This window comes from Cellulosimicrobium sp. BMG9.23 (assembly GCF_059159985.1).
The window spans coordinates 56,207-169,451 of record NZ_JBZGBZ010000004.1; the positions used below are offsets into that span (position 1 = coordinate 56,207).

The 113,245-nt window shown below is 73.7% G+C and carries 101 protein-coding genes, 4 tRNA genes, 1 other RNA gene and 1 pseudogene (2 of these 107 cut by a window edge); 43 read left to right on the plus strand and 64 right to left on the minus strand.

Features of this window, described 5'->3' with window-relative positions:
• On the plus strand, positions 1-938 hold the 3' portion of the coding sequence (locus AC4H2G_RS06880) for an aldo/keto reductase family protein (protein WP_494365024.1). The gene continues 76 nt to the left of window position 1, outside the view; only the last 938 of its 1,014 coding nucleotides appear in the window; its start codon lies beyond the left edge, outside the window; its stop codon occupies positions 936-938.
• A 127-nt stretch (positions 939-1,065) separates the two neighbouring features.
• On the opposite strand, the gene yczE is transcribed toward AC4H2G_RS06880, so the two are convergent.
• Positions 1,066-1,713, minus strand: coding sequence for a membrane protein YczE (gene yczE / locus AC4H2G_RS06885; protein ID WP_494365025.1), 648 nt, complete (start codon positions 1,711-1,713; stop codon positions 1,066-1,068).
• Positions 1,714-1,775: 62 nt separating this feature from the next.
• Between yczE and yczR the strand changes: the two genes are divergently transcribed.
• Positions 1,776-3,326 carry a MocR-like transcription factor YczR gene (yczR, locus tag AC4H2G_RS06890; RefSeq protein ID WP_494365026.1) on the plus strand — a complete coding sequence of 517 codons (1,551 nt, stop codon included), beginning with the start codon at positions 1,776-1,778 and terminating at the stop codon, positions 3,324-3,326.
• Positions 3,327-3,390: 64 nt separating this feature from the next.
• Here yczR and AC4H2G_RS06895 read toward each other — a convergent pair whose 3' ends face one another.
• Genes AC4H2G_RS06895 through AC4H2G_RS06910 form a run of 4 tightly spaced genes read right to left on the minus strand, consistent with a single transcriptional unit; the run spans position 3,391 to position 5,606 of the window.
• Positions 3,391-3,600 (minus strand): hypothetical protein, encoded by a 210-nt coding sequence (locus AC4H2G_RS06895; protein WP_494365027.1) that lies wholly within the window; start codon positions 3,598-3,600, stop codon positions 3,391-3,393.
• Entirely contained in the window at positions 3,597-4,760 is a 1,164-nt protein-coding gene (locus AC4H2G_RS06900) for a quinone-dependent dihydroorotate dehydrogenase (RefSeq protein WP_494365028.1), read from the minus strand. The genes AC4H2G_RS06895 and AC4H2G_RS06900 overlap by 4 nt, the downstream gene beginning before the upstream one ends.
• Positions 4,757-5,236, minus strand: coding sequence for a hypothetical protein (locus tag AC4H2G_RS06905; protein WP_494365029.1), 480 nt, complete (start codon positions 5,234-5,236; stop codon positions 4,757-4,759). The genes AC4H2G_RS06900 and AC4H2G_RS06905 overlap by 4 nt, the downstream gene beginning before the upstream one ends.
• A gap of 13 nt (positions 5,237-5,249) precedes the next feature.
• Positions 5,250-5,606: a hypothetical protein gene (locus AC4H2G_RS06910; protein WP_494365030.1), complete on the minus strand. Its 357-nt coding sequence runs from the start codon at positions 5,604-5,606 to the stop codon at positions 5,250-5,252.
• A 68-nt stretch (positions 5,607-5,674) separates the two neighbouring features.
• Here AC4H2G_RS06910 and AC4H2G_RS06915 point away from each other — a divergent pair, with 68 nt between their 5' ends.
• Positions 5,675-7,180 carry a leucyl aminopeptidase gene (locus tag AC4H2G_RS06915; protein ID WP_494365031.1) on the plus strand — a complete coding sequence of 502 codons (1,506 nt, stop codon included), beginning with the start codon at positions 5,675-5,677 and terminating at the stop codon, positions 7,178-7,180.
• Positions 7,181-7,202: 22 nt separating this feature from the next.
• Here the strand turns inward: AC4H2G_RS06915 and AC4H2G_RS06920 are convergent, their stop codons facing one another.
• On the minus strand, positions 7,203-7,547 hold the full coding sequence (locus AC4H2G_RS06920; protein WP_494365032.1) for an oxidoreductase: 345 nt from the start codon (positions 7,545-7,547) through the stop codon (positions 7,203-7,205).
• A 266-nt stretch (positions 7,548-7,813) separates the two neighbouring features.
• On the opposite strand from AC4H2G_RS06920, the gene lpdA reads away from it, so the two are divergent.
• The 3 genes from lpdA (at position 7,814) to AC4H2G_RS06935 (ending at position 12,167) form a co-directional block, all read left to right on the plus strand.
• Positions 7,814-9,208 (plus strand): dihydrolipoyl dehydrogenase, encoded by a 1,395-nt coding sequence (gene lpdA, locus AC4H2G_RS06925; RefSeq protein ID WP_494365033.1) that lies wholly within the window; start codon positions 7,814-7,816, stop codon positions 9,206-9,208.
• 31 nt (positions 9,209-9,239) lie between these two features.
• Entirely contained in the window at positions 9,240-11,153 is a 1,914-nt protein-coding gene (sucB, locus tag AC4H2G_RS06930; RefSeq protein WP_494365034.1) for a 2-oxoglutarate dehydrogenase, E2 component, dihydrolipoamide succinyltransferase, read from the plus strand.
• Positions 11,154-11,276: 123 nt separating this feature from the next.
• Positions 11,277-12,167: a TIGR01777 family oxidoreductase gene (locus AC4H2G_RS06935; RefSeq protein WP_494365035.1), complete on the plus strand. Its 891-nt coding sequence runs from the start codon at positions 11,277-11,279 to the stop codon at positions 12,165-12,167.
• 15 nt (positions 12,168-12,182) lie between these two features.
• Here AC4H2G_RS06935 and AC4H2G_RS06940 read toward each other — a convergent pair whose 3' ends face one another.
• On the minus strand, positions 12,183-13,754 hold the full coding sequence (locus AC4H2G_RS06940; RefSeq protein ID WP_494365036.1) for a serine/threonine-protein kinase: 1,572 nt from the start codon (positions 13,752-13,754) through the stop codon (positions 12,183-12,185).
• An 81-nt stretch (positions 13,755-13,835) separates the two neighbouring features.
• Complete coding sequence (locus AC4H2G_RS06945) at positions 13,836-14,876, minus strand: Gfo/Idh/MocA family protein (RefSeq protein ID WP_494365037.1); 1,041 nt, start codon at positions 14,874-14,876, stop codon at positions 13,836-13,838.
• 159 nt (positions 14,877-15,035) lie between these two features.
• Here AC4H2G_RS06945 and AC4H2G_RS06950 point away from each other — a divergent pair, with 159 nt between their 5' ends.
• Positions 15,036-15,752 (plus strand): HNH endonuclease family protein, encoded by a 717-nt coding sequence (locus tag AC4H2G_RS06950; RefSeq protein WP_494365038.1) that lies wholly within the window; start codon positions 15,036-15,038, stop codon positions 15,750-15,752.
• Positions 15,753-15,761: 9 nt separating this feature from the next.
• Here AC4H2G_RS06950 and AC4H2G_RS06955 read toward each other — a convergent pair whose 3' ends face one another.
• Positions 15,762-18,101: an MMPL family transporter gene (locus AC4H2G_RS06955; RefSeq protein ID WP_494365039.1), complete on the minus strand. Its 2,340-nt coding sequence runs from the start codon at positions 18,099-18,101 to the stop codon at positions 15,762-15,764.
• 31 nt (positions 18,102-18,132) lie between these two features.
• Between AC4H2G_RS06955 and AC4H2G_RS06960 the strand changes: the two genes are divergently transcribed.
• The 5 genes from AC4H2G_RS06960 (at position 18,133) to AC4H2G_RS06980 (ending at position 22,748) form a co-directional block, all read left to right on the plus strand.
• Entirely contained in the window at positions 18,133-18,696 is a 564-nt protein-coding gene (locus tag AC4H2G_RS06960; RefSeq protein WP_494365040.1) for a MarR family winged helix-turn-helix transcriptional regulator, read from the plus strand.
• Positions 18,697-18,705: 9 nt separating this feature from the next.
• Positions 18,706-19,383 (plus strand): lipoyl(octanoyl) transferase LipB, encoded by a 678-nt coding sequence (lipB, locus tag AC4H2G_RS06965; RefSeq protein WP_494365041.1) that lies wholly within the window; start codon positions 18,706-18,708, stop codon positions 19,381-19,383.
• A gap of 104 nt (positions 19,384-19,487) precedes the next feature.
• A complete protein-coding gene (locus tag AC4H2G_RS06970) occupies positions 19,488-20,855 on the plus strand; it encodes an MFS transporter (RefSeq protein WP_494365042.1) in 1,368 nt (455 codons plus the stop codon).
• Between the two features lie 107 nt (positions 20,856-20,962).
• The gene (lipA, locus tag AC4H2G_RS06975; RefSeq protein WP_494365043.1) at positions 20,963-21,973 is read left to right on the plus strand and encodes a lipoyl synthase; all 1,011 of its coding nucleotides are present in this window, start codon (positions 20,963-20,965) and stop codon (positions 21,971-21,973) included.
• A gap of 31 nt (positions 21,974-22,004) precedes the next feature.
• Positions 22,005-22,748: a DUF4191 domain-containing protein gene (locus tag AC4H2G_RS06980; RefSeq protein ID WP_494365044.1), complete on the plus strand. Its 744-nt coding sequence runs from the start codon at positions 22,005-22,007 to the stop codon at positions 22,746-22,748.
• Positions 22,749-22,892: 144 nt separating this feature from the next.
• Here the strand turns inward: AC4H2G_RS06980 and AC4H2G_RS06985 are convergent, their stop codons facing one another.
• A complete protein-coding gene (locus tag AC4H2G_RS06985) occupies positions 22,893-23,369 on the minus strand; it encodes an RDD family protein (protein WP_494365045.1) in 477 nt (158 codons plus the stop codon).
• 256 nt (positions 23,370-23,625) lie between these two features.
• Between AC4H2G_RS06985 and glnA the strand changes: the two genes are divergently transcribed.
• The 3 genes from glnA (at position 23,626) to AC4H2G_RS07000 (ending at position 26,898) form a co-directional block, all read left to right on the plus strand.
• Positions 23,626-25,050, plus strand: coding sequence for a type I glutamate--ammonia ligase (gene glnA, locus AC4H2G_RS06990; RefSeq protein ID WP_494365046.1), 1,425 nt, complete (start codon positions 23,626-23,628; stop codon positions 25,048-25,050).
• Between the two features lie 266 nt (positions 25,051-25,316).
• Positions 25,317-26,249 carry an alpha/beta fold hydrolase gene (locus tag AC4H2G_RS06995; RefSeq protein ID WP_494365047.1) on the plus strand — a complete coding sequence of 311 codons (933 nt, stop codon included), beginning with the start codon at positions 25,317-25,319 and terminating at the stop codon, positions 26,247-26,249.
• A 178-nt stretch (positions 26,250-26,427) separates the two neighbouring features.
• A complete protein-coding gene (locus AC4H2G_RS07000) occupies positions 26,428-26,898 on the plus strand; it encodes a DUF3592 domain-containing protein (protein ID WP_494365368.1) in 471 nt (156 codons plus the stop codon).
• A gap of 13 nt (positions 26,899-26,911) precedes the next feature.
• Here AC4H2G_RS07000 and AC4H2G_RS07005 read toward each other — a convergent pair whose 3' ends face one another.
• The 17 genes from AC4H2G_RS07005 to AC4H2G_RS07085 all read right to left on the minus strand — a co-directional run bounded on the left by AC4H2G_RS07005 (position 26,912) and on the right by AC4H2G_RS07085 (position 49,863).
• Positions 26,912-28,588 (minus strand): flavin-containing monooxygenase, encoded by a 1,677-nt coding sequence (locus tag AC4H2G_RS07005; protein ID WP_494365048.1) that lies wholly within the window; start codon positions 28,586-28,588, stop codon positions 26,912-26,914.
• 179 nt (positions 28,589-28,767) lie between these two features.
• Positions 28,768-30,612 carry a M15 family metallopeptidase gene (locus tag AC4H2G_RS07010; RefSeq protein ID WP_494365049.1) on the minus strand — a complete coding sequence of 615 codons (1,845 nt, stop codon included), beginning with the start codon at positions 30,610-30,612 and terminating at the stop codon, positions 28,768-28,770.
• A 113-nt stretch (positions 30,613-30,725) separates the two neighbouring features.
• Entirely contained in the window at positions 30,726-31,529 is an 804-nt protein-coding gene (locus AC4H2G_RS07015) for a lytic transglycosylase domain-containing protein (RefSeq protein ID WP_494365050.1), read from the minus strand.
• Positions 31,526-33,535 carry a protein kinase domain-containing protein gene (locus AC4H2G_RS07020; RefSeq protein WP_494365051.1) on the minus strand — a complete coding sequence of 670 codons (2,010 nt, stop codon included), beginning with the start codon at positions 33,533-33,535 and terminating at the stop codon, positions 31,526-31,528. The genes AC4H2G_RS07015 and AC4H2G_RS07020 overlap by 4 nt, the downstream gene beginning before the upstream one ends.
• Before the next feature lie 52 nt (positions 33,536-33,587).
• Positions 33,588-34,361 (minus strand): phosphate ABC transporter ATP-binding protein PstB, encoded by a 774-nt coding sequence (gene pstB / locus AC4H2G_RS07025; protein ID WP_494365369.1) that lies wholly within the window; start codon positions 34,359-34,361, stop codon positions 33,588-33,590.
• Positions 34,362-34,602: 241 nt separating this feature from the next.
• Entirely contained in the window at positions 34,603-35,625 is a 1,023-nt protein-coding gene (locus tag AC4H2G_RS07030) for a sortase (protein WP_494365052.1), read from the minus strand.
• Entirely contained in the window at positions 35,622-36,455 is an 834-nt protein-coding gene (locus tag AC4H2G_RS07035; RefSeq protein ID WP_494365053.1) for a hypothetical protein, read from the minus strand. The genes AC4H2G_RS07030 and AC4H2G_RS07035 overlap by 4 nt, the downstream gene beginning before the upstream one ends.
• A 253-nt stretch (positions 36,456-36,708) precedes the next feature.
• Positions 36,709-37,956 carry a hypothetical protein gene (locus tag AC4H2G_RS07040; protein ID WP_494365054.1) on the minus strand — a complete coding sequence of 416 codons (1,248 nt, stop codon included), beginning with the start codon at positions 37,954-37,956 and terminating at the stop codon, positions 36,709-36,711.
• A gap of 89 nt (positions 37,957-38,045) precedes the next feature.
• On the minus strand, positions 38,046-38,906 hold the full coding sequence (locus AC4H2G_RS07045; protein WP_494365055.1) for an Ig-like domain-containing protein: 861 nt from the start codon (positions 38,904-38,906) through the stop codon (positions 38,046-38,048).
• A 46-nt stretch (positions 38,907-38,952) separates the two neighbouring features.
• Entirely contained in the window at positions 38,953-40,341 is a 1,389-nt protein-coding gene (locus tag AC4H2G_RS07050; RefSeq protein ID WP_494365056.1) for an Ig-like domain-containing protein, read from the minus strand.
• Positions 40,342-40,512: 171 nt separating this feature from the next.
• On the minus strand, positions 40,513-41,682 hold the full coding sequence (locus AC4H2G_RS07055) for a substrate-binding domain-containing protein (RefSeq protein WP_494365057.1): 1,170 nt from the start codon (positions 41,680-41,682) through the stop codon (positions 40,513-40,515).
• Positions 41,683-41,861: 179 nt separating this feature from the next.
• Positions 41,862-44,573, minus strand: coding sequence for a hypothetical protein (locus AC4H2G_RS07060; protein WP_494365058.1), 2,712 nt, complete (start codon positions 44,571-44,573; stop codon positions 41,862-41,864).
• Positions 44,574-44,606: 33 nt separating this feature from the next.
• On the minus strand, positions 44,607-46,361 hold the full coding sequence (locus tag AC4H2G_RS07065) for a phosphate ABC transporter substrate-binding protein PstS (protein WP_494365059.1): 1,755 nt from the start codon (positions 46,359-46,361) through the stop codon (positions 44,607-44,609).
• Positions 46,358-47,716, minus strand: coding sequence for a phosphate ABC transporter permease PstA (gene pstA, locus AC4H2G_RS07070; protein WP_494365060.1), 1,359 nt, complete (start codon positions 47,714-47,716; stop codon positions 46,358-46,360). Before pstA ends, AC4H2G_RS07065 begins: the two co-directional genes overlap by 4 nt.
• A gap of 11 nt (positions 47,717-47,727) precedes the next feature.
• Positions 47,728-48,867, minus strand: a complete 1,140-nt coding sequence (gene pstC, locus AC4H2G_RS07075) for a phosphate ABC transporter permease subunit PstC (protein ID WP_494365061.1) — start codon at positions 48,865-48,867, stop codon at positions 47,728-47,730.
• A 376-nt stretch (positions 48,868-49,243) separates the two neighbouring features.
• A complete protein-coding gene (locus AC4H2G_RS07080; RefSeq protein WP_494365062.1) occupies positions 49,244-49,636 on the minus strand; it encodes a DUF5615 family PIN-like protein in 393 nt (130 codons plus the stop codon).
• Positions 49,633-49,863, minus strand: a complete 231-nt coding sequence (locus tag AC4H2G_RS07085) for a DUF433 domain-containing protein (protein WP_494365063.1) — start codon at positions 49,861-49,863, stop codon at positions 49,633-49,635. Before AC4H2G_RS07085 ends, AC4H2G_RS07080 begins: the two co-directional genes overlap by 4 nt.
• A 193-nt stretch (positions 49,864-50,056) precedes the next feature.
• On the opposite strand from AC4H2G_RS07085, the gene AC4H2G_RS07090 reads away from it, so the two are divergent.
• Entirely contained in the window at positions 50,057-51,454 is a 1,398-nt protein-coding gene (locus AC4H2G_RS07090; protein WP_494365064.1) for a sensor histidine kinase, read from the plus strand.
• Positions 51,451-52,203, plus strand: coding sequence for a response regulator (locus AC4H2G_RS07095; RefSeq protein WP_494365065.1), 753 nt, complete (start codon positions 51,451-51,453; stop codon positions 52,201-52,203). The genes AC4H2G_RS07090 and AC4H2G_RS07095 overlap by 4 nt, the downstream gene beginning before the upstream one ends.
• Here AC4H2G_RS07095 and AC4H2G_RS07100 read toward each other — a convergent pair.
• The 3 genes from AC4H2G_RS07100 to AC4H2G_RS07110 form a co-directional block, all read right to left on the minus strand.
• On the minus strand, positions 52,148-52,630 hold the full coding sequence (locus AC4H2G_RS07100; RefSeq protein ID WP_494365066.1) for a hypothetical protein: 483 nt from the start codon (positions 52,628-52,630) through the stop codon (positions 52,148-52,150). The two genes, AC4H2G_RS07095 and AC4H2G_RS07100, sit on opposite strands and share 56 nt — an antisense overlap.
• 148 nt (positions 52,631-52,778) lie before the next feature.
• Entirely contained in the window at positions 52,779-55,961 is a 3,183-nt protein-coding gene (locus AC4H2G_RS07105) for a bifunctional [glutamine synthetase] adenylyltransferase/[glutamine synthetase]-adenylyl-L-tyrosine phosphorylase (protein WP_494365067.1), read from the minus strand.
• Entirely contained in the window at positions 55,958-57,295 is a 1,338-nt protein-coding gene (locus AC4H2G_RS07110) for a glutamine synthetase family protein (protein ID WP_494365068.1), read from the minus strand. The genes AC4H2G_RS07105 and AC4H2G_RS07110 overlap by 4 nt, the downstream gene beginning before the upstream one ends.
• Positions 57,296-57,422: 127 nt before the next feature.
• Between AC4H2G_RS07110 and AC4H2G_RS07115 the strand changes: the two genes are divergently transcribed.
• Both AC4H2G_RS07115 and panB read left to right on the plus strand, forming a co-directional pair.
• Positions 57,423-59,138: an NAD+ synthase gene (locus AC4H2G_RS07115; protein WP_494365069.1), complete on the plus strand. Its 1,716-nt coding sequence runs from the start codon at positions 57,423-57,425 to the stop codon at positions 59,136-59,138.
• A gap of 55 nt (positions 59,139-59,193) precedes the next feature.
• Positions 59,194-60,042, plus strand: coding sequence for a 3-methyl-2-oxobutanoate hydroxymethyltransferase (panB, locus tag AC4H2G_RS07120; protein WP_494365070.1), 849 nt, complete (start codon positions 59,194-59,196; stop codon positions 60,040-60,042).
• Between the two features lie 52 nt (positions 60,043-60,094).
• Here the strand turns inward: panB and AC4H2G_RS07125 are convergent, their stop codons facing one another.
• Entirely contained in the window at positions 60,095-61,012 is a 918-nt protein-coding gene (locus AC4H2G_RS07125) for an N-acetylmuramoyl-L-alanine amidase (RefSeq protein WP_494365071.1), read from the minus strand.
• A complete protein-coding gene (locus tag AC4H2G_RS07130; protein ID WP_494365072.1) occupies positions 61,009-61,230 on the minus strand; it encodes an SPOR domain-containing protein in 222 nt (73 codons plus the stop codon). The genes AC4H2G_RS07125 and AC4H2G_RS07130 overlap by 4 nt, the downstream gene beginning before the upstream one ends.
• Before the next feature lie 63 nt (positions 61,231-61,293).
• Between AC4H2G_RS07130 and map the strand changes: the two genes are divergently transcribed.
• Entirely contained in the window at positions 61,294-62,208 is a 915-nt protein-coding gene (map, locus tag AC4H2G_RS07135) for a type I methionyl aminopeptidase (protein ID WP_494365073.1), read from the plus strand.
• On the plus strand, positions 62,205-63,008 hold the full coding sequence (ppgK, locus tag AC4H2G_RS07140) for a polyphosphate--glucose phosphotransferase (RefSeq protein WP_494365074.1): 804 nt from the start codon (positions 62,205-62,207) through the stop codon (positions 63,006-63,008). Before map ends, ppgK begins: the two co-directional genes overlap by 4 nt.
• Before the next feature lie 9 nt (positions 63,009-63,017).
• Here ppgK and AC4H2G_RS07145 read toward each other — a convergent pair whose 3' ends face one another.
• From AC4H2G_RS07145 to AC4H2G_RS07160, 4 genes are all read right to left on the minus strand, one after another.
• A complete protein-coding gene (locus AC4H2G_RS07145; RefSeq protein WP_494365075.1) occupies positions 63,018-63,383 on the minus strand; it encodes an STAS domain-containing protein in 366 nt (121 codons plus the stop codon).
• A 309-nt stretch (positions 63,384-63,692) separates the two neighbouring features.
• Entirely contained in the window at positions 63,693-66,302 is a 2,610-nt protein-coding gene (locus AC4H2G_RS07150; protein ID WP_494365370.1) for a phosphoenolpyruvate carboxylase, read from the minus strand.
• Between the two features lie 187 nt (positions 66,303-66,489).
• Positions 66,490-67,311 (minus strand): hydroxymethylpyrimidine/phosphomethylpyrimidine kinase, encoded by an 822-nt coding sequence (locus AC4H2G_RS07155; RefSeq protein ID WP_494365076.1) that lies wholly within the window; start codon positions 67,309-67,311, stop codon positions 66,490-66,492.
• Between the two features lie 206 nt (positions 67,312-67,517).
• Positions 67,518-68,141, minus strand: coding sequence for a TetR/AcrR family transcriptional regulator (locus AC4H2G_RS07160; protein ID WP_494365077.1), 624 nt, complete (start codon positions 68,139-68,141; stop codon positions 67,518-67,520).
• 65 nt (positions 68,142-68,206) lie between these two features.
• On the opposite strand from AC4H2G_RS07160, the gene AC4H2G_RS07165 reads away from it, so the two are divergent.
• A complete protein-coding gene (locus AC4H2G_RS07165; RefSeq protein ID WP_494365078.1) occupies positions 68,207-68,614 on the plus strand; it encodes a RidA family protein in 408 nt (135 codons plus the stop codon).
• A 249-nt stretch (positions 68,615-68,863) separates the two neighbouring features.
• Here AC4H2G_RS07165 and rnpB read toward each other — a convergent pair.
• Together rnpB and AC4H2G_RS07175 are read right to left on the minus strand one after the other, a co-directional pair.
• An RNA gene (gene rnpB / locus AC4H2G_RS07170) (RNase P RNA component class A) lies at positions 68,864-69,281 on the minus strand.
• 96 nt (positions 69,282-69,377) lie between these two features.
• Positions 69,378-69,761, minus strand: coding sequence for a tautomerase family protein (locus AC4H2G_RS07175; protein ID WP_494365079.1), 384 nt, complete (start codon positions 69,759-69,761; stop codon positions 69,378-69,380).
• 101 nt (positions 69,762-69,862) lie between these two features.
• On the opposite strand from AC4H2G_RS07175, the gene AC4H2G_RS07180 reads away from it, so the two are divergent.
• Positions 69,863-70,660, plus strand: coding sequence for a YaaA family protein (locus AC4H2G_RS07180; RefSeq protein ID WP_494365080.1), 798 nt, complete (start codon positions 69,863-69,865; stop codon positions 70,658-70,660).
• Between the two features lies 1 nt (position 70,661).
• On the opposite strand, the gene AC4H2G_RS07185 is transcribed toward AC4H2G_RS07180, so the two are convergent.
• From AC4H2G_RS07185 to AC4H2G_RS07205, 5 genes are all read right to left on the minus strand, one after another.
• Positions 70,662-71,960, minus strand: coding sequence for a bifunctional RNase H/acid phosphatase (locus AC4H2G_RS07185; RefSeq protein WP_494365081.1), 1,299 nt, complete (start codon positions 71,958-71,960; stop codon positions 70,662-70,664).
• Entirely contained in the window at positions 71,957-72,700 is a 744-nt protein-coding gene (locus AC4H2G_RS07190) for a zinc ribbon domain-containing protein (protein WP_494365082.1), read from the minus strand. The genes AC4H2G_RS07185 and AC4H2G_RS07190 overlap by 4 nt, the downstream gene beginning before the upstream one ends.
• Before the next feature lie 120 nt (positions 72,701-72,820).
• Entirely contained in the window at positions 72,821-73,789 is a 969-nt protein-coding gene (locus AC4H2G_RS07195; RefSeq protein WP_494365083.1) for a Nif3-like dinuclear metal center hexameric protein, read from the minus strand.
• A gap of 71 nt (positions 73,790-73,860) precedes the next feature.
• On the minus strand, positions 73,861-75,633 hold the full coding sequence (locus AC4H2G_RS07200; RefSeq protein WP_494365084.1) for a bifunctional 3'-5' exonuclease/DNA polymerase: 1,773 nt from the start codon (positions 75,631-75,633) through the stop codon (positions 73,861-73,863).
• A 55-nt stretch (positions 75,634-75,688) separates the two neighbouring features.
• On the minus strand, positions 75,689-76,087 hold the full coding sequence (locus AC4H2G_RS07205) for a DUF5655 domain-containing protein (RefSeq protein ID WP_494365085.1): 399 nt from the start codon (positions 76,085-76,087) through the stop codon (positions 75,689-75,691).
• 48 nt (positions 76,088-76,135) lie between these two features.
• On the opposite strand from AC4H2G_RS07205, the gene AC4H2G_RS07210 reads away from it, so the two are divergent.
• Positions 76,136-77,044, plus strand: a complete 909-nt coding sequence (locus AC4H2G_RS07210; protein WP_494365086.1) for a serine hydrolase domain-containing protein — start codon at positions 76,136-76,138, stop codon at positions 77,042-77,044.
• Here the strand turns inward: AC4H2G_RS07210 and AC4H2G_RS07215 are convergent.
• On the minus strand, positions 77,041-78,018 hold the full coding sequence (locus tag AC4H2G_RS07215) for a helix-turn-helix transcriptional regulator (protein WP_494365087.1): 978 nt from the start codon (positions 78,016-78,018) through the stop codon (positions 77,041-77,043). The two genes, AC4H2G_RS07210 and AC4H2G_RS07215, sit on opposite strands and share 4 nt — an antisense overlap.
• Positions 78,019-78,109: 91 nt before the next feature.
• Here AC4H2G_RS07215 and AC4H2G_RS07220 point away from each other — a divergent pair, with 91 nt between their 5' ends.
• Positions 78,110-79,489: an FAD-binding oxidoreductase gene (locus tag AC4H2G_RS07220; RefSeq protein WP_494365088.1), complete on the plus strand. Its 1,380-nt coding sequence runs from the start codon at positions 78,110-78,112 to the stop codon at positions 79,487-79,489.
• A 205-nt stretch (positions 79,490-79,694) separates the two neighbouring features.
• Positions 79,695-79,907 (plus strand): hypothetical protein, encoded by a 213-nt coding sequence (locus tag AC4H2G_RS07225; RefSeq protein WP_494365089.1) that lies wholly within the window; start codon positions 79,695-79,697, stop codon positions 79,905-79,907.
• 71 nt (positions 79,908-79,978) lie between these two features.
• Here AC4H2G_RS07225 and AC4H2G_RS07230 read toward each other — a convergent pair.
• The 3 genes from AC4H2G_RS07230 to AC4H2G_RS07240 all read right to left on the minus strand — a co-directional run bounded on the left by AC4H2G_RS07230 (position 79,979) and on the right by AC4H2G_RS07240 (position 81,023).
• Positions 79,979-80,055: transfer RNA gene (locus AC4H2G_RS07230), tRNA-Val, on the minus strand.
• A gap of 67 nt (positions 80,056-80,122) precedes the next feature.
• Complete coding sequence (locus AC4H2G_RS07235; RefSeq protein WP_494365090.1) at positions 80,123-80,620, minus strand: peroxiredoxin; 498 nt, start codon at positions 80,618-80,620, stop codon at positions 80,123-80,125.
• A complete protein-coding gene (locus AC4H2G_RS07240) occupies positions 80,610-81,023 on the minus strand; it encodes a DUF3052 domain-containing protein (protein ID WP_494365091.1) in 414 nt (137 codons plus the stop codon). Before AC4H2G_RS07240 ends, AC4H2G_RS07235 begins: the two co-directional genes overlap by 11 nt.
• A 419-nt stretch (positions 81,024-81,442) precedes the next feature.
• Here AC4H2G_RS07240 and aceE point away from each other — a divergent pair, with 419 nt between their 5' ends.
• Positions 81,443-84,190 carry a pyruvate dehydrogenase (acetyl-transferring), homodimeric type gene (gene aceE, locus AC4H2G_RS07245; RefSeq protein WP_494365092.1) on the plus strand — a complete coding sequence of 916 codons (2,748 nt, stop codon included), beginning with the start codon at positions 81,443-81,445 and terminating at the stop codon, positions 84,188-84,190.
• A gap of 125 nt (positions 84,191-84,315) precedes the next feature.
• Here aceE and AC4H2G_RS07250 read toward each other — a convergent pair whose 3' ends face one another.
• The gene (locus AC4H2G_RS07250) at positions 84,316-85,002 is read right to left on the minus strand and encodes a hypothetical protein (RefSeq protein ID WP_494365093.1); all 687 of its coding nucleotides are present in this window, start codon (positions 85,000-85,002) and stop codon (positions 84,316-84,318) included.
• Positions 85,003-85,193: 191 nt separating this feature from the next.
• Between AC4H2G_RS07250 and AC4H2G_RS07255 the strand changes: the two genes are divergently transcribed.
• The 5 genes from AC4H2G_RS07255 to AC4H2G_RS07275 all read left to right on the plus strand — a co-directional run bounded on the left by AC4H2G_RS07255 (position 85,194) and on the right by AC4H2G_RS07275 (position 90,128).
• Positions 85,194-86,327 (plus strand): PucR family transcriptional regulator, encoded by a 1,134-nt coding sequence (locus AC4H2G_RS07255; protein WP_494365371.1) that lies wholly within the window; start codon positions 85,194-85,196, stop codon positions 86,325-86,327.
• Between the two features lie 100 nt (positions 86,328-86,427).
• On the plus strand, positions 86,428-87,402 hold the full coding sequence (locus tag AC4H2G_RS07260; RefSeq protein WP_494365094.1) for an ACP S-malonyltransferase: 975 nt from the start codon (positions 86,428-86,430) through the stop codon (positions 87,400-87,402).
• Complete coding sequence (locus AC4H2G_RS07265; protein ID WP_494365095.1) at positions 87,399-88,406, plus strand: beta-ketoacyl-ACP synthase III; 1,008 nt, start codon at positions 87,399-87,401, stop codon at positions 88,404-88,406. The genes AC4H2G_RS07260 and AC4H2G_RS07265 overlap by 4 nt, the downstream gene beginning before the upstream one ends.
• Positions 88,407-88,536: 130 nt before the next feature.
• Positions 88,537-88,788 carry an acyl carrier protein gene (locus AC4H2G_RS07270; RefSeq protein ID WP_251151547.1) on the plus strand — a complete coding sequence of 84 codons (252 nt, stop codon included), beginning with the start codon at positions 88,537-88,539 and terminating at the stop codon, positions 88,786-88,788.
• A gap of 95 nt (positions 88,789-88,883) precedes the next feature.
• Positions 88,884-90,128 (plus strand): beta-ketoacyl-[acyl-carrier-protein] synthase family protein, encoded by a 1,245-nt coding sequence (locus AC4H2G_RS07275; protein ID WP_494365096.1) that lies wholly within the window; start codon positions 88,884-88,886, stop codon positions 90,126-90,128.
• A gap of 110 nt (positions 90,129-90,238) precedes the next feature.
• Here AC4H2G_RS07275 and AC4H2G_RS07280 read toward each other — a convergent pair whose 3' ends face one another.
• The 3 genes from AC4H2G_RS07280 to AC4H2G_RS07290 all read right to left on the minus strand — a co-directional run bounded on the left by AC4H2G_RS07280 (position 90,239) and on the right by AC4H2G_RS07290 (position 92,298).
• Positions 90,239-90,739, minus strand: coding sequence for a DUF3145 domain-containing protein (locus AC4H2G_RS07280; protein WP_494365097.1), 501 nt, complete (start codon positions 90,737-90,739; stop codon positions 90,239-90,241).
• Positions 90,740-90,922: 183 nt separating this feature from the next.
• The gene (gene def / locus AC4H2G_RS07285; RefSeq protein WP_251151550.1) at positions 90,923-91,408 is read right to left on the minus strand and encodes a peptide deformylase; all 486 of its coding nucleotides are present in this window, start codon (positions 91,406-91,408) and stop codon (positions 90,923-90,925) included.
• 83 nt (positions 91,409-91,491) lie between these two features.
• Positions 91,492-92,298, minus strand: coding sequence for a DUF1206 domain-containing protein (locus tag AC4H2G_RS07290; protein ID WP_494365098.1), 807 nt, complete (start codon positions 92,296-92,298; stop codon positions 91,492-91,494).
• A 140-nt stretch (positions 92,299-92,438) separates the two neighbouring features.
• Here AC4H2G_RS07290 and AC4H2G_RS07295 point away from each other — a divergent pair, with 140 nt between their 5' ends.
• Positions 92,439-93,572: an acyltransferase family protein gene (locus tag AC4H2G_RS07295; RefSeq protein WP_494365099.1), complete on the plus strand. Its 1,134-nt coding sequence runs from the start codon at positions 92,439-92,441 to the stop codon at positions 93,570-93,572.
• Here the strand turns inward: AC4H2G_RS07295 and AC4H2G_RS07300 are convergent.
• Positions 93,536-93,901 carry a DUF488 domain-containing protein gene (locus AC4H2G_RS07300; RefSeq protein ID WP_494365100.1) on the minus strand — a complete coding sequence of 122 codons (366 nt, stop codon included), beginning with the start codon at positions 93,899-93,901 and terminating at the stop codon, positions 93,536-93,538. The two genes, AC4H2G_RS07295 and AC4H2G_RS07300, sit on opposite strands and share 37 nt — an antisense overlap.
• Before the next feature lie 60 nt (positions 93,902-93,961).
• Here AC4H2G_RS07300 and AC4H2G_RS07305 point away from each other — a divergent pair.
• Positions 93,962-94,038, plus strand: a tRNA-Ile gene (locus tag AC4H2G_RS07305).
• A 653-nt stretch (positions 94,039-94,691) separates the two neighbouring features.
• Here the strand turns inward: AC4H2G_RS07305 and AC4H2G_RS07310 are convergent.
• Positions 94,692-95,051: a hypothetical protein gene (locus AC4H2G_RS07310; protein ID WP_494365101.1), complete on the minus strand. Its 360-nt coding sequence runs from the start codon at positions 95,049-95,051 to the stop codon at positions 94,692-94,694.
• 444 nt (positions 95,052-95,495) lie between these two features.
• Positions 95,496-96,089, minus strand: coding sequence for a hypothetical protein (locus AC4H2G_RS07315; RefSeq protein ID WP_494365102.1), 594 nt, complete (start codon positions 96,087-96,089; stop codon positions 95,496-95,498).
• Between the two features lie 205 nt (positions 96,090-96,294).
• On the opposite strand from AC4H2G_RS07315, the gene AC4H2G_RS07320 reads away from it, so the two are divergent.
• Both AC4H2G_RS07320 and AC4H2G_RS07325 read left to right on the plus strand, forming a co-directional pair.
• Positions 96,295-96,816 carry a hypothetical protein gene (locus AC4H2G_RS07320; protein WP_494365103.1) on the plus strand — a complete coding sequence of 174 codons (522 nt, stop codon included), beginning with the start codon at positions 96,295-96,297 and terminating at the stop codon, positions 96,814-96,816.
• Between the two features lie 35 nt (positions 96,817-96,851).
• A tRNA-Ile gene (locus AC4H2G_RS07325) sits at positions 96,852-96,929 on the plus strand.
• Between the two features lie 124 nt (positions 96,930-97,053).
• On the opposite strand, the gene AC4H2G_RS07330 is transcribed toward AC4H2G_RS07325, so the two are convergent.
• Positions 97,054-97,779, minus strand: coding sequence for an SDR family oxidoreductase (locus AC4H2G_RS07330; RefSeq protein ID WP_494365104.1), 726 nt, complete (start codon positions 97,777-97,779; stop codon positions 97,054-97,056).
• Between the two features lie 125 nt (positions 97,780-97,904).
• Between AC4H2G_RS07330 and AC4H2G_RS07335 the strand changes: the two are divergent.
• The 3 genes and pseudogenes from AC4H2G_RS07335 to AC4H2G_RS07345 all read left to right on the plus strand — a co-directional run.
• A pseudogene (locus tag AC4H2G_RS07335) lies at positions 97,905-97,988 on the plus strand (MerR family DNA-binding transcriptional regulator); the annotation flags it as partial.
• Between the two features lie 369 nt (positions 97,989-98,357).
• Positions 98,358-98,873 carry a hypothetical protein gene (locus AC4H2G_RS07340; RefSeq protein ID WP_494365372.1) on the plus strand — a complete coding sequence of 172 codons (516 nt, stop codon included), beginning with the start codon at positions 98,358-98,360 and terminating at the stop codon, positions 98,871-98,873.
• A gap of 46 nt (positions 98,874-98,919) precedes the next feature.
• Positions 98,920-98,992, plus strand: a tRNA-Asn gene (locus AC4H2G_RS07345).
• A gap of 86 nt (positions 98,993-99,078) precedes the next feature.
• Here AC4H2G_RS07345 and dnaG read toward each other — a convergent pair.
• Both dnaG and AC4H2G_RS07355 read right to left on the minus strand, forming a co-directional pair.
• On the minus strand, positions 99,079-101,025 hold the full coding sequence (dnaG, locus tag AC4H2G_RS07350; protein ID WP_494365105.1) for a DNA primase: 1,947 nt from the start codon (positions 101,023-101,025) through the stop codon (positions 99,079-99,081).
• A gap of 9 nt (positions 101,026-101,034) precedes the next feature.
• Positions 101,035-101,985, minus strand: coding sequence for an AraC family transcriptional regulator (locus AC4H2G_RS07355; RefSeq protein WP_494365106.1), 951 nt, complete (start codon positions 101,983-101,985; stop codon positions 101,035-101,037).
• Between the two features lie 117 nt (positions 101,986-102,102).
• Here AC4H2G_RS07355 and AC4H2G_RS07360 point away from each other — a divergent pair, with 117 nt between their 5' ends.
• Positions 102,103-102,561 (plus strand): VOC family protein, encoded by a 459-nt coding sequence (locus tag AC4H2G_RS07360; protein WP_494365107.1) that lies wholly within the window; start codon positions 102,103-102,105, stop codon positions 102,559-102,561.
• Between the two features lie 18 nt (positions 102,562-102,579).
• Here the strand turns inward: AC4H2G_RS07360 and AC4H2G_RS07365 are convergent, their stop codons facing one another.
• Both AC4H2G_RS07365 and AC4H2G_RS07370 read right to left on the minus strand, forming a co-directional pair.
• Positions 102,580-103,911, minus strand: coding sequence for a deoxyguanosinetriphosphate triphosphohydrolase (locus AC4H2G_RS07365; protein WP_494365108.1), 1,332 nt, complete (start codon positions 103,909-103,911; stop codon positions 102,580-102,582).
• 24 nt (positions 103,912-103,935) lie between these two features.
• Positions 103,936-104,565, minus strand: a complete 630-nt coding sequence (locus AC4H2G_RS07370; RefSeq protein ID WP_494365109.1) for an RBBP9/YdeN family alpha/beta hydrolase — start codon at positions 104,563-104,565, stop codon at positions 103,936-103,938.
• A gap of 62 nt (positions 104,566-104,627) precedes the next feature.
• Between AC4H2G_RS07370 and AC4H2G_RS07375 the strand changes: the two genes are divergently transcribed.
• Positions 104,628-104,972, plus strand: coding sequence for a MerR family transcriptional regulator (locus tag AC4H2G_RS07375; protein WP_494365110.1), 345 nt, complete (start codon positions 104,628-104,630; stop codon positions 104,970-104,972).
• A gap of 24 nt (positions 104,973-104,996) precedes the next feature.
• On the opposite strand, the gene AC4H2G_RS07380 is transcribed toward AC4H2G_RS07375, so the two are convergent.
• The gene (locus AC4H2G_RS07380) at positions 104,997-105,746 is read right to left on the minus strand and encodes a metallophosphoesterase family protein (RefSeq protein ID WP_494365111.1); all 750 of its coding nucleotides are present in this window, start codon (positions 105,744-105,746) and stop codon (positions 104,997-104,999) included.
• A gap of 128 nt (positions 105,747-105,874) precedes the next feature.
• Between AC4H2G_RS07380 and AC4H2G_RS07385 the strand changes: the two genes are divergently transcribed.
• The gene (locus tag AC4H2G_RS07385; protein ID WP_494365112.1) at positions 105,875-106,306 is read left to right on the plus strand and encodes a hypothetical protein; all 432 of its coding nucleotides are present in this window, start codon (positions 105,875-105,877) and stop codon (positions 106,304-106,306) included.
• Between the two features lie 21 nt (positions 106,307-106,327).
• Here the strand turns inward: AC4H2G_RS07385 and AC4H2G_RS07390 are convergent, their stop codons facing one another.
• From AC4H2G_RS07390 to AC4H2G_RS07405, 4 genes are all read right to left on the minus strand, one after another.
• A complete protein-coding gene (locus AC4H2G_RS07390; protein ID WP_494365373.1) occupies positions 106,328-108,127 on the minus strand; it encodes a glycoside hydrolase family 13 protein in 1,800 nt (599 codons plus the stop codon).
• Positions 108,128-108,210: 83 nt separating this feature from the next.
• The gene (locus AC4H2G_RS07395; protein WP_494365113.1) at positions 108,211-109,122 is read right to left on the minus strand and encodes a sugar ABC transporter permease; all 912 of its coding nucleotides are present in this window, start codon (positions 109,120-109,122) and stop codon (positions 108,211-108,213) included.
• 1 nt (position 109,123) lies between these two features.
• Positions 109,124-110,767, minus strand: coding sequence for an ABC transporter permease subunit (locus AC4H2G_RS07400; RefSeq protein ID WP_494365114.1), 1,644 nt, complete (start codon positions 110,765-110,767; stop codon positions 109,124-109,126).
• A gap of 149 nt (positions 110,768-110,916) precedes the next feature.
• Complete coding sequence (locus AC4H2G_RS07405; RefSeq protein WP_494365115.1) at positions 110,917-112,146, minus strand: sugar ABC transporter substrate-binding protein; 1,230 nt, start codon at positions 112,144-112,146, stop codon at positions 110,917-110,919.
• Between the two features lie 259 nt (positions 112,147-112,405).
• On the opposite strand from AC4H2G_RS07405, the gene AC4H2G_RS07410 reads away from it, so the two are divergent.
• Positions 112,406-113,245: the 5' portion of a LacI family DNA-binding transcriptional regulator gene (locus tag AC4H2G_RS07410; RefSeq protein ID WP_494365116.1), read on the plus strand. The gene runs 225 nt beyond the window's last position; the window shows 840 of its 1,065 coding nt (coding positions 1-840); its start codon is at positions 112,406-112,408; its stop codon lies beyond the right edge, outside the window.

Genomic DNA, 113,245 nt, shown 5'->3' on the forward strand with positions numbered 1-113,245 from the left:
GCTCCCAGGTCGAGAACGACACGGCCACCGCGTGCGTGCACGCCGCGCTCGACGCCGGCATCACGTCGTTCGACACCGCGGACGTCTACGCGAACACGAAGGCCGAGCAGGTCCTCGGCGACGCCCTCAAGGGCCAGCGTCGCGAGTCCCTCGAGATCTTCACGAAGGTTTACTGGCCGACCGGCCCCGCCGGCCCCAACGACTCCGGCCTGTCCCGCAAGCACGTCATGGAGTCGATCAACGGCTCGCTGACGCGGCTCGGCACGGACTACGTCGACCTCTACCAGGCGCACCGGTTCGACACCGAGACGCCGCTCGAGGAGACGATGCAGGCGTTCGCCGACATCGTCCGCCAGGGCAAGGCCCTGTACATCGGCGTCTCGGAGTGGACCGCCGACCAGATCCGCGCGGGCCACGCGCTCGCGAAGGACCTCGGCTTCCAGCTCATCTCGTCGCAGCCGCAGTACTCGATGCTGTGGCGCGTCATCGAGGACGAGGTCGTGCCGACCTCACGCGAGCTCGGCGTGTCGCAGATCGTCTGGTCCCCGATGGCCCAGGGCGTGCTGTCCGGCAAGTACGTGCCGGGCCAGCCGCTGCCCGCGGGCTCGCGCGCCACGGACGACAAGGGCGGCGCCCGGATGATCCAGCGGTTCATGACCGACGACGTCCTGTCCCGCGTGCAGGACCTCAAGCCGGTCGCGGACGAGCTGGGCCTCTCCATGGCGCAGCTCTCCATCGCGTGGGTTCTGCAGAACGACAACGTCGCCGCGGCGCTCGTCGGCGCCTCGCGCCCCGAGCAGGTCGCGGAGAACGTCAAGGCCGCGGGCGTGACGATCCCCGCGGAGCTCCTCGCGCGCATCGACGAGGTCCTGGGGAACGTCGTCGAGCGCGACGCGCGCAAGACCGCTGAGGGCGCGCCGCAGAAGCGTCCCTCCTGACGCCTGCTGCCGCAGCACCGCACGACCGCCGTGCACGACGCGCGGGGCGCCCGGACCGGGCACCCCGCGCGTCGTCGTCCCACCGGCCCGGGCGTCGGGCATGCCTCCCTCCCCCGGACCGGGAGTCTCATCGCGCCGGCGCGGACGCCTCCGCACGCGGCACCGGCACCCTGCCCGCCGCCGCCAGGCCACGCGGCGCGAACCAGCGCGCCGTGAGCTGGACGATCGGCCCGACGCCGACGGCGTAGGCCAGCGTCGCCCAGCCGAGCGTCCCGCCCAGCGCCCAGCCGAGCGAGACCACGACGACCTCGATGAGCGTGCGCACGAGCCGCACGGACCGGCCCGTCCGGGCGACGAGGCCCGTCATGAGGCCGTCGCGCGGCCCGGGGCCGAGCCGCACGCCGAGATAGGCCGAGGTCGCCACGCCGTTGAGGACGATGCCGCCGATCGCGAGGGCGATGCCCGCCCCGGTCCCGGGCGACGGGACGACCCGCTCGACGAGCGCGATCGCCGGGTCGATGGTCACGCCGATGACGACGACGTTCGCGAGGGTCCCGATCCCCGGCCGCTGCCGCAGCGGGATCCACGCCAGGAGCGCGAGCGCGCTCAGCGCGACGACGACGACGCCGAACGGGAGCCCGGTCCGCTCCACGATCCCCTGGTGGAGCACGTCCCACGGCATCCCGCCCTGACCGGCGTGCAGGAGCATCGCCATGGACAGCGCGTAGCCGAGCAGGCCGAGGAAGAGCTGGGCTGTGCGACGGAACGGTGACATGGCCACCATCCTGTGGTCTCATTGGCCTCGTCTTCTATAGCCAATGTGGAGAGAGTGGCCTGATGAGCGTCCCGCGTGCGACCCGCCACGACGTACGACCGGCCGGCCTGCCTCGCCTCGCCACCACCGCGAGCGCCGGGCTCGACGTGCACCGCCACCTCTCCCCCGCGGCGGCCGTCCGGCTCCTCGGGCGCTGGCACGCGGGCGGCCCGGCCTACGTCGCGCTCGCGGACGCCCTGCGCGCCGCCGTGCTCGCCGGTACCCTCGCGCCGCACACGAGGCTGCCGTCGGAACGCGACCTTGCGACGGCGCTCGGCGTCTCCCGCACGACGACGGCCGCGGCCTTCCGTCGGCTGCGCGAGCTCGGCTTCGCGCGGTCGCGCACGGGCGCCGGCACGCTCGTCGTGCTCCCGCACGGGGGTCGGCGCCGTTCCGCGGCGCGACCCGCCGGCGGCGACGCGCCGACGACCACCGGGCTTCCCGGCGCGCGGGGCGCCGTCGACCTCGTCGACCTGTCGCAGGCGACGTCCGCCGCGCCGTCGGGGCTGCACGCCGCCTACGGGCGCGCGCTCGAGCGGTTGCCCGAGCACCTCGCCGGCGGCGGGTACGAGCCCTACGGCGTCGCGGCGCTGCGCGAGGCGCTCGCGGCGCGCTTCACCGCGCGCGGCACCCCGACGGACACCGACCAGATCCTCGTCACCACGGGCGCCCAGCACGCGATCACGACGCTCGCGGCGACGCTTCTCGGCACGGGCGACCGGGCCGTCGTCCAGTCGCCGACGTACTACCACGCGATGGAGGCGCTGCGCCGGGCCGGGGCACGTCTCGTCGCGCTCCCGGTGGGGCGCGGCGGACCGGGGTCGGCGCCGGGCTTCGACGTCGGTCTCTTCGAGTCCACGCTGCGGCAGGTGTCACCGCGGCTCGTCTACCTCGTGCCCGACTTCCACAACCCGACGGGCTACACCTTCACTCCGGAGGAGCGCGCGGGCGTCCGCGAGGCGGCGGCGCGACACCGCGTGACCGTCGTCGGCGACGAGACGCTCACCGACCTGTCCCTGGACACGGACCCCCACGACGAGGGAGACGTCGCGCCGCCGCTCGCCGGGGACGGCACGTCGCCGTACCTCGTCACCGTCGGCTCGGCGTCGAAGTCCTTCTGGGGCGGCCTGCGGGTCGGGTGGGTGCGCGCGCACCCCGACCTCGTCGCGCGCCTCGCCCGCACCCGCCAGTCGGCGGACATCGCGACGGCGGTGCTCGAGCAGCTCGCGGTCGTCGAGCTCCTCGCGGACCGGACGGACGTGCTCGCCGAGCGCCGCGTCATGCTGCGCGAGCAGCGCGACCACGTGTGCCGCCTGCTCGCCGACGCGCTGCCCGACTGGGACGTCCCGGTGCCGCCCGGCGGCCTGTCGCTGTGGGCGGGACTGGGCGCGCCGCTCGCGCACGCGTTCGCCGCGGCGTCGACCGCCGAGGGGGTGCTGGTCAACGCCGGGCCGACGTTCACGCCGGACGGCAGCTCGACCGACCGGGTGCGCCTGACGTTCTCCCGCCCGCCCGACGAGGTCGCCCGCGCCGTGCGGCGCCTCGCGGCCGCCTGGGACCGCGTGCGGGACTGAGCCGTCGTACGTCCACCGGTCGCGCCCGGCGGGCCGCATCCGGCGGTGGACGACGACGCGGGGCTCAGCCCGCCCGGAGCTCCACCGGCGCCGTGGCCTGGGCGCCGTCGTGCAGGAGCCGCGCGACGACCGCGCCGCCCGCCGCGAGAGAGCGCCACGTCTCACCGAGCCACTGCTCGGCGTCGAACTGCGTCGTGAAGACCGGGCTCACCGGCGACGCGAGCGGGCGCCCGTCGGCGTCGTCGAGCTCCCAGACCCACTGCGGCCGGATCATGGCGCCTCCTCCGTGTCCGTGCTGCTCGTCGAGCCGTCGGTCGTGGCCGTGCCCGTCTCCGTGCCCGTCCGCGTGCCCCGCACGTTCTCGCCCGGCTCCGGGTGGCGCACGAGCGAGCGGTTGATGCGCGCCGCCCAGAACGGACCCTGGTAGAGGAAGCCCGTATAGCCCTGGACCAGGTCGGCGCCCGCGTGCAGGTAGTCGCGCGCGTCGTGCGGGGTCGTGATCCCGCCCACGCCGATGATCGCGCGCCCGTCGCCGAGTCGCTCGCGCAGCCGTGCGACGACCGCTCGCCCGCGGGCGAGCACCGGCGGGCCGGACAGCCCGCCGGGGCCGCGGTCGTGGCCGATCGTCGTGTTCACGGCCACCACGCCGTCGAGGTCCAGCTCGTCGACGAGGTCCGCGACCGCGTCGACGTCCTCGTCGGCCAGGTCGGGCGCGATCTTCACGAGGAGCGGCACGCGACCGACACCCGCGGCGGCGGTCGAGGTGTCGGCGGCCTCGCGCACGGCCACGAGGATCGGGCGGAGCGACTCGATCTCCTGCAGGTCGCGCAGGCCGGGCGTGTTGGGCGACGACACGTTGACGACGAGGTAGTCCGCGAACGGTGCGAGCAGGCTCGCGCTCGTCGCGTAGTCGCCCGCCGCTTCCGCGGCGGGCGTGACCTTCGTCTTCCCGATGTTCGCCCCGACGATCACCGCACGGCCGGCGGGCGTGGCGCGCAGCTCCTCGAGCCGCCGGGCCGCCGCCGCCGCGCCCTCGTTGTTGAACCCCATCCGGTTGCGCACGCCGCGCACGTCGAGCTCACGCCACAGCCGCGGCTTCTCGTTGCCCGGCTGGGCGTGCGCCGTCACGGTCCCGACCTCGACGAACGCGAAGCCCAGCATCGTGAGGCCACGGATCGCGCGCGCGTTCTTGTCGAACCCGCCGGCGAGGCCGAACGGCGCCGGGAAGACGCGCCCGAGCACCTCGACGCTGCCGCGGCCCCCCGCCCTGCGGCCGAGGTAGGGCGCGAGCGCGCCCTGCACGACGTCGCGCAGCACGGGCACCCGCCCGGCGGCGGAGATGAGCGTGAACGCCACCTCGTGGGCCCGTTCGGGGTCCATGCGGGTGAAGACGGTGTCGAACAGCAGCGAGTACAGGACCGGGCGGCGGCTCATGCGACGTCCTCCGAGGTGTCGTGGGCGGACGGGCGGGTGGTCCCGCTCGTGGGGGTCGCGTCGTCGGGCAGCTCGTCGGGGACGGCGCGCGTGCGCCACAGCCACCACAGGCCGACGAACGGCAGGACGAGCGGCACGTAGCCGTAGCCCTGACCGAAGCCGGACCACACGGTCGCGCGCGGGAAGGCCGCGGCATCGACGAGCGAGAGCGTCCCGACGGCCAGCACGCCGACGAGCTCGACGCCCACCGCGCACCAGGCGACGCGGCGGGCCACCGGACCGCCGCGCGCCAGCGCGACGGTGGCCACGACGTACACGAGCGCGGCGAACGCCGACAGGCCGTACGCGAGGGGCGCCTCGTGCCAGTCGCGCAGGAGCTGGACGGCGGCTCGGGCCGTGGCGGCGACCGCGAAGATGCCGTAGACGACGACCAGGACGCGGCCGAACCCGCTGCCGGTCGAGCGGGGTGCGCTCATCGAGACCTCCGGGTCACGTGTTCCAGATCTGCCAGACCCGCCACTCGAGGAAGGCCACGGTGAGCGCCGCGACGGCGAGCACCACCGAGCTCCAGCGCGTGCGCTCGGCGAACGCCCACAGCGCGGCCACGGGCAGGACGAACAGCGCGGTCACGAGGTAGCCCCACAGGAGCACCGGGTCGGTCGGCGCGGTCCCCGTCGCGCCGAGGATGCCGAGGACGACGCACTGGACGAGGATCAGTCCCTCGACGACGGCGGCACCCCAGAGCTGGCGCAGCACGACGGCGCGGTCGCGCACGACGTAGACGGTCGCCCAGCCCGCGAGCGCCACGCACGCCGCGACGACGGCGAGCACGAGGGGAAGGACCACGCCGCCGAGCGTACCGGCGGTCGCACGCCCGGGCGGAATCGGGCCGGTTGCGGGGTTAGCATCGCCAGGTGGCTCAACTGACCGTCTCCAGCAAGAATCCCGCCGGTGCCAAGGTCGACGTGCTCGTCGTCGGCACCCACACGTCGTCGGACGGCGTCGCGATCGTCGGGGGCGACCTGCCCCGCGCGGTCGTCGCCGGTCTCGAGGACCTCGCCCCCGCGCTCGGCATCACCGGCGCCGCGGACGAGGTCCGCAAGGTGCCCGCCGGCGCCGACCTCGCGGCCGACGTGCTCGTGCTGGTCGGGCTGGGCGCCCGCCGTGCCGACGGCACGTTCGGCACCGAGGCGCTGCGCCGTGCCGCGGGCGCCGCGGTGCGAGCGCTCGCCGGCACGGGCTCCGTGGCCGTCGCGCTGCCCGTCGAGGACGACGCCGACGTCGCCGCCGTGGCCGAGGGCGCGCTCCTCGGCGCGTACGTCTTCTCGCGCTACCGCACGGGCGAGGCCGCGACGGCCCCGTCCGCGCAGCCGGTGGCGACGATCGAGGTGCTCGCGGGGAACGCCCGCAGCGCGGCCGTCAAGACCGCCGTCGAGCGCGCCCGCGTCGTGGCGGACGCCGTCAACGCGACGCGCGACCTCGTCAACGCGGCGCCGAACGACCTCTTCCCCGCCGCGTTCGCCGACGCGGCGAAGCAGGCCGTGAAGGACTCCGGGGCCAAGGGCCTCAAGGTCACCGTCCTCGACGACAAGGCGCTCGTCGCCGGCGGTTACGGCGGCCTCGTGGGCGTCGGCCAGGGCTCGACGCGCGGGCCGCGCCTCGTCAAGGTCGCCTACTCCCCCTCGCGCCCGGCCGCCAAGGTCGCGCTCGTGGGCAAGGGCATCACGTTCGACTCCGGCGGCATCTCCATCAAGCCCGCGAAGGGCATGGAGGCGATGAAGTCCGACATGGCGGGGGCCGCAGCGGTCCTGAGCACGGTCGTGGCCGCCGCCCGCCTGGGCCTGCCGGTCGCCGTCACCGGGTGGCTCTGCCTCGCGGAGAACATGCCGTCGGGCACCGCGCAGCGTCCGTCCGACGTCATCACGATCCGCGGCGGCAAGACCGTCGAGGTGCTGAACACCGACGCCGAGGGCCGCCTCGTCATGGCGGACGGCCTCGTCGCGGCCGTCGAGGAGAAGCCGGACGTCGTGCTCGACGTCGCGACGCTCACCGGTGCGCAGATGGTCGCGCTGGGCAACCGCGTGTCCGCCGTGATGGGTGCGGAGGCCGTGCGGTCCGAGGTCGTCGCGGCCGCGGACGGCGCGGGCGAGCAGTTCTGGCCGATGCCGCTGCCCGAGGAGCTCGGGGCGTCCCTGAAGTCGAAGGTCGCCGACCTCGCGAACATCGGGGACCGGTTCGGCGGCATGCTCGTCGCCGGGCTGTTCCTCCAGGAGTTCGTCGGGTCGACGCCGTGGGCGCACCTGGACATCGCGGGACCCGCGTTCAACGAGGGTTCGGCGCACGGGTACACGCCCGTGGGCGGGACCGGCGTCGCCGTGCGCACGCTGCTGTCGCTCGTCGAGGGCCGCACCGGGCGCTGAGCCCAGAGGACTCGCGCCGGCGTCAGCGCCGACGCTGGCGCGAGTTCCAGTCCCGCATGCGCTGCGGGTACCCCGTGAACCGCACGTTGTAGACGGGGATGCCGAGCGAGCCCGCGACGTCGAACGCGGTCCGTTCGTCCGGCACGCGCCGTCGCGTCCACTCCCCGGTCGTCGCGATGAGCAGGAGCGTCGCGCCCGTGTCGGGCGTCGGCGGCTCGACGTAGGCCTCGACGCCGACGCGCGTGCCGACGAATTCCTGGAGGTGCGCGAGGGTCGCTCTGCGGGCGTCCGACGAGGCAGCCGGGGACGAGGCCGCGGCCGAGCTCGTGGTCGGACGACGGGAGAACAGTCGTGAGAGCCGGGACACACCGGCAGGGTACAGCGCGGGGCTGGACGGTTCCCGGGCGAGCACCGGGCGACGTCGGTGTGCCGGTCCACCCGGGCCCCTGTCACGTTCCTGTCTCCATCGTCACAGCCGTCCGGGCCGTCCTCGATTGGGGAGGCGGTGCCCGAGGTGCCAAGATGGCTCCGGAGAACGTTCACGTACCGTGGGCCGGGACCCGCCGGTCCCGTCAGCCCGTCGTCGTGCCGTGGACGTCCGACACCGCTCTCCCCTCCCTGAAGGAGTCGCACGTGGCCGAACCCGCCACACCATCCGGCACCCCGTCGGACGTCGTCGTCCTGGGCGGAGGCAGCGCCGGTTACGCGACCGCGCTGCGGGCCGCGCAGCTCGGCCTCGACGTCGTGCTCGTCGAGTCGGGCAAGCTGGGCGGGACGTGCCTGCACAACGGGTGCATCCCCACGAAGGCCCTGCTGCACGCTGCCGAGCTCGCCGACGGCGCGCGCGAGGGCGAGCGGTTCGGCATCCGCAGCACGTTCGACGGCGTCGACATGGCCGGGGTCAACAGCTACAAGGACGGCGTCGTCGCGGGCCTCTACAAGGGCCTGCAGGGGCTCGTCGCGTCGCGCGGCATCACCTACGTCCAGGGCCACGGCCGCCTCGTGGGCCCGGACACCGTCGAGGTCGACGGCACCCGGTACACCGGCCGCCACGTCGTCCTCGCCACCGGGTCGTACTCCCGGACGCTGCCCGGCCTCGAGATCGGCGGCCGGGTCATCACCTCCGACCAGGCGCTCGGGCTCGACCGGGTCCCGTCGTCGGTGGTCGTGCTCGGCGGCGGCGTCATCGGCGTCGAGTTCGCGAGCGTGTGGCGGTCCTTCGGCGCAGACGTCCAGATCGTCGAGGCCCTGCCGCACCTGGTCCCGAACGAGGACGTGGCGTTGTCGAAGTCGCTCGAGCGCGCGTTCCGCAAGCGCGGCATCCAGTTCTCGCTCGGCGACCGGTTCGCCGGCGTCAAGGAGACCGACTCCGGCGTCACGGTCACGCTCGAGTCCGGCAAGACCTTCGACGCCGAGCTGCTGCTCGTCGCCGTCGGTCGTGGACCCCGCACGGCCGACCTCGGGTACGAGGAGCAGGGCGTCACGCTCGACCGCGGCTTCGTCGTGGTCGACGAGCGCCTGCACACCGGCGTGGGCAACATCTGGGCCGCGGGCGACATCGTCCCCGGCCTGCAGCTCGCGCACCGCGGCTTCGCCCAGGGGATCTTCCTCGCGGAGCAGATCGCCGGCCTGGAGCCGACGCCGATCGTCGAGTCGTCGATCCCCCGGGTCACTTACTGCGAGCCCGAGGTCGCGTCCGTCGGGCTCACCGAGGCCGACGCGCGCGAGACCTACGGGTCCGACGCCGTCGAGGCCCTCGAGTACAACCTCGCCGGCAACGGCAAGAGCAAGATCCTCGGGACGAGCGGCTTCGTGAAGCTCGTCCGCCGCAAGGACGGCCCCGTCGTCGGTGTGCACATGATCGGTGCGCGCGTCGGCGAGCTCGTGGGCGAGGGCCAGCTCATCGTGGGCTGGGAGGCGTACCCCGAGGACGTCGCCGCCCTGGTCCACGCCCATCCCACCCAGAACGAGGCACTCGGAGAGGCGCACCTGGCACTTGCCGGCAAGCCTCTGCACGCCCACAACTGACCCCCAACGATCGAAGGAGACCAGGCAGGTCATGTCTGAGAACGTGCAGATGCCGGCACTCGGCGAGTCCGTCACCGAGGGCACCGTCACCCGTTGGCTCAAGAACGTCGGCGACACCGTCGAGGTCGACGAGCCCTTGCTCGAGGTGTCCACCGACAAGGTCGACACCGAGATCCCCTCCCCCGTCGCAGGCGTCCTCGAACAGATCCTCGTCCAGGAGGACGAGACCGTCGAGGTCGGCGCGAACCTGGCCGTCATCGGCTCCGGCGAGGGCGGCGGCTCCGCCGCGCCCGCGCAGGCCGAGGAGCCCGCTGCCGAGGAGAAGCCGGCCGAGGAGCCGGCCCCGCAGGCAGAGGACCCGGCAGCCGCCGGGCAGGAGACCCCGGCGCAGGAGACCCCGGCGCAGGAGACCCCGGCGCAGGAGACCCCGGCGCAGGAGGCACCCGCCCAGGAGTCACCCGCGCAGTCCGAGGAGCCCGCTCCCGCAGGCGGGTCGGGCGGCGAGGAGATCAAGCTCCCGGCTCTCGGGGAGTCCGTCACCGAGGGCACCGTCACGCGCTGGCTCAAGGCCGTCGGCGACAGCGTCGAGGTCGACGAGCCGCTGCTCGAGGTCTCGACCGACAAGGTCGACACCGAGGTCCCGTCGCCCGTCGCGGGCACCGTCCAGCAGATCCTCGTCCAGGAGGACGAGACGGTCGAGGTCGGCGCGGTCCTCGCGATCGTCGGCTCGGGCGCCGCCCCGGCCGCGGCGCAGGAGGCTCCTCAGCAGGAGGCGTCCCCGCAGGAGGCTCCTCAGCAGGAGGCGCAGCCGCAGGAGACACCGAAGCACGAGGAGCAGTCGGCCCAGAACCCGGTCGAGGCGCAGACCCCGGCCAGCGAGGCGGACGTCCCGGCGCAGGCGGCCCAGGAGGAGGCGCCCGCGACGAGCGCTCCGGCGCAGCCATCCCAGCCGGCGCAGGAGGCTCCGTCCGCACCGGGCGCGACCCCGGCACCGGCTGTGAAGGCCGGCGGCACGTACCTCACGCCGCTCGTGCGCAAGCTCGCGGCCGACAAGGGCGTGGACCTGTCGACCCTGACGGGCACGGGTGTCGGTGGCCGTGTCCGCAAGGAGGACGTCCTCGAGGCGGCGCGCAAGGCCGAGGAGGCCAAGGCGTCCGCCGCGGCCCCTGCTGCCACGGCGTCGGCGCCCGCCGCGCCGAAGAAGCCGTCCGTCCCCGCCGTGTCGCCGCTGCGCGGCACGACGGAGAAGACGAGCCGGCTCCGCAAGCTCGTCGCGAGCCGCATGGTCGAGGCGCTCAGCACCCAGGCCCAGCTCACGACGGCCGTCGAGGTCGACGTCACGCGCGTCGCGGCGCTGCGCAACCGCGCGAAGGCGGACTTCAAGGCACGCGAGGGCGCGAACCTCACGTTCCTGCCGTTCTTCACGCTCGCCGCGGTCGAGGCGCTCAAGGCCTACCCGAAGATCAACGCGACCTTCGGCGAGGACGAGATCACGTACCACGCCCAGGAGAACGTCGGCATCGCGGTCGACACCGAGCGTGGCCTCGTGGTCCCGGTGATCAAGGACGCGGGCGACCTCAACCTCGCCGGCATCGCGCGCAAGATCGCCGACCTCGGTGCCCGCACCCGCGCCAACAAGGTCGGGCCCGACGAGCTCGCGGGCGGGACGTTCACCATCACGAACACCGGGTCGGGCGGCGCGGTCTTCGACACGCCGATCGTCCCGGTCGGTCAGGTCGCGATCCTCGGCACGGGCACGATCACGAAGCGCCCGGCCGTGGTGACGGACGCGGACGGGAACGACACGATCGGCATCCGCTCGACGTGCTTCGTCTTCCTGTCCTACGACCACCGCCTGGTCGACGGCGCCGACGCCGCGCGCTTCCTCACCTCGATCAAGAACCGGATCGAGGAGGGGGCGTTCGAGTCCGAGGTCGGTCTCTGACCGGCACGCTCGTGCGCTGACACCGCACCTCCTCCGAGGGCCTCCGACCGCACCGGTCGGGGGCCCTCGGTGCGTCCACGGCACCGGTGCACGCGACCCGCCGCGCCCCCGTACGGTGGACCCATGGACATCGTGGTGGCCGGCTCGCACGGACTCATCGGCGCCGAGCTGCTCGAACGGCTGCGCGAGGACGGGCACCACGTGCGCCGGCTCGTGCGACGACCGCCGCAGACGAGCGACGAGCGCCAGTGGGACCCCGACGCCGGGATCCTCGATCCCGCGGCGCTCGAGGGCGCGGACGCCGTCGTCAACCTCGCGGGCGCGGGTGTCGGGGACCACCGCTGGACGACGGAGTACAAGCGGACCCTGGTCACGTCCCGCACGCGGACGACCGGCCTCCTCGCACGGACGCTCGCCGGTCTCGACCACCCCGTCCCCGTCTGGGTCCAGGGATCGGCGATCGGGTACTACGGCGACCGCGGCGCGCAGGTCCTCACGGAGACGTCCGCGTCGGGCGACGGTTTCCTCGCGCGCCTCGTGCGGGAGTGGGAGGCGGCGACCGCACCCGCGCAGGACGCCGGGGTGCGGGTCGTGCACGCGCGCACGGGCATCGTCCTGTCGTCGGAGGGCGGCGCGCTGGGCCGTCTCCTGCCGCTCGTGCGGCTCGGGGTCGGCGGACGCCTCGGCTCCGGCCGGCAGTACTGGAGCTGGATCACCCTGCGCGACGAGGTCGCCGCCCTGCGCCACCTCCTCACCACGCCCGTGCACGGCCCGGTGAACCTGTGTGCGCCGGCGCCGGCGACCAACGCCGAGCTCACGGCCGCGCTCGCGCGTGCGCTGCACCGGCCCGCGATCGTCGCGGTGCCGTCGTTCGCGCTGAAGATCGCGCTCGGTGAGCTCGCGTCCGACATCCTGGGCTCGCAGCGGGCGCTGCCGACCGTGCTGGAGGCGAGCGGGTTCCGGTTCACCGACCCCGAGCTCGACGCCGCCGCACGGTCGGTCGCCGACGGCTGAGAGGCCGCGCGCGAGTCAGAGCAGCACCTCGGCGACCCGCCAGCCCGCGTCGGTCCAGCGCAGGACGAGGGCGACCGTCGTGCGCGGGGTCGCGGGGACCTGGATCTCGCCCTCAGCGGTGCGCTGGCGGTGGGCGCTCACGGCGTAGTCGACCTCGACGTGCGCCGCGTCCACGGGTGCGGACGACGGCTCGGACGGCGCGGCAGGCGACGGTGACGGCGAGCCGGACGAGCCCTGCCGCGCGTCGAAGACCTCCACCTGCGCGTCGAGCACGACGGTGCCCTCGAGCTCGGCGAGGAGCTCCTGCTCGCTCGTCGCCGCGGGCGAGCCGGGGACCACCACGGCCGCGAGGTCGCCGTCGCCACCCGTGAAGAGAGCCAGGTGTCGGACCGTGAGCTCGCGGGCGGCGCCCAGCGGGTCGTCCCGGTCCGTCGTGGGGTCCGTGGTGGGGTCCGCCGGAGAGCTCGTCACAGGATCCGTCGCGGCGCCGCGCCCTGCCGTCGCTGCGTCCTCCGGCGTCCCCGTGTCCGGAGGCGGCCCCGCGAGCTGGAGCAAGACGGCCACGAGCGCGACGCAGCCCGCGAGGATCCCGGCGGTCGTGAGCACCCCGCGCGCGACACCACCCCGCCCCGGAGCCCCGGTCGGCCGCGCACGCTCCGAGCGGAACGGCCGTGCACGGGTCGCGCCAGAGCGACCCGGGCGGGCGCGCGTGCCCTCCCGACGTGCGCGGGACGCCGCCCGGGTGGGCGCCGGACCTGCTTCCGCGGGTACGCCGGGGGCGACCGTCGCCGTCGTCCGACGCCCACCGAGCGCGGCGGCGACGAGCCGGGCCGGGTCAGGCATGGCCACGGGGCTGGGCTCGACCGCGTCGTAGCAGCGGGCCGCGAAGGTCCCGGCCGCCGGGCGGGCCGCCGGATCCTCGCGCAACGCCACGAGCAGCTCGCCGTGCAGGGCCGCCAGGTCCCGCACCTCGCCAGGGTCCGCCGGCGTCCCACCGGACGCGGGATGGCTCGACGCCGGTGGCGGGACGAGCCCGAGCACGAGCCGCGCCAGGTCGCGCACGTCGTCGGCCGTCGTGCCGTCGCCCGGGGTGAGCGGCGGCCGGACGACGGCCCGGCCGTCCGGGGACAGCACGACCGCGCGCGCGTCGAGCCCGCCGTGCACGCGCCCGGCACGGTGGAGCGCTGCGAGCGCCTGCGCGACAGGGATGGCCACGGTCACGGCCTCTCCCGCCGCGAACGGGCCGCGGGCCGCGGCGAGCTCGTCGAGGCGCAGACCCTCCACGTGCTGGCTCAGGACGGCGAGACCGCCGTCACCGGTCTCGACGACGGCGCGCACCGCGACGAGGTGCTCGTCGCCGGCGCCCAGCCCGTGCAGGTGCTCGACGAGCGCGGCGCGTGCCCCGGGGTCGCCGGGGACCGCGACGACGCTGATCGTGCACTCGTCCCCCGCCGCGTCCCGCGCGACGAGCCCGCCGGGGACGCCGGGGCGCGGCCGCACCTGCCACCCGGCCGCGGTGAGCGCCTCGACGGCACGCGGGGTGACGGCCGGAGGCTCGGTGGCGTGCGACGGCGGCGAGACGGGCATGGGCCCATCTCACCGTGCGGAGCGCTGCGGGGACGGGTTATCCACAGGACGGACGCCCGCGGGTCGGCGGGGGTCGTCCCTTCAGACGTCGACCCGACGCCCCTCGGCGTCGCTGCGCCGGGCGGCGTCGAGCACCTCCGCGGTGCGGACGGCGTCGCGCGGGTCGACGGGGACGGGACCGTCGTCGAGCAGCCACGCCGCCACGGCGCGGTAGAAGTCCGCGTGGCCGCCGGGGGCGCGCTCCACGGCGGAGCGCTCGCGACCGTGCGTGATCCAGCCCTCCGAGCCGGCGGGCGCGGCGTCGTCGAAGACCTCGAACGGCGACGCGTCGTCCTCGAAGGTCGTCACGACGTACGCCCCCGCCGACCCGAGGACCCGCGTGCGCGGACCGGGGGCGCCGACGACGGACCCGGCCCAGAGCCGGCTGACGACCGCGTGCCCCGCAGCGTCGGGTGCGTGGTGGAGCACGAGGAAGACGTCGTCCTCCGTCGGGGTCGTCAGGGACCGGAGCTCGGCCCACACCGACGTCACGGGGCCGAAGAGCTGCGTCGCGGAGTCGACCAGGTGCGGGCCGAGGTCGAGGAGGAGCCCACCACCGACGGGGTCGTTCTCCTTCCAGCGCTGCCGGGGCACGGGCCGCCACCGCTCCCAGCGACGCTCGAACGTGTGCACCACCCCGAGGTCGCCCCGGTCGAGCACGTGGCGCAGCGTGAGCTGCTCGGGGTCCCAGCGCCGGTTCTGGAACACGGTCAGCGGCGTGCCGGCGGCCTCGGTCGCCTCGACCAGCTCGCGCGCCGACGCCGTGTCCAGGGCGAGCGGCTTGTCGACGACCGTCGGGACGCCGGCCTGCGCGAGCGACGCGGCGTGCTCGGCGTGCAACGCCGTCGGGCTCGCCACGACGACGACGTCGTAGGTGTCGCGGTCGGCCACGAGAGCACCGAGGTCGTCGTGCAGGTGCACGCCGGGCCAGTCCTCGGCCGCGGCCGCGCGCCGCTCCGGCGAGCGCACGACCACCGCGGTGACGACCTGGCCGGCCTCGCGCACGAGCCGCGCGTGGATCCCCCGTCCCGCTCCCCCGTACCCGACGACCCCGACCCTGAGCGGACGTGCTGCGTTGACCATGCGCACCAATCTAGTCGGCGGGCCCTGCCCCACGACGGTTCGAGACCGGGTCGGACCATCCGTCCGGACCTGGCAGAATGTGCGCGTTGGTCCGGATTGGTGTAGTGCGTGCGGCTCCTGCGCACCCGGGTAGAGGATCGGATTCGGGAAGGTCGTCCCTTGAGCACCACGAACCGTCGGGTTCCCCGACGCACCGCCCTGCGCTACGCGCTCGTGGCGCTCGCCGTCCTCATCGTCCTCGCGAACGTGCTCGGCGAGCGGTCGGCCGCCGTGGACGCACCGGAGCCTGCGCCGAGCAGCGGCAGCGCGCTCGCCGTCCTCTCCGGGCTGGAGGTCAAGGGACCCGGGCCCGACACCGGCTACGAGCGGGCGGAGTTCGGCAGCGCCTGGGTCGACGTCGACGACAACGGCTGCGACACGCGCAACGACGTCCTCGCGCGCGACCTCACGGACCTCACGTTCTCCACGCGGGGCGAGCCGTGCGAGGTCCGCACGGGCACGTTCCTCGACCCGTACACCGGGGAGACGATCGACTTCCGCCGCGGCAACGCGACGAGCGCGGCCGTCCAGATCGACCACGTCGTGCCGCTGCTCGACGCGTGGCGCAAGGGCGCGCGCTCCTGGGACGCGCAGACGCGCACGCGGTTCGCGAACGACCCGCTCAACCTCCTGGCCGCGGACGGACCGTCCAACCAGGCGAAGGGCGCGCGCGACGCCTCCGCCTGGCTCCCGCCGAACCACGCGTTCCGCTGCCCGTACGTGGCGCGGCAGATCGCCGTGAAGGCGGAGTACGGGCTGTCCGTCACGCCGTCCGAGGCCGAGGCGATGGAGCGCGTCCTCGCGGACTGCCCGGCCGAGCCGGTCCCCGCGGGCTGAGCGCCGCCCTCACCTCGCGGCGCCCTCCGCGGGCGGCGCCGTCGCGGCCGGCTCCTCCGGCGCGGTCGAGCCCCCGTCGGTACGCCCGAGCGCGCTCGGCCACCACGACCGACGCCCGACGTCGTGCACGAGCGCCGGCACCAGCAGGCTGCGCACGATCAGCGTGTCCACGAGCACGCCGAACGCCACGATGAAGGCGAGCTGGGCGAGGAACAGCAGCGGGATGATCCCGAGCGCCGCGAACGTGGCCGCGAGGACCACGCCGGCCGAGGTGATGACGGACCCGGTGACCGCCAGCGCGCGCAGCACGCCGCGCCGGGTCCCGACCCGGAGGCTCTCCTCGCGCACGCGCGTCATGAGGAAGATCGAGTAGTCCACGCCGAGCGCCACGAGGAAGCAGAACGCGTAGAGCGGCACGGCGGGATCGGCCCCGGGGAAGTCGAGGACGTGGTTGAACACGAGGGCCGCGACACCGAGCGCGGCGCCGAACGACAGGACGTTCGCCGCCATGAGCAGCACGGGGGCGAGGACCGAGCGCAGGAGCAGGATGAGGATGAGCAGGATCACGACGAGCACGACGGGCACGATGGTCCGCAGGTCGCTCTGCCCCGCGAGCTGCGTGTCGAGCCGCTCCGCCGCCGCTCCGCCGACCAGGGCGTCGGGCGAGACGTCGTGCACCGTGTCCCGCAGCGCGGACACCGTCTCGACGGCCTCCTGGCTGTCCGACGGCGCGTCCGTCGTCACGTCGACCCGCACCTGCCCGTCGACCACGAGCGGGTCGCCCTGCGCCGGTGCGCCCGGCGCGGGCGCGGGCTGGTCGGTCACGGGGGTCGCCGAGGCGACGCCGTCGGTCGCCTCGGCGGCGTCCAGGACGGCCTGCAGGTCGTCCTCGGGCGCGACGACGATCGCCGGTTGCGCGGAGACGCCCTCGAAGTGCTCGGTGAGGACCTCCTCGCCGTCGACCGAGTCCACCTGCGTGAGGAACACCTCGGAGTCGCCGGTGCCGCTCGCGTCGAGCGTCGGCACGAACGCGGCGCACGCGGCGAGGACGAGCGCGGTCACGATCCAGACCGGCCGGTCGTGCCGCCCGACGAAGCTCGCGACGCGCGACCAGACCCCGTGGCCCTCGACGCTCACGACGTCCTCGGACGACGTCGCGGCGGTGGCGACGTCCGCGCCCGCACCGGGGGCGGCGTCGTCGGGCAGCGCGTGCTCTCCCGCGAACCGGGGCATGCGCGGCCAGAACAGGGCGCGCGAGCGCTGCCCGGCGACGAGGAGGAGCGCGGGCAGCAGGGTGAGCGCGGCCACGAAGGCCGCGGCGATGCCGATGGCCGCGACGGGCCCGAGGCTGCGGTTGGAGGCGAGGTCGGACAGCAGGAGGCACAGCAGACCGGCGATCACGGTGCCCGCGCTCGCGGCGATCGGCTCGACCGACGCGCGGACCGCCCGGCGCAGCGCCGTCACGGTCGAGCGCACGTGCCGCAGCTCCTCGCGGTACCGCGCGACGACGAGCAGCGAGTAGTCGACCGCGGCGCCGACGACGAGGATCGAGAGGATGCCCTGGGACTGCCCGTTGAGCGTGAGGACGTCGGCCGCGGCGAGGTGGTAGACGACGAGGCCCGCGAGCGTCAGCGCGAGGACCGCGGTGAGGATGACGAGGAACGGCAGCACGGGCGAGCGGTAGACGACCGCGAGGATGACCAGCACGGCGCCGAGGGCGACGAGGAGCAGGACCGTGTCGATGCCGCCGAACGCGGTGACGAGGTCCGCGACGAAGCCGGCCGGCCCGGTGACGTAGACGTCGAGGTCGGTCCCGCCGAGCCCGCCGTCCGCCGCGTCCGCCGCGGCGAGGTCGCGCAGCGCGCCGACGGCGAGCTCGCTCACGCTGTCCTCGTCCGCGCCGACGCTGTCGGACGCGACGGCCGCGTCGAGCGAGACCACGACGAGCGCCGCCTCCCCGTCCTCGGACGTGACGACGACGGGGTCCGCCGTGGACACGTCGCCGACGGTCCGCGGCTCGTCGCCGGAGGTGCCCTCGAGCTCCGCGTCCGGCACGGCCGCGGCGTACTCCTCGAGCGCGGCGAGGTCGTCGGGGGCGAGGGCCGACCCGTCCCCCGTCGTGGCGACGACCAGCGCCGGGAGCGACTCGGTGTCCACGAACTCGCTCGCGAGCTCCGCGGCCTGCGTGGACTCGGCGCTCGCCGGGAGGAACGCCGCGGCGTCGTTCGTCTGGACCGTGCTGAGCTTCCCCTGCGCCTGTCCGCCGAGCGAGCCGATCGCCAACCACACACCGATGACTGCGACAATGATCAGCCCGCGGAGGAACCCGCTCGTCCTGTTGCTCAGCATGCTGAGGAATGGTGCCATGGCGGAGGGAGGAATGCACGTGGAGAGACCGGCCGTGCGCCGTGCCGACGGGTCGGACGCCGACCCGACCTTCGCCGACCCCACGTCCGCAGCCCCCTCGTTCGCCGATGCTGACGCCGATCCCGCCTCTTCCGACCCGACCGGGTGGCCCACGGGACGGATCCTGTTCGCCGTCGCCCGCCGCATCGAGCGGTCGTGGAACGCGCACCTCGGGCAGTGGGACCTCAACCACGCCGGGTTCCCCGTGCTCATGCACCTGCTGCGCGGCCCTCGGTCGCAGCGCGAGCTCGCCACCGACTCCGGCGTGACGGAGCAGACGATGAGCCGCATCGTCGCGCGTCTCGAGCGCTCGGGCTACGTCACGCGGGCCGGTGATCCCGAGGACCGACGCCGTCGGGTCGTCGCGATCACGGACGCCGGTCGTGCCGCCGGTCTCACGGCCGCCCGTCGGCGCCCCGCCGAGGACCTCGCGACGCGCGGCCTCGACGACGACCAGGTCGCCGCGCTGCGCGAGCTGCTGCTGGCGATGCTGGAGACGTTGCCCACAGCGCCGCGCGCACCGCGCGACGAGGACTAGCCTGGCCCGATGGACGTGCTCACCCTGCCCGGCCGGACGGACTACCACGAGGCGTGGGAGCTCCAGCGTTCCGTGCACGACGCCGTGGCGTCCGGCGCGCGCGAGGACACCCTCCTCTTCGTGGAGCACCCGGACGTGTACACGGCCGGTCGCCGCACGAACCGCACCGATCGCCCGGACGACGGCACGCCCGTCGTCGACGTCGACCGGGGCGGGAAGATCACGTGGCACGGCCCCGGGCAGCAGGTCGTCTACCCGATCGTCCGGCTCGCCGAGCCGGTCGACGTCGTCGCGTACGTCCGCGCGCTCGAGGACGCGGTCATGGTGGTGTGCGCGGGCCTGGGCCTGGAGACCATCCGCGTCGAGGGGCGCAGCGGGGTGTGGCTCGCCGCCGACGCGACCCGGCGCGAGCGCAAGGTGTGCGCCATCGGCGTGCGGGTGGCGCGCGGCGTCACGATGCACGGCCTCGCGCTGAACTGCGACCCCGACCTCTCGCGCTTCGACCGGATCGTCCCGTGCGGGATCGAGGACGCCGACGTGACGTCGCTCACCGCCGAGCTCGGCCGCGCCGTGACGCTCGCCGAGGTCGCGCCGCTGCTCGTGGCCGCGCTGGAGGACGCGCTCGCGCCGCTGCGCGACCAGGGCGGAGCCGTGGCCTCGCCGTCGGGCACGGCTCTGACGGCCTAGCAGCGGGTAGCAGCCGATAACCTGGAGGGACCAGGGAAACCTCGCGCGCCGGAGTACGGGTGGGTCGGCGTGCGGCCCGACGCACCCTCGAGGACCTGGACCGCATGACCACCACCCCCGCGCGCAGCACGTCGCGCGCACCTGACTCCTCCCCTGGGCCCGCCGCCGGCGTGCCCCGCCCGGCGCCGGCACGCGCCGGGTACGCACGTCTCCCCCAGCTCGCGGGCCGCGCCTTCCTGCCCGTCGCGTTCCTCGCCCGGCTGCCGTTCTCGATGCTGACCATCGGGACCCTGCTCCTCGTCACCTCGGCGACGTCCTCCGTCGCCGTCGGCGGGCTCGCGTCCGCGGCGACCGCGATCGGCACGGCGGTCGGCGGCCCGACGCAGGGCGCCCTGGCCGACCGCGTCGGGCAGCGGGCCGTGCTGCTCGTCGCCGTCCCCGTCGCGACCCTCGCCGTCCTCGCGCTCGTCGCGGTGACGACCGGTCCGGAAGGGCCCGCCCCCCTCGCCGCCGTACTCGCCGTCGCCGCGGCGACCGGCGCGAGCGTGCCGCAGGTCGGGCCGCTGGCCCGCGTGCGGTGGCTGCGCCTCGCGGCCCGCGAGCCGCGCACTCTCGCCGCCGCGATGGGCTACGAGAGCACCGCCGACGAGGTGAGCTTCGTGCTCGGCCCCGCGCTCGTCGGGATCCTCGCCTCGGCCGGCTCCCCGCAGGTCGCGGTCCTCGTCGCGGCCGGTGGCATCGCCGTCTTCGGTACCGCGTTCGCGCTGCACCCGACGTCGCGCGCGGCCACCGTGCACGCCGGTGCGGCCCGCCTGCCCGACGGGGAGGCCACGGATCACGGCGTCCGCCCCCGTGCCACCGGCGGGATCCTGGCGCTCGTACGTCAGGAAGGGGTCGTCCTGGTCGGCATGCTCGCGATGGGCCTGCTGTTCGGCGGGACCCAGGCGGCGCTCACCGCGTTCACGCGCGACGCGGGCGTCCCGGGCAGCGCGGGACTCGTCTACGCGGTCCTGGGCGTCGGCTCGGCCGTCACCGCGCTCGCGGTCGTCGCGCTCCCCCGCCGCTGGAGCCAGCGCGGCCGCTGGGTCACGTTCGCGGGCGGGCTCCTGCTGGGCGCGGTGGCGCTCGCGCTCGCCGCGGCGGGCGGGTCGCTCCCGGCGGTGGTCGTCGCCGTCGCCGCGACCGGCCTGTTCGTCGGGCCGGTCATGGTGACGGTGTTCACGGTCGCGGGCGACCGCGCGCCGGCGGGGCGGACCGCGTCCGCGATGACGCTCGTGGCCAGCGCGAACGTCGTGGGCGTGGCGATCGGGGCGGCGGGCGGAGGGGCCGCCGCGGACACGATCTCGACGACGGCCGCGTTCGTCGTGCCCGTGCTCGCCGCGGTCCTGCTCGTCGTCACCGGAGTGTCGCTGACGTCACGTCCACAGGGTGGTCCCGACCGGGAGACGAGCCCGGACGAGCGCGTAGTCTGACCGGAGTCCGGCGTCGTACTCCGGGCGACCGCACCCGAACGGTGCGCCGCCCACCCGCCTGCGCGGCGACGTCGGCGTTCACTCGCCACGACGACCGGGAGACACCCGTGACGATCGCACCAGAAGGACGGCGCATGCTGCGGGTCGAGGCCCGCAACGCCGCGACGCCGATCGAGAAGAAGCCCGAGTGGATCAAGACCCGCGCGACCATGGGCCCGGAGTACTCCGAGCTCAAGGGGCTCGTGAAGCGCGAAGGGCTGCACACGGTCTGCGAGGAGGCGGGCTGTCCCAACATCTTCGAGTGCTGGGAGGACCGCGAGGCGACGTTCCTCATCGGCGGTGACCAGTGCACGCGGCGGTGCGACTTCTGCCAGATCGACACGGGCAAGCCCGCCGACTTCGACGCCGACGAGCCGCGCCGCGTCGCCGAGTCCGTCCAGGCGATGGGGCTGCGCTACTCGACCATCACGGGCGTCGCGCGCGACGACCTGCCCGACGGCGGTGCCTGGCTCTACGCCGAGACCGTGCGCCAGATCCACGCGCTCAACCCGGGCACCGGCGTCGAGCTGCTCATCCCCGACTTCAACGCGATCCCCGAGCTGCTCGACGAGGTCAACGGCTCCCGGCCCGAGGTCCTGGCCCACAACCTCGAGACCGTGCCGCGCATCTTCAAGCAGATCCGCCCGGGCTTCCGCTACGAGCGCTCGCTGTCCGTGCTGACGCGCGCCCGCGAGGCCGGCCTCGTGACGAAGTCCAACATCATCCTCGGCATGGGCGAGACGATCGAGGAGGCGAAGGACGCGCTGCAGGACCTCCACGACGCGGGCTGCGACCTCGTGACCATCACGCAGTACCTGCGGCCGTCGGTGCGCCACCACCCGGTCGACCGGTGGGTCAGGCCGGAGGAGTTCGCCGAGCTCTCCGACGCGGCCGAGGAGATCGGGTTCCTCGGCGTCATGTCGGGACCGCTCGTGCGGTCGTCGTACCGGGCCGGTCGTCTGTGGGGCCAGGCGATGACGCGCCGCGGCATGGAGATCCCCGCCGCGCTCGCGCACCTCGCCGAGCCGACGACGTCGCGCCAAGAGGCCGCGAGCCTCCTCGCCCGCGCCCAGCACTAGACTCCCGCGCACCGCACTAGACTGAGGGACCATGGCCCGCAAGAACTCCGACGCCACCGGCGCGCCCGCGGCCGGCGAGCAGGTCGGCAAGCAGAAGAAGCCCAAGAAGCAGCGCTGGTACCACCAGGTGTGGGCCGCGTACCAGATGACGCGCAAGCAGGACCCCGCGGTCACGTGGATCATGCTCGGCGTGTTCCTCGGGATCGTGGCGGTCGCCGTGGGCATCGGCCTGTGGTGGGGCCAGTGGGTCTACACGCTCATCGTCGGCATCCCGTTCGGGCTGCTCGGGGCGATGTTCGTGCTCACCCGGCGCGCCGAGCGCGCCGCCTACAGCCAGATCGAGGGCCAGCCGGGCGCAGCACGCGCCGCGCTCGGCACGATCCGCCGCGGCTGGACCTTCGACGAGGAGCCCGTCGCGATCGACCCCCGCACCCAGGACCTCGTGTTCCGCGGCGTCGGGCGCGCGGGCGTCGTGCTCGTCAGCGAGGGCCCGGCGCACCGCGCGAACAAGCTCCTCGAGAGCGAGCGCAAGCGCGTGACCCGCGTCCTGCCGAACGTCCCGGTGACGACGATCCAGGTCGGCAACGACGAAGGCCAGGTCGCGCTGCAGAAGCTCCCGCGCACCGTGCAGAAGCTCAAGCCGACCCTCACCAAGCCCGAGACGGCGCAGGTCTCCAAGCGCCTGCGCGCCCTCGGCGCCGCCAAGCTACCGATCCCCAAGGGCATCGACCCGACGCGCGCGCGCCCCGACCGCAAGGGCATGAAGGGCCGCTGACCGGTCCTGCACCGCTGCACGTCCCTGTACCGCTGCACGACGACGCCCGGCCGGCGAGGAGCACCTCCTCACCCGCCGGGCGTCGTCGTCCCGGCGCATCGCGCGAGGTAGTACCCCGGTCCTACGAGGTAGTACCTCGGGCCTTCAGGTGCGGACGAGCACGGTACCGGCGGCCCGGTCGTGCAGGCCGCGTCCGTCGGAGTCCCAGACGACCGCGGGGATGACGAGCAGCAGGAGCGCGGTGCGCAGCAGCGCGCGCCCGACGCCGACCATGCGCGTGGGGGCCGCGAGCCGGTGGACGCGCATGCCGAGGAGCCGGTGACCGACGGTGAAGCCGAGCGTGCTGACGAGCAGCACGTTCTCGATCGCGAACACGAGCGGCTGCGACCACACGGGCAGTGCGGAGATCCCCTCCAGGAGCCCAGGCGCACTCGGCCGGAAGAACAGGTACGCGACGAGCGTCGCGAGCGTCCAGTCGATCACGAGCGCGACAAGGCGCCGTCCGAGCGTCGCGAGCGAGCCGGGCCCCTCGGGCGGGAGCCCGAGACGGGCGCCGCGCCCGTCCTGCCGACCCCCGGGGGTGCCCTCGAGCCACGAACCCATTTCCTCGCGTGAAACCACGGGTCCAGCGTACGTGCCCGCGCATGGACACCCGCGACGCCCGCGGGGCGCACGGCGGTACTGTGCGTCACGGCGCCCGACCCGCGCGGGTCGGGCGCGCCCTCGCGTAGCACGACCGTCACACAGGGACGCGGGACGTAACACGCCCGAAACAAGGGGTACACGGCGAGGAAACCGCCGCGGCCTAGGTTCGTGGGCGCCACGTCAGCGGCTCGTGCCGCGCAGCCCGACGGCACCACCGATCAAGGAGCAACGGATGTTCAACAACGCGGAGGAGGCAATCGCCTTCACGCGGAACGAGGGCGTCGAGTTCGTCGACGTCCGGTTCTGCGACCTGCCCGGCATCATGCAGCACTTCAACATCCCCGTCTCGCAGTTCGACGAGGCGGCGTTCGAGGACGGCCTGATGTTCGACGGATCCTCGATCCGCGGCTTCCAGGCGATCCACGAGTCGGACATGAAGCTCGTGCCGGACGTCAAGACCGCGTTCGTGGACCCGTTCCGCAAGCGCAAGACGCTCGTCGTGAACTTCTCCATCGTCGACCCGTTCACGGGCGAGCCGTACTCCCGCGACCCCCGCAACATCGCGGCGAAGGCCGAGGCGTACCTGCGCTCCACCGGCATCGCGGACACGGCGTTCTTCGCCCCCGAGGCCGAGTTCTACGTCTTCGACGAGGCCCGCTTCGCGACGAACCAGCACTCGAGCTTCTACTACCTCGACTCGGTCGAGGCGGCGTGGAACACGGGCCGCGAGGAGGAGGGTGGCAACCTCGCGTACAAGACGCGCTACAAGGGCGGCTACTTCCCCGTCTCCCCGTCGGACCGCTTCGCGGACCTGCGCGACGACATGGTCGCGTCGCTGGAGTCGGTGGGCCTCGAGGTCGAGCGCGCGCACCACGAGGTGGGCACCGCCGGCCAGCAGGAGATCAACTACCGCTTCAACACGCTGCTCCACGCGGCCGACGACCTGATGAAGTTCAAGTACGTCATCCGCAACGTGGGCTTCGAGGCCGGCAAGTCGGTCACGTTCATGCCGAAGCCGATCTTCGGTGACAACGGCTCGGGCATGCACTCGCACCAGTCCCTCTGGAAGGACGGCAAGCCGCTGTTCTTCGACGAGAAGGGCTACGGCGGCCTGTCGGACATCGCGCGCTGGTACATCGGCGGTCTGCTCAAGCACGCGCCGTCGCTCCTCGCGTTCACGAACCCGTCGGTGAACTCCTACCACCGCCTGGTCCCGGGCTACGAGGCCCCGGTCAACCTGGTCTACTCGGCCCGCAACCGCTCCGCGTGCATCCGCATCCCGGTGACCGGCTCGTCCGCCGGCGCAAAGCGCGTCGAGTTCCGCGTCCCGGACCCGTCGGCCAACCCGTACCTCGCGTTCGCGGCCCAGCTGCTCGCCGGCATCGACGGCATCAAGAACCGCATCGAGCCGCCGGAGCCGATCGACAAGGACCTCTACGAGCTGCCCCCCGAGGAGCACGCGCAGATCGCGCAGGTCCCCGGCTCGCTCGGCGAGGCGCTGGACAACCTCGAGGCCGACCACGAGTTCCTCACGCAGGGCGACGTGTTCACGCCGGACCTCATCCAGACGTGGATCGACTACAAGCGCACCAACGAGATCGACCCGATCCGTCTGCGCCCGCACCCGCACGAGTTCGAGCTCTACTACGACATCTAGGACCTCCTGGTCCCTGACCTGGGCAAAGACTCAGGTCAAGCCCTCCTCGTCCGCAAAGAGTCCGCACGGGCCGCCGAAACCTCACCGGTGGCGGCCCGTGCGGACTCTTCTGTGTCCGGCCACAGGTGCACGGGGGATGACCTCCGTGTGGGGTGCCGAAAGACCGCCCGAACTCCTCGGGACAGCAGGATCGTCCGGCAGCCTGCACGCGGCGAGGATTGAGGTCGTTCGGCCCCACGCAACCACTGCTCCAGGAGATCACTCTGATGAGAAACGACCTGCACCGTCGACGCGCGCGGCGCGTGCTGCCGACGATGCTCCTGCTCGCCGTCACCGCCGGAGCTCTCGCGGCGTGCGGCGACGCGTCGGTCTCGGTGAGCCCTACCTCGTCGGCGCCGCCGACGCCGTCCGCACCCGCCTCAGATGCACCCGCCGATGCCGCGCTGCACATGGTCGACGCCGGCGCCGGCCGCCGCCTGGCGTTCCACCTCACGCCTGGCGACCTTCCTGCCCTCGTCCTGGACGCGGGCGGGGGCATGGACTCCTCGTACTGGGACGACCTGGTTCCCCAGCTGGCGGCGGCCACCGGCTCCACGATCATCACGTACGACCGCGCAGGGCTCGGCGACAGTGACGAGGTACCGGGCGCATGGGACGTGCAGAGCGCTGTCAGCGACCTGGAGACCGGTCTGCGCGCACTCGATGTCACGGAGGACGTCGTCCTGGTGGCCCACTCTCAAGCGGGTGAGGTCGCCACCTACTTCACGCGCGACAACCCGCAGCTGGTCTCCGGCGCGGTGCTCGTCGACGCGAATCTGCCTCAGCTCTACACCGACGACACGATCGCCCGCCTGATCTCCGTGAGCACGCCGCAGGTCGAGGCCGCGAAGGCGGACCCGTCCACCCAGCAGAACCGGCAACTGATCGCGACTGCCGAGAACTACGCGCCGATGCACCAGGCCTACCACCAGGTGTCCTGGCCGGACGACGTCCCGGCCACCGTCATCGTGTCGGAAAAGACACCGTTCGACGGTCTGCAGGAGGACGCGCAGCGCTGGCGAGACGCGGCAGTCGCGTTCGTGGCGGCCGGCCCGGACCGCACGCTCGTCACCGCGGAGGGCAGCTCTCACGACGTCGCGACCGATCGTCCCGACATCGTGCTCGACGAGATCGGGAAGATGGTCGCCGCAGGCGACTGATGTGGCCCGGGGTCGTGAGCCCGCCTCCGGGCTGATCGCTCGTGGATCGACGTAGCCGCCCGCCGATCGGGGACCGGACATCGGTTTGGGCGGACCGGCTGCGCAGGTACGGTGTGGCCCGCACCGTCCGTCGGGGCGGGACGAGGGAGAGGAACGGTCCGTGCACGTGCGGGTGAGGATGATCGTCGGAGCGGTGTTCGCCGCGGTCGGGCTGGGGCTCGTGGTTGCCGCGGTCGTGATCGGGTACTCGACGTACTCGTTCCAGCAGACGGCCGAGCGGACGACCGGCACGGTCGTCGACCTGGACGTGCGGTGGGGGTCGCACGGGAGCCGCTCGTCGAGCCGCGCGGAGTACCCCGTCGTCGAGTTCGAGGCCGACGGTCAGCGGTACACCGTCGTGAGCGCCGCGACAGGCACGTCGCACCCGGAGATCGGCGACGACGTCACGGTCCTGCACGACCCTGCGGACCCGTCCGACGCGCGACTGGACAGCGGCCCGCTCAATCATGCGCTTGAGGTGATCCTCGGTGGGGCGGGCGTGGTCTTCGCCGGGGTCGGGTCGTCACTCCTGGTTCGCGGCCTGCGCAGGCGAAGGCCTGCCGCTCCCCCGGCGACCCCACCGGCGTGGCCCAGCGACGCAGTCGTGTGAGCAAGGCCGTGCGTCAGGCGACCTGCGGCGTCTCTCCCGCCGGGACATGGGCCGAGGACAGGCCGGCGTCCGGCCGGAGCCCGGCGTAGTCCTCCGCCTCGACCTCGGCGCACAGGTCCTGGTAGACGTGCCCGCCGCCGAGATACACGGCCATCTCCTCACGCTTGCCGGGGACGTTGCCGCCGACGAACCACGCGCCCGCCTTGCGGCCCTCCGCGTACATCACCGTGGCGTGCCCGGCCCGCTCCGTCTCCGCACGCCACCAGTCCTCGGCCTTGCGCGTCGGCTCGAGCCGGTCCACGCCGTTCTCCCGCGCGAACGACAGCGCGCGCTGCAGCCACTGCGCCCCGAGCTGGACCGGGACCGGCAGGTTGGACAGCGGGGTCTGCGGGCCGACCGACATGAAGAAGTTCGGGAACCCGTGGACGGCGATCCCCAAGTAGGTCAGGAGGCCGTCGCGCTCCCACCGCTCGCGCAGCGTGACGCCCCCGCGCCCGACGACGTCGATGGCCGTCAGCGCGCCGGTCATGGCGTCGAACCCGGTCGCGAGCACGAGCACGTCGAGCTCGTGCTCGACACCGTCGACGACCACGCCGCGCGGCGTGACCTGGGTGATCGGTGACGCGAGCACGTCCACGAGCTCGACGTTCTCCCGGTTGAACGCGTCGTAGTAGCCGTGGCCGGTGGGCGGGCGCTTGCCCATGAAGGTGTAGGTCGTCGGGGAGAGCGTCTGCGCAATCCGGGGGTCGGCGACGATCTCCCGGATCTTGCCGCGGATGAACTCGGACGCGTACGCGCTGGCCGCTGGGCTCGTCATGAGGTCGGTGAAGCACTCCATCGCGAAGTGGAATCCCCCCGCCTGCCACTTCGACTCGAACACACGACGCCGCTCCTCGTCGTCCACCTCCAGCGCGGAGTGCGTGGGGAATTCCATCGGCACCCCGAACGGGTGCCGGGCCGCACGCTCGAAGACCGCGTCGTAGTTCTCGCGCAGCCACGCGAGCTCCGCAGGGGTGACAGGAGGGCTCGTCGACTCGACGACGTAGTTCGGCGTGCGCTGGAAGACGGTGACGTGGGCGGCCTGCGCGGCGAGCTCCGGCAGCATCTGGATCCCGGACGCCCCGACCCCGATCATCCCGACGCGCTTGCCGCTCAGGTCCACGCCCTCGTGCGGCCAGCGGGCCGAGTGGTGCGCCGCTCCGGCGAACGTCTCCAGCCCAGGGACGGCCGGGAGCACCGGCCGCGAGAGCAGACCGGTCGCCGACACGAGGTAGGTCGACCGCAGCCGGGAGCCGTCCGCGAGCGTCAGCGTCCAGAGGTTGGTGGCGTCCGAGTGCTCGGCCCTCTCGACCGTGGTGCTCAGCCGGATGTCCCGGCGCAGGTCGAGCCGGTCGGCGACGAACTCGAGGTAGGCGCGGATCTCCTCGCCCCGCGGGTACCGCTCGGTCCACTCCCACTCGTCCCGCACCTCGGTGGAGAACGAGAACGCGTAGGAGTCGTACTCGGAGTCGGTGCGCACGCCCGGGTAGCGGTTCGCCCACCACGTGCCGCCGACGCCGTCGGCCCGGTCGACCACGAGGGTGGACAGACCGATCTCGCGCAGGTGGTGCAGCATCGCGAGGCCGGAGTACCCGGCCCCGACGACGATCGCGTCGTAGGTCTCGTCGCCGGCACCCGTGGTGTCGCCCATGGACCGCACTCCCTCGTCTGGTCAGCACGTCACCGCGGGCCCGAGCGCCCACGGTGTCGCGGTACACCGTGCCACGGCGACGTCCGTGGCACCAGACCCTGGACGAAGGCCGCGCCCGACGAGCTGCGTCGAGCAGCACACCGCTCGTGCGGAGACCGGCGGTCGACGGGTCACGTCGGTCAGACGGCGGTCGCCTGCCCGGCCTCTGTCGGTGCCGGCTCGGGTGCCGGCTCGGGCGTGAGGTCCGGCGTGGGCTCGGGGTCAGGCGTCGGCTCCGGCGTGGGCTCGGGGTCCGGCGTGGGGTCGGGGTCCGGCGTGGGGTCGGGGTCCGGCGTGGGGTCGGGGGTCGGCGTCGGGTCAGGCGTGGGCGACGGCGTGGGGTCGGGAGTCGGGTCCGGCGTCGGGTCCGGCGTCGGGTCCGGCGTCGGGTCCGGCGTCGGCTCCGGGTCCGGCGTCGGCGTCGGGTCCGGCGTGGGCGTCGGGTCCGGCGTGGGATCCGGGTCCGGCGTGGGTTCCGGGTCCGGCGTGGGTCGCGGCGGCCGGGTCGGGGTCGACGGCGACGACGGCGCTCCCGGAACTGTCGGCCCGGACGTGCCGGGGGTGACCGTCGAGCCCGGTGCCCAGGGGTCGCGACCGAAGCCGCTGCCCGGTGCGAACGGGATGCCCGCCGCACCCTGGTCCGGCTGCGACGAGCCCGCCCAGAGGCCGTCGACGCTCACGGCGCGGTCGGGCACGGGACCCCCGCCGAAGAACTCGAAGTGCCAGGGCTCCGGCTTGGACCCGTCCGGTCGCGCCCAGGCGGGGTTGTCCCAGCCGTAGTCCGGGCCGTGCACGCGCAGCCAGGCGTACTCGGCCGAGGCACCACCGGAGATCGGTCGGCCGAGGTCGACGGCGATCCCCCACCCGTGGTTCGACGTGCCGGGTACGGCCGCGAGGTGCGGCTTCGCCGCCCGCACCGCGACCTGCGCCGCGTACGACCGGTAGGAGTCGGTGATCGGGATCGGCCTGCCGAACTCCTCCTCGTAGGCGACGCTGAGAGCCTCGAGCTGCGCTGCGGCGTCGCACCTCAGCAGGTGACCGGGCGCGAAGTCGAGCGGGCACAGCACCGAGGCGGGCACGTGCCCGTTGGCGTAGCCGGCGGTCGAGCGGCCGTACCGGTCGACGACGGCGCGCAGGGCATCGGCGAGCGTCCCCGTCCCGAGCGGCACGTCCGCGGCGGCGGGTCCGGCCGCGATGACGACGATGCCCGAGGACAGTGCCCCGCTCGACGGGTCGAGCAGGACGGAGAGCCGCATCGCCGCCTCGACGACGTCGTCGAACGTGACCTCGCCCTGGTGCTCCGTGCGGTCGTCGCCGTCGTCGGTGCCGTCGTCGGCGCCCAGGTCGGTGCCCACGTCGGCACCCGGCGGGGGTGCCGTGGTCGTCGCGGCACTCTTGGGCGCCTCCGAGGCGCCCGGGCCCGAGCCGGTCTCCGCGGGCGCGGACGCTTCGGACCCGACCGCAGGGGGGACGGGCGACGCCACGACGTGGGACACCGTCTCGGCCGACGGTTCGTCCCCGACCGGCAGGTCCTGGCTGGTGGCCTGCCGCGGTGCGAGCTCCGCGCGCTCGGCCGCGTCCTGCTGGGCGAGGTACACGCTGAGCAGGCCACCGAGCTCGGCGGCGACCTGTCGAACCTGCGGCGAGAGTGCGCTCCCCTGCGTCTGCGCCGCCCGCTCCGCCCGCTCGACGACGTCGAGTACCTGCGCGAGCGTCGTCGGGCGGTCGGCCGACGCGACGGCTCCGACCCTGCCGAGGGACACGCTCAGCGGGGCGGGCTCGACGGCCCCGCCCATGACCGGGACGCCGGACAGGGGCGCGCCGCCCAGGCCGGCGCTCACCAGACCGAGCACGACCAGCCCGGACGGCACGACGACGCCCAGGACGCGCCGGTCGGACCCGTACCGCCGGACCGGCGCGAGGACGGGCCGGAGGGCGGTGCGGAGGCCGGTCAGGGGCGGCTCCGGGCGATGGTTGCTGGTCACGATGTGCTCTCCTCGGTTCTCGGCGGAAACGTCCGCGGGGTGCTGCGTCGTGCGTGCCGTGGGTGTCGTGCGTGCCGTGGGTGACATGGGTGGCACGGGTGGTGGGCGCGGGCTCATGACGCCTCCGTGGCGTCGGCGTACCGCTGCGCGACGGCGGCGACGTCGGCGACGTAGACGTCGGAACGGTTGTAGGACAGGACGGCCGACCGCCAGCCGTCCGCGGCGGTCAGCGGGCCGGAGGCGCACAGGTAGCGCCCGGCCGCGAGCGCCGCGTCGTCGATCTGGTTCGGGTCGGCCACGCCGTCGCCGTCGCCGTCGGCGCCCCACCGCTCCCAGGTGGACGGGATGAACTGCATCGGGCCGACGGCGCGGTCCCAGGTCGCGTCATCGTCCCACCGGCCGCCGTCGGTGTCCGGGATCGCGGCCACGCCCTCCCGCCCGTCCAGCGGGATGCCGCGGATCGGCGGCTCGGGCGTGCCGGCGTCGGTCAGGGTGGCGCCGTCGTAGGTGCCGTGCCACGACTCGACGGACCCGATGCCGGCCAGCGTGTTCCACGCGAGCCCGCACCCCGGCTGTTCCGCGTCGAGCGTGAGGTCCGCCGACGCGTAGGCGAGCAGGGCGCGCGCGCCGATCCCCGTCGCCCGCGCGACCTGGTCCGCCCAGGTGGCGTCGACCCGGTCGGTCGGGACGGCGGGTCCGGGCTCACCGAGCGCGTCGAGCGACTCGACGGCCCCGGCGAGCTCGTCGTGGCCCGGCCGCTCGACGGCGGGGCGAGCGGCGACGACGTCGAGGCCTGGCGCGGGGACCTGGACGGCCAGGGCGTCCAGCGGGCCCTGCCGCAGCGCGAACCCCGCGACGCCGACCAGCCCTGCCACGACGGCGCCGGCGACGAGGTGGGCGGCGGGGACGCGCTTCATGGTCGCTCCTCGTCGCCCGGCTCGGTGCCGGACGTCGGCGACGGGCTCGGGTCCGGCACGGGCTCGTCCGGATCCGTCGGGGGCGTGGTCGGTGTCGGCTCGGGGGTCTGCGTGGGGGTGGCGACCGGGCTCGGCGCGGGCGTCGCGCCCGGCGGTGCGGTCGGGACGGGGGCGGCCACGACGAGGTGCACCGGTTCGGTCAGGGCCGACGACGTCCCGGCGGCCGGGCGGGTGCCCGTGACGCGCGCGGACGCATCCGCGTCGTCGGGTCGCACGACCCGGAAGCCGGCCTCCTCGAGCGACCGCTGCGCGTCGTCGAGGCCCAGGCCCGCGACGTCGGGCACGGTGTTGGTCCCGCTGGCCACGACCACGTGCACGACCCCGCCCGGAGCGATGCTCGCCCCGGCGGCCGGTTCCTGGCCCAACACCCGGTCGGCCGGCAGGGGCGACTCGGACGGCACCACCTCGCCCAGCGTCAGGCCCTGGGCCTGCAGCAGCGCGACGGCCTGCGACAGCGTGCCGCCCAGCTCGGGCACGACGACGTCGGCGGCGACGGTCTCCTGCTCCGTCGGCGCGGGCCCGGGCGTCGTCGCGCTCGGCGCGGGTGCGGGCGCGCTCGCGGTGACCTCGGGCGCCGGGGTGGTGCCGACGTCGAGCCCGCCGGTCGCCACCGCCCAGACGGCCAGGCCGGCCACCACCAGGGTGACGACGGCGGCCACGGCTCCCGGGGCCCGTGTGGCGCCCGGCGGGTCGACGACCCCACCGCCGCTCCCCCACGGGCCGGGGAGCGGCCCCGGCGCGCCGTCACCCGCCGCCGCGGCGAGCGCGACGACCTGCCCGGACTCGTCCGTCCCGGTCGTCCCCGTGCCCGTCCGGTCGGTCTCCACGACCGCGACCGACCGTGCCCACGGTCCCGCAGCGCCCGCCGCGCCCGCCGCCGCGAGGATCGCGGCGCGCATGTCCGCGGCGTCGCGGAACCGGCGGGCGGGCGTCTTCGTCATCGCCCGGGTCACGACCCGGTCCAGGGGCTGCGCGTCGGGCCGGACGGCGGACGGCACGGGCGGTGGCGCGCTCACGTGCGCCGCGAGCACCTGCCCCGCGGTCTCGCGTGGGAACGGCGCCTGCCCGGTCAGCAGGAAGTAGAGCAGGGCGCCCGCCTGGTACTGGTCCCCGGCGGCGCGCACGGGCCGCCCCTGGGCCTGCTCGGGCGACATGAACTGCGGGTTGCCCACGACCCCGGGCCCGGTGAGCGCCGTGGCCCCGACCCCGGCGGGCGGCAGACCGGACGCCGTCGCGCCGGGCATGACGACGGTGCGACCCGCAGGCCCGCCGGTCCCGGCGCCCGTCGCGACGACCCGGCCGACGGACGTTCCGACGGCGTCCGCCGTGGCCGCGTGGCCGGACTCCCCGGCCAGCCCGAAGTCGACCAGGCGCACGTGCGCGGCCTCGACCGGGCCGTCGTCGTCCGCGGCGCGTGCCAGGAGCACGTTGCCGGGCGCGACGTCGCGGTGCACCAGGCCCTGCGCGTGCGCCGCGGCGAGGGCGGCCAGGACGCCGTCGAGCACGGCTGCGGCCTCGCCGACCGGCAGCGGTCCGCGGGCCGCGACGAGGTCGGCGACGCTGCCGCCCGGCACGAGCTCCAGCGCGACCCACGCCTGCACCACGCCGCCCGAGTCGTGCGTGCCGACGGCGCGCACGGCGGCGACGTTGGGGTGGTGCAGCCGGCGGACCGCGCCCGCCTGGGCCCAGAACGCGGACCGCGCGGCGTCGTCGGCGCTCAGGTGCGGGTGCAGCACCTTGACCGCGACGCGCTGCGGCCCGGTGCCCAGCGCGCCGTCCGCGACGTCGTCGGGCCCGAGGTCCTGCGCCTCGTACACCGACCCCGTGCCGCCGACTCCCAGCAGGTCGCCGAGCACGAACCGGCCCCCGAGGAGCGCGCGGTGCTCCCCGGGTGCGGTCGGGTCGTCGTCCTGCCGCGCGTCCGCGCGCTCGTCGTCGTCCGTCATCGCTGGTCCTCGTCCTGTCCTCGGTCCTCGGCTCCTCGTACCGGTCCCGGCCTCAGCCGAAGCGGCCGTTGACGTAGTCGTAGGTGCGCTCGTCCTGCGGCTCGGAGAACATCGCCTCCGTGTCGCCGTACTCGACGATCGCGCCGGGCGTCCCCTGGCTCGCGAGGAAGAACGCGCACTGCTGGGACACGCGCTGCGCCTGCTGCATGTTGTGCGTGACGATGACGATCGTCACCTCCTTCTGCAGCTCGGACATCGTCTCCTCGATGACGCGCGTCGAGGTCGGGTCGAGCGCCGAGCAGGGCTCGTCCATGAGCAGCACCTTGGGCGTGACGGCGAGAGACCGCGCGATGCACAGGCGCTGCTGCTGCCCGCCGGACAGGCCGCCGCCGGGCTGGCGCAGGCGGTCCTTGACCTCGTTCCACAGGCCCGACGAGCGCAGCGACCGCTCGACGATCTCGTCCTTGGTGTCGCGCGAGACCTTGCGGCCGGTGAGCTTGAGCCCTGCCACGACGTTGTCGTAGATGGACATGGCGGGGAACGGGTTGGGCTTCTGGAACACCATCCCGATGTCCTTGCGGGCGTCCTGGAGCTTCTTGCTCCGGTCGTAGATGTCGTCGCCGTCGAGCAGCACCTGCCCGGCGAGCGCCGCCGACGGCACGAGCTCGTGCATGCGGTTGAGGATGCGCAGGAACGTGGACTTGCCGCAGCCGGACGGTCCGATGAGGGCGGTGACCTGCCCGGGCGGCATCGAGAGCGACACCTTCTCGAGCACCTTGTGGCTGCCGAACCACGCGGAGATCTCGCGGGCGTGCAGGGCCGACAGGGCCCGCGTCGGCGCGTCCGCGGGCTCGCCCACGTCCAGACCGAGGGGCGGGATCGGAGGCGCGGGCGTCGCGTCGATGGTCGCGCCCGACGGGGGCGCAGGCTGGGCGACGGTGGGCTCGGCGACGGCGGGCTCGGCGACGGCCGACGGCGCGTCGGGCGGCGCCGCGGCCGCCAGGACCGTGGTCCGGTCGGTCGGAATAGTCATCGGTCTCTCCTCGGTTCGGGGTCGTGGAACTCGGTCACAGCAGGTTGGGCAGGGCGTCCATGACGAGGTCCGCCGCGGTGACGCCGAGCGCCACCAGCAGGGGCACGCCGATCACCCAGGCGTGCCGACGTCCCCAGGTGCGCCACAGCCACACGACGGCGACGCCCGCGGCGGCGAACAGCACGACGACGAAGAACGCCGTGAACCAGGCGTCGGACTGGGCTCCCATCTCGCGCTCGGCGTCGGGCAGCGCGGGGGTGAACAGCACCTTCACGGGCGTCTCCTGGACCGCCGACGTCAGCTGGGCGTCCACGTGCAGCACGCCGGAGGGGAACAGGGGCAGCCCGTCGGCGGTCATGAGCTCGAGGCGCCCCTCGTCGGCGTCGAGATCGGCGGGCAGCGGGTCTCCGGCCCGGCGCTGGCCGAGCACGGTGTAGGTGTGCACGCCCTGGCCGGTGGTGACGACGATCTCGTCACCGGGCACGAGCTGGTCCAGGTCGCCGAACGGGCCGCCGTAGGCGAGCTGGCGCCCGAGCAGGATCGACGGGCCGCTCTGCCCCGGCATGACGGAGTCGCGCCGGTGGCCGAGCCCGCCGCGCAGCACGCCGGAGTCGGTGCCCTCGCGCACCACCTCGGTGAGCCCGATCGCGGGGATCTGCAGCAGCGCCACGGGCGTGCCGTCGGCGACGAGCTCCTCCTCGATGGTGAGCTGCCCGACCGGGGTCTCGCCCTTGGCCAGCGTGGTGCGCAGCTCGTCGTAGGCGAGGGTCTGGGTGCGGTGGTGCTGGAAGGAGGAGAACAGGGTGGCGTGCGCGACGAACCCGAGCAGCAGCAGCGACACGGTGAGGATCGCGGTGCCGATCCACCAGCGGCTGTCGCGCGGCGCGGGCGGGCGCGGCGCCGGGGCCGGCAGCGCGGGGCGGCGTCGGGCACGCCGGGGCCCGCGGCCCGACGGCGGCGGCGCGTAGACGTCCGACGGCCGCGGGGGCGCCGGCTCGGACGCGCGGGTGCCCGTCCGGGTCTCGGTGTCGGGTCCGGCGTCGACGACGGTGCTCATGCCGGCACCCCCGCCCCGAGGCGCAGGGTCCGCAGGGCCCACCAGCCGCCGTACGCGAGGCCGACCGCCCCGATGCCGCCGCCCGTCCACCACGCCCACCGGGGCACGTCCAGTCCCGCCCCTGCGGCGCCGTCTGCCGACGTCCCGATCAGGAGCTTCGCCTGCGCGACGACGGTGCCGCACCACCCGGCGAGCTGCAGCGTGTGCTGGCCGGGGGCGACGTCCTCGCCCACGGGCACCGCGGCGGTCACGGCGCCCTGGCCGTCAGCCGCCGCGGCCACGACGAGGACGGGGTCGGAGAAGAGCGCGACCTGCACCTTCTCGTCCGGCGCGAAGCCCGTGGCCGTGGCGGACACCGTGTCGCCCGGCAGGTACACCTCGGCGTCCACCGTGGCCTCGGCGGTCTCCTCAGCAGGTTCCGTCGGCGCCGCGGGCTCGGCCGGGTCGACGCACGCCGGCTCGGCGCCGCCGTCCGCGGCCGGCGCGGCGGGGTCGCCCGACGCCGGGGCCCGGCCCGTCGCGCCGGGTGCGGTCGGGGCGGGGATCCGGGTCGTGCCGGGCACGCTCCCGGTGCCCGGCACGGTGCCGGTGCCGCCGCCCGTGGGTGGTGGGGTGGTGGCCGGGGGCGGCGTCACGGGCGGTGCCGGGGGCGGAATCGGGGGCGGTGTCGTCGGGGGCGGCGTGGGCGACGGCGTCGGGATGCTCACGCTGATCCCCGTGCCGTCGTCGTCGGCCGCCCAGGCGGGGCCGGCCAGGCCGCACCAGGCAGCGACGGTCAGCCCGCCGACGGCGAGCAGCGCCGGCAGGCGGCGGGCGGGTCGCTGGTTCATCGGGCTCTCTCGTTCTCGGTCGTGTGGGGTGCGGTTCGGGTGGCGGGCCTGTCGGTCCGGGGAGCCAGGTGTCTCGGCGAAGTTGTCAAGTAGGAGCCGGCGAAGTTGTCAAGTAGGACCCGCTGACCAGGACCAGCGGTGCGTGGTGACGTGGCCGGGCGCGAGCCGGACACGACGTCCCCGACCTGCGGCAAGACGACGTGGCCGTGGTTCCGCTCGCGCTGCTGGGTCCCTCGAAGGGTCGGCTGCGAGGTCATCGGGCTCTCTCGTTCTCGGTGGGGTGGCTCGAGGTGGGGTCGGGGTCGTGCCCGACGGCGCGCGGTGCGGCCGTCGCGGCGAGCACCTCGGCGCGGGCCTCGGCGCGCACGTGGTCGGCGTAGTCGGCGAGCTCGGCCGCGAGGTGCTCGCGGGCGCGACGCCGGGTCACGACGACCGCCGCCGTCGCGCCGACCACGACGACGAGGATCGCGAGCGCCGCCCAGGGCACGGCCCACGTGGTGCTCGACGCGCGGGCCACCGCGGGTTGTGGCCCGGCGCCCGCGGCGTCGGTCCCGTCGGCGGCGACCTGCTCGGTGCCCTCCGCGGGCGCGGCCTGCCCGGACGGGGTGGCCGTGACCGTGACGTCGGCCCAGAGCAGCAGGAGCGGCGGGACGCCGGGCAGGGTGGCCTCGACGTGCGCGACGCCGCCGGGCACGAGGTCGGTGACGGGCTCGACGGGCACAGTGCCCAGGTCGATGCCGAACGGCCCGGTCAGCTGCACGCTCGGGGTGGCGTCGAGGCGCACGTTGCCGGTGTTCGTGAGGTCGAACCCGACGTGGGCGGTGCCGCCCCCGACGAGGTTCGCGCCACCGTCGTACCGGGTGGCCACGCCGGTGACGCCGACCGCGGGCTCGAGCGCGCCGTCGACGCGCAGGTAGACGCGCGTGCCGACGCGGTCCTCGCGGCGCACGGCCGCGCCACCGTCGCCGGTGGTCTCGGAGACGTACGACGCGACGATGCCCGCGGCGTGATCGCCGGGCGTCGCGTCGACGGGCACGGTGACGGTGAACGGCAGGTCGGCCCGCTCCCCCGGGCCCAGGGTGACCTCGACGCCGAGCCCGGCCGCGCACGCGGCGGCGGCCTCCGCGTCGGCCGCGCCGGGGCACGACGCCGGGCCGGAGTCCACGGAGGTCCAGGCGCCCAGGTCGGACGACGGCTCGTCGGCGCCGATGAGGGTGAACGCGCCGGTGTCGTAGTCGGTGGTCGCGTCGGCGGCGTACACGCGGAAGGTCGCGGCCCGGTCGGAGAAGTTCGACACCGCGACTCGGTCGCTGACGGTGGTGCCAGGAGCGACGGCGTAGTCGAACGCGGTGCGCCCGTCGGGGCCGTCCGGCGACGAGGGCTGCACGCTCCAGGTGACCTCGTCGCCGTCGGCGGCGAGAGCGGGCGCGGCCACCCCGGCGAGCCCAGCGGTGACTGCTGCGGCGAGCGCCCAGGTCGCGGCGGTCCTCCGGACGATCATGTGGTGCTCCTTCGAGAGAGGGTGCCGGGGTGCCGCGGCCCGCTCGTCGCGGACCGCGGCACCCGGAGAGTCAGCCGACGATCACGGCGTCAGCGCCGCACGCGGACGACGTCGGACGTCGAGCCGTCGTGCTGGGCGTCACCCGAGTACTCCGCGCGGAAGGAGTACGACCGCCACGGCTTGAGGCCGGTGACGTCGACGGTCGCGACGCCGTCGGTCACCGTGGCCGTCCCGACCGTGCGGCCCGTGGCGACGTCCGTGAACGTCACCGCGCCGGTCGCGGAGGACGGGCCGACGTCGGCCGTGAGAGTGGCGGCCTTCCAGCGGCCGTCGGCGGTCAGGGACGTCGTGGTGGCCTCCTTCACGAGCTCCCAGGAGCCCACGTTGGTCGCGTCGTCCCAGCTCAGGCGGACGTCCACCGAGAAGTACCTGGAGTCACCGACGCCGGCACCGGCGGGCGGGAACGTCGTGCCCGGAGCGTCGCCCGGGTCGCACGTGATCACGTAGGTCGCCACCCCACTGCGGCCGTCGAACCGGTCGGCGGGGAAGCCGTAGGCGGCCCAGCGGGAGGCGGAGCTGCCGGTCCGCACGATCGGCTCGCCGTCGAGGCCCGAGCCGGCGATCGGGGAGGTGGCCACCTTGACCAGCGCGGGGAGCCCGGCGTCGGACTGGCTGACCGCCGCGGGCCAGGTGCCGTCCGGCCACACGAACAGCACGCGGGACGATCCGCGGTACCCCTCGGGGCAGCCGACCTCGGTCGTCAGGGACTGCGGGCCACCGGCGGCTGTGATCTCCCCGGCGGTCTTGTCGAGGGTGATGCCGCCGAGGCGGGTGTCGGGGTCGAGCACGGGGTTGGCCGCCTGGGCGGCGGGGGCGGCCAGGACGGCCCCCAGCGCGATCGTCAGGGCGGCGGCGAGGCGCGCCGCGCGACGGGTCGTGGTCTGAGACATGGTTCCTGCCTTCGTCAGAGGGTTCATGGGAACGGATCGGCCCGGGTCAGATGAGCGTCAGGGTGAGGGTGGCGGTGTAGTCGCCGGGGGCGCTGTCGGCCGGGGCCTTGAGCGTGAGGGCGGCGTCCACGGTGGTGGTGGTGCCCGTGACCCCGGACGTGGCCTGCGCGAGCGGCTTCGGGGAGGACAGGCCGCCGCCCTGCCCGGCCGCGACCTCCGCGCCGGCGGTGCCGGCCGCGGTGCCCTGGAGCTGCGGCTTCCAGCCGAGGGCGCTCGCGGGGATCTTGGCCGACGCCTGCTCGGCGTGGGCGAAGTCGCTGACCTCGCCGTTGAGCGTCCACGCCAGCCGCTCGGCGCGGTTGTCGGTGACGGTCACCTGCCCGAGCGAGCCCGTGGACGTGTAGGTCGAGCCGTCGAGCGTGGGCACCCCGAGCGCGACGTCGCCGCCCGACACCGTGAGGTGCAGGCCGTTGGCGTCCGCCGGGATGGTCACCGTGACGGTCTTGTCCTCCTCCTGGGGCTCCGTCGGCTCGGCCACCGTGGTGACGACCGCGTCGTTGGAGTCCGACCCGTCGTGCTGGCCGTCACCCGCGTAGGTCGCTCGGAACCGGTACTCGGTGTCGGGCTCCAGCTCGTCCACCGTGAGGGCGGCGCTGCCACCCTCGAGCGGTGCGGTGCCGATCGCCTCGGGGCTGCCGTCGGTGACGTCGTGGAAGGTCACGTCGCCGGTGGCGGCGGCCGGGCCGACGGCGGCGGTCAGCGTGACCGAGCCGTCGTTGCCCGCCGTCGGGGTCAGGGTGGTGGTGGTGTCGACCTTCTCGACCGGGCCGCTCCCGTCCACGACCTCCCAGGTGCCCTGGTTCGCTGCGTCGTCCCAGTCGATGCGGAGGTCGACGGAGAAGTACTTCGAGTCGCCCACGCCGGAAAGGTTCGACGGCAGGGTTGCCGGTGCCGGGGCCTCGCCCGGGTCGCACGTGACCAGGTAGGTCGCCACGCCGCTGTGACCGTCGAAGTTGTTGCCGCTGTAGCCGGCACCGTTCCACTTGGACGCGAACCTCTGGAAGCCGTCCGTCTCGGACAGGTTGGCACGGTCGATCGGCTGCCCGTCGAGCCCGCTCCCGGCGACAGCGGCGACGTAGGCCATGGCGACGAACTGCGAGCCACTGGTGACCCAGGTGCCGTCCGGCCAGATGAAGTGCACCTTGGACGAACCGCGGAATCCCTCGGGGCAGCCCGTCTCCGTGGTGAGCCGCTGGGGGCCGCCGGCCCAGGAGATGGCGCCGCCGGTGACGTCGAGCGTGAGGTCACCCAGGCGGTTGTCCGGGTCCAGGCCCGGAGCCAGCGCCTGGGCGGGAGCGGCGGTCAGTCCGCCGAGGGCGACCGCCAGCGTGGCGGCCAGCGCGAGGCCCGCACGGCGGACCGATGTCAAGCGCATCGTCGAGTTCCCTTCGTGGGTCGACCCGGACGGTCCGGGGCGGTAAGAAGCGCGTGCGTGGCGGTAGCCGGTCGCTCCGACTGCCGCCGTGGAACCGGGGTGCGCCGCCTGGCGGGCGGCACACCCCGGCGTGGGCCTCAGCTCACCCGAGGCTCACGTCCCTGGCGGGACTCAGTTGCGGCGGTAGGACTCGGTGTCCCCGGCCTCGTAGAAGCCCAGGCCGATCTGGACGCCGTTCACGCCGGTGCCCCGGTTGATGAGGGAGCCAAAGCCGAAGTCCTCGATCGTGTACGTCCCGTCGCTCGACGTCGCGTGGTACGCGGCGCCGCCGGAGCCGCCGAACAGGTACTCGATGTCGGAGCCCGGGACGATCGCCGCGTGCGGCACGACCGTGAACACCGGCCGGGCCAGCGGGAACGCCGTGTTGAGCACGCCGTCCGCGAGCGGCTGGACGCCGTTCACGGTGGCGAGCTCGGCGCCGTCGCGGCGGTCGGCGACCGTCACGTCGTAGAGCGACTGCAGCTGCGTCGAGTTGCCCTGGGCGATGTGCTGCGCGATCGAGTAGGGCGCGATCGCGTTGTCGACGTCCGCGAGCACGGCGCCGTCGTGCTCCTGCACCGAGCCGCCCGAGTACGTGTCCGACACCGCCGAACCGATGGTGGCGCCGTTCAGGACCGTGGACAGCCAGAACGAGCGCGTGCCCGAGCCGGCCTGCGGGATGAACGGCACGATGTCGGCACCGCTGCCCTGGACGCCCACGGTGTAGTCGGTGCCGTCGATGGTGACGCTCTCACCGTTGTTCGACGTGTAGATCTCGATGAGCTCCGCCTGGGTCAGGTCCCGCGGCACGGTGGTGTTGTCCCCGTCCACGGCGTAGGTGACCGCGTCCACCGCGAGCGGGACGTACGCGTACGTGCCGTTCTGGTCGATGGACGACGGTGCGCTCGACGACCGGGAGACCTGGATGTCCGCCGGGCTCAGCTGCACGCCGTTCCACAGACCGTTGGTCCAGGCCGCGCGCAGCGCGGTGAACCCGTTGCCCGACCCGTTCGGCCGGTCGAAGAACGGCCCGTCCGGGCGGGTCTGGATCGGGGAGTAGCCGGTGGCGTCCCACGAGCCGAAGATCAGCTTCCCCTCGCGCAGGATGACGGCCGCGAGGCCGTTGTTGAGGTCCTGGGTGGTGTCGGAACCGACCGCGTCGACCGTCCGGTTCAGGTCGGGCTGGCCGGTGGCCGGGTCGATCGGGTCGGCGGAGGCGGTGGCCGCCCCGCCGAGGAGGAGCGCTGCGGTCGCTGCGCCGGCGAGGAACCCGCGGGCTCCTCGCTGGAGGTGCTTGGACATGGCATGCCTTCCTATTAGAGTTCCCCCTCACAGGTCGCGAGCGACCTTGCGTCCCGTCAGGGACACGGCCCCTCACCCCGGTTCGCTGCTCGGGTGGGGGGCCTCCGCGTGCGGGCGGGGGTGATGACCCGCACGGGAAGCCTGTGTGGAGTTGGTCTCGCCGGTGGCGGGCGGGTCGCTCAGCCGGTGAGGTCGCGGCGCCGCAGGAGGAATGGCGCGCCGACCATCCCGGCCAGTGCCGCGAGCAAGGTGCCGCCCAGGGCGACCGACGCGGCCAGCGACGCTGTGTCGTCCGCGGCCGATGCCTCGTCCTGCGTCGTCGTGGGTCCACCGGGGCCGTCGGCTCCGGGGTCCGACGACGGATCACCGGCCGCCGGGTCGCCGTCCACGGGGACCGACACGTTCGTTCCGGTGTCCCTCCCGGCACGTCCCGCGCCGGCGGGGTCGCCGGAGCCGTCGTTCCCGTCCGCGCCGGGACCGTCGGCGTCCGGGCCGGACCCGGGTGGTGCGAGCAGCCGATCGGCCAGGGCGAGCGCTGCCGTCTGCTGCTCGGCGGTCAGCGGCACGTAGCCCTCGGGGAGGCCGCCCCGCTCGCCCGTGACGACGTTGCCGTCGGTCGCGGCGTACGTCAGCAGGTGGGCGTACTCGGTGCGGGCCGGTCCGTCCAGGCGGCCCACGCGCAGGTCGACCGCCGCGTGGATCGTCGTGGCGAGCGGGTAGGCGCCGGCGGGCAGCGCGGTCAGGTCGATGACGCCGACCCCGCGCTCGTCCACCGGCCCGGAGGCGATCGCCGTGCTCAGCGACTGCTCGTCGTAGCCCACGAACTCCCGCGCGTCCGCGACGTCGTCGGCGGTCGTGGTCCGGTCCAGCGGGAGCGCGAGGCTCGCGGTGCTCAGGCCGTACAGCTCCGTCGACGTCGCCGTCACCGGGCCCATCATGAGCTGTGGCCGGTCGGGGGTGGGAGGCGTCTTCCGGTTCCAGCGGCCGGGCGCCGTGAGCCCGACCGCGACGTAGTTGGGGTCCCACTCGTCGGGCATCTTGGAGTCCGCCCTCGCGACACGTACCGCGTTGTCCTCGAGGTCCTGCGCGTACGGCGTGTAGGCGGTGGAGTCGATCTGCTCGCCCTTGTACTTCTCGGTGGCGGTCGCCAGGTCCGGGTCGAGCGTCTGGTCGGCCTTGGGGAAGGTGTCGAGCGGCACGCGCGACAGGTCCACCCCGTACCCGCCCCCGGCGGCCCCGGGGTGCCCTGCCGGGAGGTAGTACGGGTTGACCGTGTTGCCCCACGGGTCCGGCTCGCCACGGAGGAACGCGCGGGCGTCGGCGTCCGCCTGCACGTACTGCCACAGGAGCCGGATCGCGTCGTCGCCGCTCGGCCCGGACACGACCCACGTCATGCGGTCGTGGTTGCCGAAGTCGGTGGGGTTGCCGAGCGCGATCCACTCCTCGTCCTCGGTGACCCTGTGCTTCGCGAGCACGTCGAACGACTCGCCCACCCTCTCGCCGCCCGCGAACTGCACCCACGGGACGTGGTACTTGTAGGACTGGGTGAGGAGTTTGGCAATCAGGCGTGGGGTGAGGCGCAGGTCGGTGTGCGCCGTCCCGTCCATCTCCTGGGCCACGAAGCCGATCGTCAGGGCCGTGTTCGCGAGCGGCGCGTAGCCGAGGTCGGCCTCGGCGAGCAGCTCCGGGTTCGCGGTGCCGATCGAGTCGGGAGTCAGCGGGGCCGCCACCGCGGCGAAGTCGGTCGTGCCGGTCAGGAGCTGGGTGCGGGTGAGGGTGCCGCTGTTGGTGTTGAGGGAGAACGTCGCGCCGCCGTCGCCGGCGCACAGCGCGGTCTGCCACGAGCTCATCGCGTCGGCGATCAGCTCGCTGCCGACGACGCTCCGCTCCGCCGACCCGGCGGGGCAGCGCTGGAACGGGTTCTCGAAGTTGAGCGGGACCACCATCCGGTTGTCCCAGAAGGTGCACTCCGCCGACACGGGCGACCCGTGCTGCCCCTTCAGCTCCCGGCCGAAGGTGTTGATCGGTCCCATGGTGCGATTGCCGCAGATCGTGCCGTCGGCGAGCGACCCCGAGTGCGTGCCCCGGGGGACGACCACGAGCCAGCACCGCTCCCCCGCTGCCTCCGGGTCGCCGCAGCCCAGGTACGGTTGGGCGGCAGCGGACTGCACCAGCATGTTGTGCCGGGCGGTGCCGTCGGCCGCGATCGGGACGAAGGGCTGCTCGTTCGAGATGGAGGCGTCGAAGAAGATCCCGAGACCGCGGTTGCTGCGTGACGTGCTGCCGTCGCCGACAGGCACCTCGATGGTCTCGTTCTCCTGGCCCGTCACGGCCCGGAACTTGACCTGGTGGACCCATCCGCGGTCATAGGTGCTGCCGACCGGGTGCACGTCCTTACCGCCTCCGCCGACCTCCGAGGGCGAGTACCCACCGAACTGGCACGTCTTCTCGAAGTCCTCCCCCAGCGGATCACCCCAGCACTGCATGAGCTGGAGGTAGTTGTTCCGGTAGCCCGGGTCACCCGACGGCGCCGTCGGGGCCATCCCCGAGGCGGTGACCGTGACGACCTGGTCGATCAGTCCCTCGGTCTGCGACACCGTGACCTCGAGGTCCTTGAAGTCGTCCCAGTGCCCTGAGCCGTCGGCGTCGTCGACCATGTGGGCCCGGTCCGGCTGGTAGCGCTGGAGGTCCGCGGGGTTGCCGCCCGCCCACTGCACGGTGACCGCCGAGTCGGTCGGTCCGCCGCCGGCGGGGTCGTCGGCGGCACCTGCGGGGCCCGAGCCGAGCAGGGTCACGCCGACCAGCGCGGCCACCGTCGTGAGGGCGCCCCACCGCACCGCCCGGCGGCGGGTCCTGGCGCCGTTCGTCCTCGCGCGTTCGTTCACGATCACGTCTCCTGGTCCTCTGATGAGCTGATCAGGTCGTCAGCGGCGCCGGCTCGGCGAGCCGCGCTTCGGGTCGGTGGGCAGGCCGCCGCGGTTGCCGCGGCCGCCGAGCAGGGGCGGCAGCGTCGCGGCGGCGAGCAGTCCCGCCCCCGCGGCGGCGGTCCCGAGCAGCGGGAGCAGCGTGGTCCCGGCGGACGGGATCTCCTGCGGAGTGGACGCCGCGAGCAGCGAGCCCGACGTCGCGCCGCCGAGCTCGTCGAGCGCGGCCGCCGCCGCGGCGTCGTCCGGGCCCGCCGCATCGCCCGCGCCTGACTGCGCCCCGTCGGCGTCCGGATCGGTCTCCGTCGCGCCGGGGCCCCCGCCGTCGGCGCCGGTCGCCGCCTGCCCCGAGGCGCCCGCGTCCCCGCCGGTGTTCTTCGTCGGCGCCGTCGGGGTCTCCTTGGCGCCGCCCGTGCCCTCGGCGCACTGCACGGGCCCGACCTTGTCGCACTCCGGCGGGTAGGGGGCCTCGTTCGCGAGCCGGTTGGTGCCGTCCGGGCTGAACGTGGGGTTGTTGCAGTCGGTGATGCCCTTGATCACCGGGTTCCCGCCGGGGATCTTCTGGATCTGCGTCTGGCCCGCCTGCACCAGGTTGATCGGCAGCGGCGAGTAGCCGAGAGTCTCCGCCTGCTGCTGCCCCTCGCACAGGAAGTACGCGCCGAAGTCGGCGAGCGTCAGCCCCTTGTCCTCGGTGAAGCTCGCCTCCAGCTTGGTCGGCAGGATGATGTACGAGTAGCTGGACAGCGGGTAGGTGCGCGCGTCCGTCGAGCCGTACACCTGCGACAGGTCCTGCGTGAGGTAGTCCGGCGAGGTCGTGTCCTCGTTGATGCGGGCGCTCAGCAGCGCGACCGCCACGTTCGCCGCCGTCGGCTCCGTGTAGTACCCGCTGTCGTTGAGCATCTTCACCACCGGGTACCCGGAGCTCAGTGCGTACGAGTACTCCACGAACGTGATGGCGCCCACGGCCTGCGACTGCGCCACGTAACCCGCGACCCCGTTCGCCCCGGAGCGGGACTGGAACCCGCTGCCCGGCGCCGTCGGATAGTTGCTCGTGACGCCGCAGTGACCCTCGATCAGCGGCCGGTTCACGACGCCGCAGTACTCGTCCCAGAGCGCCGTGTGCTCCTGGCGCATCCAGATGGTGAACTGCGCGCTCGTGCCCGACCCGTCGGAGCGCACCACCGGCACGATCGGAGTCGCCGGCAGGGCGAGCTGCGGGTTGTCCGCCGCGATCGCCGCGTCGTTCCACACCTTGATCTTGTTGGTGAAGATCTTCGCCAGCGTGTCCCCCGACAGGCGCAGGTTGGTGACCTTGCGCCCGCCGATCTCGAGGTTGTACATGAACGCCGTGCCGCCCGCGACGATCGGCATGTACGCGAACCCTCGCTGGGGCCGCAGGTCGCCCTCGTTGGAGTTCTTGATCCCGTACGGGATCTCGCTGACGCCGAAGTCCGCGGTGCCGTTCGCGAAGTCGTTGCGCCCCTGCGTCGAGCCCGACTCGGAGTACGTGATCTTCCACTGGTAGTTGTTGAACACGTTGCGGAGCCACTGCTGCAGCGCGTTCGCCGACCACGTGGAGCCCGACCCGACGATCGGGGCGTGCACCGACCCGACCGCCTGGGCGGTCGAGACGGACCCCAGGACGCCGGTCAGGAGCATCGCGAGGCCGAGCAGGGCCGCGGTGAAGCGGGCATGGCCGAGGCGAGCGATCACCGGGCGCGCGGGCGCGCGGCGGGCGCGCTGGGGGGCGGTCATCGGGAGGTCTCCTCGTCGTCGCGTGCGGTGGGGCCCGACGGCGGACCGTCGCCGGGCCGGGGCGGGGTGACGGTGCGGTCCCACTCGGCGGCCGCGGCGGCGAGCTCACGGCTCGCGAAGCGGTCGGCGTCGCGGGCGCTGGCGGCGCGGGCGCGGCGCTGGCCCCGCGGTGACAGCACGCCCGCTCCCCTGCCCCCGATCAGGCGCGCGAGCAGGAAGAGCACGAACACCATCGCCATGAGCACCGCCGCCGCCCCGAAGCCGCGGGCGATCTGCGTGGGCTCCGGCGACTTGACCAGCGTGAACGTCGCGAACGGCAGCGACACCATGGGCCCGGTGAGCGGGTTGGGGTTGAAGAACGTGGTGTAGCCCGCGGTCAGGAGGATGGGGCTCGTCTCGCCGATGCCGCGCGCGGTGCCGAGCACGATCGCCGTCATGAGTCCCGAGCGGCTCGTCGGGAGGACCACGTGCCACACCGTGCGCCAGTGGCTCGCGCCCGTCGCCAACGACGCCTCCTTGAGGGTCTGCGGCACCAGGCGCAGCACCACGTCGGACGACCTGATGATGATCGGCAGGATCATGATCGTGATGGCCAGCGCCGCGGCCAGACCGGACTTCGGCAGGCCGAACATCAGCACGTACGTGGCGTAGATGAACAGGCCGCAGATGATCGACGGCAGCGCCGTCATCGCCTCCGTGACGGTGCGGACGATGTTGGTGAACGGGCTCGGGAACTCCGCGAGGCACACCGCGGTCAGCAGCCCCAGCGGGATCGAGATCGCCAGCGCGATCGTGATCATGATCAGCGTGCCGACCGCCGCGTGCGCCATGCCGCCCACCGTCAGCGGGTCCAGCGGGCCGGCGAGCGAGAGGTCCTGCGTCCAGAAGTTCCCGTGCAGGAACGCGTCCGAGCCCCGGGCCAGGGTGAAGACCACGACGACCGCGAGCGCCAGCAGCAGCACCACGGCCGCGGAGTGGATGACGACCGCGACGACCCGGTCGGCGATCGTCACGCGGTCGTCGTCGAAGCCGATGAGCACGACGAAGAACAGCAGGAACAGCAGGTAGGCGACCGCGACGAACCCGAGCGCCCCCTGCGCGGCCAGGACCTGCGAGAACAGCCACCCCGTGGCGGCGAGCGACGCGGCGGCGGCCCCGACGAGGCGCAGCACGTCCTCGCGGCGGATCGTGGCCAGGTTGCGGCGCGTCTCCGGGCGCGGCGTCGTGATGACGCCGTCGTGACCCGGGATGTGGGTGCGGGTGAAGCGGCCCGGGCGCGTGGCCCGGCGGGGGCCGCGGGCGGCGGCGCCGTCGTGCCCCGCGGCGGGGTCTGTGGTCGTGATCGTGGCTGTCATGGAGGAGCCCTTCAGCTCGCAGCGCCCGAGCGGGAACGCTGGATGACGAATCCGGCGACGAAGTTGACGAGCATGGTGATGAGGAACAGCACCAGGCCCGCGGCCATGAGGGCCGAGACCTCGAACGCGCTCGCCTCGCCGTAGCGCAGGGCGATCAGCGCCGAGATCGAGTTGGTGCCCGTGGACAGGACGTGCCAGTTGATGACGTAGATCGGGCTGATCACCATGTAGATGGCGATGGTCTCGCCGAGTGCCCGGCCCAGGCCGAGCATCGTGCCGCCGATCATGCCGCCGCGTCCGAACGGGTAGACGACCGAGCGGATCATGCCCCACTTGCTGGCCCCCAGGGCCAGTGCGCCCTCCCGCTCGCCGACGGGCGCCTGCTCGAAGACCTCGCGCATGATGCTCGCCGCGATGGGGGCGACCATCATCGCCACCACCAGGCCGGCGAGGAACGCCGACGCCGTGAACACGGACGGGGTCGCCAACGGGTTGTCCGGGTCGAAGGTCGGGTTGGCGAACAGCGGGATCCAGCCGAACCACGTGGAGATCCACTCGGCCACCGGCAGTATCCGTTCCTGGAGCCAGAAGAAGCCCCACAGCCCGTACACGACCGACGGGATCGCGGCCATGAGGTCGACGACGCCGACCAGCAGGCGCTTCAACCCCGCGGGCGCGTACTCGGAGATGTAGGTCGCGGTGCCCACCGCGAGCGGGATCGCCGTCCCGATCGCGATCAGGCCGATCGTCACCGTGCCGAACAGCACCGCGGCGATGCCGAACCGGCCGCTGTTGGGCTCCCAGTCCTGCTCCGTGATGAAGCTCCACCCGGCGACGTCGATCGCCTGGGCACCCCGGAGGAGCAGGAACAGGCCGACCAGGGTCATGATCGCCAGCACCAGCACGCCGCCCGCGTGCGTCCCGAACCGGAAGAACCGGTCCGAGGCGCTGCGTCGGCTCACCAGCGAGCGGGTCGGGTCCACGAGCGCGTCCCGCGGGGCGGGGGACGTCTCCAGGCCCAGCTCGCGCAGCTCGGTGCGCGTGCGCTCCAGCTCGGCGATGGCCGTGTCCCGCTGCTCCAGGGTCCGGGCCTCACCGGTAGGGGGGTCGTCGCGCGTGCCGGCGCCGTCCGGGCGCTCGTCCGTCGTCATCTCGAGAGAGCCTCCAGGCCACTCCCCCGGCCGAGTGCCGAGGGCGTCGACTGCATCCTGTGGGGCCTCCCTCGGGAGGGCAAGGAACGGGGTGCCGCACACCTCATGGACGCCAGGAGAGGGGCAGGTGAAGCCCAGGCGAACGGCAGGAACCGCCGCCGCGCGAAGTCCGCTGACCTGCGCAAACACCCCGCGATCGCACCCCGTCTCAGGCGCGCGGCGGTCCTTTCGGGGGCTCCGACCACCGTCGAGAACCACCCGATAGGAGGGGGTCGAAAAGGCCGAGGCCGCCCCTCGACTTGGGCCATGCACGCAGCGTTCCGCGAGTGCGCGCGCCCATGACGGAGACGGCCCGGAACGACGGGATCAGTCCCGGCTATCCCTCACGTGCGCCGGAGGATCGGCCGATCGGCAGGAGCCGAATCCGGATCTCGTCGTCGCTGAGCACCGCGACGGCCCCGACCTTCAAGTCGTCGGCGATGGCAGGCAAGTTCGCCACGAGCAGCGCCCCGATCTCCTCCGCTCGGCGCCCGTTGGTCCTTCGAAGAAGGACGAACGACGGGCCGGATCGTCCTGAGATGGCGAGAAGGGCACCGAAATCGGAGTCCGCCGAGACCAGGACACGGTGACTCGCTGCCGCCGTCTCCAGGACGACGGCGTCGGTTGCCGCCGCCAGACCAAGGTCCCGGACATGTTCGGTGTCGTGCCCCGCCGCTGCGAGCAGCGCGACGAGCCGGACCGAGAGATTGTTGTCGAGAAGGAGCCTCATGCGGCCGGGATCAGAGGAAGGTGACGCTCGCTGGCGAGCTCGGCGGCGAACCGCAGCGACGCCGCGACGTCCTCGGCGGTGAGATCCGGCAGGTCTGCGACGATCTCAGCGGGTGACATCCCGTCAGCGACCATCGCGATCACGGTAGCGACCGGGATCCGCAGCCCTCGGACCGTCGGCACGCCGCCCATGACGGCCGGATCGACGGTGATGCGCGAGTTCGTCATCTCACCACGATAGAGCCCAGGCATCGTCCCTGTCCCGGACACCGCGACGCACGAGGTCATCGTGCACGCCGAACCGACGTCCGGTGAACGTCCGGCGTCGCGCCGATGAAATCGAGGAGCACCCCCCGGAGGCGTCCGCACACGGTGGCATCATGAGCGCGACACCGGCCCGACCACAGGGAGCGAGACGGCGATGGGGGGCAGAGACGTGCCGTCCGCGGAGCTGCTCGGCGTCCGCCGCGTCGGCCGCGGGCTCGCGCTCGTGGCTCTCGTCGGCAACGCCGTCTGCTACCTCGGCACTCTGTGGCTGCTCCCCCGTACCGGCCTCTCCCACGACGCGCAGGTCGAGGACTGGCGGGCGGTCGCCGTCGTCGGCCTGATGAGCACGCAGGCCCTGTGGCTGCACTGGCTGCGGCGTCGGGCGCTGAGCACGTACGTCGCGTCCCTCACGCTGTGGCACGGGTCCCTGCTCGTGGGCGGTGGTGCGGCGCTGCTGCTGCAGCCGGGCGTGCTGCTCGCGGGGTTCGGGCTCGCGTCCGAGCGCCGCGGCCCCGGGCGCGTCGTGACCGTCGCCTACGGGGTCCTCACGACCGCCGTCGTCCTCGTCGGCGTCTCCGTCCTGTATCCGGTCGCGGGGGCTGCCCGCTGGGACGAGCCCGCGTCCCTGGCCGTGCGCGGGGTCCTGGCCCTCCTCGTCGTCGCCGTGCCCGCCGCCCTCGGTACCTGGTACGCGCACCTGCGCGACCGCGCCGAGCGCATCGCTGCCCTCGCCCACCAGATCGCGGCCGGCGAGACCTCCCGCACGGCCGACGCCGTCGCCGCCGAGCGACGCAACCTCGCCCAGGAGCTGCACGACACGTCGGCTGCCCACCTCGCGGCGATCATCACCCTCACGACGGCCGCGACCAGCAGCACGGGCACCGCGCCCACCCCGCAGCTCCTGGCACAGATCCACGACGAGAGCCGGCGCCTCTACCAGGGCTTCGAGAGCGTCGTGACCCGGCTGCGCCAGGAGGAGCGGACCCTCGCCGACCGGCACCCCGCCGGGCACAGCGCCGGCCAGCACAGCGTCACGGAGCTGGTCGAGCTCGTGGCGCAGCACGGCGAGGCCACGGGCGTCGTCCCCGTGCTGCACCACGACCCGGACCTCGCCGAGATCGACCGGCGCCTCGGTCCGATGCGCAGCCACATCGCCTACCGGGTGGTGCAGGAGGCGCTGAGCAACGCGCGCAAGCACGCCCCCCGCGCGGCCGTCACCGCCGTCGTCGAGGACGACGGCGCGAGCGTGCTGCTGCGCGTCGAGAACGACGCACCGCCCCTCGTCGCTCCCCCGGGGCGCGACGGCGGTAGTCCGGCCGGCGTCGCCCTCGGCCTGGGGTACGGGATCGACGGGATGCGCGAGCGGCTCGCCTCCGCGGGCGGCAGCCTGCGCACCGGCCCGCGCCACAGCGGCGGGTGGGCCGTGCAGGCGCTGCTGCCGCACCCCTCCTACCGCGAAGACTCCCCCCGCGAGGACACCTACCGCGACGACGAGCCCGAGGCCGACGTGCTCACCCTCGGCGCCCCCCACGACGAAGGAGCCCCCCGATGACGACCATCACGACCCTCATCGTCGACGACTCGGGCGCCGTCCGGCGGTCGCTGCGCACCCTGCTCGAGACCACCGAGGACATCCGGGTGATCGGCGAGGCCGACAACGGCGTCGACGCGGTGCGACTGGCCCGGCGTCTGCGGCCCGACGTCGTGCTCATGGACCTGCGGATGCCCGAGGGCGACGGCCTGGACGCGATCGAGGCGCTCGCCGGGATCGGCGTCGAGCACCCGGTCCCGGTTCTCGTGTTCACCACGTTCCACCTCGACGAGTACCTCTACGGCGCGTTCGAGCGCGGCGCCGTGGGGTTCCTGCTCAAGAAGAACCCGGGAGACATCCCCGCCGCGATCCGCTCGGCCGTCAACGCGGGAGCACTGCAGTCGCCCGCCGTGCGCCGGCGCCTCCAGGCGGAGTTCGCGCGCGGCAGCAACCGGGCGCGCGTCGGGGAGACGCACACGCCCGGGGCCGTCCACCGGCCGCCGAGCGCACCCGGCGAGCCCAGCCTCGCGGAGACGCTGACCGAGCGCGAGCTCGAGGTCATCGCCGCGCTCGCGGACGGGCTGAGCAACAAGATGATCGCCGCGCGGCTCAACCTCGGCGAGAACACGGTCAAGTGGCACATCGGCAACATGCTCGACAAGACGGGCACGCGCGACCGCACCCAGCTCGTGGTCTGGGCCTACGAGCGCGGGCTCAACCCGTCGCCCGGACCAGGCCGACAGGGACGTACGAGCCCCAGGAAGGCCTGACCGCGAGCATCGTCAGCGTCCGGCGGGCGTGGCGGACCGCCGCCGCCCGCTGCGACAGGGCCCACACCCGGGGTGCCACGAGGACCACCTCCGGCCCGAGCGCGATCCACCACGTCAGGTGCGTCCCGTCCAGGTCGCGCACGTAGACCGCGCGCAGCTCGGCGGCCCGGTCCACGACGCGCGCGGCGTCCCCATGAGCCTCGGTCGCGGTGGCGAAGCCGCGTGCACGCACCGCCGCGACCTCGTCGTCCGCCCGGAGCAGCTCCCAGTGGCGGACGCCGGGCGTCCGGTCCGCGGGCGGCCGCACGTCCCCCGTCGGGTCGACGGGTCGCATCGCGAGCATGTGCTCGCGCCGTCGCACGCGGTCGTCGTACCCCGTCTCGCCCGCGGCGAACAGGACCAGACGCGGCCCCCCTGCTTCCAGCATCGGCGCTCCCTCGTGACGTGTGGGCCTCGAACCGGGACCCGTCGTCCCGTCGTGCGGCACCACCGCCGTCATCCTAGGAACCGGTGCGGGCCCGGCGGCGCCCTTCGCACGAAGACCACCCGAACGGAGGGGGCGGCGGGCGCGGCGCTCAGTCCTCGCCGTAGAACACGCGCTCCATGACCGCCCGAGCGCGCCGCGCGGTGCGCAGGTAGTGCTCCTCGAGCTCGGCGCCGGTGTCGACGCCCGGCAGGTCGAGCACGCGCGCGAGGCCGTGGAGCGCCTGCCGGTCGTGCGGGAGCACGTCGGCAGTGGTCCCACCGGTGCGCCCGGACCACAGCACGAGCGCACTGCGCAGCCGCGACGCGAGGTGCCACGCCTCGCCCAGCACGGCCGCGTCGTCCGCCTCGACGAGACCGGCGGCGACCGCGGCGTCGAGCGCCTCGACGGTCGACGTCGTCCGCAGCCCTTCGACCTGGTGTGCGTGCTGGAGCTGCAGGAGCTGGACGGTCCACTCGACGTCGGACACTCCCCCGCGACCGAGCTTGAGGTGCCGTGACGCCTCGACCCCGCGCGGCAGCCGCTCCGACTCCACGCGCGCCTTGATGCGCCGCACCTCCCGCACGTGCGCCAGGTCCAGGCCTCCCGCGGGATACCGGACCGGGTCCGCCGTCCGGAGGAACGCCTCTCCGAGACCGGCGACGTCCCCGGCGACCGGCCGGGCGCGCAGCAGCGCCTGCGCCTCCCAGACGCTCGACCACCTTTCGTAGTACTCCGCGTACGACGCGAGCGAGCGCACGAGCGGTCCGTTGCGGCCCTCGGGCCGCAGGTCGGCGTCGACCGGCAGCGCGGGCTCCGGTCCGACGGCGGACAGCAGCTGGCGCAGCCGAGTCGCCACGGCGAGCGCATAGGCCTGGGCGTCGCGCTCCTCGACACCGGGCGCGGGGTCGAGCACGAACAGGACGTCCGCGTCCGAGCCGTAGCCCATCTCGCGCCCGCCAAGACGCCCCATCGCGACGACGAGCACGCGGGCCGGCGCGGACGCGGGGTCCTGGGCCGTGTACCCCAGCTCGCCGCGCGCGACGAACTCCGCGACCCGCAGCGCGCCGACGAGCACGACGTCCGCCGCGTCCGAGATGGCGCGTGCGGCGTGCACTGGGTCGACGACGCCGAGCAGCTCGGCCGCCCCCGCGCGCGCGAGCTCGCGCCGGCGCACGGCGCGCAGGCTCACCGTCGCCGGCTCGACCTGGTCGGCGCGCGTGAGGATCGCGTCGGTCTCCGCCGCGAGCCGCTCGGCGCCGCGCGGGGTGAGGTCGGCGTCGGCGGCGAGCCAGCGCACCGACTCGGGCGAGCGCCCGAGCGCGTCGGCCAGGTAGCGCGAGCTCGAGAGGAGGTGAGCGAGCCGTCGGGCCGCGGAGCCGGAGTCGCGCAGGAGCTTGAGGTACCAGTGCGTGGCGCCGAGCTGCTCGGAAAGCGTGCGGAACGCGAGGAGCCCGGCGTCGGGGTCGGCGCCCTCGGCGAACCAGCCGAGCATGACGGGCAGCAGCTGGCGCTGGATCGCCGCGCGCCGGCTCACGCCCTCGGTCAGCGCGAGGACGTGGCGCATCGCGCCCGCCGGGTCGCGGTACCCGATCGCGGCGAACCGGGCCTTCGCCGCCTCCGGGGCAAGGCTCACCTCGTCGGGCGAGAGCTGCGCCGTCGCGGGCAGCAGCGGGCGGTAGAACAGCTCCTCGTGCAGCGTCCGCACCTCGCGGCGCGTCGCGCGCCAGCGCTCGGTGAGCCCCTCGGCACCCTCGGCACGCAGGCCGAGCGAGCGCGCGAGGCGGCGCAGCTCGTCGTCGGACGCCGGGACGAGGTGGGTCCGCTTGAGGCGGAAGAGCTGGATGCGGTGCTCGAGCGAGCGCAGGAACCGGTAGCACACGCCCAGCCGCGCCGCGTGGTCGCGTCCGACGTACCCGGCCGCGGCGAGCTCGGTCAGCGCGGTGAGCGTCGACCGGCTGCGGATCGAGTCGTCGCCGCGCCCGTGCACGAGCTGCAGGAGCTGGACCGTGAACTCGACGTCGCGCAGGCCGCCCTTGCCGAGCTTGAGCTGGCGGTCCGCCTCGGCCGCGGGGACGTGGTCCTCCACGCGCCGACGCATCGCCTGCGAGTCCTCGACGAAGTTCTCCCGGCCCGCCGCGGACCACACGAACGGTGCGATCGCCTCCTCGTACGCGCGGCCCAGGTCCCGGTCCCCCGCGACGGTGCGCGCCTTGAGCAGCGCCTGGAACTCCCACGTCTTGGCCCAGCGCTCGTAGTACGCGACGTGGCTCGCGAGCGTGCGCACCAGCGGACCCTGCTTGCCCTCGGGGCGCAGCGCGGCGTCGACCTGCCACAGGGGCGGCTCGCCGGACGTGCCCCAGCAGACACGCGCGAGGCCCGTCGCGAGGCGCGCCCCGACGCTCGTCGCATACGCCTCGTCGTGGCCGTCGGTGGGATCGACGACGTAGATCACGTCGACGTCGGAGACGTAGTTGAGCTCCCGGGCGCCGCACTTGCCCATGCCGATCACCGCGAGGCGCACGCCCGCGCCGTGGTCGTCGAGCTCCGCGCGCGCGACCGCGAGCGCGCCGTCGAGCGCCGCGGCCGCCAGGTCGGCGAGCGCCGCGCCGACGGCGGGCAGGCGCGTGAGGGGTTCGGTCGCCGTGAGGTCGGTGGCGGCGATGCGCAGGAGCCGCTCGCGGTACGCGCGGCGCAGGGCGTCCACGCGCTCGGGTCCTGGCGCGTCCGCGACCGGCACCGCGGCGTCCGGGTCCGCGCCGACGGCGCGCAGCAGCTCCGCGCGCACCTCCTGCGCGTCGACGCCCGTACCCGGCGTCGGGTCGGCGACGACCTCGAGCAGCGAGGGCCGGCGCACGACGTCGTCCCCGAGCGCGACCGAGGCGCCGAGCACGGCGAGCAGGCGGTCCCGCGCCTCGCCGGGGTCGAGGCAGCGACGCGCGAGGTCCGCGAGCGGGCTCCGCCCCTCGGCCCCGGGGCGCAGCGCCCCGGCGAGCCGCACGACCTGCAGCAGGGCGAGGTCCGGGTCGGCGGCCTCGCCGAACGCCGCGAGCACGTCGTCACTCGGCCCGTCGCCGCCAACGGCGCCGACGCCGGTCGCGCCGCCCGGCTGCTCGTCCGCCGGGTCGTCACCCTCGTGCGGTCGCGCACCGCCGTCGAGCAGGAGGGCGAGGTCCGCGTCTGCGAGCAGGCTCGCCGAGCGCGTGATGTCGGCGAACCCGACGCGCGCGAGGCGACCGGTGAGCGTCGGCCGGCGCGACCCTCCGGACCGGCCCGGCGTCGTCGGGCTGCTCACAGGACCTGGAGGAACCGCTTCAGCTCGAACGGCGTGACCTGCGCGCGGTACGCGTCCCACTCCTGGCGCTTGTTGCGCAGCACGAAGTCGAACACGTGCTCGCCCAGCGTCTCGGCGACGAGCTCGGAGCTCTCCATGATCTGGATCGCGGCGTCGAGCGACTGCGGCAGCGGCTTGATGCCGAGCGCGCGTCGCTCGGCGTCGGTGAGCTCCCACACGTCGTCCTCGGTGGCCTCGGGAAGCTCGTAGCCCTCCTCGATGCCCTTGAGCCCGGCCGCAAGCATGACGGCGAACGCGAGGTACGGGTTCGTGGCCGAGTCGAGCGCGCGGTACTCCACACGGCTCGAGTTGCCCTTGCCCGGCTTGTACATGGGCACGCGCACGAGCGCGGAGCGGTTGTTGTGACCCCAGCACACGTAGCTCGGCGCCTCGGCGCCGCCCCACAGGCGCTTGTACGAGTTGACGTACTGGTTGGTGATCGCGGTGATCTCCGCGGCGTGCACGAGCAGGCCCGCGATGAACTGGCGCGCCGTCTTGGACAGCTCGAACTGGGCACCGGGCTCGTGGAACGCGTTGCGGTCGCCCTCGAAGAGCGACAGGTGGGTGTGCATGCCCGAGCCGGGCTGGTCGGCCATCGGCTTGGGCATGAACGACGCGAACACGCCTTGCTCGAGCGCGACCTCCTTGACGACCGTGCGGAAGGTCATGAGGTTGTCCGCCGTGGTCAGCGCGTCGGCGTAGCGCAGGTCGATCTCGTTCTGGCCCGGTCCGGCCTCGTGGTGGGAGAACTCCACCGAGATGCCCATGGACTCGAGCATCGTGATCGCGGCGCGGCGGAAGTCGTGCGTCGACCCCCGCGCGAGGTGGTCGAAGTACCCGCCCTGGTCGACCGGCACGAGCGGCGACTCGGCGTCGGCGGGCTGGTTGAACAGGTAGAACTCGACCTCGGGATGCGTGTAGAACGTGAACCCCTTGTCGCTCGCCTTCGCCAGCGCGCGCTTGAGGACGTTGCGGCTGTCCGCGAGGGAGGGCTCGCCGTCGGGCGTGAGGATGTCGCAGAACATGCGCGCGGTCCCGTGCCGCTCGCCGCGCCACGGGAGCACCTGGAACGTCGTCGGGTCCGGCTTGGCGATCATGTCGGCCTCGTACACGCGCGTGAGTCCCTCGATCGAGCTCCCGTCGAACCCGATGCCCTCGGCGAACGCGGACTCGAGCTCCGCCGGGGCGACCGCCACCGACTTGAGCATCCCGAGCACGTCGGTGAACCAGAGCCGGATGAAGCGGATGTCGCGCTCCTCGACCGTGCGGAGCACGAACTCCTGCTGCCTGTCCATGCGGTACATCCTGCCTGATCCCCGTGACGAACGGGTGACACGACCGCGTGGCGGACCTGTGGCGGGCTCCGCACCCCGTCCGTCCCTCGCGGACGAAGCGGGCGCCGCGCTCGTCTACGCTGGCCGCATGGCTGATCTGCGCGTCGCGCTGGCACAGGTCGACACGTGCGTGGGGGACCTCGACGGCAACGCCGCCCTGGTCCTCGAGCGCACCCGCGAGGCCGCGGCCGCCGGCGCCGCCCTCGTCGCGTTCCCCGAGATGACCCTCACCGGCTACCCGATCGAGGACCTCGCGCTGCGCGCGTCGTTCCGCCGCGCGGCCTGGGAGGCCGCCGCGGACATCGCGGCCCGGCTCGCGGCCGAGGGCCTCGGCGACGTCACCGTGGTGCTCGGCACCGTCGGGACGGCCGGCGACCCGCGCGGTGCCGGCGCCGCCGAGCGCGAGGCGTCCGGCTCCCCCGCCGACCTGCCGACGAACCGCGCCGTCGTGCTGCGCGACGGCGTCGTCCAGGCCGCCTACGACAAGCACCACCTGCCGAACTACGGCGTGTTCGACGAGTTCCGCATCTTCGCGCCGGGCACCACGACGACGGTCGTCGAGGTCGAGGGGCGCCGCGTCGGCATCGCGATCTGCGAGGACATCTGGCAGGACGGCGGCCCGGTCGCCGAGATGGCGGCGCTCGACAGCGCTGAGACTGCCGGGAATGGCCTCGACCTCCTGCTCGTGCTCAACGGCTCCCCGTTCGAGGAGGGCAAGGGCCACGTGCGCACCGACCTCGCCGCGCGCCGTGCGCGCGAGGTGACCGCACCGGTCGCGTACGTCAACCTCGTCGGCGGCCAGGACGACCTCGTGTTCGACGGCGGCTCGTTCGTCACGGACGCAGGCGGCGCCGTCGTGGCGCGCTCGCCGCAGTTCGTCGAGGACCTGCTCGTGTGGGACCTGCCGGACGACGGCAGCGCCCCGCGCGGCCCGAGCGTCCCCGAGCTGCACCCCGACGAGGAGGTGTACCGGGCCTGCGTCACGGGCCTCGCGGGGTACGTGCGCAAGAACGGCTTCCGGTCCGTGGTCCTCGGCGTCTCCGGCGGCATCGACTCGGCGCTCACCGCGACGATCGCGGCCGACGCGATCGGCGGGGCGAACGTCGTCGGGGTGTCCCTGCCCTCGCAGTACTCGTCGGAGCACAGCAAGGACGACGCCGCCGACCTCGCCAAGCGGCTGGGCGCGGACTACCGCGTCCAGCCCATCGCGCCCATGGTCGAGGCCTTCCAGGGCGAGCTCGAGCTCGAGGGCGTCGCCGAGGAGAACCTCCAGGCGCGCGTGCGCGGCGTCGTCCTCATGGCGATCTCGAACCGCGAGGGTCACCTCGTCATCGCGCCGGGCAACAAGTCCGAGCTCGCCACGGGCTACGCGACGATCTACGACGCGGGCAGCATCGGCGGGTTCGCGCCCCTCAAGGACGTCGACAAGTCCCGGGTGTGGCAGCTCGCGCGCTGGCGCAACAACCACGCCCTGGACCGCGGCGAGATCCCGCCGATCCCCGAGTCGTCGATCACCAAGCCGCCGTCGGCCGAGCTGCGCCCCGGCCAGACCGACCAGGACTCCCTGCCCCCGTACGACCTGCTCGACGAGGTGCTCGACGCGTACATCGAGCACGCCGAGGGTCGCGCCGAGCTGCTCGCGCGCGGGTTCGACCCGGAGGTCGTCGACAAGGTCGTCACGCTCGTCGACCGCGCCGAGTGGAAGCGCCGCCAGTACCCGCCCGGCCCCAAGGTGACGGCCCTCGCGTTCGGGCGCGACCGCCGTCTGCCCATCACCAACCGTTGGCGCGAGCCGCTCGACTGACGCCCGCGGCACCCCGCGCGCCGTCCGCCCGAACCCGTACCCAGGAAGGTCGTCCATGTCCGCTCACACCGCCCCCGAGCCCGCCGCGACCGGCGGCACGGGACCGCGCCGCGTCCGCGTGCACCACCTCGCCGAGGCGAAGGCCCGCGGGGAGAAGATCACGATGCTCACCGCGTACGACGCCGTGACCGCGCGGATCTTCGACGACGCGGGGATCGACGTGCTGCTCGTCGGCGACTCGATCGGCAACACGATGCACGGCCACGCGACGACCCTGCCCGTCACCGTCGACGACCTCGTTCCCCCTGCGCGAGCCGTCGCACGCGCCGCGCGCCGTGCGTTCACCGTCGTGGACCTGCCGTTCGGGTCGTACGAGGCGGGACCGGAGCAGGCGCTCGCGACGGGCGTGCGCTTCTTCAAGGAGGCGGGCGTGAGCGCGGTCAAGCTCGAGGGCGGGCGCCGCATCGCGGCCCAGATCCGCGGGCTCACGGACGCGGGGATGCCCGTCGTGGGCCACCTCGGCTACACGCCGCAGTCGGAGAACCTGCTCGGCGGGCCGCGCGTGCAGGGCCGCGGGGACGACGCCGCCGAGCGGCTCAGCGAGGACGCCCTCGCCGTGGCCGAGGCCGGCGCGGTGGCCGTCGTGCTCGAGATGGTGCCGGTCGAGGTCGCCGAGCGCATCACCGAGATCCTGCGCATCCCGACGATCGGCATCGGTGCGGGGTCGGCGTGCGACGGCCAGGTCCTCGTGTGGACGGACATGGCCGGCATGACCGACTGGTCGCCGCGGTTCGCCAAGCGCTACGCGGAGATCGGCGCGGCGCTCGGCCAGGCCGCCGCCGACTACGCCGCCGACGTGCGCGGCGGGACGTTCCCCGACGACGCCCACAGCTTCGCCCGCTGACGCACGCCCGCCCTGAGGGCGGACGGCCGACCGTCGCGAGCCGGGAGAGCCCCTACCCGTCGTCGGCCGAGCGGTCCGCCGCCCAGGCCTCGAGGCCCTCGGCGAGCGCGTCGGCGTAGCGTTGGCGGCCTTCCTCGGACTCCATGACCGCGGCGTCCTCGGGGTTGCGCATCTCGCCGAGCTCGAGCATGACCGCGGGGCGCTCGGCGTGGTTGAGGGTCGCGAGGTCGTCGCGGCGCTGGATCGGGCCGTCGTCGCCGGCGACCGACGACGACGGCGCGAACCCGCCCGCCCCGAGCGCCGCCACCAGCTCGTGCGCGAGCGCGACGCTCGGTCCGCCCTGCGCGTCGTGCACCGGCGGGTCCGACACGATCGCGAAGAACCCGTGCGCGCTGCGGTCCTCCGTGCCGTTGGCGTGGATCGAGACGAGGACGTCCGCGTCGTTCTCCTGCGGGGAGCGCCCGCGGACGTCGACGCACGGACCCACGCCCGCGTCGTCGGACCGGGTGAGCACCACGACCGCGCCGAGCTCGGTGAGCCGCGCCGCGAGGCGTCCGCTCACGTCCCACGTGAACGCGTGCTCGGGGTAGCCCGCGTCGGTCGACGCACCGACGGTGTTGCAGGCCTTGCTGCCACCGCGTCCGTCGTCGACGGGCGCGTTGACCGTCAGCGGGTGCGCGCCGTTCGCGCCGTTGTGCCCGGGATCGACGACGACGGTCAGCCCCGCGAGCGGGGGCGGCGGCCCGGTCTCGGTGACCGTCGGGTCCGGGGAGGCGGTCGTCGCCTCCGGGCTCGGGGACGAGGCGACGGCGTCGCCCGACGGCGCGACCGTCGTCGGGCCTCCCCCGGACCCGGCCCGCACCTGCAGCGCGAGGAGGAGCGTCAGCGCGCCGACGGCGAGCCCCGCGAGGAGGATCCCCAGGCGTCCGGACCAGACACGTCCGGGACCGGGCGCCGGGGCGTGGCTCACTCGCCGTGCTCGCGGCGGTCTTCCTCGTCCCAGGCCTCCGAGCGCTGCCGCGCCGTATCGAGCGCCTTCTGCGCCGCCTCGCGCGTCGGGTACGGGCCCATCCGGTGCGACCACGAGCTGCCGCGGCCCCGGTGGACCTCGCCGGTGCTCGTGTCGTAGTAGTACTCGTCCTCGGCCGTGGGGGTCTCGCCGTCGTCGGCGACAGGTTCGGTGCTCATCCTCCGATCCTCCCCCAGGTCCGGGGCGCGGCGCACCCTCCCGTGCCTTCGTAGACTGCGCTCATGCCCTCGACCACACCCACGTCCGGCACGGGTACCGCGCCCGCGGTGCCGGCGCCAGCACGGCGGGGACCGCTCGTGCCCGGGACCGTCGGACCGCGACGCTCCGTCCCTGCGTCGATCGGGCGGCCCGAGTACGTCGGCCGCCCCGCTCCGCAGCCCTTCACCGGGAGCGAGGTCAACGACCCGGAGACGATCGAGCGCATCCGGGTCGCGTCGCGCGTCGCGGCGCAGGCGCTCGCCGAGGTCGGGCGCCACGTCGTGCCCGGTGTCACGACGGACGAGCTCGACCGCGTGGGGCACGAGTTCCTCCTCGACCACGGCGCCTACCCGTCGACGCTCGGCTACCGCGGCTTCCCGAAGTCGCTGTGCACGTCGGTCAACGAGGTCGTGTGCCACGGCATCCCGGACTCGACCGAGCTCGTGGACGGCGATATCGTCAACGTCGACGTCACGGCGTTCCTGGGTGGTGTGCACGGCGACACGAACGCGACCTTCGCGGTCGGGACGCTCGACGAGGAGACCGAGCTGCTCGTCGAGCGCACCCGCGAGGCGCTCGCGCGAGGCATCAAGGTCGTCGCACCGGGCCGCGAGGTCAACGTGGTCGGCCGCGTCATCGAGCGGTACGCGGCCCGGTTCGGGTACGGGGTCGTGCGCGAGTACACGGGCCACGGCGTCGGACGCGCGTTCCACTCGGGTCTCGTGATCCCTCATTACGACGCCGCTCCCCTGCACGCCACGGTGATCGAGCCCGGGATGGTGTTCACGATCGAGCCGATGCTCACGCTCGGGACGTCCGAGTGGCGGATGTGGGAGGACGGGTGGACGGTAGTCACCGCAGACACCTCGCGCACGGCTCAGTTCGAGCACACGCTGCTGGTGACCGACGACGGAGCGGAGATCCTCACACTCCCATGAACGCGCACAAGACCTCCCACACCTCCGGTCCGACCGGGCTCGCCTTCGGCATCGACGTCGGCGGCAGCGGCATCAAGGGCGCACCCGTCGACCTCGCCACGGGCGAGTTCGCCCAGGATCGTCACCGCATCCCGACGCCGCAGCCCTCCACGCCGCAGGCGGTCGCCGTGGTCATCGCCCGGCTCGTCGACGAGTACGACCTCCCGGCCGACGTCCCGATCGGCGTGGCGTTCCCCGCGCCGCTGCAGCACGGCGTCGTCCGGTCCATCGCCAACCTCGACGCGTCCTGGACGGGCGTGGACCTGCCCGCACTCCTGCACCGCGAGACGGGGCGCCACGTGGTCGCCGTCAACGACGCCGACGCCGCCGGGATCGGCGAGGTGCGCTACGGCGCGGCGCGCGACGCCGACGGCGTGGTGCTCGTCGCCACGCTGGGCACCGGGATCGGCAGCGCGATCGTCGTCGAAGGTCACCTCCTGCCGAACACCGAGCTGGGCCACCTCGAGATCGACGGGCACGACGCCGAGACCAGGGCGTCGGACGCGGCCCGCGACCGCGAGGACCTGAGCTGGGAGCAGTGGGCCGAGCGGCTCCAGCGCTACTTCGGCGTGGTCGAGGACCTGTTCTCACCCGACCTCATCGTCGTGGGCGGCGGCGTGAGCAAGAAGCACGAGCACTTCCTGCCGCACCTGCACCTGCGCGCCCCCATCGTCCCGGCCCGGCTGCGCAACGCCGCCGGGATCGTGGGTGCCGCGTCGCTCGCTGCGGAGGACGCGCGTCGTACCGCAGAAGCCGTCTGAGGCCCGGCCTCAGGCCGTCGAGACCTCGTGCCGCTCGGTGCCGAAGATCTCGATGACGCCGAGCATCTCGAGGACGTCGGTCACGACGCTGGGTGGGTTCCGCAGGGTCACCGAGAGCCCTTCCTCGGACCCGATCGTGTAGAACTGCACGAGGAACGCGATCCCGGTCGAGTCCATGAACGTGACCCTGGACGTGTCGATGACCACCGGGACGTCCCGCTCGAGCGCGTTCGCGAGCGCGGCGCTCGCCTCGCTGCGCAGCGCGACGTCGATCTCCCCCCACATGGCGACCACGCTGGATCCGGGCTCCTCGAACAGGCGGATCCCGCCCGTCTCGACCGCCGCGTCCTTGGTCTCTGCCTGCTGCACCGTCATCGCCCCGCCTTCCCTGCTGCCTGCCCCGCCCGCCCCGACGGGTCGGCGCCACCTGCTTGACGCCACCGACCGTCCGCCCCGCTCGGCACGTCGTCGGGCCGGGGCGGGGAGTGCGGTCGATCGTGGCCAGGGTAGCCCAAAAATGCCACCGAATGGGAGCCCTCTGGCAAGAACTTTACCTGGAGGCCCGAAAAGGCCACCCTCAGGCCCGGTAGTTGAGGATTCATTCAACAGTTGGACGGGTGTCCAGACGACGACGGCCGCCCCCGGGGCTCAGCCCCGGGGACGGCCGGTCGATCAGCGGTCCGGTCAGCCCGTGTTCTGCAGGCCGGCGGCCACGCCGTTGACGGTGAGGAGCAGGAGGTGCTGCAGCTCGTCCTTCGTCGCACCCTCGGCGCCCGCCCGCAGGCCCCGCAGGGCGCGCACCTGCAGCAGCGACAGCGCGTCGACGTACGGGCTGCGGAGCTGGACCGCACGCCCGAGGACGCGACGTCCCGAGAGCGGCCACGCGTTGCCCGTCACCGCGAGGACGCGCTCGCGCGTCAGCCGGAGCTCGTCGAGCACGGCCCCCGCGAGGTCGTCGCGGTCCCCCAGCGCGAGATAGCGTTCCGCGATGCGCGCGTCGGTCTTCGCGAGCGACATCTCGACGTTGTCGAGGAGCGTCGCGAATAGGGGCCACTCGCGGTGCGCCTCGCGGAGCTGGTCGAGGTCCCCGAACTCGGCGAGCGCCGTGCCGAGGCCGTACCAGCCCGCGAGGTTGATGCGCGCCTGGGACCACGAGAACACCCACGGGATGGCCCGCAGGTCGTCGAGCGACGAGACCGACAGCCCGCGCCGCGCCGGCCGGGAGCCGATCGGCAGCAGGCCGACCTCTTCGAGCGGGGTGACCTGCGCGAACCACTGCGGGAAGCCGTCCGCGCGCACGAGCTCGTGGAAGCGGCGGCGCGACGACGCGTCGAGAGCCGCGGCCAGCTCCTGGTAGCGCTCGGTCGCCTCGGCGTTGCGCTGCTCGGTCGACGGCGCGGACGCGAGCAGGGTCGCGGCCGCGACCTGCTCGATGTGGCGCGACGCGATCGTCGGGTCGCCGTACCGGGCGAGGATGACCTCGCCCTGCTCGGTGAGCTTGAACCGGCCGTCCACGGAGCCCGGCGGCTGGGCGAGCACCGCGCGGTTCGCCGGACCGCCGCCGCGGCCGAGCGCGCCGCCGCGGCCGTGGAAGAGGGTCAGCGTGATGTCGTGACGCTCGGCCCACAGCGCGATGCGGCGCTGCGCGTCGTGGAGCGCGAGGGTCGCCGAGACGGGCCCGACGTCCTTGGAGGAGTCCGAGTAGCCGAGCATGACCTCGACGCGGCGGCCGTTCTCGGCGAGGCGCTTCTGCACCTGCGGAAGCGTCAGCATCGACTCGAGGATCTCGACGCTGGCCTGCAGGTCCGCGAAGGTCTCGAACAGCGGGATCGCGTCCACGACCGGCTTCTCGTCCGCCCCGGCGAACGCGTGCTCCGCGAGCTCGTACACCGCCGCGAGGTGCTCGGGCGCCTGCGTGAACGACACGATGTAGCGCCGCGCGGCGCGCACGCCGTAGCGCTGCTGGACCGAGCCGAGCGCGCGGAACGTGTCGAGGACCTCGCGCGTGCGGTCGGAAAGGTCGCCGTGCACGCCCTTCTCCGCGATCTCCGCGAGCGCCGCGGCGTGCACCTGCGAGTGCTGGCGCACCTCGAGCTCGGCGAGGTGGAACCCGAAGGTCTCGACCTGCCAGACGAGCTGCTGCAGGTCCCCGTACGCGGCTCGGGGCGCTCCCGCGGCGACGAGCGACTCCTGCACGACGCGCAGGTCGGACTCGAGCTGCTCGGGATCCGCGTAGGCGAGGTCGGCGTTGCGGGCCCGCGTCGCGGCGACCCGCTCCGCGACGACGAGGAGCACCGCGCGGTGCGGCTCGCGCGGGGACGCCGCGGCGGCGGCCGCCGTGACGGCCTCCGAGAGCTGGCGCTGGCGCTGCCACAGCGCGCGCAGCCCGTCCGACGGCGGCGTGCCGACCTCGTCGAGCGTCAGCTTGCGGCCGACGCGGCGCGTCTGCTCCTCGAGCGCGACGAGCGCGTGCTCGGAGGCGATCGCTGCGGCCTGCCGCGTGACCTCGGCCGTGACGTTCGGGTTGCCGTCGCGGTCCCCGCCGATCCACGTGCCGAGGCTCACGAAGGGACGCACGAGCGGCTCCTCGCGGCCCGCCTCGTCGCCGAGCAGCCAGTCGTCGAGGCGGCGGTAGACCGTCGGGAACGTGTCGAACATCGTCGCGTCGAACACGCCGAGCGCCGTCTTCACCTCGTCGAGGACCGACGGCTTGCGCTCGCGGATCGGCGCGGTGCGCCACATGGTGTCGATCTCGGCCAGCAGGCGACGCTCGTTCTCCGCGAGCGACGTCCCGCCGAGGGGCTGGGCGTCGCGCTCGTCGAGCAGGTCCGCGATGCGGCGCACCGCCCCCGAGACGGCCCGGCGGCGGGCCTCCGTGGGGTGCGCCGTGAGGACGGGACGGAACTCGAGGCGGCGCAGCCTGCGCAGCGCCTCCTCCCGGCCCACCTCGGCGACGAGCTGCTCGAACGCCTCGGGCAGCGAGTCGTCGTGCGTGACCGCGCGCGTCGCGAACTCGGCCTCGCGCTCGCGCAGGACGCGCACGCGGTGGTACTCCTCGGCAAGGTTCGCGAGGTGGAAGTAGCACGTGAAGGCGCGCGCGACCTGCTCTGCGCGCTCGATCGTCAGGCCCTCGACGAGCGCCTCGGCCTCGCCGAGCACCGCGCCCGTCGTGTCGTCGTAGGCCGCGATGGCGAGCTCGCGCAGGCGCTCGACGTCGTCGAGCAGGCCCTGCCCGCCCGTCTCGCGCAGCACGGTGCCGAGAAGCCCGCCGAGGAGGCGGACGTCGTCGCGCAGCGGGGCAGGGACGTCGTGGCGCGCGAGGCCGCGGTCCTTCTCGTCCGCGGCCCCGGGGACGGCGGTGCCGAGCCGGGCGGGGTCGCCGCTGCCGGGGGTCAGTTCCGGTGGGGAGAGGTCGTTCACGGGGACGAGGGTATTCCTTGACCGAGGCCCGACGTGCACGCGTCCGGTGGGTGATCCCCGATCAGGGGCGGTATGCGCCCTGCCAGACGGTGTCGAACGGCGTCGCCGCCGGGACGCGCGCCGCGATGCCCTGGGTGACGACCTCCTTCGCGACCTCGACGGCGGACCGGACGTCGGAGCCCTTCGCGAGCTCGGCCGTGATCGCCGCGGCGAACGTGCAGCCGGCACCCGAGACGCGCTCCTCGCCGACCTTGGGCCGTGTGAGCACGACCACGCCGTCGCCGTCCACGAGGACGTCCACGGCGTCCGGGCCGGGCAGCTCCACGCCGCCCTTCGCGACGACGACGTCCGGGCCGAGGTCGCGGATGCGCCGCGCGGCCTCGACGAGCTCGTCCACGGTCTCGATCGACTCGACGCCCGCGAGCGTGCGCGTCTCGAACAGGTTGGGGGTCACGACCGTCGCGAGCGGCAGCACCTGCTCGCGCAGCGCCGTGTCCGTGTCGAGCGCGGCGCCCGGCTCCTGGCCCTTGCAGATGAGCACCGGGTCGAGCACGACGTGCTCCCACGACCGCGAGCGCAGCGACGCGGCGACGACGTCGATCGTCGCGGGCGTGCCCAGCATGCCGATCTTCACGACCGACGGCGCGTGCGTCGCCACGGCGGCCTCGAACTGGTCGGCGATCACCTGCGCGTCCACCGGGACGAAGCGGTGGCCCCAGTCGTTCTTCGGGTCGAACGACACGATGCACGTGAGCGTCCCGACGCCGTACGCGCCGAGCTGCTGGAACGTCTTGAGGTCGGCCTGGATGCCGGCCCCGCCCGTCGCCTCGGAGCCGGCGATCACGTAGGCGATGGGCGGCTGCTGCTGCGGCTGCTCGGTCATGGGGGCTCCTCGGGCGTCGTGCGGCACGGGCGGTCGGGTCGCTCCGCGCCGTCGTGCGAGGGCGCGGAGGTGCGGAGGTGCGGACGAGCCGGTCTGCACACCGGGCTCTGGCGCACGGATACCGAGCCGATCGCGGCACTCATGGTACGCGTCGGGAGCGTGGGGATCCCGCGCTCCGAACCGTTGGAGGGCTCGCGGAGGCGTCGTCACCCGGCGGCGAGCCCGCGCGTCCATCCTTCGTGCGCCGAGCGCAGGGCCCGGTCGGCATCGTCGCCGGCGGCACGGTAGAGGCGCGCCAGGGCCGAGGTCACGACCGGCTCGACACGCTCGAACGGCAGCACGCCGGTCGTGAGGAGCATGCACGCACCGTGTCCCAGCATCCAGAGCTCCTCTGCGAGCTCGAGGGGGTCGACGTCCGCGTCGAACCGCCCACCGGCAGTGGCGCGCCGCACGGTGTCGACCAGGTGCTCGAGGGTCGCGTCCGCCGCCCGTGCGTCGGGCAGCGGCAGCGCCCCGTCGAACATCAGGGCGTACAGCTCGGGGCTCTGTCGTGCGGCCGCCGCGTACGCACCGCCTGCGGCAGCCACGTCGCTCACGGGGTCGTCGGTCGCCGGGAGCTTCTCCAGGCGCGCCGCGAGCCGGCTGAAGCCCTCCTGGCGGACGGCGCCGAGCAGGCCGGGCATCCCGTCGAAATGGGTGTACACAGCCATGGTGGACAACCCGGTGCCGGCGACGACTCCGCGCAGGCTGACGGCCTCACGGCGAGCGAGCATGGCGGCGGCGCGCTCGACGAGCAGGGTACGGACCTCGGGACGACCTGGGCGAACCACTTGCACATTCTATAGCGCTGCTATGGAATGTAGGTGCCAAGGACCGCGTCGTCGAGGAGACCGTCATGACCGTTCAGCTGATCAACCCGCCCGGACTGCCGCAGCCGGACGTCTACGCCCAGGTCTCGATCGCCCACGGGTCGCGGCTCGTGTTCGTCTCCGGGCAGGTGGCGCGCGACGCCGACGGCAACGCCGTGGGGGCGGGCGACCTCGCGGCGCAGGCAGAGCAGGCGTACGCCAACGTGCACACGGCGGTCGCCGCGGCCGGCGGGACGTTCGCCGACATCGCCAAGCTGACCGTGTACGTCGTCGACTGGGAGCCGGCCAAAATGGCGCAGCTGGGTGAGGGAGCCGTGCGGGCGGCAGAGCGCCTGGGATTCGACCTCGTCCGCCCCATCACCCTGCTCGGCGTCGCAGCCCTGGGCGAGCCCGACCTGTTGGTCGAGGTCGAGGCCGTCGCCGTCCTCCCCTGACACCGGAGAGCCGGTACGACCCTGCCCCTGAGGTGTGCGGCAGCTGCTCGGAGGCTTCGATGACGGGGCCGAGGCGCTCCACGCGGTCGCACATCGTGCACGGCGTGTCCGGGAGCTCGATACCCCGATCCGGCGTTCGTCCGGGACGGCGAGCAATCCTGGCGAGCACCGCGTCGTCGCTCGCCACGTCGTCGCGGCCGTCCGGAGCATCGCTCGCCCCATAAAACTGCAGTTCAGGCTGTTTTGAAGCGGACGAGTCGGTCTGTACGCCGGGTTCTGTTCCCGCGCGCGGTTGCCCCCGCGCGGGCGACGGTCATCCATCTACGACGCACGTTGCCGTACGCCTCCAGCGGTCTACCCGACTGTGCTTCTCAACAGAGAATCGGGCGGGCCGCCCTCAAACACAGTCTGTCTGACCTTGCTCCAGGTGGGGTTTACCGAGCCGGACCGGTCACCCGGCCCGCTGGTGGTCTCTTACACCACCGTTTCACCCTTACCGCGCGTGCCGAGGCCGGAGCCTCGACCAGCACGGCGGTCTGTTCTCTGTGGCACTGTCCCGCGGGTCACCCCGGGTGGGCGTTACCCACCACCTTGCCCTTCGGAGCCCGGACGTTCCTCGGCGGGGAGGCCTTGCGACCTGCCCCGACGCGACCGTCCGACCGACTCGTCCGCACCGGCAAGGATACCGCCCGCACGTCGGCGGCCGAACCCGGGACCGGAAGTCACAAGACCGCCTCCGTGACACGTGAACCCGGGTTCGGCGTCAGACGTCCACGCGGTACGTCAGCGCGAGCTCGTCGCCGCTCACACCCCGGATCCCCCAGCTCTCGCGAGGGGCCTCGAGGATCACGAGCTCGACGTCGTCCGCGCCGATCCCGAGGGCGGGCGCGACGTCGTCGTACAGTGCCGTGACCAGGGCGCGCTTCGCCTCGCGCGTGCGCCCCGTGAAGCACACGAGCTCGACGACGAGGTAGGCGTCGGAGCGAGGGGCGACGAGGTCGTCGTCGTCCAGGAGCAGGAAGCGGTGGAACCGCTTGTCCTCGGGAAGCTGCCACGCGCGCACGAGCGCGCCGTGCAGCGCGTCGGACACCTCCGTCCGCCGCTCGCCCCACACGCTGCGCCGTCCGTAGATCTTCACCTGGGCCACCGCGGCAGCGTAGCGCCCGGGCCCGACGGCGTGACGCACCCCACGCGGGCGGCATTCCCACCAGCCGGGGCGGGGCGCGGACGCGACCGTAGAGTGACCGTGTGCTCGTGCTCCTGCCTCCGTCCGAGGGCAAGACCCCCGCGCCCGACGGCGCCCCTCCGGTCGACCTCGCGACGCTCACCTCGCCAATCCTCACCGCCCGGCGCGAGCGTGTCCTCGACGCGCTCGTCGCCGCGAGCGCCCGCGACGACGCAGTCGAGCTGCTCGGCGTGAGCCTTGGCCTGGCAGACGAGGTGCGCCGCAACACCGGGCTGCGCACGGCGCCGGCGGGACCTGCCGCGCACGTCTACACGGGCGTCCTGTACGGCGCGGCCGACCTCGGCGGGGCGCTGGCCGACGGCGGCGAGATCGCCCGTCGGGCCGCCGACGATGTCCGCATCGTGTCCGGGCTGTGGGGCGCCCTGTCCCCCGCCGACCGCGTACCCGCGTACCGCCTCTCGATGGGCGTCGCGCTCCCGGGCCTCGGGCGGCTCGCGACGTTCTGGCGACCCGACCTCGGCGCGGCGCTCGACGACCGGGCGGCGGGTGACGTCGTCGTGGACTGCCGGTCCGCCACCTACGCCGCCGCGTGGCGGCCCCGCACGACCGGCTCGGACGCCGCGCAGTGGGTCGCCGTACGTGTGCTGCGCGAGGCGGACGGCCGGCGGACCGTCGTGTCGCACAACGCCAAGCACACGCGCGGCGTGCTCACGGCCCACCTCGTGCGCCGGGCCGGCGTCGTGTCGTCCGCGGACGACCTGGCGAAGGCCGCGGACGAGCTCGTCGGCACCGACCTGCTCGACGCGACCCTCCACGACGAGGGCCGCGGCCGGTTCACGCTCGAGCTCGTCGTGGCCTGAGTCAGAGGTCGCTCGGGACGCCCTGCGCGACGAGCTCGCTCGTCCCGTCGGCCCACAGCCGCAGGATGCTCACCGAGGCGGGCGGCACGCGGAACCGGGACCACTGGTCCGGAGGGGCCTGGACGGCGACGCCGATCGCGGCGCGCACCTGCACGGCGTGACCCACGACGACGACCGTGCGCCCCGTCGACGGCGCGTCCTCGAGCTGCGTGCCGACGAGCTCGCGGAGCCCTGCACGCACCCGGATCCCGACGTCGGCGACCGACTCGCCGCCGGGAGCCGCGACCGTGCCCGACGCGTACCAGTCGCGACGCAGGCCGGGCCAGCGGCCGTCGATCTCCTCGGCGGTGAGCCCCTCCCAGGCGCCGAAGTCGACCTCGGCGAAGCGCGCGTCGGTCGTCACGGGCAGTCCGAGGCGCCGGCCCACCGCGCGGGCCGTCTCCTGGGTGCGCACCATCGGGGACGCGACGAGCACGGAGGGCCGAGGCAGGTCGGTCCACGCCGATCTGCCGACGCGGAACACGAGGTCCGCGGCGTGCGCCGCCTGCGTGCGCCCGTGCGGCGTGAGCGACGAGCCGGGGACCGACGAGCCGCTGAACGCCCCCGCGACCGTGAACGGGGTCTGCCCGTGCCGGACGAGCACGACCGTCAGCGCCGGAGCGTCGTCGAAGCGGATCGTGGCCCCGGACGGCCGCGCGTGCGGACCGGTCGTCGCGCCGGCCTCCGTGCGCCCCTCCCCGGGAGCCTGCTCGAGCGGCGCGGTCTCGCGACCGTCCCCGGCGTCCGACCTGTTGTCGGCCGCTGTCGCGTCGCGCACGCCGTGGTCCCGGGCGATCGTGCCGCCGGTATCCATCGCCTCGTTCGCGAGCCGGTCCGCGTCCGCGTTCTGCGCGCGGGGGATCCACTCGTAGGTCACGTGGTCCGCCGGCAGGACGGTCGCGGCCTCCGCCGCCAGGCGGCGCATGTCGGCGTGCTTGATCTGCCACCGCCCGGACATCTGCTCGACGACGAGGCGCGAGTCCATCCGGACCGTCACCACCGCGTCCGGGTCGATCGCGGCTGCCGCCCGCAGCCCGGCGACGAGACCGGAGTACTCGGCGACGTTGTTCGTCGTCGTGCCGAGGAACGCGGCACGCTCCGCCAGGACGCGGCCGCTCGCGCCGTCGCGCACCAGGGCGCCGAAGCCCGCCGGCCCGGGGTTGCCGCGGGAGCCGCCGTCGGCCTCGACGACGAGATGACGTCGACCCGACGGGCCCTGCGGACCGTTCGGGGCGGCGACGGGGCGTGCGTCCGCGCTCACGCGCCCACGGCCTCCGGACGCACGACGATGTGGCCGTAGTCCTCGAGCCGGACGACCTGCTCCGGGGCCGCCGACGTCACGGCCTCGAGCTCGGCGGGGCTCAGGTCGACGTTGAGGCCCTCGAGCCGGCGCCCGCGCATCGCGACGACCCCGCGCCCGCCGTTCTGGTCGCGCACGCGCTCGTAGAGGGCGAGCAGCGCGGCGTCGATCCCGTCGGCCGCCGCGCGACGGCGCTCGGCGACCTGCGCTGCCTCGTCGTCCAGCTCGGCGAAGCGGGCGTCGCGGGCGGCGACGACCTCGGCGCGGGCGGCCTCGAGCTCGGCGTTCGCGGACTCCAGCCGGCCGAGCGCCTCCTCGTGCGCCTCGAGGCGCTCCATGACGTCGAGCTCGACCTCCTCGAGCACGCCCTGCCGGCGCGCGAGCGACTCGAGCTCGCCGACGAGAGCCTGCGCGTCCTTCGCCCCGACCTGCCCGGCGTCGAGGCGCGCCTGGTCGCGCGCGGCGCGCGTGCGCACCTGCTCGACGTCGGTCTCGGCCTTCTTCAGCTCGCGGCGCAGGTCGGACGCCGCCGTGCGGGACTCGACGAGCGACGTCGCGAGGTCCTGCACCTGCGCGTCGAGCTCGGCGATACGAGCCAGCTCGGGCAGGTTCTTGCGCTGGTGGGCGAGCTGCTGGAGGCGCGTGTCGAGCTCCTGGACGTCGAGGAGCCGGAGCTGGTCTGCGGGCGGGGCGGTGGCCACGTGGTGCTTCCTTTCGTGGGACCGGTCGGGTCGTGGGACGCGGTCGGGTCGGGCGGTCAAGTGCCGCGGTGCGCCGCGGTGGGTCTCGGGAGGTCGCGCGCGGGCGACGGCGTCACGGAGTCAGCCCGGCGCCGACGCCCCGGGCGCCGACGCGGACGGGAGTCGGGCCGTCCAGGGATCGGTGACGGTGGTGCTGATCCGTGTCTCGACCCGCTCGCCGCGCGCGGCGAGCGCCCGCGCGAGGTCCTCGGCAGCGTAGCGGAGCCACGGCCACTCGGACGCGAAGTGCGGGACGTCGACGAGGAACGGCGTCGCCGACGGCCCGCCCTCGAGCTGCGCCCGCTCGCGGAGCTCGGACACCGGGTGGTGGCGCAGGTCGGACGTGAGGTAGACGTCGGCACCGCTGGCGCGGACCGCGTCGAACAGCGAGTCGCCGGAGCCGCCGACGACCGCGACGGACTCGACCGTCGCGTCGAGGTCGCCCGCGACGCGCACCCCCTGCACCGTCGCGGGCAGCACCTCGGCGACACGCTCGGCGAACCCTCGCAGCGTCGTCGGAACGTTCAGCCGCCCGACCCTTCCCGTGCCGGTGGTGACCGTCCTGTGCCCGGGAGCGGCGGCGCCGTCGGGCACGGCACGACCCGTGGAGCCCTCGGATGCGTGCGGGACGAGGGGCACGCGGTGCAGCAGGCCGAGCGCGTCGGCGAGCGCGTCCGCGACGCCCCGCTCGGCGGCGTCCGCGTTCGTGTGCGCGACGTACAGTCCGCACCCGCCCCGGATGAGGCGGTGCACGAGCGAGCCCTTGAACGTCGTCGCGGCGACCGAGTGCACCGGGCGCAGGAACAGCGGGTGGTGCGTCACCAGAAGATCCGCACCCCAGGACAGCGCCTCGTCCGCGACCTCCTCGACCGGGTCGACGGCGAGGAGCACCTTGCGGACGGGCGCGGCCGGGTCGCCGGCGACGAGACCGACGGCGTCCCAGTCCTCCGCCGTGCCCGGCGGGTAGAGCTCGTCGAGCGTGCGCACGACCTGGCCGAGCGTCGGGGGTGCGAGCCCAGGATCAGGCCCCGCGGCGGCGTCGAACGTCATGGCGGCAGGCTATCCCGCCCCGCAGCACCGGACGCGGTCGTCACGTCGCCTGTGCGGTGGTGGCACGGCCGTCACTTCGCCGCCGCGTAGTGCTCGACGGCGGCGACCGACAGCGGGAAGTCGACCGGGAAGTCGCCGAACAGCAGCCGCCCCGCCTCGGCGGCGGCCTCCCGGACCTCGTGCTCCACCACCTCGACCAGCTCCGCGGGCGCGTGCACGACCACCTCGTCGTGCAGGAAGAACACGAGGTGCGCGCGACCCTGGAACGGCGCGCGGACGGCCCCCGGGGTCTCGCTCACCGGCAGGGCCCACAGCCGGCGCCGGATCGACGCGAGCCAGCACAGCGCCCACTCCGCGGCCGTGCCCTGGACGACGAAGTTCCGCGTGAAGCGGCCCCAGGCGCGCGTCTGCGACCGGGCTCGCGACTGGGCGACGGCACCGCCGCCCGCGCGTCCCCCCGCGCCGTCGGTCACGTCGTCGGCCGCGTACGCACCCGACTGCGCCTCCTGCCAGGCGGCGCCGGGCTCCGGGGAGCTGCGCCCGAGCCGCGTCGTGACGACCTCGCCCCGCTCCCCGGCGCGCGCCGCGCGCTCGACGAGGTCGATCGCGTCCGGGAACGCTGTCGCGAGCCGCGGCAGGACCAGGGCGCTGTCCCCCGTCGTCCCGCCGTACATCGCCCCGAGCATGCCGACCTTCGCGTGCTCGCGGCTCGCCACCGCACCGGACGCGACGATCCCCGCGTACAGGTCGACGCCACGGCCGGCGTCCGCCATGCGCTCGTCGTGCGCGAGGCCCGCGAGCACGCGCGGCTCGAGCTGGGCGGCGTCGGCGACGACGAGCCGCCAGCCCGGGTCCGCGACCACGGCCCGGCGCACCTGCCGCGGGAGCTGCAGGGCGCCCCCGCCGCTCGACGACCACCGCCCTGTCACGACGCCGCCGACCACGTACTCGGTGCGGAACCGGCCGTCGCGCACCCAGGTGTCGAGCCAGGCCCACCCGTTCGCCGTGAGCAGCCGCTGGAGCTTCTTGTACTCCAGCAGCGGCTCGATCACGGGATGCTCGATCTTCTCGAGCTCCCACTTGCGCAGCGAGCGGGCGCCGACGCCCGCGTACTGGAGCGCCTTGAGCAGGTCCGGGTGCGAGTCGGGGTTGAGCGTCGGCGGGGCGTCGAGCGCGGCCCGGATGCGTTCGACGAGCTGCTCCATGCGCGCCGGGCGATCGCCCGGCCGCGGGCGAGGCCCGAGCGCGTCCGCGAGGATCTCGTCGTGCACGTCCGAGCGCCACGGCAGCCCCGCGTGGTGCATCTCCGTCGCGACGAGCGCCCCGGCGGACTCGCCCGCGAGGAGCAGCCGCAGGCGGCCCGCGGCGTCCGTGCCCTGCGCCGCCGCGACCGTCGCGAGCTGGTCGGTCAGCTCGGGGAGCGGGTCCAGGCCCGACGGCGCCGCGAGCGCCCCGGGCGCGTCGGCACCGAGATCGAAGAGCGAGTCAGGACGGAGCGGGAGCGTCGGGTCGGGGCCCGCCGGCGCGGCGGTCAGGGCGTCCCACGGCCCCGGCTCCCGTGCGGCGAACGGGGTCCGGGTGGTCAGCGCGGACCGGCGCAGGATCGTGCGGGCGAGCCGCAGGTCGTGCGCACGCTCCACCCGGGCGCCCGCAGCGAGCAGCGCGGGGTACCAGCGGTTCGTGTCGTCCCACGTCCACCGGCCCGCAGGACCCGACCGCTCCACCTGCTCGACCTCGTCGGCGAGCTCCTCGCGCACGACGGCGCGCGTCGTCGGCTGGCCGCCGTCGGGCACGGAGGTGATCGCCACGCGGTCGGCCGGGGCGCGGGACAGGACGAGGTGCACGACGAGAGTCTGCCGGTCGCGACCCACACAGGGGCCGCGCTCCGTGCCGCGGGCCTCAGGAGCCCTTCAGGTGGGCCCCGCACCCGACGTCGTACGCCTCTCGCAGCCAGCCCACGAACTGCTCGTCCAGGTCGTCGGGTTCGCGCAGCACGAACTGGTGGACGAACAGGTTGCGCTGGTACGGGCTCACCGAGCGGATCCGCCGCTCGAGCGGCAGCTCGCGCAGGAGGTCGAGATAGCCCACGACCCCTGTCGTCGTGGGCCGGGCTCCGGCGAACCCTCGTCGGCTCCCCTTGAACGTGATGGACGACCGCGACACCGACAGCGTCACCGGACCGAGGCCGCGCACGGCGGTCTCGACGTCGCGGTAGAGCGCCGCCGTCGCGGGCGGTGCCGCGTGCACGTGCCGCTCGACCGTCCAGAGGGCGTCGTCTGCCTGGTCCTCGGGCTGCATGGTGGAAGCCTGCCAGTCGCCGCCCACACGTCGGCGATGATGGTCACCGTGACCGACGACGACCACCTCCTCGCCGACTACGCCCGCACCGACGCCGAGCGGGCCCTCGGCAGCTACGGCATCCACGTCGACCGGGAGGGGCACGCACCCGTCGAGCACCGGTTCCGCGCGGACGACCGCGTGAACGTCTACTCGTGCTCGAAGACGGTGACCGCGCTCGCCGTCGGGATCGCCCGTGCGGAAGGGCTGCTCGACCTGGACGACGTCGTCATCGACCACGTCCCCCACCACGGACGGCTCGGCGCGGGGGTCGAGAGCGTCACGATCCGCCACCTCCTGCACATGTCCTCCGGGAGCCCCGTGACATGGTTCGAGCTTCCCGCCGACGCACCGCGCGACATCGCGGCGGCGTTCCTGGGCACGGACCTCGTCGCGCCGCCCGGCGAGCGTTTCGAGTACTCCAACGGGTCGACGTACCTGCTCGGGCGCGCCGTCGCGGCGGCGAGCGGGCAGGACCTGCGCGACTACCTCGTGCCCCGCCTGTTCGACCCGCTTGGCGTGGTCAACCCGCAGTGGCTGCGCTGCCCGCTGGGGTACAGCGAGGCGGCCAAGGGCCTGCACCTCACGACGTCCGAGCTGGCCCGCGTCGGCCGGCTGCTGCTGCAGGACGGCGTCTGGGAGGGCTCCGAGCTGGTCCCCGCGGACTACGTCCGGGCCATGCACACGGACCTGGTGGACTCGTCGGCCTTCTCCACGGACCCCGAGTCGGCCGCCGGGTACGGCTATCAGGTGTGGCGCTGCACGCCCGACGGCGCGTGGCGCGCGGACGGCAGGTACGGCCAGTTCTCCGTGGTGCTGCCCGAGCAGCGCGCCGTCGTCACGGTGACGGCCCACAACGAGGCCGTCGCGAACGACATCCTGCGGGCGATCTGGGACGCGGTGCTGCCGCGGCTCTAGGTGTCTGCGGGCCCCTCGGCGTAGAGCGCCGCGATCTGCGCAGATGCCCTGCGCAGCTCAGCGCGAGCCTCCGGAGGCCGCACGACCTCGACGTCCGGTCCGAACTGGAGCAGGTGCCGGACGGCCTCCACCACCGGGTAGGCCACCATCACGTCGACCCACTCCGGCTCGCCCTCGGTGGGGGTGGGAGGCGCCACGAAGTACCCACCCGCGATCCGTGTCACCCGGTCGAGGCGCCCTCGGCGGACCCGCATGCCGACCACGAACCCGCCGTCGCGGTCCTCGACCGTGCGGCGCAGCTCGGCCCACACCTCGTCCAGCTCGACCCCTGGGCGCCGACGCACCTCGGCGGGGGCGAGCGAGACGGACGTCACGCGGTCGGCGCGGAAGAGCCGCGGCCGGCTCCGATGGTCGGCGACGAGGTACCAGGTGCCGGACTTGGCCACGAGCCCGTACGGGTCCACGGTGTAGGTGCGCTCGCGCGGGTCGTCGCCGTGCCGGTAGCGGATGCGCACGCGTCGATCGCGGACGACGGCGGCGTACAGGTCCTCCACGTCGGCGTCCGCGCTGGGAGCGGCGCGCCACCGCTCCGGGTCGACGAGGATCCGGCGGCTGGTCAGCTCGGCCGCGGGGCGATGGGAGGCCGGCAGGGCAGCCATGACCTTGCGGAGCGCGGCACGCCACGCGTCGTCGAGCCCGAGGGCGGAGTGAGCGCTCCTGGAGGCGAGCACGAACAGCGCGCGGGCCTCGTCGGCCGTCAGGCCGGTGACCTCGGTACGGAATCCCTCCACCAGGGCGATGCCACCGTGCTTTCCCCGCTCGGCGTACACCGGGACGCCCGCTGCCGACAGCGACTCCACGTCGCGGTAGATCGTGCGCTGCGACACCTCGAGGCGGTCGGAGAGCTCCTTCGCCGTGACCAGTCCGCGGTTCTGGAGCAGGAGCACGATCGAGAGCAGGCGGTCGAACTTCATCGTTCGACTCTAGGACGCAGATATGACGGCAGGTGTCATGTTTCGACCCGCATGGTGTCCCCGACCGACCGATCGATCGAGGGAGCAGGGTATGACCATCATGCAGGCCGACGGACCGGTGCTGGTGCCGGGTCAGGACGGGTACGACGAGGAGCGCGCGGGCTTCAACCTGGCGGTGCGCCACCGGCCGGACGTCATCGTGGGCGCCACCGGGTCCGACGACGTCGCGGCAGCGGTGCGGTTCGCGGCCGACCGCGGATGGCCGGTGGCCGTCCAGAGCACCGGCCACGGTGCTTCCGTGCCGCTCGACGGCGGGATGCTCATCTCCACCCGTCGGATGTCCCAGGTGCACGTGGACCCGGCGACGAAGACGGCCCGGGTGGGAGCCGGCGTCCGCTCCGACCAGGTGATCGAGGCTGCCGCCGTCCACGGGCTGGCACCCCTCAACGGCTCGGCGCCGCACGTCGGCATCGTCTCCTACACGCTCGGCGGCGGCCTGCCTCTGCTGGGGCGCAGCCACGGTTGGGCCGCCGACCGCGTGCGCGCCCTGGACGTCGTGACCGCCGACGCACGGCTGCGCCGCATCACCCCGGGTGACGAGCTCTTCGGAGCGCTGCTCGGCGGGCGGGACAACGTCGGTGTCGTCACCGCCATGGAGTTCGAGCTGGTGCCGGTGACCCATCTCTACGGCGGCGGGCTCTTCTACGACGCCGAACGGGCCCCAGGACTGCTGGAGCGCTACGTCGACTGGGCTTCCGACCTCCCCCGGACCATGAACACCTCACTCGCGCTGGTCCCGTTCCCCGACGACCCGCTCCTTCCGGAGCCCATGCGCGGACGCCGGGTGTATCACGTGCGCATCGCCTGCACGGAGAGCGCCGAGGTCGGCGAGAGCCTCGTGCGGCCGTTGCGGGCGATCGGCCCGCGGTTGCTGGAGACCCTCTCCGTCATGCCGTACAGCGAGAGCGCCTCCATCCACGACGACCCGCCGGTCCCGATGGCGTGGGCAGCGGACAACGCCATGCTGACCGCACTGGACGGCCGGGCCGTCGAGACGGTCCTCGGTCACGTGATGGCTGACTCCACCGTTCTCCCGATCGTCGAGCTGCGGCGCCTCGGTGGCGCGCTGGCCGACCCGGCTCCGCACGCGACCGCCGTCGGGCACCGGTCGGCCGCCTACATGCTCGCGGTCCTCGCGCCTCTCGACGGGACCGGCCCGGAGGAGGCGCACCGTGCGCTCGATCGGCTGTTCCGCGACCTGCTCCCCTGGACCGCGGGCCGGTTCCTCAACTTCATGGGTCACGGCGAGAACGCGGACCACGCCCGCACCAGCACGGCCTACGAGCCGGACGATCTCGCGCGGCTGGCCCGCCTGAAGGCCGTGCACGACCCGGCGAACGTCTTCCGCGCCAACGCGAACATCCTGCCCGCCCGACGATCCGCCGCCGCGCCCACGAAGGAGATCCCGTGAGGCTCACCGTCCTCGGCCCGACCGGCCGCATCGGCCAGCAGCCCGTCGCCCAGGCCCTCGCCGCCGGTCACGACGTCACAGCTGTCGTGCGCGCCACGTCGGCGCCGGTACCCGGTGCCCGCAACGTCACGGTCGACCTGGCCGACGACGACCCGATGTCGCTCGAGTCGGCGTCCTCGGGTCGCACTTCACCGACGTCGCGCTCATGGAGGAGGTGCTGCACGAGTGCGATCTGGACTGGACCGCGATGCGCGTCCCGAGGGTGGTCGACTCCCCTCGCACCGGGCACGTCCGGACCGCGTACGACCGCCCGCTGCACGCCGCGCTGCGCATCGGCCGCACCGACGCGGCAGAGCTGATGCTGCGGTTGGCTGCTCGGTCGGACCTCGCGAGAACCGTGGTCACCGCAGCGTCATGAGAGAAGGTCGGGGCAGGTCCGTGCGGTGGGACCTGCCCCTCGCCCGACCGCGGTCAGTACCGGACAGGAGGTGGTGGGCCCGGAGGGACTCGAACCCCCGACATCCACGGTGTAAGCGTGGCGCTCTGACCAGCTGAGCTACAGGCCCCGGAACGAGCGGTGCACAGCCTACCGGTTCGTCCGCTCCGTCAGGTCCCGCCGACGCCCGGACCGCGTCAGAGCTGCTCGAGCGCCCGCCGGTACCCGTCGAGGTCGCGACGCTGCCCGCGCGGGTTCACGACGGACCAGCGGACGATCCCGTCGGCGTCGACGAGGAACGACCCGCGCAGCGCGAGGCCGTTCTCTGCGTCGAGCACGCCGTAGGCGCGGGCGACGTCGCCGTGCGGCCAGAAGTCGGCGAGGAGGTCGAACTCGAACCCCTCCTGCTCCGCCCACGCCTTCTGGGCGAAGACGGAGTCGCACGAGATCCCGAGCAGCGTCACGCCGGACGTCTCGAACTCGTCGAGGTGGTCGCGCAGCTCGCACAGCTCGCCCGTGCAGATCCCGGAGAACGCGAACGGGTAGAACACGAGCAGCACCGGACCGCCGCGCAGATCGGCGAGGTGGACCGGCGTGCCGTGAGTGTCGGGCAGCGTGAAGTCCGGTGCCGGGTCGCCCGGCCCGGGTGGCGCGACGCTCACGGTGCCCGACGGCGTCGTCGGCTCAGCGACCACGACCCCGCGTCCCGAGGCGCGTCGCGGACCAGTCCTGGGCGATCGAGAACGTGCTCGTCGCGTGCAGGCCCGCGGTGGTGGCGGCCTCCTGGATGTCGTTGTGGCCGACGTGGCCGGGCCGGCCCGGCTTGAGCGTGAGGATCCAGATGAGGCCCCCGTCGTCGAGGACGGTCTGGACGTCCACGAGCATGTCCGTGAGGTCCCCGTCGCCCTCGCGCCACCACACGATCACGCCGTCGGTGACGTCGTCGTAGTCCTCGTCGACCAGCTCTCCGCCGACGAGCTCCTCGAGGTCGGCGCGCAGGTCGTCGTCGACGTCCTCCGACCACCCGTACTCCTGGACCACGTTCCCGGGCGCGAACCCCAGGCGGTCGATACCGCCGGATCCTGCGGTGTCCGTCACAGTCGTGCCGTTCCTTTCCTCGTCCGTCTCTGTCCTCACCGGCCTCGACCTACCCGCACCTGCGGGTCCGGACGGCCGGTGGCGGACCACCGTATGCCGTGTCTGTGCCGTGTCTGGCAAAGGTAGCCCACCGTACGGTGCCCTGCTTGGCAAGGCATACCCCGTGGACACGGCCTGTCGACGCGTCGTCCGCGAGCGTCCCGGTTCGCGCGCGTGTCATGGAAATCACTGCTCCTTGACCACTCGTTGGTGTGACTTCGGGCCCGGATGAGAACACAATGGGGAGACCACCCTGGTCTCGTGAAGAGGCGCGGTCGCCACCAGCGGCCGCGGCCGCGTGCCCGGTGTGGCTCCGAGACGGACGACCGGCGTGTACCGCGCGACCGGCGTCCGGCATCCGACGAGATATGAGGTTGCTGGTGGCTTCGTACGACGAGACCGGACCGCTGATCAATGGTCTGCTCAGCCAGGTACCGGACATCGACCCCGCCGAGACCGGCGAGTGGGTCGAGTCCCTCGACGGCCTGATCGACGACCGCGGGGGCCCGCGCGCCCGCTACGTCCTGCTGAACCTGCTCAAGAGGGCCCGGGAGCGCAACGTCGCCATCCCGTCCTCCTTCGCCACGCCCTACGTGAACACGATCGGCGTGCACGAGGAGCCCTACTTCCCCGGCGACGAGGCGCTCGAGCGCCGCTACCGGTCCTGGATCCGGTGGAACGCGGCCGTCATGGTGACGCGCGCGCAGCGCCCGGGCATCGGGGTCGGCGGGCACATCTCCTCCTACGCGTCCGTCGCGACGCTGTACGAGGTGGGCCTCAACCACTTCTTCCGCGGCAAGGACCACCCGGGCGGTGGCGACCAGATCTACTTCCAGGGTCACGCCTCCCCCGGCGTGTACGCGCGCGCGTTCCTCGAGGGTCGACTCTCCGCGGACCAGCTCGACGGGTTCCGCCAGGAGAAGTCGCACGCGGGCGGCGGCCTGCCGTCGTACCCGCACCCGCGGCTCATGCCAGACTTCTGGGAGTACCCGACGGTCTCCATGGGCCTCGGCCCGGCGAGCGCGATCTACCAGGCGTGGACCGACCGCTACCTGCACAACCGCGGGATCAAGGACACGAGCCAGCAGGACGTCTGGGCGTTCCTCGGCGACGGCGAGATGGACGAGCCCGAGTCGCGCGGCATGCTCCAGCTCGCGGCGCAGCAGCAGCTCGACAACCTGACGTTCGTCGTGAACTGCAACCTGCAGCGTCTCGACGGCCCGGTGCGCGGCAACGGCAAGATCATCCAGGAGCTCGAGGCGCAGTTCCGCGGCGCGGGCTGGAACGTCATCAAGGTCATCTGGGGCCGCGAGTGGGACGTCCTGCTCAACGCCGACAAGGACCGCGCCCTGGTCAACCTCATGAACGCCACGCCCGACGGCGACTACCAGACGTACCGGGCGGAAAACGGCGCGTTCATCCGCGAGCACTTCTTCGGGCGCGACCCGCGCACCAAGCAGCTCGTCGAGAACATGACGGACGACGACATCTGGAACCTCAAGCGCGGCGGGCACGACTACCGCAAGCTCTACGCGGCGTACGCGGCGGCGCGCGCCCACACGGGCCAGCCGACGGTCATCCTCGCGCACACGGTGAAGGGCTACGGCCTCGGGTCGACCTTCGCGGGCCGCAACTCGACGCACCAGATGAAGAAGGTCAACCTGGCCGACCTCAAGACGCTGCGCGACTCGCTGCGGATCCCCATCACCGACGAGGAGCTCGAGGCGAACCCCTACGAGCCCCCGTACTTCCACCCGGGCGCCGACGCGCCGGAGATCCAGTACCTCCTGGACCGCCGCCGCCAGCTCGGCGGTTTCGTGCCCGAGCGGCGCTCGTCGCCGAAGCCCCTCACGCTCCCGGGCGAGAAGACCTACGAGATCCTCAAGAAGGGCTCGGGCCAGCAGGAGATCGCCTCCACGATGGCCTTCGTCCGTCTGCTCAAGGACCTCATCAAGGACAAGGAGATCGGCAAGCGCATCGTGCCGATCATCCCGGACGAGGCGCGCACGTTCGGGCTGGACTCGATCTTCCCGTCGGCGAAGATCTTCAACACGCAGGGCCAGCACTACCTCGCCGTGGACCGTGAGCTCATGCTGAGCTACAAGGAGTCCGAGGCCGGGCAGATCATGCACACCGGCATCAACGAGGCCGGTTCGGCCGCCGCGTTCCAGGCCGTCGGCACGTCCTACGCCACGCAGGGCGAGATCATGGTGCCGGTCTACATCTTCTACTCGATGTTCGGCTTCCAGCGCACCGGCGACCAGTTCTGGGCCGCGGGCGACCAGCTCACGCGCGGCTTCATCGTCGGGGCCACCGCGGGCCGCACCACGCTCACCGGCGAGGGCCTGCAGCACGCCGACGGGCACTCGCCGCTCCTCGCGGGCACGAACGCGGCCATGGTCCAGTACGACCCGGTGTACGGCTACGAGATCCGGCACATCGTCCGCGACGGCATCGAGCGCATGTTCGGCGACGGCTCCGACGGCCGGGACCAGGACGTCATGTACTACCTCACGGTGTACAACGAGCCGATGCTCCATCCGGCCGAGCCGGAGGACGTCGACGTCGAGGGCATCCTGCGCGGCATCCACCGCATCTCGGTGTCCGAGTCGGAGGGTCCGAAGGCCCAGCTCCTCGCCTCCGGCGTCGGCGTGCCGTGGGCGCTCGAGGCGCAGCAGCTCCTCAAGGAGGACTGGGGCGTGTCGGCCGACGTCTGGAGCGTGACGAGCTGGAACGAGCTGCGCCGCGACGGCCTCGCCGCGGACCAGGCCGCGTTCCTCGACCCGGTGGCCGAGCCGCGCACGCCGTACGTCACAGCGAAGCTCGCGGGCGCCGAGGGTCCGTTCGTCGCGACGAGCGACTACGACCACCTCGTCCCCGACCAGATCCGCAAGTGGGTCCCGGGCGACTACGAGGTGCTCGGCGCGGACGGCTTCGGCTTCTCCGACACGCGCGCCGCGGCCCGCCGCCACTTCAAGATCGACGGCCCGTCCGTCGTCGTGCGCACGCTGCAGGCCCTCGCCCGGCAGGGCAAGGTGCCCGCCGACGCGTCGGCGAAGGCGATCGAGAAGTACCGCCTCATGGACGTCACCGCCGGGACGTCCGGCAACGTGGGCGGCGACTCCTGACGGTCCGCACGGCCTGACCGCTGCACGACGACGGCCGGTCACCTCCCCGCGGGAGGTGACCGGCCGTCGTCGTGCAGCAGCTCATGCAGCGCGGCGTGGCGCGGGTGCGGCGCGGACGCGGTCGCCTACGTGCCCGCGCGGTGCTGCTCGGCCTGCGCGACGGCGCGCTCGAGCTCGGTGCGCACGCGCGCGACCGCCTCCGGGTCGCCGTAGGACGTGAGCGACTCGAGGTGGTGCCGCGCCTCGACCGCGCGGTCCGCCTCGATCGCCGCGAGGACGAGCTGGCGCCCGACCTCGGGGTCGTGCTCGCGCGCACGCCAGTGCCCGACGCCGAGCCCGAGCGCCTCACCGGGCAGTCCGGCGTCGCGGAGCACCTCCATCGACTGGGCCAGGGCGCGCCCGGTGTGGTCGCGCTCGGCCGCGGTGGCGAAGCGGCGCAGCGCGGACTCCTGGTCGTCGTCGAGCGAGAGGCGGCCGAGCTCGATGAGGGGGAACCATCCCTTGGGGTGGCCCGCGAGCTCCTCGGCGAGCGCCCACACCGCGAGGTCGGCGGCGCGCTGCTTCTCGGACTCGTCGGCCGGTGCGGCGAGCGGGTCGTCCACCTGGGTCCCCTCGGCGGCACGCCGTCGCACGAGCTCGGCGAGCGCGCCGAACGCCCGCTCGTCGTTCGGGTCGTCGACCAGCATCGCGCGCAGGGCGTCCTCGTGGACGGTGTCGCCGCGCTTCTCTCCCGACCTCGGTCGGCGCGCGCCGACCGTCGACGCGGACGTCGGGCGACGCATGAGCTGGCGCAGGCGGGGCATCAGAGCCATGCCCACGACCCTAGCGGCTCCCCCGGACGCTCACCCGACCGCCGGGGTCACCGGCCCTCCCGCGGGTCCCCGCGCCGGACGGTTTGTGGACTGTCCACAACACCGGCCCGTATGCTCGGCGCGTGACGGCCACCTCCCCGACAGCCTCCGGGCGCTCCCGCGCGACCGGCGCCGCCGGCAACGCGGACAACCTGCAGGGGCTGCGCGACGGGAGCGGCCTGCTCATGGCGGCCGCGCTGCGGCGGCTCGACGAGGAGGTGCCCTGGTACCGCGAGCTGCCCGCCGAGGACCGCTCGTACGTCGGGCTCGTCGCCCAGTCGGGCATCACCGCCTTCGTCACCTGGTACGCCGACCCCCTGGCCCCGCCGCACGGCGTGAGCGAGATCTTCGCGGCGGCGCCGCCTGAGCTCACGCGCTCCATCTCGTTGCAGAACACGCTCCAGCTCGTGCGGATCGTCGTCGAGGTGGTCGAGGCGCACTCGGACCAGCTTGCCGCCCCGGGCGGGGAGCGCGACCTGCGCGAGGCGGTCCTGCGCTACTCGCGCGAGGTCGCGTTCTCGGCGGCCGAGGTCTACGCGCGGGCCGCCGAGGTGCGCGGGGCGTGGGACGCGCGGCTCGAGGCACTCGTCGTCGACGCGCTCGTGCGCGGCGACGGCGACGACTCGCTGCGCTCGCGCGTGTCCGCGCTGGGCTGGGGAGGCCGCGGGTCGACGCTGGTCATCGCGGGGACGACGACCGCGACGCTCGACGAGGTGCGCACTGCCGAGCTCCGGCGGGCGACGCGCCGCGCGGCGGGCGACGCGCTCGTCGGCATCCACGGCGACCGGCTGGTGCTCGTCCTCGGCGGCGACGGCGACCTGCAGGCCGCCGCCGCCTCCCTGCTCCCGCGCTTCGGTCCCGGACCGGTCGTCATCGGGCCCACGGTCGCCGGTCTCGAGGAGGCCGGGCGGTCCGCGCAGGCCGCCCTCGCGGGCCTGCGCGCCGCGCCCGCGTGGCCCCAGGCACCGCGCCCGGTCCTCGCCGACGACCTGCTGCCCGAGCGCGTCCTGACGGGCGACACGACCGCCCGGCGCACGCTCGTCACGCAGGCGTACCGGCCGCTCGCCGAGGCCACGGGCTCCGTGCTCGAGACGCTCTCGGCGTACCTCGGGACGGGTCGCTCGCTCGAGGCCGCCGCGCGCACGCTGTACGTGCACCCCAACACCGTGCGGTACCGCCTGCGCAAGGTCTCGGAGATCACCGGCTGGGACCCGCTCGACGCCCGCGAGTCGTTCGTGCTCCAGGTCGCGCTCGCGCTGGGTCAGCTTGCCGCGGTCCCGCGCTGAGGCCCTCGCGCCGTCCTTGGAGGTTCCGCACAAACGCCTCCCTCAAGGTTGGTGCGGGTCGTGACGTGGTCCGCCGACACCGCGTTGGCACAGTGGACAGGTGCTCGCCGTCTTGTGCCCTGGACAGGGCTCCCAGTCCCCCGGAATGCTCGCGCCCTGGCTCGAGCTGTCCGGCGTCGCCGACCGCCTCGCCACCTTCGGCGAGGCCGCCCAGACCGACCTCGTCGCCCACGGCACGACGTCGGACGCGGAGGCGATCCGGGACACCGCCGTCGCGCAGCCGCTGATCGTCGCGTCGTCGCTCGTCGCGCTCCGCGAGATCCTCGACGGCCGTGACGCCGCCGACGTCGTCGACGTCACGGCCGGCCACTCCGTCGGCGAGCTCGCCGCGGCCGCCGTCGCGGGAGTGCTCGACGACGCGGGTGCCGTCGGGCTCGTCTCGCACCGCGCACGGTTCATGGCCGAGGCGGCGGCGGCGAACCCCAGCGGGATGAGCGCCGTCGTCGGCGGGGACCCGGACGAGGTCCTCACCGCCATCGAGGCGGCGGGACTGTGGCCGGCGAACGTCAACGGGGGCGGCCAGGTGGTCGCCGCCGGCGCCCTCGAGCACCTGCTCACGCTCGCCGAGAAGCCGCCGGCCAAGGCGCGCGTCATCCCCCTCCAGGTCGCCGGGGCGTTCCACACGCCCTTCATGCAGTCGGCACGGGAGGCCTTCGAGCCCGTGGCCGCGTCGTGGGACGTGAACGACCCGCGCCTGCCGTTCCTGTCGAACGCGGACGGCGAGCCCTACGGCCGCATCGACCTCGAGGGCAGCGCCCACGGCAAGGCGCGCGACGTCGTGCGCCGCCTCACCGCGCAGATCGCCGCGCCCGTCCGGTGGGACCTGTGCCAGGAGACGCTCGCGGAGCTCGGCGTCACCGCGATCCTCGAGCTCGCTCCCGGCGGCGTCCTCACGGGCCTCGCGCGGCGCACCCTGCCCGGTGTCGAGACCGTCGCGGTGAAGTCGCCCGCCGACGTCGACAAGGCGCGCGACCTCGTCGCACGGCACTCCGTCGCCGCGGGGGCCGGGGCGTGACCAGCCCGACGCTGCGGCAGGCCACCGGGCCCGCCCACTCGCGCATCCTCGCGATCGGTGCCGCTCGGGGTGAGGACGTCGTGACGAACGACGACCTCGCCGGGCCGATCGACTCGTCCGACGAGTGGATCCGCCAGCGCACGGGCATCGTCACGCGTCGCCGGGCGGGGGCCGACGTCGACGTCGTCGACCTCGCGGAGGCCGCCGCGCGGCGCGCTCTCGACGCCGCCGGGCTGACCGGTGCGGAGGTCGACGCGGTGATCGTCGCGACCATCACCTGGTTCCGCCAGACGCCGTCCGCCGCCGCCGTGCTCGCCGACCGGCTCGGCGCGTCCCCCGCCGCGGCCTTCGACGTGTCCGCGGCCTGTGCCGGGTACGCCTACGGCATAGCGCAGGCGGACGCCCTGGTCCGCTCCGGGGTCGCCCGCCACGTCCTCGTGGTGGGCGCCGAGAAGCTCAGCGACTTCGTCGACCCGACGGACCGCACCATCTCGTTCCTGCTGGGCGACGGGGCGGGTGCCGCGGTCGTCGGCCCGTCCGACGTGCCGGGCATCGGCCCGACGGTGTGGGGTTCGGACGGCAGCCGGGCGACCGCGATCCGGCAGACGCACGCCTGGACCGATCTGCGCGCGGAGCCCGAGGCCGGGTTCGCGACGATGCGCCAGGACGGGCAGACCGTCTTCAAGTGGGCGAGCTTCCAGATGGCGCCGGTCGCCGCGAAGGCGATGGCCGAGGCCGGGGTCGGACCGCACGACATCCGGGCCTTCATCCCGCACCAGGCGAACCTGCGGATCACCGACCAGCTCGTCAAGCAGCTCGGCCTGCCCGAGACCGTCGCCGTCGCGCGCGACATCGTCGAGACCGGCAACACGTCGGCCGCGTCGATCCCGCTCGCGACCGAGCGGCTCCTCGCCGACGGGCAGGTCCGCTCCGGCGACCTCGCCCTGCAGATCGGCTTCGGGGCCGGGCTCGTCTACGCGGCGCAGGTGGTCGTCCTTCCGTAGGGAAGAATCACCCTGGGCGGTTCGTCGTCGACCGACGGGCCACACCGCAACCAAGTACCGCACCACCGTTCGGGCCCGCCCGAGCACCGCCACCGGGACCGGTCCGCCGGACCCACGACAAGGAGAAACCATGGCTTACACCGAGCAGGAAGTCCTCGCCGGCCTCGCGGAGATCGTCGCCGAGGAGACGGGTCTGCCGACCGACGCCGTCGCGCTCGAGAAGTCCTTCACCGACGACCTCGACATCGACTCCCTCTCGATGATGACGATCGTCACGCACGCCGAGGACAAGTTCGGGGTCCGCATCCCCGATGAGGAGGTCAAGAACCTCACCACGGTCGGCGACGCCGTCTCGTACATCACGGGCGCCCAGGCCGCCTGAGCACCCGGCCTGCCCGGCAGGCCGTGCGGACGGGCCGGCACCACCCCGCCGGCCCGTCCGCCCACCCGACGACCGAACACCTTCGAGGAGCTCCCATGTCTGCCGTCCGTGAAGTCGTCGTCACCGGCCTCGGCGCCACCACGCCGCTCGGCGGCGACGTGCCCACGACCTGGGCGGCCGCGCTCGCCGGCGAGTCCGGGGCGCGCACGCTCGACAACGACTGGTCCGAGCGCTACGAGATCCCCGTGACCTTCGCCGCGACGATCAAGGTCAAGCCCGAGGAGGTCCTCGCGCGGCCCGAGATGAAGCGCATGGACCCCTCGACGCAGTACGCGATCATCGCGGCGCGCGAGGCCTGGGCCGACGCGGGCAGTCCCGACGTCGACGGCGACCGGCTCGGCACCGTGGTGTCGTCCGGGATCGGCGGCATCTGGACGACGCTCGACGGCTGGGACACGTTGCGCGAGCGCGGCACCCGCCGCATGCTGCCCATGACCGTCCCGATGCTCATGCCCAACTCCCCCACGGCGTACGTCTCGCTCGAGCTCGGCGCCCGGGCCGGCGCGCACGCGCTCGTCTCGGCGTGCGCGTCCGGCGCCGAGGCCATCGGCTACGGCGTCGACATGATCCGCGCGGGTCGCGCGGACGTCGTCGTCGCGGGCGGGACCGAGGCGACGATCCACCCCATGCCGATCGCCGCCTTCGCGGCCTCGCGCACGCTCTCGCTGCGCAACGACGACCCGCAGGGCGCCTCACGCCCCTACGACGTCGACCGCGACGGGTTCGTCATCGGTGAGGGCGCGGGCGTCGTCGTGCTGGAGAGCGCCGAGCACGCCGCGGCGCGCGGTGCGCGCGTCTACGCGCGGCTCGCGGGCGTCGGGCTCTCCTCGGACGCCTACCACATCACCTCCCCCGACCCCGAGGGCCGCGGCCAGGTCGCCGCGATGCGTCGCGCGCTCGAGGAGGCCGGGGTCACCGGTCGCGACGTCGTGCACGTCAACGCGCACGCGACCTCGACCAAGGTCGGCGACCTCACCGAGACCCGCTCGATCCGCACGCTGCTCGGCGGGGACGCGGACCACGTCCAGCTCTCCGCGACGAAGTCGATGACGGGGCACCTCCTCGGCGGCGCCGGCGCGCTCGAGTCGATCTTCACGATCAAGGCCGTCGCGGAGCGCCTCGCGCCCCCGACGATCAACGTCGCGAACCCTGACCCCGAGCTGCAGGTGCCGCTCGTCCGCGACACGCCGTCGGAGCTGCCCGCGGGCGACGTCGTGGCGCTCAACAACTCGTTCGGCTTCGGCGGCCACAACGTCGCCCTCGCGGTGACGAGCGTCTGACGGCGCCCCCTCACGAGCCCGTACGCACGCGAGGCCGCCTCCCGGCTGGGAGGCGGCCTCGCGTCGTCGTGCCGGTGCTCCGCCCTGCGGACGACCGGTCAGCCAGTGGGTCAGCCCACCCGGTGCAGCCAGCGAACGGGAGCACCCGCCCCCGCGTAGCGGAACGGCTCGAGCTCGTCGTCCCAGGCCTTCCCGAGCGCGAGGTGCAGCGCCTCGCGCATGGCCCACGGGTCGTTGGCCTGGTCGAGCGCGGCGCGCACGCGGTCCTCGGGGACCACGATGTTGCCGTGCACGTCGGTCGCGGCGTAGAAGATCCCCAGGTCGGGCGTGTGGGACCAGCGCCCGCCGTCCACGCCGTGGCTGGGCTCCTCCGTCACCTCGTACCGCAGGTGGGACCAGCCGCGCAGCGCGGAGGCGAGCTTCGCGCCCGTGCCCTGCGCTCCCTGCCACGAGTACTCGCCCCGGTACAGCCCGCGGGCCGCCGGCTGCTCGATCCAGTCCAGGGAGACGCGCACGCCGAGGACGTTCCCGGCGGCCCACTCCATGTGCGGGCACAGAGCACGGGGTGCTGAGTGCACGTAGAGAACACCGCGGGTGATGGCACCGGCCATGTCTGCCTCCCTAGGTCGAGGTTGCGTCTTCCCCAACGTCCTCATCCAGGGTGGTTCCACAGCGCGTCACACGGTCGTCGCGGCGTGTCTCGTGCCTATCTTGCACGACGGCGCACGGTTGCGCGAGAGTTTCGCGGGGCGCGCCTGCACGTGCCCGACGACGCGTGGAGCGTGGTCGCGTCCTCAGAGCTGCGCGCGCAGCTCCCGCATCGCCTTCTTGCGGACCGAGCGGTCGAGGCGGTCGAGGTAGAGCATGCCGTCGAGGTGGTCGCACTCGTGCTGCAGGCAGCGGGCCATGAGCTCGGTTCCCTCCACGACGACCTCGTTGCCGTCGAGGTCCGTGCCGACGACGCGGGCGTACCAGGCGCGCCGGGTCGGGAACCACAGCTCCGGGACGGAGAGGCACCCCTCGTCGCCGTCCTGGAAGTCGTCGGAGAGCTCGACGATCCGAGGGTTGAGGACGTAGCCGATCTCGTCGTCGATGTTCCACGAGAACGCGCGGAGGTTGACGCCGATCTGGTTCGCGGCGAGACCCGCGCGACCGTCGTGATCCACGGTCTCGACGAGGTCCGCGACCAGGGACCGGACACGGTCGTCGATCGTGGTGATCTCGTCGCACGGCGTGCGGAGCACGGGATCGGGGATGGTGCGGATCTCTCTCATCGCCATGCCCGCATTCTTCCACGACGGCACCGCCGCCCGACGTCCCGGACGGGCCGCACCCACGGGTCTCGGCCCGTCCGGGACGCACGTCACATGCGCGCGTAGCGGGCCCGGGCGAACGAGTACAGCCCGTAGGCGGCGAACCCGAGCCCGATGGCCACCAGGAGCACCGCGCCGAACGGCTGCGCCACGATCGTGGCGAACGCGGCGTCGAGCCCGCCGGCCTGCTCCGGGTCGTTCTGCACGGCGGCCACGACGAAGAGCGCGCCGAGGACGCCGAGAGCGATGCCCTTCGCGACGTAGCCGACCCGGCCGAGCTGGACGACCGCGCGCCCGACATGGCCGCTCGTACCGCCGCGCAGGTCCTCGAGGAACTTCTTCTTCCATCCCTTGACGACGTGGTAGACGCCGGTCACGACGATCCCCACGCCGACGGCGCCGACCAGCAGCGCGCCGCCCGGGCTCTGCATGAGGCGCGCCGTGAAGCTCTCCTCCTGGCCCGAGCCGCTCGACGCGCCCGAGACGACCTGCACGGCCAGCACGCCGAGCGCGACGTAGACGATCGCCTTGCCCGCGGCCTTCAGACGGTCCGACGTCTCGAGCGCACCGCTGAGGGCGACCGTCACCTGCCACAGGCCGAGCGCGGCGAACGCGACCACCGCGAACCAGAGGAGCGCCGTGCCGCCGGGCGTCTCGGCGACGGCGGCGAGCGCACCCGTCTGGCTCGCCTCCTCGCTCGACGCCCCGCCCGTCGCGACCTGGACGGCCAGCACCCCGATGACGAGGTGGAGCACCCCGCTCATCGCGTACCCCGCGCGGGCCAACACCTCCAGCGTCTTGCTCCCCTGGGCGCTGCGAGCGGCCGACTTCCCTGCTGAGCTCATGCTCGGTGCCACGGATTCTCCTTCACGTCAGGACGCCGCCCCTTGCGCCGCCGGGTGATCCGGCCCCGACACTCTGGCAGCCTCAGCCCTTTCGCGCATTTCGGACGTCGGACCCCGGCCGCCGCACATCACGGTTTGGTAACGTGCGGCGGATGTCCACGACGCCCCCTCGTCTCGTCGCGCTCGACGGGCTCCGATTCGCCGCCGCGGCGGCCGTCCTGGCGTACCACTTCGTCGCCGTCAACCACCACGCCTGGGGCGGCCGCACGAGCGAGGTGATGCCCGGCGTCCAGCAGGTCGCGGCGTTCGGCTCGTTCGGGGTGCAGCTCTTCTTCGTCATCAGCGGGTTCGTCATCCTCATGACCGCCTGGGGACGCGACGTGCGCGGCTTCGTCGCGTCCCGCGCGGGTCGCCTCTTCCCCGCGTACTGGGCCGCGGTCCTGGTGACGCTCGTGCTGCTCGTGCTGGTCGAGCCGGGGCGGCGCGACGTCGACCTTCCGCAAGCCGTCGTGAACCTCACGATGGTCCAGCGGGCGTTCGGCATCGAGGACGTCGAGGCCGTCTACTGGACCCTCTGGTCCGAGCTGCGGTTCTACGTGCTGGTCGGGGCGCTCCTGGCGGTCGGTCTGACCCGCGGCCGGCTGATCGCGTTCGTGACGCTGTGGCCCGTCGCCGGGGCGATCGCGACGCAGTCGGGGTCGGAGCTCGCGGCGACCGTCCTCGTCGCGGCAGACGCCCCGCTGTTCGCCGGCGGCATGGTGCTGTTCCTGCTGACGCGCGAACCGCGTTCACCGGTCCTGTGGCTCGCGCTGGGGCTCGACGTCGCGCTCGCGGCCGCGCACTCGGGACGCATCCAGGCGGTGCGGATCGAGAACAGCACCGACCTCACCCTCGGCCCGGCGACGTACTGGACCGCGATCGTCCTGTGCTTCGTCGTGGTCGCCGCCGCGACCATGACGCCGCTGACGCGTCTCTCGTGGAGATGGCCGACGACGCTCGGCGCCCTGACCTACCCGCTCTACCTCGTCCACTCGTCGTGGGGCCGGTGGGTCATCGAGACGGCGCACCCCACGCTGCCCGGCTGGGCCACCCTCGCGCTCGCCACGGCGACGTGCCTGCTGCTCGCGCTGGCGATCCACCGGCTCGTCGAACGACCGGTCGGGCCGCGGCTGCGACACGCGCTCGACCGGGACCTGCGCCGGGAGAGCCGGCCGCTCGAGGCACGCCCGGGGATGCGCTCGCTGACCGCTCAGGACGAGGCGGGGGGCGTCCCGGTCTCCAGGTAGTCGCGCAGGACGACCGCCTGGTTGTGCTCCTCGTCCTTCGCGCCGTACAGGAGCGTGACGACCAGATGGGACGCGATCACCTCCCGGAGGTCGGAGACCGCGGGGTTGGTGTCGAGCTCGGAGCGATAGCGCCGCGCGAACTCGTCGAAGCGAGGCTCCTCGTGGTGGAACCAGCGGCGCAGCCCGTCCGACGGCGCGACGTCCTTGAGCCACAGCTCGGCCCGTGCGCGCTCCTTGCTCACCCCGCGGGGCCACAGCCGGTCGACGAGCACGCGGAACCCGTCGTCGTCGGACGGCTCGTCGTAGACGCGCCGCACGCGGATGGCCATGACTCCATGGGACCGTCGGAGCGACCGGAGCGCACCCGGTGAGCGCTAAGATCGCCGCGCGCCCCGTTAGCTCAGCTGGTCAGAGCAGGAGACTCATAATCTCTCGGTCGCGGGTTCAAGTCCTGCACGGGGCACCACACTAGATCGTTGCGGGTTCCGCCCCGCACGTGCCTCTCGCCCCGCCGTCGCCACCGCGTCGGCGGGGCGTCGTGCTAACGAACGGTTAACAGGAGCCTCGAACGCGCGATCGGACCCATGCTGTGGGAGGGCGCCGGTACGGTCCTCGCATGCCCGTCGCGCACCCGGCGCGACAACGCGACAAGGGGAGGCCGCGATGTCGGCTGTCGACAATGACCGGGACTACCGCTGCCCGGCGTGCCATGAGCCAGGGACCGCCCGGATAAGACGGATCAGCGCGCACCAGGGCATCGCGTACAACGTGCTCGGCACGACCTGCCCGAACGGTTGCACGCCAGCGAAGGACGTCGTCCGCCTCGCCGTCGGGATCTGCCCACACTGCGGCCGCGAGCTCCGTTCACGGCCCTCGATCGAACCATCGGTCGCCGGCGGCGAACGCGACCTCGTGTGCCCGTCTCACGGCGTGGTCGGTCCGGACGCCTGGTGAACGGAGCCAGGCACACGTGCGTGCGCGCGTGGCAATCTGGCGCAAACGACGACGGCCCGGACCCTATCGCGAGGTCCGGGCCGTCGTGCTGCGTGGACGATGGGGTGCGCCAGACGTACCCCATCGCGGACCGCCTCGGCCGCACCCAGCAGGCGACGGTCGGCGTCAGCGTCGCTCGAGCGTGGAGTTGTACCGCTCGGCAGCGATCGCGTCGAAGGCCGCGACCATCCGGTAGACGCCGACCGCGAGGCACACGAGCGTGGCGATCGCGAGAGCCATCCCGACCACGAGGAACCCGTCGCCGTCGTTGCTCGCATAGATGCCCGCGCTGTTCTCCTGCATCCCGATCCCGATCAGGAACGTGGCGAGGACCGCGCCGAGGAACCCGAGCGCGATGAAGAACGCGGCCGGCTTCGGACGCTCGACGACGAGCGGCTTCGGCGGTCCGACCGGGCGCGGCGCGGGCCGGTGCGGGTACACGGCCCCGTCCTCGGCGTCGGGCGTGGTCGGCTGTTCGGTCGTCATCGTGCGCTCCTCGAGGTAGGTGGATGCTGCCCCGGATCATCCCGCACCGCGCCCACGCCGTGCCGGGTGAAGTCGTGTTGGTGGGGAGGCATAGATTCTGCGTCGAGCGGCTTGCACTCTGGCACGGCTGCGAAAGTTAAGGGGTTGGGCCGTGCCGCGACTGACGCGGGAAGAGCGCGAGACGTGGCTTGCACCGCGATGCCCGAGGTGCCATTCGAACGTGGTTGTCCTGTGGTTCGACGACACTGGCGCGTTCGAGGAGACGAGTTCGTTCGTCCCGACGCCGGACCGCTGCAGCAACCGACGATGCCCTTTGGCGGAGCGTCCCGCCGTCCAGGACTGGGGGCCGGGCTGGGCATAGCGAGGGCCGCGTGATGAACGCCGTCGGCGTGCCGCGCGAGGAGTGACGTCTGTCACGGGGAGCACCCTGACCTGAGGACGATGTCAGGACGCGAGGCCGATCACGCCAGCGATGATGGCCCACAGGGCCGAACACACGATGCCGGTCACGAGTGCGAACAAGACGGCGCTCACGCTCCACTGGGTCACACGGCCCGCGCGACTGCCCGCAGGAAAACCGGCGAGCTCGCGAACCCGTGAAGGCCACCGGATGATCGCCGCAAGGCGGCCAGCTAGAGACCGTTCTTCCCGCTCGCGTGGGCCGGCTTCGTTGCGCAAGAGCGCGGTAGCCGCGCGCGCCGCACCGAGGACGTCTTCTGAGCCGAGCAGGGCCTTCGGCTGTGTGCAGTTCTGCCACGCGGCCACCGGGTTGAGAGGCCGAGCCACGCCGTTAACCTGGATGAACGAGTTCGTGACGGCGGCACCGATCTGAGCGGTTCCGGCGAGAGTCGCGAGCCTGCGACTCACGGAGTCGTAGTCGTTCTGGCGTCCCTTGAGTGGGACGCGCCAGCGACCCACCGGCCCGCCAGGAGCGAACACGGCTGTGCACTCCTGGAGCTCCTCCATGGCAGCGATGAAGGCGTCGAGTTCGTCAGCCATCTTCCGCAGTTCCGCGGCGCTGTAGCGTCGATCGATCACGCGGTGACCGTATCTGACGACGCCCACACATGCGGTGCCCCTCGCGTGCAGCACGCGCGAGAGACACAGCACAAATGGCACGAATCAAGCTCGGCGAGGGGCGGGAGAGTTCGTACGCGGCCTGGCGTGCGACGGCGGCGGGCACGAACACGCCGCCGGGCGCGGTGAACGCGTCGGGGTCGGGGCGTCCGGCCAGGGTCACGCGGTGCGCTCCCCGCGGGTGGTGTGGGCGCCGCGGCGTACGGTGCGCGAAACCAGGGCGGGTCGAACGGTGAGGGAGCGCGACGTGGTGGAGAAGCTGGCGGACGTGTGGGCGGAGCGGGACTTCCCGGTGCTGGTCGAGGTGGCGCGGCGCGTGGACGGCGGCGACACCATCCCCGACATCAGCGCCGTGGCGGCGTTGCTCGGGATGGAACGCGACCAGGTGCGGCTCGCGGCGGCTGCGCTGAAGCGGCGCGGCCTCGTGGACACCATCAACTCAGCGGCCGGCCCGATGCGATTCAAGAGCCTCGCGGGTGAGGCGTACTTCCTGACCGGCCTGCACCCGTCGAGCGACGACGCTGTGTCTGCGTTCGTCGAGGCACTGCGCCAGGCTGCGGACCGAGTCGAGGACCCGGACGAGAGGTCGCGGCTGCGCCGGCTTGCCGACAGCGCGCTCAGCATCTCGACGGACGTGCTCGGCGCAGTGATCGGCTCGGTGGTGACGAAGGCGTCCGGCCTCGGCTGAGCACGGCGTGCGCGTAGCAGACCGGTAGCAGCGACGCCCTGACCTGCGGCGACGCATCCCGGAAGAGATCGATCATCTCTCGGTCGCGGGTTCAAGTCCTGCACGGGGCACCAGGCCGGACCGTCGGCACAGCGACGATCGCGAGCCGTGCGGCCCGCGAGCCCGCACATCGCGGACCGCCAGTGAGCCCGGCGCCGGGCGGGACGTGGTCCCGCCCGGCGAGCCCGGACTGCCGCGTCAGCTCGCGCCGAGGAGCTCGGTGATCTGGGCGTAGAACGCGGCCGCGTCCCCGGAGAGCGAGGCCTTCACCATGGCCGTCCAGTCGTCGACGACCACCTCGATCGACCCCTCTGCCAGGCTGTCGAGGGACCTCCGGGGGACATCGCGCGGGTCGATCTTCGGCCCGTCGTAACCGGCCGAGATGTCCGTGTCGGCCGCGCCGAGCAGCACGCCCTGCACGAGGGTTCCCTGGTCGGCGAGCTCGAGGCGCACCCCGTTCGTCATGTTCCAGACCGCGGCCTTGGTGGCCGCAAACGTGCCGGTACCCGGGCTGGCGAACCACGACAACGCGGAGAGCATGTTGACGATCGCGCCGCCACCGCCCGCGGCGAGGACCGGGCTGAACTGGCGGATCACCTCGAGGGGGCCCCAGAAGTTGGTCTCCATCTCGCGCCGGATGTCGGCGACGTCGCCGGTGACGAGGTCGGCGCCGGTCGAGATGCCGGCGTTGTTCACGAGCAGGGTCACGTCCGGCGCCGCTGCGGCTGCGGTCACGATCGATGCGCGGTCCAGAAGGTCGAGACGCAGGGGCACGACCTTGCTGTCGTCGAAGTCGAGGGTCTCGGGTCGACGTGCGGTCGCGTACACGCGCCCGGCACCACGGTCCAGCAGCTCCAGGACGAACTGGCGGCCGATCCCGCGGTTCGCTCCGGTGACGAGTGCGACCTGGTCGGTGACATGCATGATCGTGGTGCTCCTTGGCATCGATTCGGGCGGCTCCGCGGACGGCTCCACCGGGACGACCGCTAAGCAAGGACCTCACGTTGACGTCAAGGGCAAGTCCGTGGCGGAAACGGTCAGAAGAGGCGATGCGGATCGGTGATCTCGCGCAGCGGGCAGGGGTCAGTCCCAGGGCGCTGCACTACTACGAGGAACAAGGACTGCTCGGCGCCGAGCGCACCGCGAGCGGGCAACGTACCTATCCGGCGTCTGCGGTCGAGCGCGTCCGGCTGACCAGCAGTTCTTCGCCGCCGGACTCTCCAGCCGGACCGTTCTGCAGCTCCTCCCGTGCGTCGACAGCGGACACGGCTCTCCCGAGGTGCTCGCGATGCTCCACACCGAGCGTGACCGCATCACGGCAGCCATCAGCGAGCTCGGTGCCGCACGCGACGCCCTCGATCGCATTATCGAGACAGCGCGGCACCCGACCCCGGAGCACTGTCCCGCACTCCGCGACCCTGCGTGGTCCCCCGTCGATCCGCACGCGGCCGGCACGGCGCCGGTCGCCACTGTGCCGACCGCTCAGCGGCTACCGTAAGTCCGTGCCCTGGTTCCGCCGCCACTTGCTCCCCGACCCGGTCCGTCGCGCCCTCGACATCCCCGCCGGCGACCGCGTGCTCGCTTCGGCGGAGCTCGTGGACGGCGCGTGGGTCGTCGCGACGCGCAGCACGCTCGTGACGAGCGACCCGTCCGGCGCCGTGACGCTGAGACGTCCGTGGTCGGACGTGGACCGGGCGTCGTACGCGCCCGAGTCGTCGACCATCTCCGTCACGTGGGTCGACGGCTCCGACCCCGTCGACCTGCGCCTCGCCGACCCGCGACGCACCGCTCTCGTCCAGACGCTGCGCGAACGGGTCCAGTCCTCCGTCGTCCTGTCCGAGACCGTGACGTTCGCCGCAGGACGCACCGCGCGCGTGGCCGTGCGACGCCATCCCGATGGCGGCCTGTTCTCTCAGGTCGTCACGGAACCGGGGGTCGATCTCGACGACCCGGAGGTCGCCGCACGGGTCGACGCGGCCGAGTCCCGCGTCCGGTCGGCGTCCGGACTACCCCTCTGAGCCTGCTAGAGTTTTCCCCGTTCACCACGGTGAAATCCGTGGCCGATCCCGCGTAGCTCAGCTGGCAGAGCATCCGACTGTTAATCGGACGGTCGTAGGTTCAAGTCCTACCGCGGGAGCCTTCGGAAGGGGCGTCGACACAGGTCGGCGCCCCTTTCCTCGTCCTGACACGCGCCTCGCTCCGTCCAGATGCACGTGCGGACCGTCAGGCGATCTCGCCGTCCCGCAGCGTCCGCCGCTCGGCCTCGACGGCAACGAGGCGGGCCCACGCCGCCTGGTAGGCCGCGACGTCGGCCGACGGGTCGAGACGCTGGAGCCGGCTCTTCGCGTCGGCGATCCGGCGGGTGAGCCCGAGGTCCACGAGCCCTCGCACGACCCCGGCGACGTAGCCCCCGACGACGCTCTCGCGGTCCTCCGGGAGTGGAGCGACGGCAAGCTCGGTGACGAGGCCCTGGACCGGCTCGGCGGCCTGCTCGACGACGGCCTCCACCCAACGACCCGCGCCGAGGACAGCGCCCTCGCGCGCTCCCCCGGCGGCCCGGACCGCGGCGTGCACGGCGCGCCAGGCGGGCACCGAGAAGGCGTCCTCGTCGAGCGTGTCGAACACCGGTGGGACGTGCTGCGGGTACTGGAGGACTGCGACGAGCGCGAGCCGCTCGCGGCGCGCGACGGGGTCGCGCGGGTCGGGTGCGGGCATCGCCGGCACGGCGGGTGCGACGTCGGACGTGGCCGCCCGGGCGTCGTCGGTGCGCGCGCCACGGACGGGTCCGGGCGTCGGGCGCCGGCTCGCCGACGAGACCTCGCGCCGGACGCGGTCAGCGTCCATCCCGATCCACCCGGCGAGGAGGCGCGCGTACTCGGGGCGCAGCGCGGCGTCGCGGATGCCCGCGACGATCGGTGCCGCGGCGCGCAGCGCGCCGACGCGCCCCTCGGCCGTGTCGAGGTCGAAGCCGGCGAGCGTGGTGCGGATGACGAACTCGAACAGCGGCTGCCGCCCGTCGACGAGCGCGCGCACCGCATCAGGGCCGCGCGCCATGCGCAGCTCGCACGGGTCCATGCCGCTGCTCTCGACGGACACGAACGTCTGCGCGTAGAAGCGCTGGTCTTCGCCGAACGCGCGGACCGCCGCCTTCTGCCCCGCGGCGTCGCCGTCGAACGTGAAGATCACCTCGCCGCCGACGGACGTGCCCGACGCGAGCTGCATGCCACCACCCGCCGTCGTGTCCCCCAGGAGGCGGCGGACGATGCGCGCGTGGTCGGTGCCGAAGGCCGTGCCGCACGTCGCGACGGCGGTCGTCACGCCGGACAGGTGCGCGGCCATGACGTCGGTGTACCCCTCGACCACGACGACGCGCTTCTGCTTCGCGATCTCCCGCTTCGCCAGGTCGATGCCGTACAGCACGTTCGACTTCTTGTAGAGCGACGTCTCGGGGGTGTTGAGGTACTTGGGTCCCTGGTCCTCGTCGTACAGGCGGCGCGCGCCGAAGCCGACGATCTCGCCCGTGACGTCGCGGATCGGCCACACGAGCCGCCCGCGGAAGCGGTCGTAGATCCCGCGCTGCCCCTGGCTCATGAGGCCCGACGCGACGAGCTCCGCCTGCGTGAACCCGCGCCCCTGGAGATGCCTCTGCAGGCTGTCCCAACCGGTCGGGGCGTACCCGACCCCGAAGTGCTCGGCGTCGGACCGGTCGAAGCTGCGCTCGGCGAGGAACGCGCGCGCGGCGCCTGCGCCCGGGCCGACGAGCTGCTCCGTGTAGTACTGCGCCGCGACACGGTGGGCCTCGAGCAGGCGCTGGCGCTTGCCCGGCTCCTCGCGCGCCCGCGGCGCTCCCCCGCCGTGCCCGCTCTCCTCGTACCGGAGCTGGATCCCCACGCGGTCGGCGAGGTACTCCACGGCCTCGGTGAACGTCAGGCCGTCGATCCTCTGCACGAACGAGATGACGTCGCCGCCCTCGCCGCACCCGAAGCAGTGCCAGCGCCCGACCCCGGGCCGCACGTGGAACGACGGGGAGCGCTCGTCGTGGAACGGGCACAGTCCCTTGAGTGATCCGACGCCGGCGGACTTGAGCGTGACGTGCGCGGAGACGATCTCGTCGATCCGTGCGCGGTCGCGGACGGCGTCCACGTCCTCGCGTCGGATCAGGCCTGCCACGACCCGAGTCTATGCGTCCGGGCGGACCGCGGAGGCCGCTCCGGCACCGACGCCAGCTCCCGCGCCGACCGCCTCCGCGAGCGCCGTCCGCGACGCCGCGCACCGGCGGGCGTACGCCGCCGGGGTGGTCCCGGTCGCGCGGACGAAGTCGGTCCCGAGGTGGGCCTGGTCGTAGTACCCGACGGCGGTCGCGAGGGTCGCGAGGTCGTGTGCGGGGTCGCTCGCGAGCAGGTCGGCGGCGAGGTGCACGCGGTGCCGCTGCAGCACCCACTTGGGGCTCACGCCGACGTACCGGGCGAACAGACGCTGCAGCGTGCGCGGCGTGGTCCCGACGACGTCCGCGAGCTCGTGCACGCCGGCTCCCGGCCCGAGGCGGCCGGACACGAGCGCCGTCATCACCGCCTGGACCCGTTCGAGGTCGCGGGCGGTCCGGGCGGAGCGGACCGTGCGCGCGCGGGCGCGCACGAGCGGCTCGACCTCGGCGACGGCGTCCTCGAGACGGCCCGCGGTCGCCAGGGTGACGGCCGCGCGCGAGGCCGCGTCCGCCGTCGGGCCCAGGAACGACGCGGCCGGGACGAGCGCGCCCGGTCGCACGGCGTCCGGGGACCCGAGGAGGACGCGGAAGGCGCCCGGACGCAGCTTCGTGCCCACGACGGCGCCGCACCCGACGAGGGTGCGCTCGAACAGACCGGGCGGGATCCCGTGCGCGGCGTAGCCGGACGCCTCCGCGACGACGTTGGCGACGGGGTGCGGGACGATCACCTGCGTGAACGACTGCCCCGGCGGCAGGTCCCAGCGCACGACCCAGTGCCGTTCGACGAGGTCCGCGAGGTCTGGCGCCGGGTCGAGCCGCACGAGCTCGAAGCCGCGCCGCGCGGCGGCCGGGTCGACGATCCCGCGCAGGGAGGTCGTCGGGGGACGCGCCCCGACGGGAGGCTCGCGTTCGAACACCTGTCGCATTCCTCCAAGACTGGCACGACCGACCGACACGAGGATGGTGCTCCCGGGACGAGCTCGGGACAAGCACCGGACAACACGGACGCGCCCCGCACGGGGCGCCCTGCGAAGGAGGACACCATGGAGATGTCGGCACTGCACCCGAACGTCACGGTGAGCGGCGCACGGGAGGCCATCGCGTTCTACGAGGCGGCGCTCGGCGCCGAGGTGGTCGACGTGGTCACGGCGGGCGACGCGGTGATCCACTCGGACCTGCGGCTCACGTCGGCGGCGGGCGTCTCGACGTTCACCGTCGCGGAGGCGTTCCCGCCCGACTCGGTGGCGCCCGAGCCCGGCGCGCCGACGCACGCGTCGTTCTCCGTACCGGTCGCGGACACCGACGCGGCGTACGCCCGTGCCGTCGCGGCGGGGGCGTCGAGCCTCGCGGAGCCGGCGGACTGGTTCGAGGGGTTCCGGCAGGCAGCGGTGCGCGACCCGTTCGGCCACCGCTGGTACTTCGTCACCGTCGCGGACTCGGTGACCGCCGCGGACGTGCAGCGCGCGAGCGATGCGTGGCTCACCGAGCGCAGCGACGCCTGAGGTCGTCTCGCGACGCCGTCAGTCGCGGGGACGCACGAGCCGCGCGTGCAGCTGCATCGCCGACACGTCGGTGAGGGACGCGACCTGGTCGACGACGACGCGCAGGCGCGCGGCGTCGTCGGCCGCCTCCTGCCAGTCCGCGGCGAACGACGGCTCGAGCGCGAGCGGCGCCCGGTCGGCGAGCACCTCGACGAGGTCCGCGATCACCTCGCGCTGCCGCTGGTAGAGCGGCTCCTGCTCGCGGGGAGCCATGACGTACGCGACGGCGATGCCCTTGAGCACGAGGATCTCGGCGACGGTCTCGTCGGGCACGACGAGCCGCGCCGCGTAGCGCGTGAGGGGTCCGTCGCCGTAGACGGCGCGCGTGGCCTCCTGCGCGGCACCGGTGAACCGCCCGATGAGCTGGCTCGTCGCGTCCTTGAGCGCGGCGAGCGCGCGGCGCGAGCCGTCGAACCCGGTGACGAGGTGGCCGGTCTTCTGCAGGCGACCGATCGCCGCCTCGAGCTCGGCGGCGTCCTGCGCGGTGCCGTACCAGGCGTGCACGGCGCGCACGACCCGGTCGCGCTCGTCGGCGTCCTCGAGCACCGCGAGCTCGATGCGACCCCCGACGACCGCGTCCTCGACGTCGTGCACGGAGTAGGAGACGTCGTCGGCCAGGTCCATGACCTGCGCCTCCAGGCACTTCACCTGGCGGGGCGCGCCGGCACGCAGCCAGTCGAACACGGGGCGGTCGTCCTCGTAGACGCCGAACTTGTGGGTCGCGCGCCCGTCGGCGCGGGGCGGGCCCTCGCCGGCTCCCCACGGGTACTTGACGCTCGCGTCGAGGCTCGCGCGCGTGAGGTTGAGGCCGACGGGCCGGCCGTCGTCGGTGACGACCTTCGGCTCGAGGCGCGTGAGGAGGCGCAGCGTCTGGGCGTTGCCCTCGAACCCGCCGATGTCCACCGCGAGGTCAGCGAGCGCCCGCTCGCCGTTGTGCCCGAACGGCGGGTGGCCGAGGTCGTGCGCGAGGCACGCGGTGTCCACGATGTCCGGGTCGCAGCCGAGCGCCTTGCCGATCTCCCGCCCCACCTGCGCGACCTCGAGCGTGTGGGTGAGCCGGGTGCGGACGAAGTCGTCGCTGCCCGGTCCGAGCACCTGCGTCTTGGCGCCGAGGCGCCGTAGCGCCGAGGAGTGGACGATGCGCGCGCGGTCCCGCTCGAACGGGGTGCGGGCCCGGGACTTGGGCTGCTCGACGGACCAGCGCTCGGTGTCGGCGTCCGTGTACGACGCCGTCCCCTCCTCGCCGGAGGCCGGGCGCGGGAAGGTCCCGACGACCGTGGGGTCGAACGCGCCCTGCTCGAAGGTCTGCACCGGCACAGCGTATCGACCGCGGTCTCACGCGACCGGACGCAGCCCCGTCGTGGCACGCACCCCGGACAGCAGGAGGTCGCGAACCACCGGCAGGCTCGTCGCACCGTCGTCGGCGAGAAAGTGCCCCGCGCCGGGCACCGTGACCACCTCGGCCTGGAGTCGCCTCGCCAGCGCGTCCGACGCGGCAGGCGGGACGATGGCGTCGTCGTCGGAGCGGACGACGGCCCGTACCACGGTGCGCGCCCGGACGGCCTCCATGTCGACGTCGGCCGCGAGGTACTCGTCGAGCGCGGGCAGTGCGGCGAGCGCACCCGTGAAGCCCGAGACGAGGACGAGGCCGCCGAGAGCCCACGGGTGGGCGAGCGCGGCGAGCGCACGCAGCGTCGTGATGCTCCCGAGCGAGTGGGCGACGACCCACGTCCGCGCGTGGGGGACGCCGAGCACCCGTGCCACCTCCGACTCCCAGGTTGCCGCGACGGGCGCGTCCGGCTCCGGCAGCCGCACGACGTCGGTCGGGAGATCTCGGCGGCCGAGCTCGTCGGCGAGCCAACGGAACCAGTGGTCGTCCGGCGTGGCGCCGAAGCCGGGCACGACGATGACGCGGCCACGGGCGGCGGCGGAATGAACCGGCTCGGCCGGTGTTGTCCAGGACATGCCGTGACCGTAGAGGGTCACGTCGGTGTCAGGGTCAAGACGACGAGACGTGGGAGAGACAGGTGCTGATCGGAGAGCTGTCGCAGCGGACGGGAGTCAGCCGTCGCGCGTTGCGCTACTACGAAGAGCAGGCCCTGCTCGTCCCACGGCGCACCACGAACGGCTACCGGCACTACGCCTCGGACGCGCAGGTCGTCGTCGAGCAGATCCAGGGACTGTTCGCGGCAGGGCTCGACTCGATCGCCGTCCGCCGGTACCTGCCGTGCGCGCAGGGCAAGGGACCTCGGCTCGAGATGTGCCCCGAGCTGCGCGCTCACCTTCTCGAGCGGGCTGCGCAGTTCGAGGCGCAGGAGGCGGTGCTCGCACGGCGGCGCGCGACGCTCTCCGCGTACCTCGCGGGCGGCTGATCCCGGGATTCTGCCGGGCTCCCGTCACGCAGTGTCCGCGCGGCCGCGGTAGACGGCGGTGCGCAGCTCGCCCGCCCACGCGTCCGCCTGCGGCATACCGAGGTCGTACGCGACGGCGATCTCCGCCTCGACGTCGTAGGGCACGCGGACGATCTGGAGGGCGAAGGGGCCGGGCTCGCCAGACCCGACCTCCCCCTCGAGGAGCACGTAGGACGGCGTCGGCTCGTCGAGCGGGTTGCCGGCGCTCCCGGCGTTGAAGAGGGTGCGGCCGGCGACGGTCAGCACGAACGCGTCGTGGACGTCGCCGTAGCCGACGACGCTCGGCTCGGGTCCGGGGCCCGTGAGCCCGGTCGCGGCGAACATCCCGGCGAACTCCTCGGGCGTGTGCCGGAGGAACACCTTGCGGTGCACGGAGGCCGCGGTCGCGTGGAAGAGCCGGACTCTCCGGCCCGACACGACGAGGTCGTGGCTCAGCGGCAGGGCCGCGAGCCAGTCGCGCTGGTCCGGGCGCAGCTCGTCGCGCCACCACACGTGCTCGGGGAGCCCGTCGTCCGGCGACGCGGGCAGGAAGTCCTCCCAGTTGCCGCGCACGTTCACGTCGCACGCCTCACGGCACCGGTCGACGACGGCCTGGCCACGCGGCCCCTTGCCGACCATGTCGCCGAGGTTGAGCACCCGGCTCACGCCGCGCGAGGCGGCGTCGGCGAGCACCGCCTCGAGCGCGGACAGGTTGCCGTGGACGTCCGACAGGATCGCGAGTCGCTCGACGGGCACGTCCGCGATCCTGCCACGGAGCCCGTGCCGACGAGAAGTGACCTACGGCCCCGGATCTCGGCAGAACAGGGGCGGAAGCTCACGTCTCGGCGGGGTGTGGTCGACGCGCGGGCGGTAGCCTCGGCCGTATGGGTGCAGCGCACGCGCTCGAGCTCCGGGTCGTCACCGTCGACGACGTGGTCGAGGTGGTGCCCTACGTCGACGACCGCTCGGTCGTGGCGCTCGTCCGGGACGTGGAGTCGTCCGCCGGCTACTCCCCAGCCGGCGCGTACGGAGGGCTCGTGCCCGGGCTCTTCCGGTACGGGCCGGCGGCGCAGCACTGGTACGGACGAGGTCGCACGCCCGCGCCGGGGCACGCGTGGATCCTGGCGTGCGACTGCCACGAGGCAGGGTGCTGGCCGCTCGAGGTGACCATCGCCGTCGACGAGCACACCGTCACGTGGTCGGGCTTCTCCCAGCCGCACCAGCCGCGCTGGGACTACGGCCGGCTCGGGCCGTTCGCGTTCGACCGGGCGCAGTACGACGACGCCGTGGACCGGGTCGCGCACCTCTTCGCGTGAGACCGTCGCACCCACGGCGCCTCAGTGCAGCCGCCAGACCCCCACGGCCGGGCCGTCGCTCGCGAGGCGCCACGCGCCGTCGTGCACGGACAGGTCGAGACCACCGTGCAGGTGCTCGGCCTCCCGCGCCGCCCCGACGACCGCGGGGTGCAGGCGCACCCCCGGCCAGACGTCGCGCGCGACGGCGACGAGCACGCGCTCGTCGGGCGTCTCGCGCAGGTAGACGAGCGCGTCGTCGTCCACGTGGACCCATCGCAGCCCGCCCGAGCGCAGCGCGGACGACGCCCGGCGCACCGCGATGAGCGAGCGGTAGTGGTCGAACGTCGCGGTGTCCCAGCGCTCCGGCTCGTCCCACGGCATGGTCGCGCGCGCGTGCTCGCCGTTGAGGCCCGTGAGCCCGACCTCGTCCCCGGCGAACACCACGGGCGTGCCCGGGTACGTGAGCAGGAGAGTCGCCGCGACCTCGACGAGCTCGCGCGAGCCGACGATCGAGCGCAGGCGCGGCGTGTCGTGCGAGCCGAGCATGTTCCACTGCGACGCCGTCACGCGCCACGGGTGCACGGCGTCGAACTCCCGCATGGTCTCGACGACGGAGCGGCCGCCGCGGCGCGGCGTGCGCACGGGCAGCCCGAGGTACGGCACCGACGACCCGGCCGGCGACAGCCATGTCCACACCGGCCGCGTGAACGCGGAGTAGTTCATGTTGGCGTGCCAGCCGTCGCCGGCGAGGTCTCCCGTGGCGTCGTGGAAGTGCTCGGCGACGAGCGCGGCGTCGGGGTTGATCGCGGCCATCGTGGCCCGCAGCCTCCGCGCGATGTCGAGCGTGCGGTCCTCGGCACCGTACCGGCCCGTCATGTTGGCGACGTCGATGCGCCACCCGTCGATCCCGAACGGCTCGCGCAGATAGCGCCCGACGACGGAGCCCGGTCCGTCGATCATCCGTGCCGCGAGCTCGACCGAGCCGTACGAGAGCTTCGGCAGGGACGCGACCTCGAGCCAGCCGACGTACCCGGGGTCGCCCTCGGTCCAGTAGTAGAAATCCCGCTCCGGCGCCGCGGGGTCCGCGAGGGCGCGCGAGAACCACTCGTGACCGACGCCCGTGTGGTTCGTCGTGAGGTCGCCCATGACCCGCAGGCCGCGCGCGTGCGCGGCCCGGATCAGCGACGCGTACGCCTCGTCGCCCCCGAGCAGCGGGTCGACGTGGTCGAACGTGCTTGCGTCGTAGCGGTGGTTCGACCGTCCCGGGAACACGGGCGTCGTGTAGAGCGTGGAGACGCCCAGGGTGACGAGGTGGTCGAGCCGTTCCTCGATCCCGGCGAGGTCACCGCCGTAGTACTGCGTCCCGACGTCGGGCCCCCCGCCGTGCGGTTCGTCGCCCCACGCGGCGGGCACCGCCCAGCCGGGCAGGTCCCGGCGCCCCGCGGCGTCGGACCGCGCGAACCGGTCCGGGAAGACCTGGTACACGACGCCGTCGACCATCCACGACGGCGCCGGGTCGTGGACCGTGAGGCGGAAGTCCGCGGCGTCGGGCACGTCGCGCTCCCACGTCCCGCGCCCGTTGAGCCAGCGGTAGCCGCTGCTCCCGTCGGCGCCGGGGGCGTCGAGGAAGAACCGGTACCCCGTCTCCGGGTTGTGGACCAGCACGTCGGCGGCGTACCAGTCCTCGTGCTCGTCGGAGCGGTCGAGACGCGCCGGCGACAGCCGCGGCTCGCCGTCGCGGACCGTGCGCAGCCACACGTCCCGGACGCCCGCGCCGCGCGGGACGCGCACCCGGACCGGGACCGTGTCGCCGAGGCCCGGCGTGCCCTCGGGGACGTACATCGCGGAGCCGTCGTGGTGGGCCGACGGCGTCGTGGTCGGGACGGTCGCCGGGACGGCCCCGGACGCGGTCGGCTCCACGGCGCTCAGCCCTTCACGGAGCCGGCGGTCAGGCCGCCGACGATGTACTTCTGCAGGTAGAGGAACAGTGCGAGGACCGGCAGCGCCGAGATGACGGCGCCCGCGGTGAACAGCCCCCAGTTCGCCTCGCGGAGCGACGACACCCAGCCGTAGAGCCCGACGGCGAGCGTCCAGTTGCTCTCCGACGACAGGACGATGCGCGCGATGATGAACTCGCCGAACGTGCTGATGAAGGACAGCAGCGCGACCACCGCGAGGATCGGCGCGACGAGGCGCAGGATGATCGTCCAGTAGATCTGCGTGTGCGTGGCGCCGTCGATCTTCGCCGCCTCGTCGAGCTCGCGCGGGACGGTGTTGAAGAACCCGTACATGAGGAACGTGTTCACGCCCAGCGCGCCGCCGAGGTACACCGCGATGAGCGCGATCTTGCTGTTGAGGCCGAGCGCGGGGACCACGTCGCCGAGGCTGAGCAGCAGCAGGAAGATCGCCACGAAGGCCAGCATCTGCGGGAACATCTGGATGATGAGCAGCGACGTGAGGCCGATGCGCCGCCCGGCGAACCGGAAGCGCGAGAACGCGTACGCGGCCGCGGCTCCCATGAGCACCGTGCCCACCGACGTCACGACGGCGATGACGAGCGTGTTCGTCATCCACGTCCAGAACATCGTGGTGCCGAGCTGGGCGTAGTTCGCGCCGCTGACGTCGGAGAACAGGGAGTTCGACCCGGTCAGCGTGCCGTTCTCCGAGAGCGACGCGGAGAGCACGTAGACGAGGGGGAACGCCGCGTAGACGACCGCGACGACGCCGACGAGGTGGCGCCAACCGAGCTCGGAGAACCAGCGACCGGGCTTCATGCGGCGCTCCGGGGCCGGCTGGGTGGTGCCGTCGACGACGGGCGCGGCGTGGGTGGTCGCCATGTCAGCTGAGCTCCTCGAACTTGCGCGTGGTCCGGAACGCGAGGGCGGAGATGGTCCCGACGATCAGGAAGATGACGATCGACAGGGCGCTCGCGAGGCCGAAGTCCTTCGCGGCGGAGCCGTCGACGCCCGAAATGGAGTACACCATCGAGATGAGGATGTCCGTGTGCCCGAGCGGGACGGACGCGTCGGCGAACCGTGGACCGCCGCCCGTGAGCATGTAGATGAGCGTGAAGTTGTTGAAGTTGAAGGCGAACGACGAGATGAGCAGCGGCGCCGTCGCGATGAGGAGCAGCGGCAGCGTGATCGCCTTCCAGGTGCGCCAGCGCCCCGCGCCGTCGATCTTGGCGGCCTCCATGACGTCCGCCGGCAGCGACTGGAGCGCGCCCGTGCAGATGAGGAACATGTAGGGGAAGCCGAGCCAGAGGTTCACACCGAGCACCGCGAGCTTCGCGAGCCACGGGTCGGTGAGCCAGGGGATCTCCGCCCCGCCGAGCAGCACCGTGTTGATGTACCCGAAGCGTGTGTTGAGCAGGCCGGACCACAGGAGCGCGGCGAGGAAGCCCGGGATCGCGTACGGCAGGATCATGAGCGTCCGGTAGAGCTTGCGCCCCCGCATGCGCGTGTCGTTGAACGTGATCGCGAGGAACAGTCCGAGCAGGAACGTCGTCGCGACGGAGCCGACCGCGAACACGAAGGTCCACACGAGGATCTTGAGGAACGGTTCCGCGTACCGGCTGTCGGTGAAGGCCGTCGCGAAGTTGTCCAGGCCCACGGGCACGCGCCACCCGACGGCGAGCGTCGTGCCGTCCGCGGCCTCGAACTGCCCGTCGTCGTTCGGGGTGTAGACGGTCCCCGTCGTGGTGTCCGTCATCGTGTCCGCGGCCTCGTCCCACTCGAGCGACGAGGTGTAGACGTAGCCGGTGCGGGCGTCGGTCGTGCGGATCGACCCGTCCTCGGGGTCGTCCGAGACCGGGACGCGCAGCTCGGTGACCTCGCCCTGACGCTGCAGGACCTGGTCGCGCGGCAGGACCGTCCAGCCGGGGACCTCGGTGACGCGGTCCGCGTCGACGGTCGCGCCCTCGGCCGTCGCGAGCGGCTGGTCGGCGGAGCCGACCTCGACCTCGCCGTCCTCGCCCAGGACCGCGAAGCCGAGCGCGTCGCCGTCGGCGACGACGGTGAGCGGGACGGAGGGCGAACCCTCGACGCGCCGCTCGTTCTGCACGAGGAGCGCGGAGACCGCCTGGTCCTTGGTCCCGTTGTGCCCGGTGCCGTAGTTGGTGAACGCGACGTAGCCCGTGTAGGCGACGACGAAGATCTGGAAGACGAGGAGGAACGCCAGCCCCGGGAGGATGTACTTCAGCGGCAGCGCGCGCCGGGAGAAGTAGACCCAGTTGGCGGCGACGAGCAGCGCGAGGCTCGCGGCGAGGACGCCGTACGAGCCGGCCTGCCACGCGGACCACACGACGTAGACGCCCAGGGCGTCGACGACGGCCATGAGCGCGAGCTTGACGAAGAAGCCCGGACCGAAGTCCCGCGCGTGGGAGTCGTCCCGCGACCGCAGCGCCCGAGGGCGACGTGGCGTCCCCGAGTCGGCCGGGGGGATGCCGACCGGGTCGTCGGTCGTGGTCTGAGGGGCGGACATCGTGGTGCCTCCGAGGTGGTCCGACGCGGCGCCGCCGCCGCGTCACAGGTCGTGAGCCGTCCGTCCGTGGACGGGCGGTGACCGGCGGGCCGTCGTCGGGCGGGAGAGGTCTCCGCGCCCGACGACGGCCGGCGCCGGTCGGGGTCCGGTCAGGAACCGATCGCGCCCTCGATGTCGGCGATCATCTTGTCCCAGGTCGCGACGGGGTCGGCGCCGCTGACGATCGCGGCCTCGGTCACGCCCCAGAAGCTCCACACGGAGGCCATCTCGGGGATGGACGGCATCGGCACGGCCTCGGCGCCGACGTCACGGAAGCCCGCGACGATCGGGTCGGAGGACGAGGCGGAGTCGGCCGCGGCGGTGAGCGCCGGCGGACGGTTGCCCGCCTGGTACAGCGCGAGCTGCGCCTCCTCGGTCGAGAGGAAGTTCACGAGGAAGTCGTTCGCGACGATCGCGTTCTCGCTCTCGGCGCTGAGGTAGAAGCCCTGCACGCCCACGAACGGCTGCGCGGGCTGGTCGCCCGCCGTCGGGATCGGGTCGATCGACAGGTCCATGCCCTCGAAGGACTCGATCATCCACGGCCCGCCGACGATGAACGGCGACTCACCGTTCTTGAACGCCTCGACGGCGATGTCGTAGGTCGTGTCCTGGCTCAGCACGCCTGCGGCGCCCTGCTCGCCCAGCCACGTGGCGTAGGCCTGGCCCTCGGGGCCGCCCATCGCGAGCTCGGACGAGTAGCTGCCGTCCTCGTTCTGCGTGAAGACCGGGGCGCCGAACGACGTCTGGAACGGGTAGTGCGTGTAGGGGTCGCCCTTGTCGTTGTCCGACTGGACGAGGATCGGGAACTTCGTCCCCGCCGCCTGGCCCGCCGCGACGGCGTCGTCCCACGTGGCCGGCGCCTCGGCCGCGAGCTGGGTGTTGCGGATGAGGGCGATGTTCTCGATCGCGTAGGGCAGGCCGTAGACCTGGCCGTCCTGCGTGAAGGCCTGCAGCGAGACCGTCTCGAACTCCGACGCCTTGTCACCGAGCTCGAGCGGAGCGACGACACCGTTGGTCGTCATCTCGCCGAGCCAGTCGTGCGCACCCACCGTGATGTCCGGGCCCTCGCCCGTCGGCACCTGCGCGAGGAAGTCCGCGCGGATGTCCTCGAAGTTTTTGAGGACGACCTCGACGCTCGTCCCGGTCTCCTCCTCGAAGGAGGTCGCGGCGGCGGTCACGGCGTCCTGGCGGGTCTCGTCGACCCAGACGGTGAGCGAGCCGGTGGAGGACGCGGTCTCCTCGGGGTCCGTGGTGGTCTCGTCGCCGCTCTCGCCGGACGAGCAGGCCGCGAGGGCGAGCGTCGTGGTCAGCGCGGCGGCAAGAAGGATGCTCCGTCGCATCAGGGGCACTCCAAGCGTGTGTGGTGGTGGCCCGCCCGGCTGGCGCCGGTGCCGGACCCTGATGCGACTGACCGTAGATCGGCGGGTGGCGCCTGTGCAAGTTGTTGCGGTAACTTTCATGCAACGCTTTTCAGGGCGCCCGACGGCGCCTGCCCGCCTCCTCCGGCAGGCGATCCTCGCGCGCCTCGGACCACGAGCACGCGACTCACCGGCCGGACGACCAGGACGAGGAGGTCCGGTGTCCCCTACGCTTCCCCACGTGCGCACCCGTCTCAGCGATCTCGCCGCCCAGGCCGGCGTCTCCACGGCGACGGTCTCGCGCGTTCTCAACGGGAAGGCCGGTGTCGCGAGCGAGACGCGCCAGGCCGTGCTCGCCGCGCTCGACGTGCTGGGCTACGAGCGCCCCTCGACCCTGCGCACCCGGTCGGCCGGCCTCGTCGGCCTCGTCGTCCCCGAGCTGACCAACCCCGTCTTCCCGGCGTTCGCCCAGACGATCGAGTCCCTGCTCGCGGAGCACGGCTACACGCCGCTGCTGTGCGCCCAGTCGCCGGGCGGCACGACGGAGGACGACTACGTCGACATGCTCATGGACCACGCGGTCGACGGCATCGTCTTCGTGTCCGGCCTGCACGCCGACACCCAGGCGAGCCACGAGCGGTACGAGCGCCTGCGCAGCCGCGGGATCCCGATCGTGCTGGTCAACGGGTACGCGGAGGGCATCGACGCGCCGTTCGTCTCACCCGACGACGTCTCGAGCGTCGAGCTGTCGGTGCGCCACCTGGTCTCGCTCGGGCACCGCAGCATCGGGCTCGCCATCGGGCCCGACCGCTTCGTCCCCGCGCAGCGCAAGCTCGCCGCCTTCACGGACGCGCTGGTCCGGCACGAGCTCGTCGCCGACGCCGCCGAGGCCCCCGAGCACGTCGTCGTGACGCTCTACTCCGTGGAAGGCGGGCAGGCCGCCGCGGGCGAGCTCCTCGACGCGGGACACACCGCGATCGTGTGCGGCTCGGACCTCATGGCGCTCGGCGCGATCCGCGCCGCGCGGTCACGGGGCCTGCACGTGCCCGACGACGTCTCGGTCGTCGGGTACGACGACTCC

Bases quoted from the DNA above. Each gene is read 5' to 3' on its own strand.
- def (WP_251151550.1), bottom strand. From the start codon at position 91,408: ATGGCGATGAGAGAGATCCGCACCATCCCCGATCCCGTGCTCCGCACG.
- AC4H2G_RS07280 (WP_494365097.1), bottom strand. From the start codon at position 90,739: ATGGCCGGTGCCATCACCCGCGGTGTTCTCTACGTGCACTCAGCACCC.
- AC4H2G_RS07385 (WP_494365112.1), top strand. From the start codon at position 105,875: ATGGGTGCAGCGCACGCGCTCGAGCTCCGGGTCGTCACCGTCGACGAC.
- AC4H2G_RS07080 (WP_494365062.1), bottom strand. From the start codon at position 49,636: ATGAGGCTCCTTCTCGACAACAATCTCTCGGTCCGGCTCGTCGCGCTG.
- AC4H2G_RS07130 (WP_494365072.1), bottom strand. From the start codon at position 61,230: ATGAGCACCGAACCTGTCGCCGACGACGGCGAGACCCCCACGGCCGAG.
- AC4H2G_RS07045 (WP_494365055.1), bottom strand. From the start codon at position 38,906: ATGTCTCAGACCACGACCCGTCGCGCGGCGCGCCTCGCCGCCGCCCTG.
- AC4H2G_RS07100 (WP_494365066.1), bottom strand. From the start codon at position 52,630: ATGCTGGAAGCAGGGGGGCCGCGTCTGGTCCTGTTCGCCGCGGGCGAG.
- AC4H2G_RS06895 (WP_494365027.1), bottom strand. From the start codon at position 3,600: ATGATCCGGCCGCAGTGGGTCTGGGAGCTCGACGACGCCGACGGGCGC.
- AC4H2G_RS06955 (WP_494365039.1), bottom strand. From the start codon at position 18,101: ATGCTGAGCAACAGGACGAGCGGGTTCCTCCGCGGGCTGATCATTGTC.
- AC4H2G_RS07310 (WP_494365101.1), bottom strand. From the start codon at position 95,051: ATGACGACCGAACAGCCGACCACGCCCGACGCCGAGGACGGGGCCGTG.
- panB (WP_494365070.1), top strand. From the start codon at position 59,194: ATGTCCGCTCACACCGCCCCCGAGCCCGCCGCGACCGGCGGCACGGGA.
- AC4H2G_RS07040 (WP_494365054.1), bottom strand. From the start codon at position 37,956: ATGATCGTCCGGAGGACCGCCGCGACCTGGGCGCTCGCCGCAGCAGTC.
- AC4H2G_RS07390 (WP_494365373.1), bottom strand. From the start codon at position 108,127: ATGTACGTCCCCGAGGGCACGCCGGGCCTCGGCGACACGGTCCCGGTC.
- AC4H2G_RS06900 (WP_494365028.1), bottom strand. From the start codon at position 4,760: ATGAGCCGCCGCCCGGTCCTGTACTCGCTGCTGTTCGACACCGTCTTC.
- AC4H2G_RS06945 (WP_494365037.1), bottom strand. From the start codon at position 14,876: ATGGTCAACGCAGCACGTCCGCTCAGGGTCGGGGTCGTCGGGTACGGG.
- AC4H2G_RS06905 (WP_494365029.1), bottom strand. From the start codon at position 5,236: ATGAGCGCACCCCGCTCGACCGGCAGCGGGTTCGGCCGCGTCCTGGTC.
- pstA (WP_494365060.1), bottom strand. From the start codon at position 47,716: ATGACAGCCACGATCACGACCACAGACCCCGCCGCGGGGCACGACGGC.
- AC4H2G_RS07065 (WP_494365059.1), bottom strand. From the start codon at position 46,361: ATGACCGCCCCCCAGCGCGCCCGCCGCGCGCCCGCGCGCCCGGTGATC.
- AC4H2G_RS07370 (WP_494365109.1), bottom strand. From the start codon at position 104,565: ATGTCCTGGACAACACCGGCCGAGCCGGTTCATTCCGCCGCCGCCCGT.
- AC4H2G_RS07000 (WP_494365368.1), top strand. From the start codon at position 26,428: ATGATCGTCGGAGCGGTGTTCGCCGCGGTCGGGCTGGGGCTCGTGGTT.
- pstC (WP_494365061.1), bottom strand. From the start codon at position 48,867: ATGACGACGGACGAGCGCCCGGACGGCGCCGGCACGCGCGACGACCCC.
- AC4H2G_RS07400 (WP_494365114.1), bottom strand. From the start codon at position 110,767: ATGTCCGCCCCTCAGACCACGACCGACGACCCGGTCGGCATCCCCCCG.
- AC4H2G_RS06995 (WP_494365047.1), top strand. From the start codon at position 25,317: ATGAGAAACGACCTGCACCGTCGACGCGCGCGGCGCGTGCTGCCGACG.
- AC4H2G_RS07035 (WP_494365053.1), bottom strand. From the start codon at position 36,455: ATGAACCAGCGACCCGCCCGCCGCCTGCCGGCGCTGCTCGCCGTCGGC.
- AC4H2G_RS06935 (WP_494365035.1), top strand. From the start codon at position 11,277: ATGGACATCGTGGTGGCCGGCTCGCACGGACTCATCGGCGCCGAGCTG.
- glnA (WP_494365046.1), top strand. From the start codon at position 23,626: ATGTTCAACAACGCGGAGGAGGCAATCGCCTTCACGCGGAACGAGGGC.
- AC4H2G_RS07030 (WP_494365052.1), bottom strand. From the start codon at position 35,625: ATGAGCACCGTCGTCGACGCCGGACCCGACACCGAGACCCGGACGGGC.
- AC4H2G_RS07215 (WP_494365087.1), bottom strand. From the start codon at position 78,018: ATGAAGTTCGACCGCCTGCTCTCGATCGTGCTCCTGCTCCAGAACCGC.
- AC4H2G_RS07005 (WP_494365048.1), bottom strand. From the start codon at position 28,588: ATGGGCGACACCACGGGTGCCGGCGACGAGACCTACGACGCGATCGTC.
- AC4H2G_RS07050 (WP_494365056.1), bottom strand. From the start codon at position 40,341: ATGCGCTTGACATCGGTCCGCCGTGCGGGCCTCGCGCTGGCCGCCACG.
- ppgK (WP_494365074.1), top strand. From the start codon at position 62,205: ATGAACGCGCACAAGACCTCCCACACCTCCGGTCCGACCGGGCTCGCC.
- AC4H2G_RS07020 (WP_494365051.1), bottom strand. From the start codon at position 33,535: ATGACGGACGACGACGAGCGCGCGGACGCGCGGCAGGACGACGACCCG.
- AC4H2G_RS07145 (WP_494365075.1), bottom strand. From the start codon at position 63,383: ATGACGGTGCAGCAGGCAGAGACCAAGGACGCGGCGGTCGAGACGGGC.
- AC4H2G_RS07270 (WP_251151547.1), top strand. From the start codon at position 88,537: ATGGCTTACACCGAGCAGGAAGTCCTCGCCGGCCTCGCGGAGATCGTC.
- AC4H2G_RS07165 (WP_494365078.1), top strand. From the start codon at position 68,207: ATGACCGTTCAGCTGATCAACCCGCCCGGACTGCCGCAGCCGGACGTC.
- AC4H2G_RS07015 (WP_494365050.1), bottom strand. From the start codon at position 31,529: ATGAAGCGCGTCCCCGCCGCCCACCTCGTCGCCGGCGCCGTCGTGGCA.
- AC4H2G_RS06970 (WP_494365042.1), top strand. From the start codon at position 19,488: ATGACCACCACCCCCGCGCGCAGCACGTCGCGCGCACCTGACTCCTCC.
- AC4H2G_RS07360 (WP_494365107.1), top strand. From the start codon at position 102,103: ATGGAGATGTCGGCACTGCACCCGAACGTCACGGTGAGCGGCGCACGG.
- AC4H2G_RS07090 (WP_494365064.1), top strand. From the start codon at position 50,057: ATGGGGGGCAGAGACGTGCCGTCCGCGGAGCTGCTCGGCGTCCGCCGC.
- AC4H2G_RS07295 (WP_494365099.1), top strand. From the start codon at position 92,439: ATGTCCACGACGCCCCCTCGTCTCGTCGCGCTCGACGGGCTCCGATTC.
- AC4H2G_RS07095 (WP_494365065.1), top strand. From the start codon at position 51,451: ATGACGACCATCACGACCCTCATCGTCGACGACTCGGGCGCCGTCCGG.
- AC4H2G_RS07110 (WP_494365068.1), bottom strand. From the start codon at position 57,295: ATGGACAGGCAGCAGGAGTTCGTGCTCCGCACGGTCGAGGAGCGCGAC.
- AC4H2G_RS06980 (WP_494365044.1), top strand. From the start codon at position 22,005: ATGGCCCGCAAGAACTCCGACGCCACCGGCGCGCCCGCGGCCGGCGAG.
- AC4H2G_RS07275 (WP_494365096.1), top strand. From the start codon at position 88,884: ATGTCTGCCGTCCGTGAAGTCGTCGTCACCGGCCTCGGCGCCACCACG.
- AC4H2G_RS07205 (WP_494365085.1), bottom strand. From the start codon at position 76,087: ATGCAGCCCGAGGACCAGGCAGACGACGCCCTCTGGACGGTCGAGCGG.
- yczE (WP_494365025.1), bottom strand. From the start codon at position 1,713: ATGTCACCGTTCCGTCGCACAGCCCAGCTCTTCCTCGGCCTGCTCGGC.
- AC4H2G_RS07195 (WP_494365083.1), bottom strand. From the start codon at position 73,789: ATGACGTTCGACGCCGCCGCGGGGCCTGATCCTGGGCTCGCACCCCCG.
- AC4H2G_RS07355 (WP_494365106.1), bottom strand. From the start codon at position 101,985: ATGCGACAGGTGTTCGAACGCGAGCCTCCCGTCGGGGCGCGTCCCCCG.
- map (WP_494365073.1), top strand. From the start codon at position 61,294: ATGCCCTCGACCACACCCACGTCCGGCACGGGTACCGCGCCCGCGGTG.
- AC4H2G_RS07405 (WP_494365115.1), bottom strand. From the start codon at position 112,146: ATGCGACGGAGCATCCTTCTTGCCGCCGCGCTGACCACGACGCTCGCC.
- sucB (WP_494365034.1), top strand. From the start codon at position 9,240: ATGTCTGAGAACGTGCAGATGCCGGCACTCGGCGAGTCCGTCACCGAG.
- lipB (WP_494365041.1), top strand. From the start codon at position 18,706: ATGGACGTGCTCACCCTGCCCGGCCGGACGGACTACCACGAGGCGTGG.
- AC4H2G_RS07055 (WP_494365057.1), bottom strand. From the start codon at position 41,682: ATGTCCAAGCACCTCCAGCGAGGAGCCCGCGGGTTCCTCGCCGGCGCA.
- AC4H2G_RS07155 (WP_494365076.1), bottom strand. From the start codon at position 67,311: ATGACCGAGCAGCCGCAGCAGCAGCCGCCCATCGCCTACGTGATCGCC.
- AC4H2G_RS06940 (WP_494365036.1), bottom strand. From the start codon at position 13,754: ATGCCCGTCTCGCCGCCGTCGCACGCCACCGAGCCTCCGGCCGTCACC.
- AC4H2G_RS07300 (WP_494365100.1), bottom strand. From the start codon at position 93,901: ATGGCCATCCGCGTGCGGCGCGTCTACGACGAGCCGTCCGACGACGAC.
- AC4H2G_RS07250 (WP_494365093.1), bottom strand. From the start codon at position 85,002: ATGGCTCTGATGCCCCGCCTGCGCCAGCTCATGCGTCGCCCGACGTCC.
- yczR (WP_494365026.1), top strand. From the start codon at position 1,776: ATGAGCGTCCCGCGTGCGACCCGCCACGACGTACGACCGGCCGGCCTG.
- AC4H2G_RS07085 (WP_494365063.1), bottom strand. From the start codon at position 49,863: ATGACGAACTCGCGCATCACCGTCGATCCGGCCGTCATGGGCGGCGTG.
- AC4H2G_RS07115 (WP_494365069.1), top strand. From the start codon at position 57,423: ATGGCTGATCTGCGCGTCGCGCTGGCACAGGTCGACACGTGCGTGGGG.
- AC4H2G_RS07395 (WP_494365113.1), bottom strand. From the start codon at position 109,122: ATGGCGACCACCCACGCCGCGCCCGTCGTCGACGGCACCACCCAGCCG.
- AC4H2G_RS07330 (WP_494365104.1), bottom strand. From the start codon at position 97,779: ATGCATGTCACCGACCAGGTCGCACTCGTCACCGGAGCGAACCGCGGG.
- AC4H2G_RS07220 (WP_494365088.1), top strand. From the start codon at position 78,110: ATGACCATCATGCAGGCCGACGGACCGGTGCTGGTGCCGGGTCAGGAC.
- AC4H2G_RS06960 (WP_494365040.1), top strand. From the start codon at position 18,133: ATGCACGTGGAGAGACCGGCCGTGCGCCGTGCCGACGGGTCGGACGCC.
- AC4H2G_RS07225 (WP_494365089.1), top strand. From the start codon at position 79,695: ATGGAGGAGGTGCTGCACGAGTGCGATCTGGACTGGACCGCGATGCGC.